This is a genomic window from Streptomyces sp. NBC_00490 (assembly GCF_036013645.1).
Taxonomy (GTDB): domain Bacteria; phylum Actinomycetota; class Actinomycetes; order Streptomycetales; family Streptomycetaceae; genus Streptomyces; species Streptomyces canus_F.
Map to the genome: position 1 here is coordinate 1 of NZ_CP107869.1, position 115,343 is coordinate 115,343.

The 115,343-nt window shown below is 68.9% G+C and carries 101 protein-coding genes and 11 pseudogenes; 73 read left to right on the forward strand and 39 right to left on the reverse strand.

All coding sequences use genetic code 11. The features are described from left to right. Positions 1-503 precede the first annotated feature (503 nt). From OG381_RS00005 to OG381_RS00035, 7 genes are all read left to right on the forward strand, one after another. A complete protein-coding gene (locus OG381_RS00005) occupies positions 504-1,010 on the forward strand; it encodes a hypothetical protein (protein ID WP_327713977.1) in 507 nt (168 codons plus the stop codon). 991 nt (positions 1,011-2,001) lie between these two features. Next, on the forward strand, positions 2,002-2,373 hold the full coding sequence (locus OG381_RS00010) for a hypothetical protein (RefSeq protein WP_327713978.1): 372 nt from the start codon (positions 2,002-2,004) through the stop codon (positions 2,371-2,373). A 67-nt stretch (positions 2,374-2,440) separates the two neighbouring features. Next, positions 2,441-3,007 carry a hypothetical protein gene (locus OG381_RS00015; protein ID WP_327713979.1) on the forward strand — a complete coding sequence of 189 codons (567 nt, stop codon included), beginning with the start codon at positions 2,441-2,443 and terminating at the stop codon, positions 3,005-3,007. Between the two features lie 117 nt (positions 3,008-3,124). Next, positions 3,125-4,300: a DUF932 domain-containing protein gene (locus OG381_RS00020; RefSeq protein WP_327713980.1), complete on the forward strand. Its 1,176-nt coding sequence runs from the start codon at positions 3,125-3,127 to the stop codon at positions 4,298-4,300. 260 nt (positions 4,301-4,560) lie between these two features. Further along, on the forward strand, positions 4,561-5,052 hold the full coding sequence (locus tag OG381_RS00025) for a hypothetical protein (RefSeq protein ID WP_327713981.1): 492 nt from the start codon (positions 4,561-4,563) through the stop codon (positions 5,050-5,052). Beyond that, on the forward strand, positions 5,045-5,500 hold the full coding sequence (locus OG381_RS00030; RefSeq protein WP_327713982.1) for a hypothetical protein: 456 nt from the start codon (positions 5,045-5,047) through the stop codon (positions 5,498-5,500). The genes OG381_RS00025 and OG381_RS00030 overlap by 8 nt, the downstream gene beginning before the upstream one ends. Before the next feature lie 155 nt (positions 5,501-5,655). After that, on the forward strand, positions 5,656-5,832 hold the full coding sequence (locus tag OG381_RS00035) for a hypothetical protein (protein ID WP_327713983.1): 177 nt from the start codon (positions 5,656-5,658) through the stop codon (positions 5,830-5,832). A 163-nt stretch (positions 5,833-5,995) separates the two neighbouring features. Here the strand turns inward: OG381_RS00035 and OG381_RS00040 are convergent, their stop codons facing one another. Then, positions 5,996-6,403, reverse strand: coding sequence for a hypothetical protein (locus OG381_RS00040; protein ID WP_327713984.1), 408 nt, complete (start codon positions 6,401-6,403; stop codon positions 5,996-5,998). 153 nt (positions 6,404-6,556) lie between these two features. Here OG381_RS00040 and OG381_RS00045 point away from each other — a divergent pair, with 153 nt between their 5' ends. Together OG381_RS00045 and OG381_RS00050 are read left to right on the forward strand one after the other, a co-directional pair. Continuing rightward, positions 6,557-9,109 carry a sigma-70 family RNA polymerase sigma factor gene (locus OG381_RS00045; protein WP_327713985.1) on the forward strand — a complete coding sequence of 851 codons (2,553 nt, stop codon included), beginning with the start codon at positions 6,557-6,559 and terminating at the stop codon, positions 9,107-9,109. A gap of 122 nt (positions 9,110-9,231) precedes the next feature. Next, positions 9,232-9,598: pseudogene (locus OG381_RS00050) on the forward strand (transposase family protein); the annotation flags it as partial. Between the two features lie 187 nt (positions 9,599-9,785). On the opposite strand, the gene OG381_RS00055 reads toward OG381_RS00050, so the two are convergent. Further along, positions 9,786-12,482 (reverse strand): NB-ARC domain-containing protein, encoded by a 2,697-nt coding sequence (locus tag OG381_RS00055; protein ID WP_327713986.1) that lies wholly within the window; start codon positions 12,480-12,482, stop codon positions 9,786-9,788. 655 nt (positions 12,483-13,137) lie between these two features. On the opposite strand from OG381_RS00055, the gene OG381_RS00060 reads away from it, so the two are divergent. Further along, positions 13,138-13,605, forward strand: coding sequence for a single-stranded DNA-binding protein (locus OG381_RS00060; RefSeq protein ID WP_327713987.1), 468 nt, complete (start codon positions 13,138-13,140; stop codon positions 13,603-13,605). Positions 13,606-13,819: 214 nt separating this feature from the next. Here OG381_RS00060 and OG381_RS00065 read toward each other — a convergent pair whose 3' ends face one another. Both OG381_RS00065 and OG381_RS00070 read right to left on the reverse strand, forming a co-directional pair. Further along, entirely contained in the window at positions 13,820-14,182 is a 363-nt protein-coding gene (locus OG381_RS00065; protein WP_327713988.1) for a hypothetical protein, read from the reverse strand. Positions 14,183-14,537: 355 nt separating this feature from the next. Continuing rightward, complete coding sequence (locus OG381_RS00070) at positions 14,538-14,771, reverse strand: hypothetical protein (RefSeq protein ID WP_327713989.1); 234 nt, start codon at positions 14,769-14,771, stop codon at positions 14,538-14,540. Between the two features lies 1 nt (position 14,772). On the opposite strand from OG381_RS00070, the pseudogene OG381_RS00075 reads away from it, so the two are divergent. Continuing rightward, positions 14,773-14,991, forward strand: a pseudogene (locus OG381_RS00075) (transposase); the annotation flags it as partial. Between the two features lie 105 nt (positions 14,992-15,096). On the opposite strand, the gene OG381_RS00080 reads toward OG381_RS00075, so the two are convergent. Continuing rightward, positions 15,097-15,309 (reverse strand): hypothetical protein, encoded by a 213-nt coding sequence (locus OG381_RS00080; protein WP_327713990.1) that lies wholly within the window; start codon positions 15,307-15,309, stop codon positions 15,097-15,099. Between the two features lie 331 nt (positions 15,310-15,640). Here OG381_RS00080 and OG381_RS00085 point away from each other — a divergent pair, with 331 nt between their 5' ends. Continuing rightward, complete coding sequence (locus OG381_RS00085) at positions 15,641-16,636, forward strand: hypothetical protein (protein ID WP_327713991.1); 996 nt, start codon at positions 15,641-15,643, stop codon at positions 16,634-16,636. A gap of 177 nt (positions 16,637-16,813) precedes the next feature. On the opposite strand, the pseudogene OG381_RS00090 reads toward OG381_RS00085, so the two are convergent. Further along, positions 16,814-17,074, reverse strand: a pseudogene (locus OG381_RS00090) (helix-turn-helix domain-containing protein); the annotation flags it as partial. Between the two features lie 196 nt (positions 17,075-17,270). On the opposite strand from OG381_RS00090, the gene OG381_RS00095 reads away from it, so the two are divergent. The 4 genes and pseudogenes from OG381_RS00095 to OG381_RS49410 all read left to right on the forward strand — a co-directional run. Further along, complete coding sequence (locus OG381_RS00095) at positions 17,271-17,405, forward strand: hypothetical protein (protein WP_327713993.1); 135 nt, start codon at positions 17,271-17,273, stop codon at positions 17,403-17,405. Positions 17,406-17,541: 136 nt separating this feature from the next. Beyond that, on the forward strand, positions 17,542-18,255 hold the full coding sequence (locus tag OG381_RS00100; RefSeq protein WP_327722351.1) for a hypothetical protein: 714 nt from the start codon (positions 17,542-17,544) through the stop codon (positions 18,253-18,255). A 320-nt stretch (positions 18,256-18,575) separates the two neighbouring features. Next, a complete protein-coding gene (locus OG381_RS00105; protein WP_327713994.1) occupies positions 18,576-19,490 on the forward strand; it encodes a replication-relaxation family protein in 915 nt (304 codons plus the stop codon). Positions 19,491-19,522: 32 nt separating this feature from the next. Then, positions 19,523-19,639, forward strand: a pseudogene (locus OG381_RS49410) (YxiG-like protein); the annotation flags it as partial. A gap of 153 nt (positions 19,640-19,792) precedes the next feature. Here the strand turns inward: OG381_RS49410 and OG381_RS00110 are convergent. Then, positions 19,793-20,245, reverse strand: coding sequence for a hypothetical protein (locus OG381_RS00110; protein ID WP_327713995.1), 453 nt, complete (start codon positions 20,243-20,245; stop codon positions 19,793-19,795). 321 nt (positions 20,246-20,566) lie between these two features. Here OG381_RS00110 and OG381_RS00115 point away from each other — a divergent pair, with 321 nt between their 5' ends. Together OG381_RS00115 and OG381_RS00120 are read left to right on the forward strand one after the other, a co-directional pair. Further along, positions 20,567-20,956, forward strand: coding sequence for a hypothetical protein (locus tag OG381_RS00115; protein ID WP_327713996.1), 390 nt, complete (start codon positions 20,567-20,569; stop codon positions 20,954-20,956). Positions 20,957-21,026: 70 nt separating this feature from the next. Further along, positions 21,027-21,152, forward strand: coding sequence for a helicase associated domain-containing protein (locus OG381_RS00120; protein ID WP_327722765.1), 126 nt, complete (start codon positions 21,027-21,029; stop codon positions 21,150-21,152). A 27-nt stretch (positions 21,153-21,179) separates the two neighbouring features. Here the strand turns inward: OG381_RS00120 and fxsT (OG381_RS00125) are convergent, their stop codons facing one another. Together fxsT (OG381_RS00125) and OG381_RS49415 are read right to left on the reverse strand one after the other, a co-directional pair. Beyond that, complete coding sequence (gene fxsT / locus OG381_RS00125; protein WP_327713997.1) at positions 21,180-23,633, reverse strand: FxSxx-COOH system tetratricopeptide repeat protein; 2,454 nt, start codon at positions 23,631-23,633, stop codon at positions 21,180-21,182. A 175-nt stretch (positions 23,634-23,808) separates the two neighbouring features. Further along, positions 23,809-24,375, reverse strand: coding sequence for a tetratricopeptide repeat protein (locus OG381_RS49415; RefSeq protein WP_443062013.1), 567 nt, complete (start codon positions 24,373-24,375; stop codon positions 23,809-23,811). Positions 24,376-24,543: 168 nt separating this feature from the next. On the opposite strand from OG381_RS49415, the gene OG381_RS00130 reads away from it, so the two are divergent. Next, positions 24,544-25,008 (forward strand): hypothetical protein, encoded by a 465-nt coding sequence (locus tag OG381_RS00130; RefSeq protein ID WP_327713998.1) that lies wholly within the window; start codon positions 24,544-24,546, stop codon positions 25,006-25,008. Positions 25,009-25,132: 124 nt separating this feature from the next. Here the strand turns inward: OG381_RS00130 and OG381_RS00135 are convergent. From OG381_RS00135 to OG381_RS00155, 5 genes and pseudogenes are all read right to left on the reverse strand, one after another. Continuing rightward, a protein-coding gene (locus tag OG381_RS00135) for an IS5 family transposase (protein WP_443062014.1) occupies positions 25,133-25,962 on the reverse strand; the annotation gives its coding sequence in 2 pieces (ribosomal slippage) (positions 25,133-25,621 and positions 25,624-25,962; 828 coding nt in all). A 14-nt stretch (positions 25,963-25,976) separates the two neighbouring features. Beyond that, positions 25,977-27,992 carry an FxSxx-COOH system tetratricopeptide repeat protein gene (gene fxsT / locus OG381_RS00140; RefSeq protein WP_327714000.1) on the reverse strand — a complete coding sequence of 672 codons (2,016 nt, stop codon included), beginning with the start codon at positions 27,990-27,992 and terminating at the stop codon, positions 25,977-25,979. 134 nt (positions 27,993-28,126) lie between these two features. Beyond that, entirely contained in the window at positions 28,127-28,816 is a 690-nt protein-coding gene (locus OG381_RS00145; protein WP_327714001.1) for a YdcF family protein, read from the reverse strand. After that, positions 28,813-29,046: pseudogene (locus OG381_RS00150) on the reverse strand (hypothetical protein); the annotation flags it as partial. The gene OG381_RS00145 and the pseudogene OG381_RS00150, both read right to left, overlap by 4 nt. 154 nt (positions 29,047-29,200) lie before the next feature. Then, positions 29,201-30,559: a helix-turn-helix domain-containing protein gene (locus tag OG381_RS00155; protein WP_327714002.1), complete on the reverse strand. Its 1,359-nt coding sequence runs from the start codon at positions 30,557-30,559 to the stop codon at positions 29,201-29,203. A 244-nt stretch (positions 30,560-30,803) separates the two neighbouring features. Between OG381_RS00155 and OG381_RS00160 the strand changes: the two genes are divergently transcribed. Genes OG381_RS00160 through OG381_RS00170 form a run of 3 tightly spaced genes read left to right on the forward strand, consistent with a single transcriptional unit; the run spans position 30,804 to position 33,885 of the window. Next, complete coding sequence (locus tag OG381_RS00160) at positions 30,804-31,529, forward strand: hypothetical protein (RefSeq protein WP_327714003.1); 726 nt, start codon at positions 30,804-30,806, stop codon at positions 31,527-31,529. Between the two features lie 5 nt (positions 31,530-31,534). Then, complete coding sequence (locus tag OG381_RS00165; RefSeq protein WP_327714004.1) at positions 31,535-32,848, forward strand: UDP-N-acetylglucosamine 1-carboxyvinyltransferase; 1,314 nt, start codon at positions 31,535-31,537, stop codon at positions 32,846-32,848. Next, complete coding sequence (locus OG381_RS00170; RefSeq protein WP_327714005.1) at positions 32,848-33,885, forward strand: serine hydrolase domain-containing protein; 1,038 nt, start codon at positions 32,848-32,850, stop codon at positions 33,883-33,885. The genes OG381_RS00165 and OG381_RS00170 overlap by 1 nt, the downstream gene beginning before the upstream one ends. A 305-nt stretch (positions 33,886-34,190) precedes the next feature. Here the strand turns inward: OG381_RS00170 and OG381_RS00175 are convergent, their stop codons facing one another. After that, on the reverse strand, positions 34,191-34,490 hold the full coding sequence (locus tag OG381_RS00175) for a hypothetical protein (RefSeq protein ID WP_327714006.1): 300 nt from the start codon (positions 34,488-34,490) through the stop codon (positions 34,191-34,193). A 299-nt stretch (positions 34,491-34,789) separates the two neighbouring features. Here OG381_RS00175 and OG381_RS00180 point away from each other — a divergent pair, with 299 nt between their 5' ends. Both OG381_RS00180 and OG381_RS00185 read left to right on the forward strand, forming a co-directional pair. Beyond that, positions 34,790-34,975, forward strand: a complete 186-nt coding sequence (locus OG381_RS00180; RefSeq protein WP_327714007.1) for a hypothetical protein — start codon at positions 34,790-34,792, stop codon at positions 34,973-34,975. 58 nt (positions 34,976-35,033) lie between these two features. Beyond that, a complete protein-coding gene (locus OG381_RS00185; RefSeq protein ID WP_327714008.1) occupies positions 35,034-35,378 on the forward strand; it encodes a hypothetical protein in 345 nt (114 codons plus the stop codon). 142 nt (positions 35,379-35,520) lie between these two features. Here OG381_RS00185 and OG381_RS00190 read toward each other — a convergent pair whose 3' ends face one another. Beyond that, positions 35,521-35,901, reverse strand: coding sequence for a hypothetical protein (locus OG381_RS00190; protein WP_327714009.1), 381 nt, complete (start codon positions 35,899-35,901; stop codon positions 35,521-35,523). A 238-nt stretch (positions 35,902-36,139) separates the two neighbouring features. On the opposite strand from OG381_RS00190, the gene OG381_RS00195 reads away from it, so the two are divergent. Then, positions 36,140-36,697: a GNAT family N-acetyltransferase gene (locus tag OG381_RS00195; protein WP_327714010.1), complete on the forward strand. Its 558-nt coding sequence runs from the start codon at positions 36,140-36,142 to the stop codon at positions 36,695-36,697. 316 nt (positions 36,698-37,013) lie between these two features. Here OG381_RS00195 and OG381_RS00200 read toward each other — a convergent pair whose 3' ends face one another. Both OG381_RS00200 and OG381_RS00205 read right to left on the reverse strand, forming a co-directional pair. Next, entirely contained in the window at positions 37,014-38,465 is a 1,452-nt protein-coding gene (locus OG381_RS00200) for a hypothetical protein (RefSeq protein ID WP_327714011.1), read from the reverse strand. Further along, positions 38,462-39,907, reverse strand: a complete 1,446-nt coding sequence (locus OG381_RS00205) for a hypothetical protein (protein WP_327714012.1) — start codon at positions 39,905-39,907, stop codon at positions 38,462-38,464. The genes OG381_RS00200 and OG381_RS00205 overlap by 4 nt, the downstream gene beginning before the upstream one ends. A 726-nt stretch (positions 39,908-40,633) precedes the next feature. Here OG381_RS00205 and OG381_RS00210 point away from each other — a divergent pair. From OG381_RS00210 to OG381_RS00330, 25 genes are all read left to right on the forward strand, one after another. Next, positions 40,634-41,563, forward strand: coding sequence for a conjugal transfer protein (locus OG381_RS00210; RefSeq protein WP_327714013.1), 930 nt, complete (start codon positions 40,634-40,636; stop codon positions 41,561-41,563). Next, positions 41,560-41,904, forward strand: a complete 345-nt coding sequence (locus tag OG381_RS00215; RefSeq protein ID WP_327714014.1) for a hypothetical protein — start codon at positions 41,560-41,562, stop codon at positions 41,902-41,904. The genes OG381_RS00210 and OG381_RS00215 overlap by 4 nt, the downstream gene beginning before the upstream one ends. A 52-nt stretch (positions 41,905-41,956) precedes the next feature. Beyond that, complete coding sequence (locus tag OG381_RS00220) at positions 41,957-42,448, forward strand: hypothetical protein (RefSeq protein WP_327714015.1); 492 nt, start codon at positions 41,957-41,959, stop codon at positions 42,446-42,448. After that, positions 42,445-45,132, forward strand: coding sequence for an ATP-binding protein (locus OG381_RS00225; RefSeq protein WP_327714016.1), 2,688 nt, complete (start codon positions 42,445-42,447; stop codon positions 45,130-45,132). The genes OG381_RS00220 and OG381_RS00225 overlap by 4 nt, the downstream gene beginning before the upstream one ends. Next, entirely contained in the window at positions 45,129-45,503 is a 375-nt protein-coding gene (locus OG381_RS00230) for a hypothetical protein (RefSeq protein WP_327714017.1), read from the forward strand. The genes OG381_RS00225 and OG381_RS00230 overlap by 4 nt, the downstream gene beginning before the upstream one ends. Then, entirely contained in the window at positions 45,504-48,296 is a 2,793-nt protein-coding gene (locus tag OG381_RS00235; RefSeq protein WP_327714018.1) for a hypothetical protein, read from the forward strand. 35 nt (positions 48,297-48,331) lie between these two features. Then, entirely contained in the window at positions 48,332-49,444 is a 1,113-nt protein-coding gene (locus OG381_RS00240; RefSeq protein WP_327714019.1) for a C40 family peptidase, read from the forward strand. Then, a complete protein-coding gene (locus OG381_RS00245) occupies positions 49,441-50,079 on the forward strand; it encodes a hypothetical protein (protein WP_327714020.1) in 639 nt (212 codons plus the stop codon). Before OG381_RS00240 ends, OG381_RS00245 begins: the two co-directional genes overlap by 4 nt. Then, positions 50,055-52,700, forward strand: a complete 2,646-nt coding sequence (locus OG381_RS00250) for an ATP/GTP-binding protein (RefSeq protein ID WP_327714021.1) — start codon at positions 50,055-50,057, stop codon at positions 52,698-52,700. Before OG381_RS00245 ends, OG381_RS00250 begins: the two co-directional genes overlap by 25 nt. Before the next feature lie 254 nt (positions 52,701-52,954). Further along, positions 52,955-53,182 (forward strand): hypothetical protein, encoded by a 228-nt coding sequence (locus OG381_RS00255; RefSeq protein ID WP_327714022.1) that lies wholly within the window; start codon positions 52,955-52,957, stop codon positions 53,180-53,182. A gap of 104 nt (positions 53,183-53,286) precedes the next feature. Beyond that, the gene (locus OG381_RS00260) at positions 53,287-53,871 is read left to right on the forward strand and encodes a hypothetical protein (protein ID WP_327714023.1); all 585 of its coding nucleotides are present in this window, start codon (positions 53,287-53,289) and stop codon (positions 53,869-53,871) included. Positions 53,872-53,884: 13 nt separating this feature from the next. Next, positions 53,885-54,193, forward strand: coding sequence for a hypothetical protein (locus tag OG381_RS00265; protein ID WP_327714024.1), 309 nt, complete (start codon positions 53,885-53,887; stop codon positions 54,191-54,193). A 280-nt stretch (positions 54,194-54,473) separates the two neighbouring features. After that, the gene (locus OG381_RS00270; RefSeq protein ID WP_327714025.1) at positions 54,474-55,082 is read left to right on the forward strand and encodes a hypothetical protein; all 609 of its coding nucleotides are present in this window, start codon (positions 54,474-54,476) and stop codon (positions 55,080-55,082) included. Further along, positions 55,076-55,834: a hypothetical protein gene (locus OG381_RS00275; RefSeq protein WP_327714026.1), complete on the forward strand. Its 759-nt coding sequence runs from the start codon at positions 55,076-55,078 to the stop codon at positions 55,832-55,834. The genes OG381_RS00270 and OG381_RS00275 overlap by 7 nt, the downstream gene beginning before the upstream one ends. Further along, complete coding sequence (locus OG381_RS00280; RefSeq protein WP_327714027.1) at positions 55,828-56,673, forward strand: ATP/GTP-binding protein; 846 nt, start codon at positions 55,828-55,830, stop codon at positions 56,671-56,673. Before OG381_RS00275 ends, OG381_RS00280 begins: the two co-directional genes overlap by 7 nt. A gap of 21 nt (positions 56,674-56,694) precedes the next feature. After that, complete coding sequence (locus OG381_RS00285; protein WP_327714028.1) at positions 56,695-57,507, forward strand: hypothetical protein; 813 nt, start codon at positions 56,695-56,697, stop codon at positions 57,505-57,507. After that, complete coding sequence (locus OG381_RS00290; RefSeq protein WP_327714029.1) at positions 57,501-58,373, forward strand: ATP/GTP-binding protein; 873 nt, start codon at positions 57,501-57,503, stop codon at positions 58,371-58,373. The genes OG381_RS00285 and OG381_RS00290 overlap by 7 nt, the downstream gene beginning before the upstream one ends. Positions 58,374-58,394: 21 nt before the next feature. Beyond that, positions 58,395-59,096, forward strand: a complete 702-nt coding sequence (locus OG381_RS00295) for an SAF domain-containing protein (protein WP_327714030.1) — start codon at positions 58,395-58,397, stop codon at positions 59,094-59,096. Further along, positions 59,096-59,932: a hypothetical protein gene (locus OG381_RS00300; RefSeq protein WP_327714031.1), complete on the forward strand. Its 837-nt coding sequence runs from the start codon at positions 59,096-59,098 to the stop codon at positions 59,930-59,932. The genes OG381_RS00295 and OG381_RS00300 overlap by 1 nt, the downstream gene beginning before the upstream one ends. Then, positions 59,922-61,430, forward strand: a complete 1,509-nt coding sequence (locus OG381_RS00305) for a CpaF family protein (RefSeq protein ID WP_327714032.1) — start codon at positions 59,922-59,924, stop codon at positions 61,428-61,430. The genes OG381_RS00300 and OG381_RS00305 overlap by 11 nt, the downstream gene beginning before the upstream one ends. Continuing rightward, on the forward strand, positions 61,427-62,377 hold the full coding sequence (locus tag OG381_RS00310) for a type II secretion system F family protein (RefSeq protein ID WP_327714033.1): 951 nt from the start codon (positions 61,427-61,429) through the stop codon (positions 62,375-62,377). The genes OG381_RS00305 and OG381_RS00310 overlap by 4 nt, the downstream gene beginning before the upstream one ends. Next, on the forward strand, positions 62,374-63,261 hold the full coding sequence (locus tag OG381_RS00315) for a type II secretion system F family protein (protein WP_327714034.1): 888 nt from the start codon (positions 62,374-62,376) through the stop codon (positions 63,259-63,261). Before OG381_RS00310 ends, OG381_RS00315 begins: the two co-directional genes overlap by 4 nt. A 53-nt stretch (positions 63,262-63,314) precedes the next feature. Then, a complete protein-coding gene (locus tag OG381_RS00320) occupies positions 63,315-63,530 on the forward strand; it encodes a hypothetical protein (protein WP_327714035.1) in 216 nt (71 codons plus the stop codon). Next, the gene (locus OG381_RS00325; protein WP_327714036.1) at positions 63,530-63,958 is read left to right on the forward strand and encodes a TadE/TadG family type IV pilus assembly protein; all 429 of its coding nucleotides are present in this window, start codon (positions 63,530-63,532) and stop codon (positions 63,956-63,958) included. The genes OG381_RS00320 and OG381_RS00325 overlap by 1 nt, the downstream gene beginning before the upstream one ends. Next, positions 63,955-64,470 carry a TadE/TadG family type IV pilus assembly protein gene (locus OG381_RS00330; protein ID WP_327714037.1) on the forward strand — a complete coding sequence of 172 codons (516 nt, stop codon included), beginning with the start codon at positions 63,955-63,957 and terminating at the stop codon, positions 64,468-64,470. Before OG381_RS00325 ends, OG381_RS00330 begins: the two co-directional genes overlap by 4 nt. Positions 64,471-64,490: 20 nt before the next feature. Here OG381_RS00330 and OG381_RS00335 read toward each other — a convergent pair whose 3' ends face one another. From OG381_RS00335 to OG381_RS00345, 3 genes are all read right to left on the reverse strand, one after another. Then, positions 64,491-65,906, reverse strand: a complete 1,416-nt coding sequence (locus OG381_RS00335; protein ID WP_327714038.1) for a hypothetical protein — start codon at positions 65,904-65,906, stop codon at positions 64,491-64,493. A gap of 368 nt (positions 65,907-66,274) precedes the next feature. Next, positions 66,275-66,607 (reverse strand): helix-turn-helix domain-containing protein, encoded by a 333-nt coding sequence (locus OG381_RS00340; protein ID WP_327714039.1) that lies wholly within the window; start codon positions 66,605-66,607, stop codon positions 66,275-66,277. Positions 66,608-66,623: 16 nt separating this feature from the next. After that, entirely contained in the window at positions 66,624-67,700 is a 1,077-nt protein-coding gene (locus OG381_RS00345) for a tyrosine-type recombinase/integrase (RefSeq protein ID WP_327714040.1), read from the reverse strand. Between the two features lie 182 nt (positions 67,701-67,882). On the opposite strand from OG381_RS00345, the gene OG381_RS00350 reads away from it, so the two are divergent. Both OG381_RS00350 and OG381_RS00355 read left to right on the forward strand, forming a co-directional pair. After that, positions 67,883-68,335 (forward strand): pilus assembly protein TadG-related protein, encoded by a 453-nt coding sequence (locus OG381_RS00350; RefSeq protein WP_327714041.1) that lies wholly within the window; start codon positions 67,883-67,885, stop codon positions 68,333-68,335. Further along, positions 68,335-71,781: a hypothetical protein gene (locus OG381_RS00355; RefSeq protein WP_327714042.1), complete on the forward strand. Its 3,447-nt coding sequence runs from the start codon at positions 68,335-68,337 to the stop codon at positions 71,779-71,781. Before OG381_RS00350 ends, OG381_RS00355 begins: the two co-directional genes overlap by 1 nt. A gap of 150 nt (positions 71,782-71,931) precedes the next feature. On the opposite strand, the gene OG381_RS00360 is transcribed toward OG381_RS00355, so the two are convergent. After that, positions 71,932-72,627, reverse strand: coding sequence for a hypothetical protein (locus tag OG381_RS00360; protein ID WP_327714043.1), 696 nt, complete (start codon positions 72,625-72,627; stop codon positions 71,932-71,934). A 130-nt stretch (positions 72,628-72,757) separates the two neighbouring features. On the opposite strand from OG381_RS00360, the gene OG381_RS00365 reads away from it, so the two are divergent. Next, positions 72,758-72,922, forward strand: coding sequence for a hypothetical protein (locus OG381_RS00365; RefSeq protein ID WP_327714044.1), 165 nt, complete (start codon positions 72,758-72,760; stop codon positions 72,920-72,922). Between the two features lie 26 nt (positions 72,923-72,948). Here OG381_RS00365 and OG381_RS00370 read toward each other — a convergent pair whose 3' ends face one another. Continuing rightward, positions 72,949-75,225, reverse strand: coding sequence for a GmrSD restriction endonuclease domain-containing protein (locus OG381_RS00370; protein ID WP_327714045.1), 2,277 nt, complete (start codon positions 75,223-75,225; stop codon positions 72,949-72,951). Positions 75,226-75,391: 166 nt separating this feature from the next. Next, positions 75,392-76,091, reverse strand: a pseudogene (locus OG381_RS00375) (IS5 family transposase); the annotation flags it as partial. A gap of 256 nt (positions 76,092-76,347) precedes the next feature. On the opposite strand from OG381_RS00375, the gene OG381_RS00385 reads away from it, so the two are divergent. Beyond that, positions 76,348-76,842 (forward strand): hypothetical protein, encoded by a 495-nt coding sequence (locus OG381_RS00385; RefSeq protein ID WP_327714046.1) that lies wholly within the window; start codon positions 76,348-76,350, stop codon positions 76,840-76,842. A 176-nt stretch (positions 76,843-77,018) separates the two neighbouring features. On the opposite strand, the gene OG381_RS00390 is transcribed toward OG381_RS00385, so the two are convergent. Continuing rightward, positions 77,019-77,276 (reverse strand): hypothetical protein, encoded by a 258-nt coding sequence (locus OG381_RS00390; RefSeq protein ID WP_327714047.1) that lies wholly within the window; start codon positions 77,274-77,276, stop codon positions 77,019-77,021. 594 nt (positions 77,277-77,870) lie between these two features. Here OG381_RS00390 and OG381_RS00395 point away from each other — a divergent pair. The 3 genes from OG381_RS00395 to OG381_RS00405 all read left to right on the forward strand — a co-directional run bounded on the left by OG381_RS00395 (position 77,871) and on the right by OG381_RS00405 (position 81,388). Next, a complete protein-coding gene (locus OG381_RS00395; protein WP_327714048.1) occupies positions 77,871-78,491 on the forward strand; it encodes a hypothetical protein in 621 nt (206 codons plus the stop codon). 417 nt (positions 78,492-78,908) lie between these two features. Then, the gene (locus OG381_RS00400; RefSeq protein WP_327714049.1) at positions 78,909-79,934 is read left to right on the forward strand and encodes a hypothetical protein; all 1,026 of its coding nucleotides are present in this window, start codon (positions 78,909-78,911) and stop codon (positions 79,932-79,934) included. Positions 79,935-80,932: 998 nt separating this feature from the next. Next, entirely contained in the window at positions 80,933-81,388 is a 456-nt protein-coding gene (locus OG381_RS00405) for a hypothetical protein (RefSeq protein ID WP_327714050.1), read from the forward strand. 10 nt (positions 81,389-81,398) lie between these two features. Here the strand turns inward: OG381_RS00405 and OG381_RS00410 are convergent. Both OG381_RS00410 and OG381_RS00415 read right to left on the reverse strand, forming a co-directional pair. Beyond that, a pseudogene (locus OG381_RS00410) lies at positions 81,399-81,682 on the reverse strand (hypothetical protein); the annotation flags it as partial. A gap of 7 nt (positions 81,683-81,689) precedes the next feature. Further along, positions 81,690-82,310: a hypothetical protein gene (locus OG381_RS00415; protein ID WP_327714051.1), complete on the reverse strand. Its 621-nt coding sequence runs from the start codon at positions 82,308-82,310 to the stop codon at positions 81,690-81,692. A 167-nt stretch (positions 82,311-82,477) separates the two neighbouring features. On the opposite strand from OG381_RS00415, the pseudogene OG381_RS00420 reads away from it, so the two are divergent. Then, positions 82,478-82,895, forward strand: a pseudogene (locus OG381_RS00420) (transposase); the annotation flags it as partial. Positions 82,896-82,916: 21 nt separating this feature from the next. On the opposite strand, the gene OG381_RS00425 reads toward OG381_RS00420, so the two are convergent. Continuing rightward, complete coding sequence (locus OG381_RS00425) at positions 82,917-84,167, reverse strand: IS110 family transposase (protein ID WP_327714052.1); 1,251 nt, start codon at positions 84,165-84,167, stop codon at positions 82,917-82,919. A gap of 415 nt (positions 84,168-84,582) precedes the next feature. Here OG381_RS00425 and OG381_RS00430 point away from each other — a divergent pair. Next, a pseudogene (locus OG381_RS00430) lies at positions 84,583-84,983 on the forward strand (transposase). A 351-nt stretch (positions 84,984-85,334) separates the two neighbouring features. Here OG381_RS00430 and OG381_RS00435 read toward each other — a convergent pair. Next, on the reverse strand, positions 85,335-89,138 hold the full coding sequence (locus OG381_RS00435; protein ID WP_327714053.1) for an nSTAND1 domain-containing NTPase: 3,804 nt from the start codon (positions 89,136-89,138) through the stop codon (positions 85,335-85,337). A gap of 351 nt (positions 89,139-89,489) precedes the next feature. Further along, entirely contained in the window at positions 89,490-91,034 is a 1,545-nt protein-coding gene (locus OG381_RS00440; protein ID WP_327714054.1) for a hypothetical protein, read from the reverse strand. Positions 91,035-91,354: 320 nt separating this feature from the next. On the opposite strand from OG381_RS00440, the gene OG381_RS00445 reads away from it, so the two are divergent. The 6 genes from OG381_RS00445 to OG381_RS00470 all read left to right on the forward strand — a co-directional run bounded on the left by OG381_RS00445 (position 91,355) and on the right by OG381_RS00470 (position 98,426). Then, positions 91,355-92,125, forward strand: coding sequence for a hypothetical protein (locus tag OG381_RS00445; RefSeq protein WP_327714055.1), 771 nt, complete (start codon positions 91,355-91,357; stop codon positions 92,123-92,125). Beyond that, positions 92,122-93,999, forward strand: a complete 1,878-nt coding sequence (locus OG381_RS00450) for a hypothetical protein (protein ID WP_327714056.1) — start codon at positions 92,122-92,124, stop codon at positions 93,997-93,999. Before OG381_RS00445 ends, OG381_RS00450 begins: the two co-directional genes overlap by 4 nt. Then, on the forward strand, positions 93,996-94,802 hold the full coding sequence (locus OG381_RS00455; protein WP_327714057.1) for a phytanoyl-CoA dioxygenase family protein: 807 nt from the start codon (positions 93,996-93,998) through the stop codon (positions 94,800-94,802). Before OG381_RS00450 ends, OG381_RS00455 begins: the two co-directional genes overlap by 4 nt. Continuing rightward, entirely contained in the window at positions 94,789-95,523 is a 735-nt protein-coding gene (locus tag OG381_RS00460) for an SDR family NAD(P)-dependent oxidoreductase (protein ID WP_327714058.1), read from the forward strand. Before OG381_RS00455 ends, OG381_RS00460 begins: the two co-directional genes overlap by 14 nt. 205 nt (positions 95,524-95,728) lie before the next feature. Next, the gene (locus OG381_RS00465; RefSeq protein ID WP_327714059.1) at positions 95,729-97,324 is read left to right on the forward strand and encodes an NHL repeat-containing protein; all 1,596 of its coding nucleotides are present in this window, start codon (positions 95,729-95,731) and stop codon (positions 97,322-97,324) included. Further along, entirely contained in the window at positions 97,317-98,426 is a 1,110-nt protein-coding gene (locus tag OG381_RS00470; RefSeq protein ID WP_327714060.1) for a hypothetical protein, read from the forward strand. The genes OG381_RS00465 and OG381_RS00470 overlap by 8 nt, the downstream gene beginning before the upstream one ends. Positions 98,427-98,549: 123 nt before the next feature. Here OG381_RS00470 and OG381_RS00475 read toward each other — a convergent pair whose 3' ends face one another. After that, on the reverse strand, positions 98,550-99,500 hold the full coding sequence (locus OG381_RS00475) for a TauD/TfdA dioxygenase family protein (RefSeq protein WP_327714061.1): 951 nt from the start codon (positions 99,498-99,500) through the stop codon (positions 98,550-98,552). Positions 99,501-99,531: 31 nt separating this feature from the next. Between OG381_RS00475 and OG381_RS00480 the strand changes: the two genes are divergently transcribed. Then, a complete protein-coding gene (locus tag OG381_RS00480) occupies positions 99,532-101,001 on the forward strand; it encodes a Gfo/Idh/MocA family oxidoreductase (protein WP_327714062.1) in 1,470 nt (489 codons plus the stop codon). A gap of 45 nt (positions 101,002-101,046) precedes the next feature. On the opposite strand, the gene OG381_RS00485 is transcribed toward OG381_RS00480, so the two are convergent. From OG381_RS00485 to OG381_RS00500, 5 genes and pseudogenes are all read right to left on the reverse strand, one after another. After that, entirely contained in the window at positions 101,047-101,541 is a 495-nt protein-coding gene (locus OG381_RS00485; RefSeq protein WP_327714063.1) for a hypothetical protein, read from the reverse strand. 149 nt (positions 101,542-101,690) lie between these two features. Next, entirely contained in the window at positions 101,691-102,053 is a 363-nt protein-coding gene (locus tag OG381_RS00490) for a hypothetical protein (protein ID WP_327714064.1), read from the reverse strand. Positions 102,054-102,186: 133 nt separating this feature from the next. Next, complete coding sequence (locus tag OG381_RS00495; protein WP_327714065.1) at positions 102,187-102,873, reverse strand: 2-phosphosulfolactate phosphatase; 687 nt, start codon at positions 102,871-102,873, stop codon at positions 102,187-102,189. An 881-nt stretch (positions 102,874-103,754) separates the two neighbouring features. Further along, a complete protein-coding gene (locus tag OG381_RS49420; RefSeq protein ID WP_443062015.1) occupies positions 103,755-103,865 on the reverse strand; it encodes a toll/interleukin-1 receptor domain-containing protein in 111 nt (36 codons plus the stop codon). 42 nt (positions 103,866-103,907) lie between these two features. Then, positions 103,908-105,402: pseudogene (locus OG381_RS00500) on the reverse strand (ISL3 family transposase). 340 nt (positions 105,403-105,742) lie between these two features. Here OG381_RS00500 and OG381_RS00505 point away from each other — a divergent pair. Beyond that, complete coding sequence (locus OG381_RS00505) at positions 105,743-106,297, forward strand: hypothetical protein (RefSeq protein ID WP_327714067.1); 555 nt, start codon at positions 105,743-105,745, stop codon at positions 106,295-106,297. A 201-nt stretch (positions 106,298-106,498) separates the two neighbouring features. Here the strand turns inward: OG381_RS00505 and OG381_RS00510 are convergent, their stop codons facing one another. After that, positions 106,499-106,831 carry a nucleoside triphosphate pyrophosphohydrolase gene (locus OG381_RS00510; RefSeq protein WP_327714068.1) on the reverse strand — a complete coding sequence of 111 codons (333 nt, stop codon included), beginning with the start codon at positions 106,829-106,831 and terminating at the stop codon, positions 106,499-106,501. 446 nt (positions 106,832-107,277) lie between these two features. Here OG381_RS00510 and OG381_RS00515 point away from each other — a divergent pair, with 446 nt between their 5' ends. From OG381_RS00515 to OG381_RS00530, 4 genes are all read left to right on the forward strand, one after another. Then, positions 107,278-107,901 carry a hypothetical protein gene (locus OG381_RS00515; RefSeq protein ID WP_327714069.1) on the forward strand — a complete coding sequence of 208 codons (624 nt, stop codon included), beginning with the start codon at positions 107,278-107,280 and terminating at the stop codon, positions 107,899-107,901. Positions 107,902-108,260: 359 nt separating this feature from the next. Next, positions 108,261-109,289, forward strand: a complete 1,029-nt coding sequence (locus tag OG381_RS00520; protein WP_327714070.1) for an ArsR/SmtB family transcription factor — start codon at positions 108,261-108,263, stop codon at positions 109,287-109,289. A 147-nt stretch (positions 109,290-109,436) separates the two neighbouring features. Further along, positions 109,437-109,841 (forward strand): hypothetical protein, encoded by a 405-nt coding sequence (locus OG381_RS00525; RefSeq protein ID WP_327714071.1) that lies wholly within the window; start codon positions 109,437-109,439, stop codon positions 109,839-109,841. Positions 109,842-110,443: 602 nt separating this feature from the next. Beyond that, positions 110,444-110,896 (forward strand): cytidine deaminase, encoded by a 453-nt coding sequence (locus OG381_RS00530; RefSeq protein WP_327714072.1) that lies wholly within the window; start codon positions 110,444-110,446, stop codon positions 110,894-110,896. 1,443 nt (positions 110,897-112,339) lie between these two features. Here OG381_RS00530 and OG381_RS00535 read toward each other — a convergent pair. Then, a pseudogene (locus OG381_RS00535) lies at positions 112,340-113,030 on the reverse strand (DUF2637 domain-containing protein); the annotation flags it as partial. A 163-nt stretch (positions 113,031-113,193) separates the two neighbouring features. On the opposite strand from OG381_RS00535, the gene OG381_RS00540 reads away from it, so the two are divergent. Then, on the forward strand, positions 113,194-113,604 hold the full coding sequence (locus OG381_RS00540) for a hypothetical protein (RefSeq protein ID WP_327714073.1): 411 nt from the start codon (positions 113,194-113,196) through the stop codon (positions 113,602-113,604). 92 nt (positions 113,605-113,696) lie between these two features. Here OG381_RS00540 and OG381_RS00545 read toward each other — a convergent pair whose 3' ends face one another. Then, entirely contained in the window at positions 113,697-114,137 is a 441-nt protein-coding gene (locus OG381_RS00545) for an Lrp/AsnC family transcriptional regulator (protein WP_327714074.1), read from the reverse strand. A 124-nt stretch (positions 114,138-114,261) separates the two neighbouring features. Between OG381_RS00545 and OG381_RS00550 the strand changes: the two genes are divergently transcribed. Continuing rightward, on the forward strand, positions 114,262-115,185 hold the full coding sequence (locus tag OG381_RS00550) for an SMP-30/gluconolactonase/LRE family protein (RefSeq protein ID WP_327714075.1): 924 nt from the start codon (positions 114,262-114,264) through the stop codon (positions 115,183-115,185). Positions 115,186-115,343 lie beyond the last annotated feature (158 nt).

A 115,343-nucleotide genomic window follows, 5' to 3' on the forward strand; every position in this document is an offset into this window, starting at 1 on the left:
CCGCAGACACGACGCGCCGCCGCTACGCGGCGGGTCCCGCGCTCCGCGCGGGAGGGGCGGAACTCCGTTCCGCCTGCCGGATCACTCCGTGATCCGGAAATCTGACCTTCGGTCAGATTCGTTCTGTGCGGGCCTGCTCCGCAGTCCCGCACAGAACCTGACGCACCCTTCGGGCGCGTCAGAGGCAGCAGCGAGAGAGGGTCTGGGACGGGATGCGGGCTTTCGGCCAATTTGGGGATGCGTCAGTTCGGACAGATCGATGGATTCTGGGCTGATTGGCTACCCCCTCCCCTGCCCTGTAGCAGAGAGTGGCGAACTTCCTCCGGCTTTCTGAGCGCTGAGCACTTTCTGTTCCTTGAGCGGCCGCGAGGATATGGCTTGTTTTCCAAGAATGCTTCAACTCCCTATTCTCGCAGGCCCGTCCAGAAAATAGAATTGGACTACCTGGTAAGGCGGCAACCTCACCGGGTGGAAACTCTCGAAGCAAATGAAGGGGTAGTGCAATGGCGAAGCTGAAGCCGATTTCTCCGACTCGGATCGCGGAGGCCCGTGAGGAGGCCTACGCGGTGCTGGCCCGTCTGATGGGTCAGCTGGCGCCGGGTGAGCATGTGGTGCGGCTGGGCGTGACCATGGATGGCCAGGAGAAGCCGCTGTGTGCGGTGCTCCCGCTGACCGTGGAGGGTGACGGCGGCGTGGATGACCTGGTGGGCGCCGAGGAGAAGTACCTGGACAACATGGCGTTTCTGCTGATGGTCGGGCTGGCGCAGCCGCTGTCGTACGGCACGTTGTTCCTGCGTTCGCCCGCGCAGGGTGCGGAGGGCGAGACGGTCATCCGGGCCTGGCATCTGGCCTACTGCACGCTCAACGAGTGCACCGCGTCCGAGGCGGCCGAGCTGATCGGCGACCGTGAACCGGCCGTGTTCCTGGACGCGTTCGGGCTGCATGGCAGCGACGAGGACGACGACGAGGGTGAGGCGGTCTACCCGCCGGTCGCCTACACCGTCCTGTAGCTGCCCTGGGGCGGGCTGGGATGGCGACCTGGCCCGCACCCTGCTCCGTGGACCCGCCGGGCGGGGCAGGGCGGGTGGGGGTGCCGGTCAAGCGACCCCGGCACCCCCACTCACAACGACGCGGAGCGTCGTAGAGATTGAGGAGGGGCGGCCCGCATCAGCGGGCCGCCCCTCCGTCGTGCATCGCGTAGCGATGCCAGCGCCGATCTTGCCGGGGTGCGGAGCGCCCCGGGTGTGTCCGCCGCGTAGCGGCGGCGCGTCGCGTCTGCGGAGCAGACCGCGCGCAAAAGAACTCTCGAAGTAGAGCGGGAAATGTGCAGCGCCTTTATTGGTGCCGTATTTCGCTGCGCCCATTATGTTGCTGGAAATAGGTCTGCTGGCGGGGAACGGCGATCCGGTGGGTCGGCAAACCCGGGCCGGAACTCCCCGCCAGCAGCGCCTCTCTCGAAGCACCTTCTATCGTAGGTGATGTCTTCCCTGCACAGGGATGGTGCGCGCCTTGATCGCGCTGGGTGATCTGCCGGGGCTGTGCTGCGGGGGCGAGGTGCCGGCCGCGCGCTGTGCCCCGCTGCTCCCACACTCGGTCTGCTGCGTCGGCTGTGTCCGGCGCCCGGAGCGCGGAGGCCCCGCCGACGCGCAAGCAGAGGAGGACGGCGCGCCGATCCTCCGATGTGCTCCCGTACCCGTCCCCGCCCTTCCCTTTCCCTTCTTCTTCTTGTCTGGGGTGCGTGGGGGTGTGCAGAGGGGGATGTCAGCAGGCGTACCAGGCTTGGGTGTTGGGGTGAGCTGGGGTGATGTGGAGAGGCTCGATGGGGGTGCGCAACCTCCAGCGCAACACCTTGGCGCAACTTCCAGCGCAACACCCTGGCGCAACCTCCAGCGCAACCCGCAGCGCAACAGGGGTTCCACCCGAACAACATAGACACTATTATTTGGAGTGCAGGGAGAGACGGCCCCCGGGAACCGCAATGGATCAACGAAGGGGAAAGACGTGGAACTGACGATCAGTGACGGGATCGTGCGCGGGGTGCGCGGCGCGGATGCTCCTATGACCGAGCTCGCGGTTCGTGCCCGCACGATCGCGAACCTGTTGCCGCTGCTGTGCGCGCGGGCAGGGGTGAAGGTCGTGCACAACTCCGACCGGAATTACACCGGAATTCGGTTCGAGACCACGGCCGTTGGTCCGGTCGTCCTGGAAATGCCGAGGGGTGAGGAACCGTACCGCCTGGTTCAGGAGTTCATCGCCCCGGACAAGGCAGGGCGCATGGAAGTGGAGTTACGGCGATTCCCGCAGATCTACAAGCCCCATGGAGTCGCGTACATCGCGGCCGATTTCCTCCGGTCGAACGGGTTCCTGAAGTAGTCCGCACGGGGGCACCCCGACTGGAGTGCCCCCTCCCCCGGCATCACCGAAAAGGAGAAGGGACGCCATGGAGAGCACGCGGATTCCAGAGCAGGCCCGGGAAATCGGAGCGCCGCTCACGGACGCCGAAAAGGAGCAGGCTCGTTATGCGCTGCGGGAGTTGGCGCGCAGTGAGCGGGACCCGGATGCTATGCGGGTGTCGCACGAGCAGTTGGAGGTGGTCCGGTCGTTCTTCGAGTTGGGTTGGGCGTTGGGTGTGCGCACCGGTCACACGGGCCCGGCCATGGCTGATGTGCCGGTCGACCGCGGGACGGTAGACCGCGCGTTCGTCGACCTGCTGTTGTCCGAGCGGGTGGCGAATCAGCTTGCGCTCGCGGTGGCGCGCAGCCTCAACCCGCAGGACTGCGGGCCGGTGCTGTGGCAGAAGGTCAGGTATCACGGCAGCGTGACGCGCCGTCACGGCGTCTACTGGGTGCAGGCGATCACGGCGCAGGCCGGACCTGTCGTCGGGGCGGTTCCCCGCGTCCGCTACGACCTGTGCGAGGTGATCGGCGGTATGCCGGTGCCCGCTGTCACGCGCGTACGGCGGCAGAGCCTGACGCCGCTTCCGGACTTCCGCGCGCCCCTGGTGTAAACGTGCAGGTCAGGGGTGGGTTCACCCACCCCTGAAACACACTATTATTGGAGTTGTTCGGGGGGGCGGTGGCCCCGCCCCCCGAACCGCAGAGACCAACAGGGAAGGGGAAACCGCATGACTCAGCAGTTCGCCGAGCGCGCTACGAATGTCGCCCCCACCGGTGCCCGCAACGCCGACGCGTCCGACCTGGTCCGCATCCTGGAGGACGGGCAGCGCCGGAAGCTGGACGTCATCGCCACCGCGTCCGCGCTGCGGATGCGTGAGGGAAACGTGCACGTCGAAGGCGTCGAGGCCCAGCTCAGCGCGCGCGGCGTGACGGCCGTTGACGGCATCTACCGCCCCACCGCCGTTGCCGACGAGGGGATCTCTGACAAGCTCCGCATCCCGCTGGCCTACCTGCGCCGCATGCGCGCGGAGAACGTCCCGCTGTTGGACGACAACGTCAACGCGTGGATGCGGCAGGAGCCGGAGCGCCGTTTCATGCTCCGCGCGTTCCGGGGCGAGAACGGCCCCGGGATGCCCGGCGAGGGCGTGGCCCGCGCGCTGCTGTCCGACAGCTACAAGCTGATGGACAACCTGGACATGCTGTTGGCCGCCCTGGACGGGGTGGAGCAGTCCGGGCACCCCACCCGGATCACGGGGTGCGACCTCACCGACCGGCGCATGTACGTGCGCGTCGAGTCCGAAGCCGTCGCCGTCCAGGCCCGCAACCTGCTGCGCGGCTACCGCTCCCCGTTCGACGGCCGCAGCGGTGACGAACTCCCGATGATCTCGGCCGGGTTCGTCATCACCAACAGCGAGGTAGGCGCGGGGGCGTACACCATCACCCCGCGCGCGGTCATCCAGGTCTGCCGCAACGGCCTGACCGAGACCAAGGACGTCATGCGCGCCGTGCACCTGGGAGGCAAGCAGGACGAGGGCGTTGTGTCCTGGTCCGGCCAGACCCAGCGCAAGACGCTGGAACTCATCACCTCCAAGACCACCGACGCCGTTCGCACCTTCCTGTCCCGTGAGTACGTCGAGGCGAAGGTGCACGCGATGGAGGCTGCCGCCGGGAAGACGCTGGACGAGCCGACGAAGACCATCGAGCACGTCACCAAGTCCCTCAGCATCGGCACCGAGACGAAGGACCGGATCCTGTCCCACTTCATCCGGGGTGGTCAGATGACGGCCGGGGGCGTGATGCAGGCCATCACGTCGACCGCGCAGACCCTCACCGACGCCGACCAGGCCGCCGCCCTGGAAGCGCTCGCGGTGCCCGCCCTCACGGCCGCCGCCGCGCACGGCTGATACAGGCCCCCGTGCGGGCCGGGCCACTCCCCCAGCCCGGCCCGCACGGGCCCGACCCACCCGAGAGCTCGGAGCGCACGACCCGGCCCCGCGGAGAGCGCGGAGCGCACCCGCCCCGCCCCGCCCCTTGGCGCGTGGCGGCAGCGCGTCACGTCGGCGGAGCCGCCCGCGCGCCACAACATCCGTCGTGCCCAGGGGCGCAGGGCGGCCGCCGGCCTGTGACGCCCACCGCCCACCGCCCCGTCTCGCAAGGAGTCCTCATGTCTGCACGCCCGGAGCTCGCCCACCCCTCAGACCACGCCATCGCGGCCGCCATGAGCCGCACCCTCACCGCCCTGTCCGCCGTGGTCCAGGCACTCGGAGACGGTGAGCACACCCTGAACCTCGTGGCCCAGCGGACCGACCACGCGTTCGTCACAGGCCGAGCCGACCTCTCCATCGGCATGGAGCCGCTGCGCCTGGCCGTCCTGGACGAAGACGAGTTCTGCGCCCTGCGCATGCTGCTCGTCTTCGCGCTCGAGGGCAGCACGATGCGCAGCGCCGTCCTGATCGCCACCACGGCCGCCGCCGAGCCCCACCCCCGCGCGTGCGGGTGGTCCCTGCGTGACGGATGGCTGCACCCGCTGGACACGGACGCCCTCCAGGCCGCCGTCATCCCGTGCTCCGACGTGGCCGCCGTACTCCGGCAGGTCTACCCCGCCCCCGTTCTCCTCCAGCTCCCCGACTTTGACGAGGAGGCCCCGCATGCCTGAGCCCGAGCTCCCCCGCCCCGACAACGCCGCCATCGGCCGCGCCCTGCACGCGCTCACCGCGTTGCTCCCAGCCCTCGGCGAGGGCAGCCACGCGCTGAACATCAACGCCGAGCGCACCGACGGCACGGAGATGAGCGCCGACCTGTACGTGTCCCTCGAGCCCGATTCGTGGCGCGTGGATCACTCCGCCGAGGAGTACGGGCAGTTCTTCATGCTGCTGACGTTCGCCCTGGAAAACAGCACCGTGCGCGACGCCGTCCTGATCGCCACGACCACCGACGCGGAGCCACGCGTGTGCGGGTGGGAGATACGGGCCGGATGGCTGCACCCCATAGACACGGCCGAACTCCACCAGACCGTCACGTCCCTGCCCGCAGACGACGCCGCGCCCCTCGTGGTCTGCCACGCCCCCGCACTGCACCGCCCCCACAGGACCGCGAAGGAGTAGCCCCTCAGTCGCCATCCACTCCGGCCAGCCCGCCACTGGCCGAGTGCCGCTCCGCGCCCGCACCTCCCCCTTCGGCGAGCGCGGGGCGGCACGCCCCCCCAACCCACCGGGTCACGCCCCAGCCCGCCCGGTCGAGTTCTGAGGAGTCCCAGCCCATGTCCAGCCCGATCCTGACCATCGACACGCCCGCCGGCCCCGTGCGCGCCACCGCCGGCCCCCGCCAGGACGACGCCGTCGTGTTCGAGCTAGGCGGGGCGATGCGCGGCAGCGTGTCGCATCCGCTGGAATCAACCCACGATGAATTCCTCATGATCCTGTTGCGAGCCGTATGACTCCCTTGTCCGTTCAGATCATCTCATTTCTGTCTCATGGCTTGAAGATTGGTTGTACGGTATCTGTCCGTTTGTTTCACCTAATGCGGTGCGCTGACGGGCCAGAACGGGATCGGGCGGTGCCGTGGGGCCCTCCTGGTGGAGGACCCCACGGTCGCGGCCGTCAGTTGGAGTCGCGACGGTCGTCGTGTGACTGCATGGGGCGGTTCTCCAGCGTGAGCCGGTGAATCTCCGCCGCCAGCTTCAGCAGCTGCTGGGGGGAGATCTTCGCTGACAGGAGGTCCTCACGCGCGAACTGCCGTACCTCGCGCAGGGTCGTACGCAAGGTCATGCGCCGGACGAGGGCACGTACGAGATCGGGGGTGTGCTGGGCGATCGCACCGACGACCGTGAGGCCGACCGTTGCCACCACGGGCCACAGGGGGCTGCGGCTCATCAGGCTGCAGGAGAGACCGGCACCCAAGAGGCCGGACCCTCCCAGTGCCCAAACCCGGGCGGTCTGCTGCCGGATGGAGACCTGCGCTTCCCCCTCGGCGGGGGCGGTGTGGTTGCGCTGCTTGCGACGGGACATGGCGTCCTCCGTTGTGATGCCGCGAGGTATCTGACGGAGGCCCAGGGCGAGCAGCGCGGGCGTTTCCCGGAGTTCGCCGAAGATTTTTCGCGCTAGTTCCGTGAGTTGCCGTCGACGCAGCTCACACGGGGGTGAGTGACAGTGGGAGACCGTATGTGGGGGCCGGACAGCGAGCCGGTCACGGACCGGGAGCTGGTGGCTCAGGCGTTAGACGCGTCGCGGCCCAAACGACGCAAGAGGGCGCTGGAGATGATCGCGGAGCGCTATGTACGCGAGGTGCTGGTCGCGACGGCGCGCAGGATGGGGGACGCGGAGGCGGCGGCAGAGGTCACCCAGGAGACCTTCGCCGACGCCTGCGACAAGCTCCTGAAAGGAGAGGGGCCGGCGAACCCCGACCGGCTGGGCGGCTGGCTCATCAACTTCAGCCGCCGCCGCGAACTCAACCACTACCGGCGCCGAGACGTGGCCCGGGAGCGTCTGAGCAAGGCCGACGTGCAGGGTGACGCTTTCGGGTCGGGTGTGTCCCGGGTGGGCGTGGCACGGGACGACGAGAAGCGGCTGGCCGAGGCGCGCGTCATCGCGAGCAGACTCGGGGGCACCCTGGCCGAGGACGAACAGGAGATCTATCAGCTCTACTACCAACAGGGCCTGTCGGTGGCCGAGATCACGGGGCGCCTGGCAGCGAGCGGACGGGCGCTGTCGCACAAGACCGTTCAGAACAAGGTCACCAGGGTGGCCGCCGTCGTCGCGGTCGGCTTCGAGGCGTTCCTGCTCGTGCAGCAGGACCGCACACTGTGCCGCCGGTTGACCGACATCGTCGGCAGGTACCCGGGTGAGTTCGGCGGCGAGCTGCGGGATCACGTGCTCAAGCACGCCCGCAAATGCGCCGACTGCGGTTCCTGCGCGGTGTGTCCCACCTGCAGGGTGCGCGACATCCTCGCCCTCGACACCTGCGTGAAGTCCACAAAGTGCCACCGGTGCACGGTGTGTGACGGCGAACGGACCGCCCTCAAAGCCGAATGGGCACCCGCGCTCGTCATCCTGCTGTTCGTCCGCCCGGTGCGCACACTCGTTCTCCAGGCCATCAACCAGGCATGGTCCACAGCCATCTCGGTGCTGTCCTCCGCACCACCGACGCATCCCCCGATCACCTTGTCCGGCCCATTGAGCGCACCACCGTCTACGGTGCGGCCGTTGCGGCACCCCGTGGTCAAGGCCGCCACGGCCGCAGTCGCCACAGCGGCCGTGATCGTGGGCACCCTGGTGCTCACCCGCCCCGAGGCCGCCTCCCCGGCGCGGACCGTGCCGGTCGTCGCGACCATGCCGACCATCGCGTACGCCACCGATACACACATCCGCGTCCAGACCAAGGACGAGGCCACAACCGTCGCCACGGTCGAGGACGGCAGCACCGTCACAGACCTCGTCTGGTCCGCCGACCGACGCCACCTGGGCTGGCTCACCACCACCGGCCGGCAAACGGCGACCACACTGCACTCCACCGATCTGACGACCGGCCAGAGCCGCACCTGGAACTGCGACGGCTGCGCCGGCCTCGCCTTCCAGGGAGCGAACCTCGTCAGCGTGCGCCAGGGAGGCGAGATCCTGTCCCACCCGCCCACCGGCGCGGCACCCCGCACCCTGGACTTCCAGGGCGTCGACCTCACCGCTGCCGCGCTCCAATACTTCCTCGTCGGCAGCACAGCCCAGGGCAGCGAGCTCCTCATCTTCACGATCGACAACAACGTCGGCGGCGCCGATGGCAACAAGCTGTACCGGATGACCGCCGACGGCATGGTGACCACCGTCGTCGACGACACCTTCACCCAGATTCCCGGCGGCGCCCGCCAGCCCGGCCAGTACACAGCCATCAGCCCGGACGGCACACGGCTGGCCTTCGGCGGCAACGTCTCGGGAGGAGATCCCTGCGAGCCGCCGGACGGCGTCACCGTCGTAGACCTCGACGCCGACAAACGCACCACCACCGCGCTGCCCACCACCGGTACGCGATCGCCGCTGCGGATCACAGCCGTCTGGTTCGACGCCCGCGGAGACGTTCTGGCCAGCGCCTTCCGCCAGCCGGAGAAGGTCTGCCAGACATACGAACTGGGAGATGCCGGCGGCCGGCAGCCGACCGCCGTCTACCGGCTCGCCGCGGGCACCTGGACCAAGACAGACCAGAACGCCACGACGGCCCAGACCACCCCCGGCGGATGGAATGCGCGACGCGCCGGAACCGTCGGCCTCAACGACTACCGGCCCCCCAAGTCACCACTGCTGGTGACCAACGCCAAAAACCAGGAAGCCAAGCTCGACGAGTCCGTCGTGGCCTTCAGCTGGGCTCCTCCCGAGCAGACGGCCACCCCCCTGCTGGGCACGCTGTGGGCGCCGAACCAGAAGGGATACGGGCTGCCCGAACCCTCCATGTTCTACAACGGCGGCAGCCCCTCCGGAATGGTCCGCGACCTGCACTGGACCTCCTGGGGCAAACCCCGCGCCACAGCAACCGGCGAAGCCATCTACGCCGTCGGCCAATCAGTAGCCGAAAGCCCCTGGGAAACCAGCACCGTCGTCGCCTTCGACCTGGGAAACTGCAACGGCGCCCGGACCTACCGGAAAATCAACATCTACTGGCCGCAACACGAAGCCTTCGACCCCGACCGGTACATCGATGTATGCACGGGACAGTACTCGAACAACCCCTGAGCCCGCCCCGCTACTCCGCAACCGACCCACGCCAGACACCTGCAAGCCCGATAGGCCCGAGGACTGCGAGCAAGCGAGCCACCGCTGCACGGCCGAAATGAAAGAGCCCTCGCCCACCGGCCGATACCGACTTCGTCCTGCGGGACGGCACACACGCCGAGTGCAGCCGGGTCGGCGACGGACGGGCCGACTACTCCCACAAGCACCGCAGGCACGGGGTGAACGTGCCCGTGGTCACCGATCCGGACGGGCAGCCGGCTGCTGTGGCTGTCACCCGCGCTGCCGGGCCGGACCCACGACCTGACCGCGGCGCACACACCGGATCATCCGCATCTTCGAGCGCCAGGGCGTTCCCGTCCGGCACGGGCACCGGTCGAACGCGGCGTCGCGCATCTGAAGTCCTGGCGCATCTTCCGTAGATCCCGCTGCAGCCCCAACCGCATGGCGTCAATCGCCAGAGCCGTCCTCACTCTGGAGCGGCAACGCTGAAGAAGCTCAGTGATGAAGTTTGACCGCCTGGGGTGCCGCAACTCAGGGCGTGTCATGGCGAGCTGCATCGAGTTCTGAGCCAGTTGTCGAACTCCAGACGGGAGGCGATCACTGCGCGGTCGGCCGGGACCGCCGTCACCGAGTACCACAGGCACCCTCCACGGATCGGTCTGTCAAGCCGCAGGCATCACTGATGGCGGCGGAAGAGACGGGCGCGGGGCACGGGGCGGTTGAGTGTCCTGCAGAGTTCGGTGTCGACAAGGTCGGGGAAGGGCATGCCGGCGGCGTGATAGTGGGTTCGGGACTGCTGGAGGGTGTGGAGGACGTCGTCATGCCGGCCGGCGGCGCCGTAGAGACGGGCAAGGCGGAAGCTGGCCTGAGCGGCGCCGACGTGGTCGCTGGGGCCGGCGAGGGCTTGCTCTGCCAGCGTGATGGCGTCGCTGAGGCGGTTTGCCTCGGCGTGCAGCAGGGCTTGCACGGTCAGTGCCCTGCTGCGGCCTCGATGGTCGCCGCAGGCGTCGGTCTCCTGAAGCGCACGGCTGATCAGTTCGGCGGCGGTGTGGTCGCCCTCGTAGAGCGCCATGTCGGCCAGCCCCAGGGTTGCCCAGGTGTGCCCGCGGTGGTCCCGAACAGCGTGCAGGGTTTGGGCAGCGTGCTCGTAGTGGGTGCGGGCCGCGGCCCACCGTGGATCCAGTGCGGGACGGCTTGTGATGTGGCACCCGGGCCAGGGGCCTGCGTACCAGCGGCGAGGGAGCGGGCAGCCGCCCACCGTGCTCTCCTTCTCGGTGTCGGCGCGGGTGCGCAGAATCCACCCGATACCGCGGGGTTCCGCGTTGGCGGCGAACAGGGCCTGTGCTTGGTCGAGTTGAGCGAGTGCTTGGTCGTAGTGAGCGTGGTGTCGGCTGATCACCGCCTTTTCCCGCAGGGTCCATGCCAGTCCGCGTTCAAGCGGCAGGGCCCTGAAGAGACTCTCGGCCGCGGTGAGCGTTCGCGCTGCTTCCCACAGCTCGCCCTGCTGGCGTTGCAGGATTCCTAGGTTGCCCAGGGCATCGCTCTCGCCGTATGCGTCGCCCGAGCTGTGGAAGAGAGCGATCGCTTCGCTGAAGCACTCTGCGGCCCTGCCCACGTCACTGCCGCCGTCACGCAAGGCTTCGCCGAGGTTGCGCAGCAGCGCGGCGCGGGCCCCGCCATCCCCCAGACGGTCGGCCGCGTCCAGAGCAAGCTCATGGACCTGGCTGCTGATGTCCCAGCGCCACTGATGCTCAAGAGCGATACTCATGGCGTCGGTGATCTCCCAGCACAGCTCCCACCACCCGCGAACGTGAGCATGGGCGACAGCTTCCACCAGCACCACACGCTCGGCTTCGAACCACTCGACGGCCTCTTTCACATCACCCGCCACAGCGTCGTCTGGCGGCAGACGGCGGACCGCACCGTCACGGCCGCTGTGCCGGGCACCGGCCGGCCGTAGCTGCGTGTCGGCTGCGTCGGCCGCGCTGAGGAGGGCACCCAGCAGACGCAGCACGGCGCTGTCGGACTCGTCCGCCGACTGCTCGGCCGCTCGCTCCTTGGAGAACCCGCGCGCGAGATCGTGGAGCAGGATGCGCTGGCCGCCTGCCTCGGCGCGGCGAGCCTGCACGAGATGTGCCAGTAGTAGTCCCTCCAGGCACGCGTCGGCCGTATTGGCGTCCACATCTAGCAAAGGCGACAGCGCCCAGGCCGGCAGGTCGGGAGTGTCCAGGGCGGACATCAGCCTGAACGCACGCTGCTGCAACGACGGGAGTGCCTGATAACCAGCGCGGAAGACCGCGCGCACGCTGCGCTCGCCCAGGCTCAGCACATCCAGCCGCCGGTGGTCGTCGGCGAGATCGCGGGCGAAGGAGCCCACAGTACGGGCGGGAAACGTGGCCAGCCGCGCTCCCGCGATGCGCAGGGCCAGCGGGAGCCCGCCGCACAAACGGACCACGTCGCGACCTGCTTCGGGGTCCTCGTCCACCCGGTCCCCGCCGCTGATCCGTCTCAACAGATCCCAGGCGGTGTCCTCGTCCAGCCCGGCCAATGCGACGCGCTCATCCACGGCCAGTGTGGCAAGGCCCTGGCGACTGGTGATCAGTACAGCGCACGAAGACCCACCCGGTATCAGCGCACCTATCTGCTGTTCACTGGCCGCGTTGTCCAGAATGATCAGAACACGCCGGTCGGCCAGCTCCGTTCGGAACTGCCGTGTCCGTCCAGCCTCATCGTCGGGGATTCGGCCGCGCGCTACTCCCAGAGCCACCAGGAAGTCGCCCAGAACCTCACCCACGGCAGCAGGACGTTCCTCCGCCCCGTTCAGGTCGACGAAAAGCTGGCCGTCGGGGAAAGACGGCATCAGCCGATGAGCAGCCTGCACCACGACGGCCGTCTTGCCGACCCCGCCCGGACCGTACACCAGGCACACCCTGCCACCGCCCGCACGCCCAGCAGCCTCCACCAGCAGCGCCAACTCCTGGCCGCGACCGGTGAAATCCGCCACCGCCAGCGGCAACTGACGCGGGATTCCGAACGATTCCGGAAGAAGGAAATCGCCATGGGCGAGAACGGGCCCGTACGGCGACAGCAGCACCCGCAGCTCCTCTACGCCTGCGGGATCCTCACCCAGAGCCAGTACCAGCCGCCGTCGCAGCAGAGCCTGTGCAGCCGGAGAACGGCCCGCCTCATCGACCAGAGCCGCACTCTCCTCACCGGGCAGCCGTCCGGCGACCCACCGGTACAGCCGCCCCAGCCGGTCGGCCACCGACTGCTCCACACCCTCCATCGCGCGATCCGCCAGATCGGCACCCAACCTCTTCGCAGACACGATCGCCAAGGCGACCACTGCTGCCACGAGCTCCTCGACCGTCATCGACCGCCCCCGGTCCTCCGCCGTAGCAGCCGCGCCGTCCCCAAACGCGCTACCGCCGCTCCGACGTCAGTCATGCCCAAAACGCCGCCAAGCGGCACCTGGCCCCTCTTCCCATGGCCATCAATGATGCTCCTCGCGCCTCCCTGCCAGAAGTTCGCGGCACAGCGGTCGTTGGCTGAGACACTGCCAAGATCACCGGTCGGGCGTATGGCCAACCGCACGCTCTCCGCAACGCGAACTCCGGTGGAACGGGGCAGGCGCGGCCCGTCTGAGGTCCTGGCGCATCGTCCGAAGAGCGTGTGCAACACGAATCAAGTGTCGTCAACTACCGCAGACGTCCTCACCCTGAAGCAGCCCCGCTGAAAGGACTTACCGCCTCGACGTCGAGGGCGCGGACGCGGATTGGGCGCGAGGCGTGCTGGACACCACCAGCGACGCGACACATGGATCGAGATCTCGGCGAGCGGCGACGCGCTGCACGTCTGGGGGTTCCGCGCGCTGCCGCATGGCAGACGCATCACAGTCAGCCCCGGCGCAGCCGACCGGATGGAAGACCCACTTCCGGCGCCTGGCCGGCCGTACCGCACGGGGACGTGCCGACAGGGGGTTGACCCCCACATGGAACACACTATTATTTGATGTAAGAGGTGTTCGTATGGCCCCGTCCGTCACGCACGTGAGCGGCACCGTCGCCGGTGGCGTGGAAGTCCGCTTCACCCAAGACGGCGTCGCTGTCTGCCGGTTCCGCCTCACCGAGACCCCCACGCAGTGGGATGCCACCGCGCAGCAGTGGCGTGACCTGGATCCGATTTCCTACATCTGCACCGCCTGGCGGGACCTGGCCACGAACGCCGCCGAATCGCTCGTCGACGGGGTCAGCGTCCTGGTCAAGGGGCGCATCACCGGGGTCAGGGACAACGCCCTCTACCTGAGCGTCGACGACCTCGGCATCAGCCTGCGCAGGCGCATCGCCTACACCGAGACCAGCCTGCCCAGCCCGATCGCCGCCCGCCCCTACACCGCTCCCCCAGCGCCCCAGCCCGCCGCCACCTCCCACCAGGCCGCCGGGCCGGGCCGTCCGCCCGCCTGGTGGGAGCAGAAGCAGACCGCCCACCGGCCCTAGCCCGGCCCCTCCACCCCGGCCGCCGACGGCACTCCCCTTCCCGTCGCCGCTGACCACACCCCTCTTCGCCCGCCCCGGCGCGGCACCGGTTCGCCTGCCGGTGCCGCGCCCCGCCCGAAAGGCTGCCGGCCCTCCATGCCCGCACACGCCCTGTCCGAACGAGCCGCACGCGCCGCGCTCGCCGGGCGGTGATCCTGCAACAACGCCGTGTCGGCTACCGCGTACTGCCGTCGTCGAGCCCAGCGATGACTCTCAGGTCCGCTTCGGACATGACCAGGCCCCTGGCGATCTCCTGGGTGAGCAGCGGCTCCGGATTGTGCCTGCCGCTGCGGAGCATGTGGATGGTGGACATCGATCGTGCGGTCTCCCTTGCCATCGCCCTGACCGGAATCCCGCGCAGGTCCATCAACCTGGTGAGCGCCCTTGCGAACGGATGCGGCTCCAGCCGCCCAGCAGGGGCAACGGCAGGACCGAGGACCACGTCGCCGATCTTGGCCTGGAATCTGATCAGTTGGTCGCCCGCAAACCCGATCTTCGCGACGAAAGGCAGGCTCTCACCACCGCTGGAACCGACCATGCCCGGCACTGACACCTCGGTCGGTCAACCTTGAAGGGTGACCGTGGTGATCACTCTCGATCTCCAGGGGAAGAGCCGGCTCAACTTCGCGGACCTTCCAGTCGCGGTTCCACCAGGGAAACTCCTGCAACACCCCGTTGAAGAAGGGAGGCAGAACGGTGAGATCCACCGGGTTCCGGAGGGTTCTTCTGACCTCCCCAGATGACACCAGGCCAGTACCTCAGTGCCGCGACCACCTCCACCGTCAACATGCGGTTCGCAATCTCCATGGCCACACTCTCCCACCCCTCGACAGAGCCAACTCCCCCTGACCAGCCGAACGTTCTCTACCGCGGCACCGTCTCATCAAGACCCCCTACATCGCCCACCCCGAGCCCTTCAGCCAGTCGTGCGGCTGCGGCAGCGCGGCCTCGCCACCGCGCCTGGCGAGGCGGTGCTGCTCTCCCAGGGCGCCCCCTGGGAGACCTGCGATCTGCGGCCCGCCGACGACCTCCTGCTCGTCGTCTCCGCCCAGCGGCCGACGGAACAGCCCGTCCGCCGGCCAGCTGGCCGTCAACCGCTCCCACGCAAAGGCCGGGGCGCTGGTCAAGGCGCATGACTGGCTCACCATCGTTCAACTGCCCTCCTATGCGCCGGACTTGAATCCAGTGGAGGGCATCTGGTCACTGTTACGCCGCGGCCCGCTGGCCAACACGGCCTTCACCGACGACGAGCATCTCGAACGCACCCTCCGCCGCGGCCTGCGCTACATCCAGCTTCGGCCCGACCTCATCGACGGCTGCCTCGCCGGCACCGGACTCACCCTCACCCGACAACAACCCGAGGAGATCAGTAACGCGTCGTCCATCGCGGCTTGCACGTTGAAGCCCGGCGACGCCACCGCGTTGCCGGGCATCAACGTGCCAAGGGCCGGGCTACATACGCAGATAGCGCAGGGCGCCTTGGAGAACGGCGGAGATGTCCTCGGGACCAGTCAGCCGCAGAGCGACATAGGTCAGAACGAGGGCAACGACGGCGCGGGTCAGCGCTGTCACGACGGCCGGTACCTGGTCGCCCGGTGCCTTCAACAGGGCGAGCCAGGCGATCACCACCACGACGAGAAGAGCGAGAAGCATCAGGCCGGTCATGGCATTTTCCTTCACACAGGGGACAGGGCATGTCGCAGCCCTGGCGCCCCGGACCGCGACGGCCACCGCTCCTGGCGTGCGGCGGCCTGCCACCCACCTGACCAGCAAGGCAGCCGATCGGCTCAACCGATCGGCGCCGATCGCGAATACGGCATGAAGTCGGCGCGGTTTCCGAGGTATCGGGCCGGTACGGGGCGTCCGGTCGGCACCGGCACAACTAGAATCGGCTGATCCATTAAATAAGCGGCATATGACAACTTGGGGAAAGATTCACGGATGTTGGGGGACCGCCATCAAGCTGATTCCCATAACAGCGCAGCAAAGGAACCGCGTGGCAGACAGCAAGAACGAGCGTGAAGCGCCCATGTGGGAAGGCTCGGCCCTGCAACAGGCCGTTCACACCCTCTGGCGGGACTCCGGGGAGCCGCCTGGCCACGCGCTGCAGCACCGGAACAAAGACGGCCGCGTCACGACCATCGGCGCCGACACCGCCCGGAAGATCATCAAAGGTGAGGCCCCCGTGCGTGAGACAAGCTTGCTCGGCTTCGTCCACGGCTGCTACCTGCACGCGGACCGGGACTGGTCCGAAGAGACGCTCAGGGAGTGGAGGGGGCGCTGGAGGGCCTGGCAATCGGGCACAGAGTCTGCGGTCGAGGAAGAGTCGGCGGTCGTTGACGCAGCGGGCGTGGCAGCCTCGCCAGGACGCAGTCGGTCGTTTCGCAGAGCCACTTTGATCACGGCCGGAATCACCGGTGCGACGCTCGCCATCGCAGGAACGGCCTACTACGGCCTCACGCCTACCGCGTACGCGCCACCCGCGGGATGGGAGACACGGCGGGCATCCAGCACAGCGGAGCACGTGAACGTCTCCCTCGCCGTCCCGTCCAGCTATCAGTCCCGTCGCGTCCTCGATCTCGACGGCCGCCCGGAAGCCCACTACGTCTCCCCCGACAAACGCTTCAAAATCAAAGTGCGTGCAGGCACGGCGGACATCGGCGAAACGACGACCGAGCTCGCACAAGAGTCGATCAACTGGTACGAACTGGGCGGACGCGATAAGAACGGGAAGAGCCCGACCGTTTCTAGCGCCTCCCCGGCCGGTGAGATCCAGCGCCTCACCATCGACGGCAAGGACGCCGCTGCCGTCACGGTCCGCTACTCCCCCACAACGTCCGGAGCGCATGAGCAGGTCACCAACCTGTATGTGACCGACGACAAGGGCAACTACTACCGGGTCCAGGTATGGGCCAAGGACACCAAAGACAACGCCGAAGCCCAACACCTCTACGTCGAAGTGCAGTCCAGCCTCGACATCCACAACTTCTGACCCCCGGGCCGACATACAGCACCGGTGTGCCTCACGCCGAATGATCAGTTCCCCTGGATCAATTCCGGGCAACGGGGTGCAGGTGGCTCGTATGAACACGAGCGGGCCGGGGCTCGTAGCGCAGTGGTCGTCCCGCCTTCATCGCACGGGGGAGGACACCGGTTCGAATCCGGTCAGCCCATACTGCTTCTCCAGCTCAGCGAACTGATCGTCAGACAGCTTCGGCAGTTTCGAGGGGCCCGTGGAGGCGAGAGCGTCCAACCGCCATCGCACCAAGCACGCCGCCAGCGTTCCACCGACCGATCGCTCAACCCGCAGATCCTTCGCGATCACCGCGGTCTTCTCACCCCGGGCGAACCGTTCACCGGCCTCGTACCGGATCTGCTCACGAAACCGCCGCCGCTCCGCGGTCAGACCACCACCCTGCGCGTATCGCATACCACCGGCCTACCGCAGGGATCACTACACGTCACCACCCCACGACAACACTCCGAAGAGATCAATAGGTGTCCATGACCACCGACTCTCGGTCAACTGGCCACCGCGGACCTGATGGCCGCTACACAGGTGGGATGACCGGCGAGGCGGCACCAGGCGCCCACGAGACGCGATGCCATCGCCGGCATGCCCTGGGATGCCTCATGACCGCGCCGAGATGCTCCTGCTGCTGGCCCTGACCGAGGGGAAGAGGACGCCGGCCGCCTGGGCGTTCATGGAAAAGGCCGAGGCCGCCGCGCGCCGCAGACTCTGCCTGACCCCCGAGGAATAGCCGGCAGCCGTCAGCGCGGCCGCCGTCGAAAAGGCGATGTGCTGTGGGCTGGACCCCCCGCCGGAACTTCTGCCATTATTTGCTTTATGTGCCCGGGCTGGCCGGCGCACTGCTGACAGAAGGGGACGGTTCTGCCATGACCTCGCACCGTGAACCTCGTCTGGCCGACGCTGCCGAGATCGCGGCTGAACACGGTCTGACGTCCGCACGGATCAGCCAGTTCTACACCGAGCGCACCAAAAACACCGTAGGCACGGCGTTTCCCGAGCCTGTCGACAAGCGTGGCCGCGCCCGCCTGTGGGACCACACGGAAATCACCGAGTGGTTTTCCCATCGCTCCTCGGCGCGGCTCACCCAGCACCGGCCGCCCTCCCTCGATCCGGAGACGTTGCTGAACGCCTCGGACGCCTCGAGGTATCTCGGCTACAAGAACGCCAACCAGGTCAACACGTTCGTGCGGGACCACCCCGGTTACTTTCCCGAGCCGGACGTCGTGGAAGAGATGGGCACGGCCGAGAACCCCTACCGCCGCCAGCTGTGGAAGGTGTCGACCCTGAAGGAGTGGATGGCCAGCCGGCCCGGCCGCGGACGGCGCGCCGGCACCAAGCAGGCGCCGCCGCTGCCCGAGGTCTCCGCCGACGGTGCGCTTGAGGAGCTGCTGGGGGCGAGCCAGGCAGCCGCGCTGCTGGGATACAAGAGTGTCGGATCCTTCTCCAGCGCTCTGTCCCAGGGCAACCTGCCGCTGCTGAAGACCGTGGACGGGGTCGCCGAAGCAGGCCGTCAGAAGGGGCGCCGGCGGTGGACACGCCGGCGCATCCTGGACCAGGCCGCCCAGCGGTCCAAGAAGTAGCAGCCGGCGGTGAGCGGACCTGCGCGCACCGCCCCTATGAACGCGGCTCCCGGTATGGGGAGTTGGTCCCTTGCGGGCCGGGGGTCGCAGCGATGGCCGGCATGGCGTGGTTCGTCACCACGCCCCGCAGCAGCACCTGCTGCTGCCAACCGGCCATCGCTCATGGTCCGACGGCGCGCGGATGGCTCTACAGCGTCATCCGCGAGTGGCGTGGTCTGCCCGTACCATGGCGCAGACCATGAGGTTGTTCTGGGATCGTGACCGTGGTCGGGGTCTCGTGGTCCGGGCCATGGTCTGGGCCGGCCGGTTGTCTGTCGTCCATGACTCGTTCTTCTTCAGGTGTTTCCGCCGCTGAACTGGCCCCCAGCCCTTCTGAACCGTTGCGCTTGCAGGTTCTGACCGCGCTCGCCCTGCACCGGATGGCCACGACCGGCCAACTGCTCCAGATGCTGCGGCCGACCGGCTCCCGCCAACTGGTCTCCCGGGCGCTGAACAAGCTGCGCTCCGCGGGCTTGGTCGACCTCACCCCGCTGCCGGACCTGGACCGGCCGCGTACGCACGCCTGGTACCTCACCCCGGACGGGGTGCTTCTGACCCGCGATCATCCCCTCCTGCGGGGACGCCCGCCGTACCCCATCACCTCGGCAACAGCAGCGTCACTGAAGACGCCACACACGCTGACCGTCGTACGCTCCCACCTGCCGTTCGCGGCAGACGCGCGCCGGCTCGGGCACGAACACGGCCCGTGGGACTGGACTCCTGAGGTGGCTCATTCCATCGGTGAGGGTGAGCGGCTGGTGGCCGACGCCGTCCTGCACTACACCGTCGTCGACGGCGAACGCCGGCGGAAGCTGCGCGCGTTCGTGGAAGTCGATCGCACCACCATGAGCAGCGAGCGGCTGGCCGTGAAGCTGATCGAGTACGCCAGACTGTTCCACTACGAAGCCCAGCCCGTCGGACGCCGCCGATCTGTCTCCACCGGCCCGGCGTGGCTGCGCTGGTATCCGGTCTTCCCCCGCATCCTCTTTGTCCTCACCGGCGCCGCCCGGGCCCGGCTGGACGACCGCATCAGCGATCTGCAGGCGATGGTCGCCCACCACCCGCTCGTCGCAGCCCTCGCCCGCGAGGCTCCGTTGGGAGCCGCCGTCCTCGAGGACATCGAGGAACACGCGCCCTCCGGACCGGTCTGGGTGCCGCTGACCGGGGGCGAGCCGCGCCCGTGGACTGATCTGTGATCACGTCGAGCGTGCGCGTGTACCGGGGCCCTGGGATCGACTTTCACGAGGTGCGCATCGAAGCCAACGCACACCACGTGACCTTGCTCTTCTCGGACCTTCAGATGAGCGAGGTCCCGATTGGATACGCACCCTTCGTCACGGAGTAGGGATCAGACTTCTGTGATCTTGTGACTGCCGGCTGTCCAGGTCGTTCTTCCAGGTGATCGACGAAATCCTGCCGGGCACGCCGGGGCTGCGGCAGCCCCCGGGCAGCAGGTACACGCCCGGAGCACCGCCCAGCCCGCGAAATAGCCTCCTCGCTAGGGTAGGGCCAGCCACGTGTACAGGGCGCCCGCGAGCGCCACGGCGATGCTGACGAACGCCACCCATCGGCCGGAATCCAAGCCCAGCAAGGTCGGCGTCGGAGGCCGTCCAGCCTGTTCACGCTGGTTGAGCCGCATCGCCTCCAGGCTCAGCGCATCGGCCAGACGGCCCTGGAGCTCGGTAACCGCTTCGGCGGCAAGCTGCGCGGAAGCGCGCAGCCTGGAGGTCTCCAGATCGGTCACGGCCACGCTGACCGCCGCGATCACCCCCATAGAGCCGGCAAGTGCGTACTGCTCGGCCTGCACAGCAACACCGTAAGCGGTGCCGAGAATGGCCAGCCACAGCACGAGAATCTGAAGGAACAACACCGCACGGCCACGCCGGTTCTCGTACCAGCGCCACGCATGGTCCAGTGCAACGGCCAGCGTCTCCCGCTCCCCCTCAGACATCGCCACACCATCGCAGAGGAGACGAAAACCGTCCACGCCTTGGCCAGCTCTCCGCCGGTTGACGACCACCGTGCGCACAGCGGTGGCGACCTACACGACACGGACCTGCTCGACGTCGTCGGTGTACTCGCGCAGCTGCGGGCCGGCGGACGTGCCGGGCAATGATTCGCCGATGTCGGCATCGCCGCATGGGGCGACCCAGGACACGGTCCAGGGCGTGGAGCGACGTCTCCAACGTGACGCCTTCCCGCTGCGTTAAGGCCGCGGCACGGGGGCACCGTCCCGCCCAGGGTCCGCCACGCCCGCCGTCATAATGGAGGCATGGCAGCCCGTGCGCACTCCCCCACCCCGAGACCTGATCCGGCTGGAGCGGTCGCGGAGGACCTGGCGCTGTACCGGCGCAAGTTCCAGCAGCGTCTGCCCGCGTCCCTGGACGAACTGCAGGGCCCCGCGCGCGGTGTGGTGGACCTTCCGCTGCACGTGGCGTGGTCCGGGATGACGTCCTACGACCTGGACAACCCGCGCCGGCGGATGGGCCTGTACCGCACTGTGTTGCACGAAGGCCTGCGCGAGGACCTCACGTCTTTGCTGAACCAGGACGTCCTGCTGGAACTGTGGCCGACACTGCGCCGTCTCGTCGGCCGCACCGTGCGCACCGTCTGGGAAGACGCCTTTCCTCAGCTTGCCGCCCGCGGCCGGGCGGCCGCGTGAACATGGACATGCCCCAACTGCACGCGCGGCTCCTGGCAGCGTCATCGCCCTCGGCTCCCCCTACCCTCTCGTGCTGACCGGCGGCTACGCCGTCCGCGCACATCTGGGGTCGTTCATCGCCAACGCACGCCGCAGGGCCGCCAAGCTGAGCCCCGAACGCCGTGAAGCCCTCAACACGTTGGGGATGCGCTGGTAGACGGTGCGGGAGCGGCCAGTGGCGGGGTCACTCCCCTGCCCCGGGACTCTCCGGTTCTTCGCCCAACGACGCCAACCAATCGGCTGTCCTCTGGGTATCGGGGTGGCCTTCTCCCAACACCTGACGTCGCACCTCCAGCGTCTCCTCACCCAGCACGCGCGCCTCCCCCACCCGACCCACAGCCATCAGGTCAACGGCCAGGTTGTACGCCGTACTCAGCGTGTGCGGATGCTCCAATCCCAACACCCGACGCCGCGCCGCCAGCGTCTCCTCACCCAACACCACCGCCGCCTCCACCCGCCCCACCTCCGCCAACCGGATCGCCAGGTTGTACGCCGTGCGCAGCGTGTCCGGATGCTCCGGCCCCAACACCCGACGCTGCACCGCAAGCGTCTCCTCCCCCAACACCCGCGCCTCCTCCACCCGCCCCACCTCCGCCAACCGGACGGCCAGTCCGGTCGCCGTGAGCAGTGTGTGCGGATGCTCCGGCCCCGACACCTGACGGCGCGTCTGCAGCGTCTTCTCGTCCAGGGCGAGGGCTTCCTCGTACCGCCCCAACGCCCACAGCCGGATGGCAAGGTTGTTGGCACTGGCCAGAGTGTCGGGGTGGTCGTCACCGTGGAGGCGTCGACTGCGGGCGAGGCTGCCTTCGTCCAGGGCGCGGGCGCGTTCATGGTCCTGGGTGTCGTCGTAGGCGCGGGCCAGGCGGTGGGCGGCCCGCAGGGTGCCGTCGTGGTCAGGGCCCAGCTGCTGCAGGCAGGCGTCGTACAACCGTTGCAGGCATTCCCTGGCCGGGCGGGCCTGAGCGCGGTCCATCAGATACCAGCACGCATCCCCCACCACGTCCCGGCCCCGGCTGGTGGTGAGCCGGGCAGGGTCGAAGGCCAGGGCGTGCGGGAGCAGAACCTGCCAGGCCGGCCAAGACCACGGCTCACCGGGGGCTCCGGGGTTGGCCGCGGCAAGGAGTGCTTCGGCGTCGGCCACCGCCTGGTCGTGTTCGGGGCTGGTCATCTGGCCCGCAAGTATCTCCTGGGTGAGGCGGTGCAGTTGGAGGGTGCCGTTGTGGACCCGGGCCAGGCTGTGCCGGCCGATGGCTCGTAGGGCTTTGCCGGCGGCCAGACGGCTGGCGCAGGCCTCCTGCAGGGGCGGGGAGGTCTCAGCGGGTAGGTTTCCCGTGCAGGTGGTGGCGGGGAAGGGCTCGGGAGCCAGCAAAGCCAGGGCAGCCAGCAAGGCAGCCGCGCCGGGATGGTTGGCTGCCAGACGGGCGGTGGTCAGGCGTACCTGTGCGGCCAGCGAGACCGGGTATCCGTCCGGCGGGTCCGCATCCAGCACTTCGGCCGTGCTGCGTGCCAGCTCGGCCTTCAGGTCCGCGGCCGACAGGCCGTGGATCGTCAGCAGAGCGGCCGCCTGCGCCAACGCCAACGGCAGATCGTCCAGGGTGGCGGCGATGTCGTCGGCGTCCGCGTCGGCCAGGAGCGCGCCCTGGGCACGCAGCAACGCCACCGACTCAGTGCGGGAGAGGGTGTCGACGTCGAGGGGGACAGCGTAGTTGTGCCAGTGGGGGTTGCGGGAGGTGATCAGCACGTGCCCGGGGCCGCCGGGCAGGAACGGGGCGAGCGCGTCGGGGTCTTCGGCGTTGTCGAACACCAACAGCCAGCGTGAACGTGTCCGCAGCTCTGCGAGCAGCGCGGAAACCGCGTCGGCGGACGGTGTACCCGCGGGCGCGGCACCCGTGTGGAGGGCGAGCGCGGCGAGCTGGTCGGGGATGAGCGTGGGGTCTTCCGAGGCCACCCACCACACCAGCTCGTACTCACCCGCGAACCGGTGCGCGTACTCAATCGCCAGCTGCGTCTTGCCGACCCCGCCCCGGCCGTGCAGGGCCTGGACCGCCACCCGCTGCCCGGACGCCAGCGCCTCGCGCACCCTGACCAGCATGCCGTCGCGGCCGGTGAAGGCCGCGTTGCGGGCCGGCACATTCCACGCCCGCGGCAGACTCCCGGGCAGCCGCGGGCCGCTGCCGCTCACCCGGGCCAGCATCCCCGGCGGCCGCGACGGCGCCCGGGTAGGCCGGGACGGACCCTCGATCGCCCGCAACAACGCCTCACGCGCGGCGTGTTCGTCCAGCCCGAACACGTCCGGGGCCAGGAGGAAGCTCAAGATCGCCGGCACGGTGGCCTGGGCGATCCGGACCGGGGTGATCTTCTCCTTCCGGGCGACCATGGCGGTCCACTCCGGGGTGGTGAACCGCTCCGGCTCGAAATACGCCGGAGAGAACAACGCCAAAAACCGGCCCCGCTCCAGGGCCGCGTTCATCTTCAGAATGAAGTTGTCGCCCGCACCCCAGTCCCAGTAGTCCAGCTCGATCTCATGCCCGGCATCCAGAAGCTGCCAGCCCACCCATTCCGCCCACGCACGATCCGCCCCCGCATGACTGATGAACCACCGCCGATCCGACATCCCGTCAGACGCCCCCGCACCCATTACGCCCCCGCACCCCGAGCCGTGCTGAATAGTCCAGCGTAGAGGTCCGGACCCTGGCGGGGCCTGGCCGTCTCCGAGCTCCGAGCTCCGAGCTCCGCCCAGTGTCAGGTCTCAAGGGCATTGACATGCTCAACCCTTCATTTCACCAGTTCGTATCGCCAGCCACTCCAACAACTCATTGGAATCCAAGGTCTCGGGGTGCCCTTTCACCCAACGCCCGGCGCCGTCGGAGCAACGTCTCCTCACCCAGCACTCGCGCCTCCTCCACCCGACCCAACCGGGCCAAGCAAACGGCCAGGTTGGACGCTGTGGCCAGCGTGTCGGGGTGGCCTTCACCCAGCACTCGGCGGCGTCGGAGCAACGTCTCCTCAGCCAGCACTCGCGCCTCCTCCACCCGACCCAGCCCGGCCAAGCAGACGACCACGATGGCCGCAGTAGCCAAGGTGTCAGGGTGCTCCTCTCCCCGCACCCGACGCTGCCGCAGTAGCGTCTCCTCACCCAGCACTCGCGCCTCCTCCACCCGACCTAGCCGGTTCAGCCGAATGGCCAGGTTGGACGCGGTCACCAGGGTGTCAGGGTGGTCCTCACCCAACACCCGGCGCTGCCGCAATAGTGTCTCCTCGTCTAGGGTCTGTCTCCTTGATGAGTCGAGTGGGGTAGGCGGGCAGCTCCGGCGTACGGCACGTCCGCCTGTGGCCCGCGCGGAAAGACGTCCTGCTGAGGCTGATCCCGTGGTCCCCAGGGTTTTCCCGCGTACGGGTGGTTTGCCGCCTTGTGGCGCATCTTCAGGGCTTGTGCAGCGTTGCCCGGTAGTCCGGCCGCTCTGCGGTCCGGATCACTTGTCGCCGCGGGAAGCTGTCGACCGGAGCCGGTCGCGGGCCGCGGCAATCACCAGATGAAGGAGTCACCCATGGGAGCCTTGCGCTCTGGCGTATATCGCATCGTCAGCTGGCCCGGCGAGGGCCCCGATTCGCGGGTCCTCACAGCCGGGGAACAAGGTGTCACCGTTGCACCTCCGGGGGCTGCGCCGGAAAGGGAGCAAGAGTGGAGCGTGGAGGTCCGCGAGGACGGCCTCGCCGCCATCCAGATCCCTGCCCGCCTCTTCCCCTCTCGTTCCCTGAGTTGCAAGGAGGCGGAGAAAGGCGAGAGGCTGATCCTGGGGCCGGTGAGTGATTTCCCCACCCGTGAGTGGAAGATCACCCTGGCTCCGCAGAAGGTATCCCCGCCAGCCTTCAGCATCGGTGTTGCAGATGACGAGGAGTCTCTGGTGGCGGTAATTTCGCCGAAGCTGATCTTCCCGCCAGAGCTCGAGCTGGTGCCTTCCAGCGGAGACCTCGAGAATTGCTGGGCGTTCCTGCCCGTCGAGCGGGACTAGCCGCGTGACATCCGGGTGAGGGCACCGTCCGCCCCCGTGCGCATGGCGTTCAGCGTCGTGGAGCACGTCGGTACTGGCTCTTCACCTGCGGACGCTCGTTGGGGTTTCCACTGCTGACGGCTGTTTATCGCCGGGCCCAGATGAGGATTGCGGCGAGGTGGAGTGCGGCCTGGTAGGCGATGGCGAGCTTGTCCGTTCGCATGGCCAGGCCGCGCCACTGCTTGAGCCGGGCGATGCATCGCTCGACCGAGTTGCGCTGCTTGTACTCCTCCGCGTCGAAGGACGGCGGTCGGCCGCCGGCACTGCCTCGCCGCAGACGGTGGCCGATCTGGTCGGACGGCTGGGGGATGACGGCGTGGATGCCGCGTTGGCGGAGGTGACTGCGGATCGCGCGGGACGAGTACGCGCGGTCCGCGAGGACGGCATCAGGCCGGGTCCTCGGTCTCCCGGGTCCGCTTCGCGGAACACGGATGGCGGCCATGACGGTCTCGAAAGCTGGGGCGTCGCCTGCCTGGCCTGCGGTGACGCGGAGGGCCAGGGGCCGTGCACGGCTGTCGCTGGCGAGGTGGACCTTTGTGCTCAGGCCGCCGCGGGAGCGTCCGAGCGCGTGGTCGTCGGGTTCGGCCGGGCCTGGAGCCCCCTTTTCCTGGCTCCGGCGGAATGCTGGTGAGCCCTGCACACGGTGGAGTCCACCGACACAGTCCAGCCGATGTCGTCTGCCCTCTCGGCTGCTGCCAGCATCGCGCCAAGGATGCGTTCCCAGGTTCCGTCGACGGCCCACCTGATCAGCCGTTTATGGGCGGTCCTGAACGAGCCGAGCTCGTCGGGCAGGTCCCGCCAGGGTGAGCCCGTTCGGTACTTCCACGCGATGGCTTCCAAGGTGCGGCGGTGATCGGCCCAACGCCGACCGCGGACCGGATCGGCCGGCATCAGCGGCTCGATCCGGTCCCACATCACATCAGTGATCACTAATCGGACGGACACATCAGATCAACTGACCAACCATTCAAAGAGACACGCTCTAGCGCATGCGCCTCCTCAAATCGCCCCAAAGCCGCCAGCCGGATAGCCAAGTGGCCCGCCGTTCCCAGGGTTTCTGGGTGGTCTTTCCCCAAGAGGCGACGGCGCCGCTCAAGGGTGTCCTCATCCAAGGCGCGGGCACGCTCGTGATCCTGGGTGTCGTCGTAGGCACGGGCGAGGAAGTGGGCGGTTTTCAAGGTGCATTCATGGTCCGGGCCCAGGAGGCTGGACCAGACGTCGTACAACTGCTTCAAGCGGTCCCGAGCCGTGTGGGCCTGGCCGCGATCCATCAAGTGCCAGCAGGCGTTGCGGACCATGCGCTGTCCCGCCACGGTGGTGATCAGAGTTGGGTCGACGGTGAGGAGGTGGGGCAGCAGCACCCGCCAGTCGGACCATGTCGAGGGATGCTCGACGCCGCCTGGTTCGGCGGCGGTCAGGAGTGCTTCAGCATCCCGGCCGGCCTGGCACAGCTGGTTTGGCGTGAGTTCGTCAGTTAGCACGGTCTGGATCAGACGGTGCAGTTGCACGGTGCCATCCTGAACCCGGGCCAGACCATGTCGACTGATCGCCTGCAGGACCGCGCCAGCTGTCAGGCGCGATATCAAAGCCTCGGCCAGCGGCGCGCAGGCCTCATCCGGAAGGTGGCCTGCGCAGGCGGTGACGGGAAAGGGTTCGGGGGCCAGCAGCGCCAGCGCCGACAGCAGCACAAATGCACCTGGCCGTTCGCCTTGCAGGCGGACGGTAGTCAGGCGGACTTGCGCGGCCAGCGACACCGGGTATCCCGCCGGGCGGCCCGCCGCCAGCACTGCCGCCGTGTTTGCGGCCAGTTCGCTCTTCAGATCCGTGACTGACAGGCCGCTGGTGAGCAGGGAGCTGGCCTGTGCGAGCGCGAGGGGTAGATCGTCCAGGGCCCGGGCGAGTCGGTCGGCGTCCGCTTCGTCCAGGGCGGTGTGGTGAGTGCGCAGCAGGTGGCGGAATTCGGTACGGGTGAAGATGTCAACGCCTAAAGCTGTGGCGCACATCTGCCAGTCGGGGTTGCGGGAGGTGATCAGCACATGCCCGCTACCGCCAGGTAAGTAGGAGGCCAGGGCTTCAGGGTCTTCGGCGTTGTCGAAGACCAGCAGCCACCGGGAGCGCGTCCGCAGCTCCCCCAGCAACAGTTCAACCGCCTCGCCCGGCAGCGTGCCAGCGGGTGCCGCACCGATCCGGGCGGCGAGAACGGCGAGCTGATCAGGGATCAAAGCCGGGTCCTCGGCCGGGATCCACCAAGCCAACTCATACTCTCCCGCGAACCGATACGCGTACTCAATGGCCAGCTGGGTTTTCCCTACCCCGCCGCGGCCGTGCAGAGCCTGCACGGCCACCCGACTGTCCGCAGACAGCACCTGGCGCAGCCGTACGAGGAAACTATCCCGGCCGACGAAAGAGGCATTTCGGGCAGGCAGGTTCCATACCCGCGGCAGACTCCCGGGCAGACGCGGGCCGCTGGTACCGACCTGCCACAACGCTCCATCCGAGCCCGGGAAGGGCGGCTCCGTATCCGGCCGGGACGGGCCGTTGACTGCCTCCAGCAGCACCCTGCGCGCCTCAGCCGTGCTCAAGCCGAACAGGTCCCGGCTCAGCAGCGGGCGCAGGATCGCCGGCGGCTCCACCGCGGACAGCCGCACGGGGGTGATCTTCTCCCGCATCGCCACCACCGCAGTCCACTCCGGCGTCGTGAACCGCTCAGGCTCGAAATAAGCCGGAGAGAACAACGCCAACAGCCGACCCCGCTCGAGGGCGGCGTTCATCTTCAGAATGAAGTTGTCGCCCGCACCCCAGTCCCAGTAGTCCAGCTCGATCTCATGCCCGGCATCCAGAAGCTGCCAGCCCACCCATTCCGCCCACGCACGATCCGCCCCCGCATGACTGATGAACCACCGCCGATCCGACATCCCGTCAGACGCCCCCGCACCCGCACCCATTACGCCCCCGCACGCCGAACCGTGCTGCGCTGAATAGTTCAGCGTAGAGGTCGGGCCCCTGACGAGACGTCATCTTCACCGCGCTCCCTTCCAGCAGAGGCAAGCTGCCACCAGCCCGCCTGAAGGCAGGCGCGTCAGGTGCCGATGAGGCGGCTGTCGAACCCGGTCTGCAGGAGGCGCTCGTAAGCGTCATGTACATCCCCCGGTACGTCCTGCTCGACGGCGAAGCCGAGCTTCGGGTACTCGATCACCCGTTGCAGGTCGCCGACGAGCATGTCGACGACGAGCTTCTCGTCCCCGATGGACGTGATGTAGTCGTCCAACTCCAGCGGCCCGGAGGCGCACACAACCTCGGCCTCGGGCCACAGCTTGCGGCAGGTCGCATACGAGCGGCGCTCCATGTACGGCTTGGAGACCAGCAGCAGCGAGTCCGCCTGAACGCCGGCCTCGGCCAGCAACTCGCGGGAGAACGTGATGTTCTGGCCGGTGTTCGCGGCCTTCGGCTCCACCAGGATCGCCTCGTCCGGAACTCCCAGGCCGAGGGCGTGCTCCCGGTAGTGCACGGCCTCTCCGCGCGGGAAACGGGACCGGGTGGTGGGGCTGTTGCCGCCGCTGAACACCACGACCGGAAAGAGGCCGGCACGGTAGAGGTCGGCGGCCGCACTCGCGACGCCGAGGTCGTGGCTGCCCAGGCCGATCGCCGCCGAGCAGGGGCGCAGTTCGTGTCCCATCTGGTGGTAGTTCCAGATCAGCGTCGCGTCGTGGAACTGTTCGTCGGTGATCTGGCGCTGCTGGTGCTGCGGCACTGGCACTCCCTGGCTCATCCTTGCCGACCGTTTCGGATGCCCTCGATGCTGCGCAGCTGGTGGCACAGCCCGAACTGCCGGGGTGCCTCCTGTGCCGGCTGGTCGAGGACGGACAGCCCATCATTGCGGGCCGGCGCATCGACAGAAGGATGTACCCGTAGGCGGTGTCCAACCGCACCCGCTGCATCGGGGAGTCGACCGTGCCGGTGGGTGCGGGCGATGCCGATGTAGTGCAGGGCCTGGTCCAGGTGGAAGCGAAGGTAACCGCCGAGCAGCACACCAGGCTGACGCTCTGACAGTGCCCGGTCGTGCCTGGGGAACTCCCTGAAGGCTGCGGGCCTGGGGTTCTCACCGCGAGCGCGTGGTCGCATGCGTCCTGGGCGGCATCTCGGGGCTTCCTGATCAGACTAGAACGCCGCTGCGCTCGGCGAGGCCGCGCAGCTCCATCGATGTCGGCCCTGAGACCAGCAGGCTGGAGATCAGCGCCTTCGTCGCGGGACGGGCATGGGTTTCCTCGGGAGCGCAGCGCTCTGCCGCCAAGAGGGTTCGCACGCAGTCGCTGCGGCGGCCGAGGCGGTCGTAGGTGACGGCGATGTCTCCGAGGGCACGGGAGCGGCGCTCGACGCTGGGCAGTGCCTTCAGCGGGATGGTGCGGGCAGCGGCCAGTGCGGCCTGGGGGTCACCTGCGTGGTTCTCGGCGCTGATTCGGTGGAGTTGCACGGTCAGGGGGCTGAAGCCGCCGCCGTGGTCGCGGAGCAGGGTGGCGCCGCCGAGCTGTGTGGCGATGGCGGCGGCCTCGTCGGTCAGCTCTCGCATGCCTTCTCGGTCGCCGCGCCTGGCCAGGGTGTAGGAGGCACTCTGGACCAGGAGCCCTCGTGCCGCTGCTCCCGCGCGCCCGGCGCTGCGCAGGTCCGGGTGGTCGGCGGCGCTCAGAGCGATCGACAGGGCTTGCTGGTGCCATCCGGCCTTTCGCGCCAGGACGGCCAGTTGCCGGGCGGACTCGGCGACGGTGAGGACCTCGCCGCCGGCTTCGGCGAGTTGGCGGGCGCGGTCGGCGGCCATCCAGCCGAGCTGCTGCTCATCCATCTTGACGAGCATGCGGGTCGCCAGGAGGTAGCACTTGGCCAGCAGTACGTAGTCATCCGCGCCCCCGGCACTGTCGGTGAGCGCGTGCCCGGCACGGATGAGGCGAGGCAGACGGACAGCGAGGCCGGCGTAGCGGCAGGCGTCGAAATCGGCGAGCGCGCGAGTGAAGTCTGTTGAGAGTGTCTCGGACGGTGGCAGTGTGTGGGCTGGTCCGAGGCCGAGCATGGCATCACGCAGACGGGCGACGATCAAATCTCCGAGGAGTGCCTCGTCTGCCTGGGCGGCCCCGTTACCGAGGAATGGGGAGCCGGCCGCTGCGGCGGCCGTGGCCGCCAGCCCCGTGATCAACTTCCGTCGCCGCAAAGGATCTTCACCGTCCCCCCGTCCTGAACTACCCAGCCTATGGGCGGGTATCCGGGGGAAGGCTGCAGTTGCCCCGATCGGCTGACCGTGTCGCATCTCCGGCCGGGGTGCGGGAGGCGCGAGGCCGAGCGCCTGGTGGGGCAGTTCGAGGGCGTCGGCGAACCGTCGCAGAACGGCGACGTCGGTCATGGGTGAGATTCCCCGCTCGTAGCGGGAGACCTGGGCCCCGGAGTAGCCGGTCAACGTGCCCAGTTTGGCGAGGGTGAGGCCCTTCGCCTGCCGGGTCTGACGTACCAGCTCCCCCGGCGTCACATCGGCCTCAGAAGGCGCTCGTGCTCTGTTGACCGCATCCGTACCTCGTTTCCGCCGATAGCCGAGGCCGCGCCGCTCTCACCGTAGTCCTGGGACTGCACCCCGGACAGGTGCTTTGCATCGGACGCAAACGTCTTTGCGGACCAGGGCAACGCCCCTGCCGCCCGCGGGCCGTTTGCGGCGACCTTCAACGGCAGACGGCCCGCATCTCCCAGGGCCGCCCCGTCCGTCTTTGGAGGTCCTGATGCAGTCCGCGATCCCCGCCCCGTTGTCCGCGCGAGCGGCCGATGCCCGGCTCTCCCCCGCCTACTACGTACGGGCCGACGGCCTCGGCCCGTACATCACGGACCTGCTGGAGAACTGCCACAGCGTCTTCGACATCAAGCCCGCCATGGCCGCAGACCTCGACGACGCCGCAGGTCTGCGCAACGAGCACTCCGGCGTCGTCGAGGAGGGCGCCCTGGTCCAGGGCGACGTCGTCGTCCAGGCCGGTGCCCGCATCGAGGCGGGCGCCCAAGTGGTTGGGCCGGTACTGATCTGCAACGGCGCGGTCGTGGCGGCCGGCGCGCTGGTCCGCGACCACACCGTGATCGGGCCCGGCTGCCGGATCGGCTTCGGCGCGGAGATCACCCGCAGCCTGCTGGCCGGAGACGTCCTCATGAAGCACCCGTGCTTCATCGGCGACTCGGTGATCGGGCGCCGGGTCAACATCGGATCGTTCTGCTCCACCACTGCACTGCGGTGCGACCGTGGACCGGTCACCGAACCGGCCCTCGAGGAGATCACCGTCAACCTCGACGGCCGGCGCATCACCACCGGGCAGACGAAGTTCGGCGCGATCGTCGGAGACGAGGTCGCGCTGCCCGCCGGAACGGTCCTGTCGCCCGGCACGCTGATCGGGCCCGGCACGGTGGTCTACCCCCGCGGCCACATCGGCGGCTTCCTGCCCGCCGGCTCCCGGGTGCGGTGAGGACCGTGACCAGCGCCTCCCACCACACCAGCGCCAGCGGCAGCACCCTCTTACACATCACTGGCGGTCGTACGCTGTCCGGCCGGATCCCGGTACAGGGCAGCAAGAACATCGCGCTGCACCTGTACGCGGCCGCCCTCCTGGCCGACGCCCCGGTCACCCTGGCCGGAGCGCCGGACATCATCGACACCGGGGTATGCGCGCGGATCCTGCGCCACACCGGGGCTCAAGTCACCTACCGCGAAGGTCGCTTCACGGTGTCCCCGGCGAGCGGCATCTGCCCGGTCATCGAGCCCGAACTCGGCCGCCGGGTCCGCACGACCGCCGTCCTGGCCGCCGCACTCCTGGCCCGCACCGGCCAAGTCGCCTTCCCCTTTCCCGGCGGAGACGCGTTCTGCCCACGGCTGATCGACCGGCACCTCGCGGCAATGCAGGCGGCCGGCGCCGAGGTCACCGCCCACGACACCGGCATCCGCGCTCGGTGCAGACCCCGCGGAATCCGGGCCTTCACCGTCGACGTGAACACCCCGTACGGGCCGAGCCTGGGGGCGACGGTGACGGCGCTGCTGCTGGCCGCCCGCACCTGCGGCCCCAGCTTGATCACCCACCCCTCGGTCGAGCCGGAGGTCACCGAGACCGCCCGCTTCCTCGCAGAGCGCGGTGTCCTGGTGTGCTTCGACCAAGAGGGTCTGCACGTCCAGGGCAGCGACTGGATCGCCGGCGGCGACTTCGCGGTCGCCGGTGACCGGATCGAGGCAGCCACCCTGGTCATGGCCGCCGCCGTGACCGGCGGCACGGCTCGCCTCGACAACATCACTGCCGCTGACTTCCCCCACGGCCTCGCCCGCGCCCTCACCGCAGTCGGCATCGCGCTGACCGATGTCCCGGGCGGCGGCGTGCGTAGCCAACTGCACGGTCCGCTGCGGGCGGTTGAGGCGGCGACCGGCCCGCATCCGGGCCTGCCGACCGACACGGCGCCGCAGCTGACCGCGATGCTCACGCGGGCCAGGGGCGCGTCGCTGATCAGTGAGCGGGTCTATCCCCGCCGCGACACCCACGTACAGGGGCTGCGCGCGTTCGGCGCCGACATCACCGCCACCGGCTCGCATATCCATGTCCACGGGCCTGCACGGCTCCATGGCGCCGACGTGACAGCCGGCGACATCCGTGCCGTGAGTGCGCTGGTGATCGCCGCTCTGGCCGCCGACGGCACCTCTACGATCCAAGGGATGTTCCACCTCCGGCGCGGCTACGGCCATCTGCTGCCCCATCTCGCCACGCTGGGAGCCGAGATCACCACCATCCCCGGAGGCCCTTGATGCCCGTCCCGTTCACCGCTGAAGACACCGCCCGCCTGTGGGACACCTTCGACCAGGTCGTCACCGACGGCGCCACCCCCGGCGGTGTTCTCGCCTACGGCACCACGCAGGCCGCCCCGCAGTTCCTGTGCGTGGGCCAGGTCGCCCCCGAGTGCGGCGCCGCCGAGCCCGATAGGGACACGCTGTACGACATCGCCTCTCTGACGAAGGTCGTCGCCACCTGGCCCCTCATCGGCCAGGCACTCGACGCCGGGCTGCTCGACCTCGACGCCCCGATCCGCGACATCTTGCCGCCGATGAACAGCCAGACCCCCAGCGGCGAAGCGAGCGTCCGCGAGCTGATCGCCCACACTTCGGGGCTGAGGGCCTCCACCCGCCTGGACCACTACCGCGGCACGCAGCTGCCGCTGCACGAACTCCTGTGCCGCGAACCACTCGAAGACGCCCCCGGCCAGCACCGGTACATCAACCGCGGCTACATCCTGCTCGGCCTCGCCCTCGCCCACATCAACGACCGCCCCCTGGACCAGCTGGGCACAGACCTGTGGCGGACGCTCGGGATGGACGCCACCGTGTACGGGCCCGTCACCCGCACGCACCAGGTCGCCCCCACCGAGCAGCGCATCGCCGGTGCCCCGCGCATCTGGGGCGCCGCGCACGACGACAACGCCGCGCTGCTCGGCGGCATCGCCGGGCACGCCGGGGTCTTCTCCACCGCCGCCGACCTCGCCATGTACGCCCAGCAGCTCCTGGCAGCACCCGGCGACGGCGACCAACACGGACTGGGCGAGTGGCTGCAGGCCAGCCTCGTCCCCCAGGCCCCGATCGAACCAGGCTTGGACCGCGGCCTGTCCTGGATCCTCGCCGCCGGCGGACGCGTGGCCTACCACCACGGCTTCACCGGCACCAGCCTCTACCTCGCCCCGGACACCGGCCGCTACCTCGTGATCTGCACCAACGCCGTCTACTACGGCACCGCACGCACCAAAATCGCCCCGCTGCGGGCCCTCGCACTCAAAACGATCTCCGCCACCTGACAAACGCAGACACCCCATGGGCGAGCTACCGGCCGACCAGACCACACTGCAACTCGGCAGCCCCGCCGACCGATTCCTCACCCATACCGACCCCACCACCTGACCCGACCTCGACCGCCGCGTGCCCAGCGAGCGAGTGACGCCGTTAGTACTCGGCGGTGGCAGCAACCCCCTGGCCGACGACGCCGCATACCCCGGCACGGCGATCCGTATGGCCAGTTCCTCGTCAGAGGTAAGGGCAAGGCCGACGGCCAGGACCGCATGTACCGGACCGACAGACCGCTTCTGAAGTTGGTGAAAGGCCATCAGGGGCGGAAGAGCGGAGGAAGCAGACCGTTGCCCGGCCACAACTGCCGCTCGGCGACGAGGCCGGTGAGGAACCTGTCGACCTCGGCCAGGACGGCGGCGAGCTCCTGCGGCCCGTAGGTGACGACCTGGTCGGTGGCGGCATCGAAGGCCCGCACGTGGCTGGTGGGGCCGACGCAGACGAGGGCGCGCCCGATCTCGGGCAGTCCGAGGCCGAGGGCGTCGCACTCTCCTGTGCGGACGAGCTGCACGAGGTCGGTGGCGACCGTCTCCCAGTCGCCGACCGTAGACCAGACCACGGCCCCAACAGCCCGTACCACCACCCGACCATGCCGGTCACAGTCCTGCGCAGTCATCACGGCCGAAAGACGCCGCAATCGGCTGGTCACTGCGCAACGCGCGAAGTCGGCCACCACCGCGCAGCTGCGCAGACTGCGCACCGTCTCCTCACCTGTACACCCCGGGCCCGGCTGACCGGGGCAGTCTGCGGCAGTCGTCGCAGTCGCCCGTAGCCGATTGCGTAGCCGCCGCGGTGTCGATTGCGCAGGTCCGGCCCGTCGTGCGCAGCCGGTTGTGAGACGACTGCCGAAGCCGGACAATGCCTCACCACTCTGCCTGGCCTGTCGTCGAGCGGTTCTTCGCCCACCTGATGCGCACCCGCCGCCTGGCGCGGCACTTCGAGCGCCGCACCAGCAGCGCCGAGGCGATGATCTACTGGTCGATGACCCTGCTCATGACCCTCCGCCTGCCACGCCACGCCACGCCACGCCACTCGCGAGGGTGAACCGGTTTGCCGCTGGGCTTTTGGCCCAAGCCAGGTTGGCACCTGAGATCATTCGCCCATGAGCTATGACCTGGCCGTGTGGGACGGAGAGCTGCCGCGCGGCGACGAGGCCGGCGCTGTCTTCGACGAGCTTTACGAGCGCTACCTCGATTCTGACGACGAGATCGCCGAGTTGTCGCCGCGCATCTCGGCCTACGTCGAGGCACTCGTCGAGCGGTATCCAGACGATGTCGCCGGCAGCCCCTGGGCGTCACCGCCCGTCATGGGCGAGGCCTCGGGCCCGATCGTCTATCTGCTCATGTCCTACAGCAGGGCGGAGGAAGTCGCCGAATATGCGGCTGCCCTGGCACGCAAGCACGGGCTCGTCTGCTACGACCCCCAGGGAGAAACCCTCCGGGTCTGACGGTCGACGTTCACAACCCCTCGCTCTGTCCGGCCACGCCCTGCGAGAGCGAGAACCTACCCGGCACCGGCTCGACCAGCCACCCCCGGGCCACCATCCGCAACTACCGGCCGCCCGGGGCGGGAACTGCGGGGTCCGGTAGTCAGCAGAAGTCGAGCGGGACGCCCTTGTCCACGCAGTACCTCAAGACATCGATCAGCTGGCGGGCGTCATCGATGCGGCGTTCGAGGACGGGATCGTCGGCGACTTGTGGCCGCTGGCCGACGATCGCTTCTAGCCGTGGCAGCATGGCCGCGCACTGAGCGGGTGCCAGGTCGCCGTCGTCGTCTGGATGATTGAGCAGCGGCGCCAGCGTGGTGGTGATGCTGCTCCACGCGCGCTTCCCTCCGAAGCCGACCATCTCGGGAAGAGCGAATCCCTCGATTTGGGCCAGCCACTGCCTGAACAGGTTGAACCCGTAGTGTGACCACGAGATGTCCGGGCTGGCCACGTCGTCGTCTGCAGGGCAGAGCATGAGCCCCATCCAATGGCCTCCTTGCCTCGTTGGCACCCATGCTCAACTGGACGGAGGAAGATCAGCAACTGAAATGATCTGTCGCATGGCTACTCTGCATCAACCGAACTCGGCGCCCCAAGCCTTGGAACCCGTCCTTAAACCGTCGGGACACAGAGCCCGGACGGATGTTCGACGGCTGGCGCTGTTGTCTATGGCTCTCTTCGCCCCATGGATCCATGTTGTGTACCGCTGCGAGAATCCCTGAATGCGCCACACCGCTGACACTATGCCGGTCACTCTCTGGCCAGCGGGCATTGAACTGCGGCCTGTTGTCGAACAGTTGGCGCAGTTCTACCGGCATGACATGTCGGAGTTCCTCGGTCACCTGCCGGCGGAGGATGGCAGGTTCGGGTTCCGCAGTTTGCCCTTGTTCTTTGAAGAGCCAGGGCGGGAGGCCTTGCTGATCCGCTATGGGGAGGCTCCGGGCGGGTTCGTGCTGACCTGGCGGATGCCCGAGGGTGCGACCTCGATCTCTGCGTTCTTTGTCGTGCGAGCGCTGCGCAGGCGTGGCGTCGGTCGTCGGGCTGCTCTCCAGGTATTGCGCTCCAGGCCTGGTCCTTGGGCGATCGCCTTCCAGCAGGCTAATGAGGGGGCTGCGCGATTCTGGCGTGGTATCGCTACGGCGGCTGTAGGTTCGGATTGGCACGAAGAAACCCGCCCAGTGCCCCCACCGGCCCCTGCCAGCCTGCCGGACGACCATTGGCTGTTTCTGAATACAGCCACCACGGTGCAGCCGTCGCGTGACCCGAGCGTTGATTCATGATCGTGTGGGCACCGTGCCCACCCCCTGCCAGGCCGGAGCAGGACCCCGTGGCCGTGAAGGGGACCCTGGCCCGCTTGATACCGGCAGAGTCCGCCGCCCGGCCCGCACGCGAAGGCGCGCCGCCCCATCACGCGCAGCACCCGAAAGCTCTACGCGAAGCCCCCTGCAACACGATTGAGGCCGAACTGGCCCGTGAGCACCGAGCTCTCCACAGAGGCGTCTGTACGAGATCACCCGAGGGTCAGAGATGGGCTCTTGGCCCCGGGCGCCGTGCTGCGCGGCCCCTTCGCTACACCTTGGGCTTGGCGAAACTCCATCAGGGGTGGAAGAGCGGAGGAAGCAGACCGTCGCCCGGCCAGAACGGCTGCTCGGCAACGAGGCCGGGGAGAAACCTGTCGACCTCGGCCAGGATGGCGGCGCGCTCCAGGGGCCCGTAGGTGATGACCTGGCCGACGGCGGCGTCGAAGGCACGCACGTGGCTGTCGGGGCCGACGCAGACGAGGGCGCGTCCGATCTCGGGCAGTCCGAGGCTGAGGGCGTCGCACTCTCCCGTACGGACGAGTTGCACGAGGTCGGCGGTGACGGTCTCCCAGTCGCCGACCGACGGCCAGCTGGCACCGCCGTCCAGTTCGTGAGTGAGCGTGGAGAGCGGAATGATCTCGCCCGGCTGGCGTCCCCGGGTGAGGCGGTCGTGGATCCGGGCGCCGTCGGGCTGGCGTACCTGGGGGTGGAGCAGGGAGTCGGCGGCGACCACGGTGGTGTTGATCTCCTGGGTGCCGGAGTCGGGGTAGTAGGCCTCGTGCGCGAAGAGCAGGTAGGTGTCCGTGGCGCGGGCTGAGTCGTCGGTCTGGCTATGCATGGGCTGGGTTCCCTTCAGCAGTGGTGATGTGCCGGGCGCAGGTGCTGGGGCTGGCCGGGCCGCGCGTTCGAAGCCGGGCGGGAGCGGGCCCGATGGGCCTTCACGGCCAGGGGGCTGGTGCGCTGGTCCGGACGTTGATGCGGTGCGGGTGCGCTCGAGGGTCTGGGTGGCGTGGTCGGCGAGCTGGACCATCAGCCGCTCCCGGTTGATGAGGTGCGCCGAGGCCGCCAGGGTGTCCTGGCCCTGGAGCAGGCCGGCGGTATCCCACAGCAGGTGGTGGCCGAGTGCGGCCGAGCGGCGCAGTTCGAGGCGGTCGCTGGCAGCGGCGGCCTGGACGAGGACGGTGTGCAGGGTGGCGAGGCGCTGCAGGTAGCGGCATGAAGGGTCGCCCTCGACGAGGTGGACGTGTGCGCGGGCCCGCGCGTCCAGCCGGCCGGGCAGGTGCTGGGCGAGCAGCGGGGCGAGCAGCATCGCCGGCACCGTGGCATTCGTGGGGGCACCGCGGCTGAGGGCGAACAGGCCGACCAGCACGCCGATGAGGGCGACGGCAGCGGCGGAGAAGCGTAGGGATCCGGGGAGGGTGTCCGGGACGAGGTGCCTGGCGGGGCGTCGGGTCAGCCAGCGCAGGGCGATGCGCTGCCTGCGGCTGGCCCGCGGGGTGAGCACCCCGATCTGATGGGGGATCTCGGGGCGGCTGCCGTCGCCGGGGACGGTCCAGGCCAGCCACCCCCAGACGGTGCGTTCGTGGACGAGGACGAGTTCGCACGCGGGCGAGCAGGTGTGGTCGCGGATGTGGCCGGTGCGCAGGGCGCGGGCACGTTCCCTGTCCCACCGCTGCGGGTCGCGGGCGAAGGGCCGCTGGTGATGCGCGGCCGCGGTCTGCGGCGGGGTGTGGAGGGTGCCTGTCACAGGATGCTGCCTTCCATCGGGTCGGCCGCGACGGAGCCGCACGTCGTGCAGCGGCCGTCGCTGTCGGGGTGGGCGCGCCGGGGTGTGGGGCCGGGGCAGGTGCGGCACGGTGGCCAGCCGAGGCAGGTGGGGCAGAGGTCCTCGCCGGGGGCGGTGGCGGGGACGCCGCAGCCGGTGCATTCGACCAGGGCGCGGTAGGTGAGGGCCTCGCCCACCGTGCGCGCGGCCGTGGAGTTGGCCGCAGGCGGCTGCGGGTCGTCCCAGACGGGCTCGTCGTGGTGGTCGGGCTCGTCGTGGTGGTCGGCCGCGAGGGCGGGTGGGGGGTAGGCCTGGGCGGCTCGCAGGCGGGCGGCGATGATCGCGCCGACGGAGGTGCGCACCGGCTGCGGCAGGGGCCGGGCGGCGATGATGTGGAGCAGCTGCTCGCGGCTCCAGCCGGACTCCAGCATCACCGTGACGACGCGGCCTTGATCGGTCAGTGCCTGCCCGGTCAGCAGCAGTTCGGGCCGGGCTGCCGCGAGTTCGAGCAGCAGGTGGATGCCGGGATGGAGTTCGTCCGCCGGCGGTGCGGGTGCGGTCGCGTCCGCGGCTGGTGTCTCGCTGGAGGTGTGCGCGGTGTCGCCGTGCTCGCATGGACGGAGGGGGCTGGTGTTCTGCTGAGTGGTGTTCTTTCTGTTGGTGTTCTTAAGGGGGCGATTACCCGGCGCCGGGTAATCCGCTGGCGGAAAACCCGTCACCGGTTGCGACCTGCGGTTTTCCAGGGCCGGCAGGTCCGTGATGAAGTACGCGACGGTACCGAGGGTGCCGTCGTGGTTGCGGGTCTGTTCCCGGCGCAGGAAGCCGTGCTTCTCCAGCTCCTGGAGGCCGCTCTTCACCGCCGCTACTCCGTCGCGGCCGCGGCGCGTCAGGTCCGCGACCGTCACCTGCCAGCCGTCCCGGTGCGTGCTGATCAGACCGAACAGCCCCTTCGCCTTGAACGACAGCCGCTCATCGCGCAAGAGACCGTTGGCGATCTGTGTGAACTGATCCGCCGCCATCACCCCCCGACGGATCCCCGCCCCGCCGTCGACACGGTGTGCCGAAGCAGAAGGGAGCGCCGCGACGGGCTGTGGAAGGCGGGTGTCGCCGGTCGCGGGCCGGTCGGTGATGGAGAAGACGAAGTCGCCGAGGGTGCCGTCGTCCCGCCGTAGTTGTTCGCGCACGAGGTAGCCGTGGGTCTGCAGCTCGCTCAGGCCGACCCGTATCGCGTCCCGCCCGTCGCGCCCGGCCCGCATGAGATCGGCGACGGTCACCTGCCACCCGGTCCGGTGGGTACTGATGGAGCCGAAGATGCCCTTCGCTTTGAAGGACAGCCGCTCATCGCGGAAGAGACCGTTGGCGATCTGAGTGAACTGATCCGCCGCCATCACCCCGCGGCGGATCCCCGCCCCGAGGCGGCTCATCGCGATCCCTCGCGCGCCATGCACCCGCGGCCGTCGATGCTCTGCGGCCTGCCTGAGCGGGCGGAGCGAACAGGGGCGTCGATTGAATAGACGTGGGCGATGTCCATGCCGTCAGCTCATCCGGCACCCCAGACCAGAAGGCCGACCATGAGCCCAGACCAACGGTCACGATCCGACAACTTGCGCTGTGGACGGGCCTGGTACGCCCATGGTCTGGCCGTACCACGCATCCCAGCGCTGCTGCGCAATCGGGGCGCACGACCGACTGCGCAGCCGTGGCCGGCGTCCTGCGCAATCGGTGCGGGGATCCTGCGCAATCGACTTGTGCGAGTGACTGCGCAGCCGGGCCCCGCGTCCTGCGCAGCCGACTGCGCAGCCTTTGTCGGGCCTGCGCACCGGTGCGCCGATCCTGCGCAATCGACTTGTGCGGGTGACTGCCGGCCCGGCCGGTATAGGGACGCGCCGCTGCTTCCCGACCGCTTCAGACGGCTGCGCAGTACGCATCTGCCGTCCCGGCAACCGCTGGGAGCTTCTCCCTGGAGACAGGCCGTCGCGGGGTGTCGAAATGTCGTGGTGCGGCTCGTGGTCTGGCCGTACCACAGGCCGTACCACGGGTTTGTGTCCCTTTCGTAATCGTGGTCTGGCCTTCGTGGTCTGCGGTGTGGTCTGGGGCAGCGGGTTGTCTCGGGTCAGAAGCAACGACTGGTTCTGACCTGGGAGTTCGTAATGTCTCGTGCCAAGCAGGCAGCGCAGGAGCAGGCTGTTCCTGCGACCGCTGCGGGGGCTCGGCTGCAGCAGATGCGGCGCCGGGTGCGCCTGTCCCGGCTGAGCGTGTGGGCGGTGATGGCGGCCGGGCCCGTCGCGCTGGCCGTCGCCGTGGCCAGCCCCGCGGCCGTGGTCCGTGCGGCCCCCGCAACCAAGCCGGCCACCGTGAAAACGGCCGCGGCGGGCACCCCGGCCGGCTACGCGACGGTGTTCCTCACCGCGTGGCTGCGCAGCCACGCAGGAGACGAGCGCAGTGCGCAGGCCCGGCTTGCGCAGTCGATGGCCCCCAATGTCGATCTCCCCGAGACGTCGGCTGCGCAGCCCGGGCCCGAGGCGGTCGTGGCGGTGCGCAGTGCGCAGCAGACCGGCCACGCGTGGTCGGTGACGCTGGCTGCGCAGTACGCCGACGGACGGTTGCGCTACTTCGCGGTGCCGGTCCTCACCGATCGCGCAGGAGCCTCGTTCACGGTGTCCGGGGCCCCTGCGGTGGTGGCGTCCCCGGCCCGCATCGAGGGGCCGCCATCGCCGTACACGGTGACGGTGCCGACGGGCGGTGATCTGCCCTCCGCGGTCGGGGAGTTCCTGGCCGCCTATCTCACCGGCGCCGGGGAGGTCGACCGCTACCTCGCCCCCGGGGTGCGCCTGGCACCGGTCTCCCCTGCCCCGTACCAGTCCGTCACGGTCGAACAGCTGCTGGCCGCCGACGAGGCAGCGGCCGCCGTATCCGTCCCCACAGACGGGACACGGGTTGGGGTGATGGTCCAGGCGGAGGCCCGGGACAACGGTGGGCGGTGGCCGCTGGCGTACGAGTTCACGCTCACTGCCCGCTCCGGCCGGTGGGAGGTGTCCGCGCTGGAGTCGGGCACCGCTCAGGGCGGGGGCGCCCGATGACCACCACCGTGCACGGCCAGATGCTCGCAGGGAAGCTGGACGATCTCGGCGACGCGTGGATCACCATGTTCCAGGACTGGGCGACCAAGGGCCTGCAGGCCGGTCTGCTCGTCCTGGTCGTCATCATCATGATCCAGAAGTTCTCGCTGAAGGCGGGAATCGGCGCCCTGCTCCTGATGATCGTCGCGCTGGGGCTCTACAACTCCCGCGACTCGCTCGCGGACATGTTCGAGGACGAGGTCAACAACCCCTCCCAGGGCGCACCCGCCGTCCCCGGCACGGTCCGCTCCGAGCTCCCCGTCTCCCGCGTGCACGCGCCCGGCGCAGGGGGCTGGCTGTGACCGCCGCCACCGGGCGGGTAGGCCGCTTCTACACCGCCGCGCGCCGCCACCCGTGGGTGGGAAGGTCGCCGACTGGAAGATCCCGCTGGGCCCGTACACGCCCGCGCAGATCGCGGTCGCCGTTGTCGGCGGCTTCCTGCTCATCAAAACCATCGGCTGGTGGTCATGGATGGGGCCCGTCCCTCTGGTGGCCTGGCTGCTGGCGATCTGGGTGGTCCGCCGCCCCAGGATCCGGGGGCGTGCCCCGATGCCGGCGACGCTGGGCTGGGTGCTGCTGGGGTGGCAGCCGCAGGGAGGCCGCATCGGCGGGCGGGCCGCCCGCGATCGTGCTGCCCGCCCCCTGCTCGGGGGTTTCACGATCGAGGACGTCCCCCGCCCCGCTCCGCCCGCCCCGTCGGTTCGTCCAGTTCCGCGGCCGGCCGGTGCCCGCTCGTCGATGCCCCGCCGCACAAAGCCGGCTGCTCCCGTGGCGGCGGGGATCGGGCCGGTGTCGGGGGTTCAGCAACTGCTCAGCCGTGCCGGGCAGAGCGGGGGTGTGCGGTGAGGGTGCCGTTCCGTCATATCGCTGGGCACCTGGTGTGGTCGACGCAGGGCAGTGTGTGGGCGATCTACCGCCTGCACCCGGGCCCGGATGAGCGCGGCCAGGTCGAGGAGAGCGTCCAGGGCACCTATGTGCCCGCCGCGGTCCGCGACGAACAGCTCGCCAAGATCACCCACATGGTGCGCTCCCTGTCCGGGGCACCACGCCTGTTCGGCCTTGCCGCGCAGGTCGATCCCGGCGAGATCGCCCTGAAGATGATCGACGGCATCGAGCCCGCCGACACCGCGCCGGGCACGGATCACCCGTGGGTGGAGAACGTCGAGGCCACTTTGGATCTCCTGGACGACCAGGAGATGCACCGCCGCACCCTGTGGCTGGCCGTGCCGCTGCAGTCCGAGAACGCCGGGCTCCAGGTTGCGGCGTCGCTCGGCTCGGCCTGGGCAGAGCTGGCTCCCCTTCTCGGCATGCGCCCCGGCCCCATCGCCCGCCGCGAGGTGCAGGCGTATCGCGAGCAGGCCGCCCGGGTCGAGGCCACGCTCGCCGGCGGGATCGCGTTCCGCCCCGCCCGCCCGGCGGAGGTGGTGTGGATGATCCAGCACGCCCTGCACCGCGGCGTTGCCGAGCCGCTGCTGGCGGAGGCAGAGGACAGCGACCTGTACGGCGGGCAGCTGCGGGACGGGGTGCTGCGCTCCCCCAGCTACGCCGACCTCGGACAGGTGCGTCTGCAGGAGGGCGGCATCGACCCCGGCCTGGACGACGCCGGCGACCTCAAGAGCGCAGGCCGGCTCACGCGCTCGGGCCGCACGGCCTGGTGGCGGATCAACGGTGGCTCGCCGCTCGGGCGGCGGTGGTTGCAGGTCGAATCCGACGCAGGGACCGGCTACCAGGCCCATTTGGCGCTGGCCGAGTGCCCGCCCGCGGTCAGCCAGGACGCCGCGGATCTCTTCGCCCAGCTGGAGTCCTTGGACTTTCCCGTCGACTACGCCATCGACCTCACCTTGGTGCCTGCGGAGAAGGCGCGGGCGCAGGTGCAGCGCAAGAAGAACGAACTCATCGACCAGGCCGACCAGTACGACGCCCGCCCCACCGGCATGCCCGCCTCGCTCAGCGAGGCGGCCCGCGACCTGGGCGAGTTGGACGCACGGCTGTCGCGTACCTCGGTGGAGGTCGAGGTGCAGTCGGTGACCGTGCTGACGGTGTGGGGGCCGACCGCCGCCGTCTGCGACTCCCGGGCCCGCGCCCTGGCCGCCCTCCTCAGCGGGGCGGACTACCGGGCGGTGCGCCCGGCCGGGCTGCAGGAAGCCCTCTTCACGCTCGGCCTGCCCGGCACCGTGCGGCCCGGTGTAGTGCGGGAGTTCACCCAGCACCAGGTCAGCGAGGACTGGGCACTGTCCGGGGCCTTCACCCTCGGGGACGTCGGCGACCCGAACGGGATGTTCCTCGGGATCGACCTGGACTGCGGCACCACCCGCCCCGTCATGATCAACGTGGCGGATGCGCCGAAGCAGGACGCCTCCGCCTCGATGGGGATCGTCGGCGACCTGGGGGCGGGCAAGAGTGTCCTGCAGAAGCTGATCGCGGAGGCGGTGTGGGCGCGCGGCGGCTGCGCGATCTGCATCGATCGCACCCCCGTACGCGAGTGGGCCACCTTCGCCCGCACCGCCGCGCAGGGCCGGGTGCAGATCATCGACGCCGCACAGGCCGAAGTCTCCATCGACCCGCTGCGCATGTTTCCCGGGCCCGAAGGCCGCCACTACGCCCTGTCCTATCTCACGCTGCAGCTCGGCATCGGCCCGATGAGTACCAACGGGGAGGTCCTGCACCACGCCGTCGAACAGACCGCTGCGAGTGCGAGCCCGTCCATGCACCGGGTGCTTCAGGTCCTGGAGGAGATGGCCACGGGTGAGGCGGGCAGGCGCCAGGACGCGGCCGCCACCCTGGCCGGTCTCATCCGTGTGGTTGCCACCAACCCGTTGGCGGCGATGGTGTTCGACCCGGCGCTGCCGCCGGTTCGGCTGGACGCCTCCACCGCCCACGACATGATCGTCATCACCACGACCGGCCTGAAGCTGCCGCCGAAGGCTGCGTTCGCCATCCCGGAGATCCTGCACCAGCAGCCTTTGGAAGCGCTGATCGGCCGGGCGGTGCTCTACCTGATCGCCGCCCTCGCCCGGCAGACCGCGTTCGAAGACCCGGCACGGTTCACCTCCGTGGTCCTGGACGAGCTGTACTGGCTCACCTCCTCCGCGGAGGGGACCGCGCTGGTCCACGAGATCCTCCACGACGGCCGCAAGCACGGTGCCGGACTGCTGGCCGGCTCGCACGACGCCGCCGAACTCGGTCCGGACCGCGGCCTGATGGCCTACCGGGCCCTGGCCCGCACCGCGGACCGGGAACGCGCCCGCCGCGGCCTGGACTTCATCGGCCTCGACCCCGACGACCCGGAGCTGCTCCGGCTGGTGACCACCGGTCTGTCTCCGGTCGGGCAGAAGGGCCGCGAGGGCGAGTTCCTGCTGACCTGCCCCCGGCAGAACACCGGCCGGATCAAGGCCGTCATCCCCCGCATCGCGCGTATCGCCACGTCCATCACCACCACCCCGGGAGGCCGCACAAGCGCGGTCCCGCACACCGCCACGGGGCCGAATTCCGGTGAGGCCGGGGCACGTCCGAAGGAACTCATCCGATGACCGCCTCCTCGTCCTTCCCCTCCGCCCGCTCCCGGCGGCTGGCCGCCGTGGCGAGCGTGCTGATCGTGATCAACGTTGCGGCCGCCGTCGTCGCCCTGGTGGTGGGGGCGAGCCTGCGGGAGTCGTGGTGGCCGCGCACCGGAGCCGCGTTCGTCGCCGAGACCTCTTCACCTCGCCAGGATCCCTGTGAGGTGATCGTGGGACCGGCCAAGGCGTACTGCGAGCGCGGGGCGTCCGCCTCGGTCTCGTCTCCTGCCGCTGCCCGCCAGGATCTTGGCGATGCGGCATGGCGGCTGGTGCCCGCCGGAGCAGGCCTGGCAGCCCTGGTGATGTGGCGGCGCCGCAGCACCACGACGCGAGGGCGGGCCTGAATGATCCGCCCAGACCGCGCCACGCTCCGCTCGGCCGGCCTTCTGCTGCTCCTCACCGGTGTGTTCGTGATGGTCAACAGCCAGGTCGTGTATGCGGCGAGCAGCACTAGCGAGACCGGAGACCTGCTGTCCCCGCTGAACATCACGTCTTCCGAGGGTGTGCCGATTAACGGCTACGAGCTCAATGCCCAGGGCGGTTCCATCTTCAGTTTCCAGGCGCAGTCGCTCTCGTTCGCCCTGTCCGGGCTGTTCACCGTGATCCGGCTGCTGGTCGGGTTGGCCGGGTGGGCGATCGAGCTCGCGTTCCGGTTCCCGCTGCTGAAGATCCTCATCAAGCCGGCGCAGCGGGTCGCCGACGCCTACGAGACGGTCGTCGTCGACACCCTGGGGCTGAAAGGGCTGTTGCTGGCGTGGGCGTTTGTCTTCGCCGGGTTCATGATCGTGCGGGGTCGGGTCGGCCGCGGTCTGGGCGAGATCTTCCTGACGCTGACGATCGCGGCGTTCGCCGCGTCCGCGTTCGTGCGCCCCGACTACCTGCTCGCCCCCGGCGGCCCGCTCGGGCAGACCCAGCAGGTGGCCGCAGAGGTGGCGCAGGAGAGCGTCGCCTCCTATGACTGGGGCGGCAAGCTCGCCAGTCTGGGCCCGTGCGATCGGATGGCAGGCGCGCAGGAGGCCAAGTGCCTTGAGCAGGAGGCTGCAGCGCCCGTTGGCGCCACTGACGTGGCCCGTCCGCTGCAGGACTCGATCACCAATGCGCTGATCGTCAAGCCATACATGCTGCTGCAGTACGGCAGGGTCCTCGACCCGGCCAAACAGTCCGATCGCAAGGCCTATGCCGTCCATCTGAAATGGATCACCGGCGGCTACAAGGCAGGAGCGCAGGACCAGCAGGGCGAAAAGGGAGGGGACGAGGACACCTGTGACCTGATCAAGGGGCCCGCCAAGAAGTACTGCGAACGAGCCATCAATCCCGGCGCTGCTGTTGATGATCCGACAGAGGATCTGCCCGCTGTTGGGGTGGTTCCGGGGCAGTCGCTGGGGGACATCGACAGTGCCGCCTTCAGTGAGGAAGGCCAGCAGTTCGCCGCGTTCCTCGAGGACCTCGAAGACGCCGGGGCCGTCGGCAAGGCCTGTGCCTCTTATGCGCAGAAGCCCACCTGGTGGCGGGTCGGCGGCGCCGCCCTGCTGCTCGTCGCGGCGTTCTTCATCTGCGGCATGCTGCTGTCCAGCGCGATCGTGCTGCTGGGCACCCAGGGCATCGGCGCGGCCGCGGCGGCCGCCGGAGGGCTGGCTTTCATCGCCGGGATGCTGCCCGGTCCGGCGCGGCAGTCGGTGTGGAAGTGGATGTCGATCTGGGGCATCGCGATCCTCGCCATGGTCGGCATCTGCGCGTTCGTGCCGTTCTTCGGGATCGCCGTGGACGCCACCATCACCAACGGCCCCGACCTGATGGTCGAACGCATTCTGCTGATCGACGTCCTGGCGATCGCCAGCGCGGCCGGGCACCGCCGCCTGCTCACCGGAATCACGTCCTTCGGGCGGCGCATGGCGATGCGGATGCGCTACGCCAAGGTCGGCGGCACCCACCTGCCCGGCGACACCTCCGAACTCGGCGCCGCCCTCGCCATGAACTCCCCCGCCGCGCTCGGCGGGTACGGCGGCGGTGGTCTGCGCGCCTTCACCGGCGGCGGGGGCGGCCGGTTCGCCGTCCTCGGCACCCGGCAGCGCCTGATGGGCGCGCTCACGTCGGTGTTCGACGGGGCGGGCATGCCGGTCGACACCGGCCGGGTGCTCGCCGACGCGAGGGCCGAAGCCGGGCGGGGGCTGGCCCCCCTCACTGCGGCGGCGGCCGCAGGCGGGCTGGGCGCCCGGGTCGGCCTGACCGGCGCCCGCCTGGGGGCCAAGGGGGCGCACTGGCTGCTGATCGGCCGCCGCCCCGACCACGAGAAGTTGGCCAAGTGGCGCAAGCCCACCGCAGACGGGGATCCGCACGCGGGCGGGCCGCCGGGCGGCGGCGCAGGTCCGGGTCCGGGTGGTCGGGGGCCGCGGCGGCCTGGCGGGCCGCCGGACCGCTACCGCAATGAGGACGGTGAGGTGGTCGATGCCCGCACGGGCGAGGTGCTGCACGACCAGCACTCTGATCGCACCTTGCTGTCGACGCGGGCTCACAACCGGATGGTCCGCTACCGCGGGTACCGCATCCTGCACCGCGGCGGCCGGCTCGTCTACGGGGCAACGCACGGTCTGCCCGAGAACGTCCGCCGCGTCCGGGCAGGCGGCTCGCGTTACTCGCAGGATGCCCGTCAGCAGGCGCGGGTGTGGGGCAACACGGTCCGCGAGGACGCCCGCGCCTGGGGAGACACGCGGCGGCACGTCGAGCGCGTCCTGAGCGAGCACACCGACGACCGCGGCGGGACCGGTCCGTTCACCGGCCGCCGCCTGCCCACCACGACTGCATCAGGCGCCTCCTCTGCTGGAGGTGCGCCCGCCAGCCGCCCTGCAACCGGCACCTCGCCCGCCCCCGCGCGGCCTTCCCGGCCGGCCGCCGGTCCTGAGCCGGGGCTGCCTCCCGTGCCGCTCCCCCGCCGGGACGGCCCTACGCCGCGGCCGAGCTCCGGCAGCCGACTTGGCGGACCGGTCCTCCCCGGGGGCGGCAGTGCAGACAGCCGCTCCCGCCAGGAGGCGGCAGCCCGGATGCGGGAGCTGATGCGGCGTACCGCGCCGGAGGCCGAACGGCTGCGCCAGGAGCGGGAGCGGGCCCCGCGACGCGACGAGGGCGGTGAGGGCGAGTGAAGCGGCCCGGCCGGCGGGTGAGGCGGTGGGCATGCATGGTCGCGCTGCTGATGTTCGCCGCCGTGTGCTGTGCCGCCCCGGTCGGCAACGCGATCAGCGCGTACGTTGCGCTGCAGACGGGTGCGCAGGACGACAGCGGAATCGCCGAGGGCGGCAGCGCCGCGGACATCCCGGCCCGGATGCTGATGGCGTACAAGAAGGCCGTCCAGCAGGTCGGCACGCATGTAACGAAGTGCCAGGGGATGCGCTGGCCGGTCCTCGCCGGGATCGCCAAGGTCGAGTCCAACCACGCCACCGGACATGGCATCGCCGGCAACGGGGACATCCGCCCCCGGATTTACGGGGTGCTCCTCAACGGTTCCGGGGCGGGCGGCAACACCACGGCTTTCCCGGACACCGACGGCGGCCGCTGGGACGGCACCGCCAGCGGGGAGCGTGCTGTTGGCCCGTTCCAGTTCCTGCCCTCCACCTGGCAAGGCGTCGGCAAGGACGGCAACGGTGACCAGGTCGCTGATCCGCACAACGCCGACGATGCCGCGCTCGGTGCCGCGATCTACCTGTGCGGAAACGGCCGCGACCTGTCCGAGCGGGCCCAGCTCAAGGCGGCAATCTTCCAGTACAACCACTCCGGCGAGTACGTGGCGAACGTGCTCGGGTGGATCGACCAGTACACGGCGGCCGCCAAGGATCCGGGTCTGGGCCACGCCTCGGGGAAGGTCCGCACCGTCCTCGAGACGGCACTCGCCCAACGGGGTGTCCCCTACTCCTGGGGCGGCGGGAATGCGAAGGGCCCGTCGTACGGGATCTGCTGCTCGCCCAGCGGGAAGAGCGGCGCAAGCATCAAGGGCTTCGACTGCTCAGGGCTGACGACCTACGCCTACGCGCGGGTGGGTATTCGACTGCCGCGTACCGCGGCCGCGCAGGCGGGCATCGGCCGGCGCATCCCCGCGAGCCTCGGCACCAGCGCGCTCAAGCCCGGTGATCTCGTCTTCTACGCGTACGCCCCCGGCCGCGATTCCACGATCTACCACGTCGGGATCTATCTGGGCGGCGGGCAGATGGTCAACGCCGCCCGCCCCGGCACGGTGGTCCGCCTGGACGCGGTCGAGGCCATGTCCGGCTATGCGGGGGGAGCTCGACTGCTGTGACCACTCCCCCGCGCTCGCCGCGTCTGCTGGTGCTGAGCACCGTCGTCCTCGCCGTCTGCGGCGTCGCCCTGCTGGCCGTGCCGCACGGCCAGGAGCAGCAGGCCCCGGGCTCGTCGCCGGTCTCCGTGACCGGGGTGCCGTCGTCGGCGGCCGCCGCGCCTGCGGGCATCGCGCCGACCATCGAGGCGGCGCCGTCCAAGCCGCGCGCTGCCTCGCCATCGCCGGTCGTTCCGTCGGCGCTACCGCCGCATGGCGAGGGGACTGCTGGCGACCGGACCGTCCAGGAGGCGCTGGAAGGGGCCTGGCCCGCGGACCTTCCCGCCACTGACGAACGGGAGTTGCTCGCCACTGGTCGTGCGCTGCTGCGTGCGGACGTGACGGGAGTTGGCCGTGAGAAGTGGCCAGAGATCTTCCGCCACTCCGCTGCCGGGTCCCCGGCGTTCGCCGCTGCTCGCTTCCGTATCCAGGCCGCGATCGCCCGCCAAGACGGCCGCCCGAACCGGGCGGTGGTGCATCTGGTGTGGGCCGGTATGGACCGCGGCGGCACCTTCACCGACCTGCGCGTCACCGACTGGCACTTCACCCGCACCACAACGAAGGGAGCACCCGCGTGGACTCCGCAGCCCCGTACCTGACCCACCGAGCCGATCAGACGGCCTCAGGTGAGGTACTCGGCCTGGTCTCGAGCCTGGTCGACACCGCCTCCTGGCTGTACGCCCACTGGTATGTGCTCGCCGTGGCCATCGGCGTGTGCTGGGGGGCGGGTGAGTGGGCGGTCCGTGCGATGGCGGCGCACGCTTCGGCCGAGCGGATGGCTTTGGAGTTGGTTCCCAACCGGCACTTCGACCCGGGCTTTGAGGTGATTTTCAGACGTGGTGTCCAGCTTGCTCGCGCGTCCACCGCGATGCCCTGGTGGGCGCCGCGCCGGGCGAAGAGTGTGCAGATCCGGCTGCGTGCGGACGGGAGTGTGCCGTTGCGCTACCGGATCGAAGGACCGGCGGGCGGTGAGCGGCTGCTGTCCATCACCCCGTTCGGGCCGGACATCACCGTCAACCGGGCCCGGCCGATCGTGGATGAGCCCCGCGAGCACACGGTGCGCGCCGAGTTCATCCTGCGCGGCAAGCTCACGGCCCCGCTGCGCGAGGTGCCGCTGGATCCTGATCCGCTGCAGCCGCTCGTGGATGCCGTGTCCGACCTGCGGGCCGAGCTCGGCGACCTCGCCGAGATACGCCTGGACATCCAGCGCGCCCCGAAGTGGGCCCTGCGGGCGCGCCGCCTGCAGCTGATGAGTGCCGCGCGCCAAGCCGAACGCCGGGAGGCACAGCGGTCCGCGCGCTGGCTGCGCCAGGATGCCAGCGGTATCGAGGATTCCTGGAGCGGGCAGCTGCAACACCTCCTCAGCGACCGCTCCGGCTCCAGTGCCGGACGGCGGCTGGTGATGCCGCCGGTGCCCCGCCGGGTCGAGCCGGCCGAGGCGCTGGGCAAGCTCGCCGAGGACGACCACCTGGTGCGCGTGCAGCTGCTGGTGATGTGCGCCTCCAACACCGAAGGCCGCGCCCAGGCCAGGCTCGCCCAACTCCAGGCCGCGTTCGATGTATTCGGCGGCCGCTCACGGTGGGCGATGCGCGGCTGGCGGCTCGGACCGTGGCGGATCGGCGCCGACCAGTGGCCCACCCGACACGCTTTCGAGCGCCGCTGGGACCTGGGGCACTGCCAGCCACCGCGCGCGAACTGGGTACGGCTGGAGGAGCTCACCGGCCTGCTCAAGCCGCCCACCGTCAACTGCCGCCTGCCAGTCCTCGCCGGCGACCTGCCGACCTTCACCTTCGGCGATCCCGGATTGCTGCTGCAGGGCACCTACCGCGGCCCGGACGGCGAGCCACGGCTGGTCGCCACGTACGCCGAAGAGACCTTGTTCGAGGTCGGAACGGGCAAGGCGGGCGGCGGCAAGACCGAACGCGCCCTGGCCCAGGCGATCGGCTGGGCCCACGCAGGCGGCGGGCTCGTCTTCGTCGACCCGCACCGCGACTCCTGGCCACGGGCCACCCCGTTCCTCGCACACGACCACCTGATGCCGCGGATCGCGCTGGTCGACCTCAACGCTCTGGGCCCCAACCCGAAGGTGAGTTCGTGGAACCCGCTCGGCATGCACCACGGTCCGGCAGCGCACGAGGTCGTCGAAGCGATCGCCGACGCCTATGGGGCCGCACTGGCCTGGGACGACGCGAGTGCTCCGCGCGCGCTCACCATCCTGGTCGCCGCGCTCACCGTCCTGGTCGCGGTCAACGAGAAGGCCTGCCAGGCCGGCCGGCCCGAGGACCAGGCCACGATCTTCCACGTCCGGGCCCTGCTCACCGACGCCGGGTTCCGCACGGCCGCACTCGCCGCTGTCGCCGACCGGCTGGACGAGGAGAGCCGCTCGTGGTGGACGGGCGTCTTCCCGACGCTGGCGCCGGACGCGTTCTCGGTGGTCCTCAACCCGATCGCCCGCCTGGCCGCCAACCCGATCACCCGCGCCTTTCTCGGCCAGCCCGTCGGCGTCTACAACATCCGCACGGCGATGGACTCCCGGATGATCGTGTGGGTGTGCCCGGGCGGCAACGGGCCCACCGACCGCCTGCTGACCGCGCTCCTGGCCCGCGACCTGCTGCGCGCCGCACGCTCCCGGCGCGACACGCCCCCGGAGCAGCGGGTGCCGTTCCGCCCGTACTTCGACGAACTGATCACCCTGACCGGCGCGGCCCCGGAGACCATCGCCGCGATGTTCGAGGACCTGCGCAAGTACCGGTGCCACGTCCACGGCATGACCCAGCTGCTGTCCCGGCTGCCCGCCCCGGTACGGCTGTCCCTGCTGCAGAACGCCTCCACCCTGGCCACCACCGCCGGATCGAAGACCGCGATCGCCGCGGTCACCGCCGAGTGGGGCGACAACCCCACCCCGGAGAGGGTCGCCACCATGGAGCGCTTCGAGCACTACGTCTCCCTGACCGTGCGCGGCCGCCGTGTCGGACCCGTCCAGCTGCGCGGCCCGCACCTCGACACCGTCTTCGCCGCCCAGGCCCGCCCCGGACGAGTCCCCCAACTGGAGCGGGCCGCCCAGGACAAGGCCGGGGCGCTTCCGCTGGACCAGCTCACCGCACGCGCCGCGCAGCAACTCGACAACGTCGCCGCCTTCCTCGCCGCGCACGCTCCTGCCGGCGCCACCGCTGCCCGCGCCGCCGCCCATCAGTCGAAAGACGCACACGGATGGACCTGACCCTGGGAACCGCTGTCGTGCACGACCTCGAAGAGCGCGGCCCTACCGCCGACGTGTGGGCAGCGCTGGTCGGCGGCGGTCCCGCCCGTGGACGCAGCCGTGACGCGACGCGTGACTCCCGGGGTGAATGTCGCAGCCTTGCAACTACCCCGAAAACCTCTTGTAGTTTGCGCACGCGAACCATAAATTGTCTGCCACACGGCGAGGCCCGCGAGAGTGAAGGCCTTACCTGTAGCCGAACTTGGGAGTGCCTGATGGCTCAAGCAACGGAACAGATTCGCAACGACGAAGCATACGAAGTAGACGAGTGGCCGCCCCTGACGCGGGCCGTCTCCTACATCGGGAGCGCCTGCGTCATCCAGGGCAGCGGCGACTTCGACCCGAACGACCTCGCGGCGGTCCGCCGCCGCTTCCCCGGCCGATACGTGTCCCTGGACGGCGACGTAATCACCGTATGGCCGCCCTGCGGGCCCGCCCAGTGACCGGCCGCCCGGAGCCGCCGCTCCCCCGCAGCCCTGGCCAGCACCCGCAACTCGTCGCACAAGCGCCTGCAGATCGTTCATCCGACCCGAGAGGACGCAAATCCATGAGGAGACGGGACACCACAGAGCGCAGAACACGCCTGCCGGCTGTGGGGATCACGGTGGGGCTGGCGCTGGCACTGGCCGGCTGCTCGGACTCGGGCAGCAGCACGCTGCCCGACCGTGCTGCAGCGGCCACCCTGCACGGGGGTAACTCCTCACCGCGCAGCCACCAGGAACGAACGGCGGATCCGCAGGCGGAGCTCGCCGGCCGCAACGGGCTGGTCCTGACGATCACGGTGGCCGAGCGGGACCGGGCGGCCGGCTACCTCACCGTCCACGGTGACCTGACGAACAACGGTCCCAAGACGACCGTGGTCCCGGCCGAGTTACGCGGCAACGAGACGGACGTCCTCAGGACCGGCTCATCGCTGACTGGGGCGACGGTCGTCGATTTCTCAGCCCGCAAGCGCTACTACGTCCTGCGCGACACCGACGACCGCCCGCTCACCACGACGGGACTGTCCACTCTCGAGCCCGGTGAGAGCGCGCGTGTCTTCATGCAGTTCCCCGCGCCACCGCCGAGCACCGGCACAGTCGGCTTCCACCTGCCTCAGTTCGACACCGCGAACATCGCGATCTCCGGGTGAGGTGACGGTCTTCATGCGATCGATCCGTTCCCTCCTTGCCGGCTTGCTCGCCGCCGGGGCAGCCGGAGCAGTCGCCCTGAGCGCGATGGCCGGCGCCACCCCCTCCGCGGACACGACACCCGCTCCCGGCACCCTGCTGTCCGCCGAGCCCACAAGGGCCGACGGCGGCACGGGCAGATCCGGCCTCGCGCTGCGCACAGGAGCCACGCTCGCTCCGCCCAAGATCCTCGAGATCGGCTCGGATCCGGTCGACATCACTCAGCGGATCTCGGACCAGGACGGCGCCGAGCGCCGACAGGCCCCGGAGAAGGAGGAGCAGTGACGTTCACGCAACTGGTGCGTCCCTGTCCTGCGGGTCCCGGGAATCGTGCGCGACCGGAACTGACGAATCCGCACCCCCATCGGTCGGCTTCTGGCCCTACATGTGACCAGAGAGGGCCCGAGTGGTTTGAGTCAACTCGCCGCCTGCAAAGCGTAGTTGGCTGGCATATGCGTTACCTTGCGGTCACTCACGAGCATCACAGCAGCTGGAAGCGGCCGTGCGCCCAGAACGCCGATGAGCGGCGGGCGGAGACAGCGGTCATGTCGTACGGGGAGACAACATGACACGGGCAACACGACGCAAGACCGGGCGCTCCGGTGTTCGCGCCCGCACCTACGCAACCGTCCTGCTCGTCACGGGCAGCCTGGCGCTGGCCGGTTGCAGCGAGAGCCCCGCAAAGGATGACGCCGCGAAGGAGCCAGCGTCCCCTTCCTCTGCGGCGGCGTCGACGTCGACGAGCCCGGATGCTCAGACCAAGGCCGAGGACGAGGTCCGCACCGCCTACAGCGCCCTGTGGGGCGAACAGGTCAAGGCCTACGCGCAAGCGGACATCAAAGGCACCGACCTCAAGAAGTACGCGACGAAGGATGCCCTCGCGCAGGCCATGGGCGACGTACTGGTCATGCAGAAGGCCGGCACCGCCACCAAGGGTGCCCCGGTGAACGACGTCACCGATGTCACCGTGACACTCACCGGCAAGACACCCACCGCGACACTGCGGGACTGCCTGGACATCTCGAACTGGCGCACCGTCAAGAAGAAGACCGGAGCGGTGAAGCCATTCCCGACGAACCAGCCTCTGCGCTACGTGACGACGGCGACTGCGGAGAAGTGGGGCACGCAGTGGATGATCACAGAGCTCACGCCGGACGGGAGCAGCACATGCTGAGGCGCTCCGCTCTGGCCGCGTTCCTCACCGCCTCTCGCGATCACGCAAAAGCATCACCGCAGATGGGCCGGGCCTCGATGCCGGGCCGATGCCTGCTGGAAACCACAGCAGCGTTTCTGTCGCACCGCTTCGTACAGGGAGACAACGTGACACGAGCAGCACGACGCGCGGCCGGGCGCCCGGGTGTTCGCGCCCGCACCTACGCAGCCACCCTGCTCGTCACGGGCAGCCTGGCGCTGGCCGGTTGCAGCGAGAGCACGACGAAGGACGACGCTTCAGAGTCGAAGGCCCCATCTGCTGCGCCGTCCACGCCGACCGCCGCCTCTGGGTCTCCGAGTGCTGATCCCGGAGCAGCCGTCGAGGCGCTTTACCGCAAGTACTGGGACGAGAAGGTCAAAGCCTATGGAAAGGCCAGCGTTCAGGGCACGGATCTGAAGAAGTACGCCGTCGCTGAGGCCTACCTCCAAGACGAGACCGAAGTGAAGGCCTTGAAGGCCAAGGGACTCGTGGCGACGGGCAAACCGGTCCTGGCTCCCGAGGTCGATTCGGTCGACATGAAGAGGAAGACGCCGCACGCGTCTTTGACCGACTGCACCGATGTCTCGCAGTGGACGCTCGTCAAGAAGTCCAGCGGCCAGGCGGTCACCCTCCCACAGGGCCGGCTGACGAAGTACATCACCAAGGTCGAAGCAGAGAAGTGGTACGGCAACTGGGTGATCGTCAAAATCACGCCGCAGGACCAGACATGCTGATTCGCCATAGCACGGTGGCGGCGCTGGCCTCCGCGTTGGTCGTCGCCTCAGCCGCCACGGCCCATGCCGGGGACGACCCGGACATCGACAAGGGCAACTGCGACCTGCTGTCGTTCTGCGTGGGGGTAGGCACGCAAGACAAGAGCGACGGGCAGAACGGTCAGGGATCCAACGCCGGCCAGGACACCACCGGGGGCGCAGCTCCCGACTGCACGTCCCAGGCCATGGACCCGCAACCACCCCCCGGCAGCACGTACTACCAGGACGGAAAGACCGTCTACGAGTACGTCTGCGACGTGGACGGTGACGGGCTCGTCGAGATAGGCGCCGGAGCCGACCAAGACGCCGCACCGCCGGTCGATCCCGCCGTTGTCGCGCAGCAGGCCGTCGACAAAATGAAACTGGCAGGGCCCGATGTCGCCAGCCCACGGGCGGCGGGCAAGTACACCGTCGGCGTGCCCGTGTGGATGTGGGTCAACCAGAGCGCCACGACCTACGGCCCCAACTCAGCGTCCGCGACGGCCGGCGGAGTCACCGTCACCGCCACCGCGAGGGTCTCGAAGATCGTGTGGCAGATGGGCGACGGCGCCACGGTCACGTGCACGGGCCCCGGCACGGCCTATCAGGCATCGGACGGCATGGCGAAGTCCCCGACATGCGGCCACGTCTACAGCACAACGTCAGCCCATGAGCCGGGCGGCAAGTTCGCGCTGAGCGCCACGTCGACATGGACGATCAACTGGCAGATCACCGGAGGCGGCGGAGGAACAGGGCAGCTCATCGAGAAGCGGCAGTCCCAGATCCCCGTCGCGATCGGCGAACTCCAAGTCGTCAGGTAGCACCGCCGGAAGGAGAAAGCGTTGAGCACGACACAAGAACGCCCCGCGCCCCCGGTCGGCATACCTCCGCAGGGGCAGGTCGCCAACCCAGTGAGGCCGCCGCGGGTGTCGGCGCGCCGACACCGCCCGGGCATATCGCAGTCACGCAAAAGCATCACCGCAGATGCGCCGGGCCTTGATGCCGCGCCGATGCCTGCTGGTAACCACAACAGCGGTTCTGCCGCACCGCTCGAACGGGGAGACAACGTGACACGAGCCCACCGACTCCGAAAGCACGCCGCCCTGATGGCCGTGACCGGCCTGGCCCTGCTGGCCGCGTGCAGCTCCGGCGACGGCGACTCCGCTGCTGAGGCGTCAGCCTCCGTTGCCTCACCGAGTCCTTCGCCATCGAAGGACTCGACGCCCGCAGACCCCGACGCTGCGGTGAAGGCTGCCGTGCTCGCCGCCTTCGACGGCATGACCACCGAGCAGGCGAAGGCATACCGGCAGGCTTCCGCGATGGGAACACGACTCTCGAGCTACGCCACCCTCGATGCCCTGTCGAAGATCGAGCTGGACCTGTATCGGATGAAGAAGACAGGGACCGTCGTGCGCGGCCAGATCGGCCACGACGCCCAGGTGACCGACCTCGACATGAGCGCCAAGACGCCCAAGGCGACGCTGTCGGACTGCGTCGACCTGTCGAAGTACGAGACCTACGACACGAAAGCGAAGAAGGTAATCCCGCTCCCGACCAACCAGCCGCTGCGGTACCAAGCGACAGCCAAGGCAGAGCGATGGGACGGCCGTTGGATGGTGACCGACGTCAACACCCAGGGGGGCGGCGAATGCTGAGACGCGGAGTGGCGACAACGGCCGCGGTGGTCCTGACGGGCGTTCTCACCCCTGCCGCGTATGCCGAGGGCGATGGCTCCGGCCTCTGCGCGGGGGCCTCGATGTACGTCAAGGTGTGCGCCCAGGACGGCAGGCGTGCGTCCGGCGCGTCTGGCTCGGGCGAGGAAGAGGGCACAGCCGGCAGAAGCACGTCCAGCGCGGACAGTTCGGACGCGCCGAAGTGCACTTACGAGAAGCTCAACCCGCAGCCCCCGGCGGAGAACTTAGCCATGCAGGAAGGCAAGCGCCAGGGCGGCACCGGCGCCGTCTACCGCGTCGTGTGCCCAGAGACCGGCCGCATCGGCGTGGTCTGGATCTCAGAGGGCACCGACCCGGCTGTGCCCGCGATCGATCCAGAGGTCCTTGCACGGCAGGCCGTCGACAAAATGAAGCTGGCGGGCCCCGATGTCGCCAGCCCCCGGGCGGCGGGCAAGTACACCGTCGGTGTGCCCGTGTGGATGTGGGTCAACCAGAGCGCCACGACCTACGGCCCCAACACCGCCTCCGCGACGGCCGGAGGAGTCACCGTCACCGCCACCGCGAGCGTCTCGAAGATCGTGTGGCGGATGGGCGACGGCGCCACGGTCACCTGCACGGGCCCCGGTACCGCCTATCAGGCATCGGACGGCATGGCGAAGTCCCCAACTTGCGGCCACACCTACATGCGCAGCTCCGTCTCCAAGGCCGACGGCAAGTACACCCTCACGGCCACGTCCACCTGGACCGTGGACTGGCAGGTCAACGGAGGCGGCGAAGCTGGTCAGTTCACCGAGATCAGACAGTCCCAGGCCCAGGTAGCGATCGGCGAACTGCAGGTCGTCAGGTAGCACCGCCGGAAGGAGAAAGCGTTGAGCACGATACAAGAACGCCCCGCGCCCCCGGCCGGCGTGCCCCCGCAGGGGCAGGTCGCCAGCCCAGTGAGGCCGCCGCGGGTGTCCGCGCGCAGACGCCGCCCGGGCATGATCGCCCTGTCGCTGGCGCTGATTGCCGCCGGCGGGGCCGGCGTTGCGGTCCTGCTGCTCCAGGTGGCCCAGCGCACCGAGGTGGTCACCGTGGTCCGCGACGTCCAGGTCGGCCAGGTCCTCACCGAGCAGGATCTGGGCCAGGCCTCCGTCGCGCTGGACCCGGCGGTCAAGGCGGTCGAGGCCGACGAGCTGGAGTCGGTGGTGGGCAAGCGGGCCGCCGTCGAGCTCAAGCCCGGCTCGCTGCTTACTCCGTCGCAGGTGACGAAGGATTCCCTGGTCAAGGCGGGCGAGCAGCTGGTGCCGATCGGCCTGAAGCCGGAGCAGGTCCCGGCCACCGCCCTGGTGCCGGGCCAGAAGGTGCGCCTGGTCCATGTCCCCGCCCAGGGCGCAACGGCCTCGGAGTCGGAGAGCGACACGACGCCCAAGACGCTCGCTGGCCGGGTAGTCAAGGCCTCCGCAGCCGCCCCCGGCAGCGGTGTCGTGGTGGTCGACGTCGCTACCGCCGCTGCGGACGGTCCGACCGTCGCGGCGTGGGTGGCGGCCGGCACCCTGCGCCTGGTGCTCGATGCTCCGGACGGCAGCTGATGAGTGTGATCGCCCTGGCCGGCTGCAGCGGCGCACCCGGCGTGACCACCAGTGCGCTGGCCCTGCTGCTGAACTGGCCACTCGAGCGGGGCCGGAAGATGATCCTCGCTGAGTGCGACCCGGACGGCGGGGCGGTGCTGCACGGTCTGCTGCAGGGCACGCTCGGCGACCGCTACGGCCTGCGGAACTTGTCCGTTGCCGTGCGCAAGGGCGAGTTCGGTGAGGCGTTCTGGCGCCAGCTGATCGACCTGAGCAGCGAGGACGCCACCAAGGAGTCACCGCGGGACCGGATGCTGCTGCCCGGGATCACCGACCCGGCACAGGCAGCAAGCCTGGCACCGGTGTGGAAAGCCCTCGCGGTGATGTTCCGCGGCATCGACGCCGAACACGGACACGACGTACTGATCGACCTCGGACGCAGTGGGGCGTTCGGCCCCTCCGGTGTACTGGCCGAACAGGCCGACACGACGCTGGTGGTGGTGCGGAACACGCTGCGCTGCCTGCAGGCCGCCCAAGCGCGGGTGAGCGCGCTGGAGGAGCGTGTCGGCGGCGTCGGCCTGATCCTGATCGATGACGGCCCCTACCCGGCCGGTGAGGTGCAGCGGGTGCTGCAGGCGCCGGTGGTGGCGACCCTGCCGTATGCGCCGCAGGACGCGAAGGTGCTGTCCGACGGCGCCGAACAGCCACGCCGCTTCGCCAAGTCGCAGCTGATGAAGGCGGCCCGCACCGGCGCCACCCTGCTGGTCCAGCGAGCCGCCTGGCAACAGGCCCACCTCGCCCCCGGCACAGGCGCGGGTGCGGGCGCGACCAGTGGGGAGGTGTCCCGTGCGCGGTAGGCCGCTGCACGACAACCCCACCGTGACCCCTCCGCCCGGACGTGCCCCAGTGTGGCCGCGCCAGGCGAACGGCGTCCCGCTCGGCTCTGCGGCGAGCGGGGAACAGCTGGGGGCTGCGGTTCCTCAGATCACGGTCGACTACCGGGTGGCCCGGCATATCGCCGGCCAGGTGGCCCGCCAGCGTGAGGAGTTGCTGAAGAAGAACCCGGAGGCGGACCGGGCCACCGAGGAACAGCAGTGCCTGAACTGGATCAATGAGGCCGTCGCGCTGTGGGCCGATGCCCAGGGCCTCGAGCGCGGCCTCAGCACGACCGCGCAGGAGGATGACGCGCTGCGGCGTGCCGTCTACGACCTGCTCTACCGGGCCGGGCGGCTGCAGCCGTATCTGGATGACGAGCGGGTCGAGGACATCATCATCCAGGGCCCCCATGAGGTGTGGCTGGACTACGGCGACGGCGAGCGCCGCAGAGTCGGCTCGATCGCGGACTCCGAGGAAGAACTCCTGGACCTTTTGCGGGAGTTGTCGCGGGAGTCCGGGCACAGTGAGCGCACCATCTCCACCGCGAATCCGACGCTCGCGTTGTCGCTGCAGGACGGCTCCCGGCTGCAGGCCATCACGGGGCTGGGGCCGATGACGTATGCGGTCATCCGCCGCCACCGTGTCTCGCATGCCGACCTGGACGAGCTGGTCCGCCTGGGGACCATCGATCCGATCCTGCGCGAGTTTTTGGGCGCGTGCGTGCGGGCGGAGAAGAACATCATGATCGCGGGGAAGCAGAAGGCGGGGAAGACCACCTTGTTGCGGGCGATGCTGCGCGAGTTCGATCCCGAGACCCGTTTCGCCACCATCCAGACCGAGGACGAGCTCTTCGCCCACACCAACGGCTACCACCGCCAGGTCGTCTCCCTGATCGGGCGCGAGTCCAACGGGGAGAAGGACGCCACCGGGCGCGGCGCCGGCGAGGTCACGCTGCTGGACCTGATGCATCCGGCGTTGCGGATGTCGCTGGAGCGGATCGTGGTCGGTGAGGTCCGCGGCCCGGAGATCGTCGCGATGATGCAGGCCCTGACCAATGGTGCGGGCGGCAACCTGTGCACGATCCACGCGCGTCGCCCCGACGTCATCGTCGACCGGATCGCCGAACTGTATGCCCTCGCGCAGGGCAATCTGTCCGAGCAGCTCGCTTACCGGCAGACCGCGAACGGGCTGGACTTCATCGTGTTCGTCGACATGACGGACGAGACCCGGATCGGCGGCCGCCGCCACCGCTACGTCTCCCACGTCCTGGAGCTGACCGGGATCGGCGAGTCCGGCCGCCCGGCCATGAACGAAGTCTTCTCCCCCGGGGTCGAGTTCGGTGAGCTGCGGGCGGTGCCGCGGATGGACCCCGGCTGCGTCGATGATCTGCGCCGGGTCGGCTTCGACTCCACCCTCCTGCAGCACCCCTACGGAGCGTGGGCGGCGCCGCTTCCGCTGAAGGTGGGGGCCGGCCGATGACCCTGTTGCTCGCATTGTTGTCCGGGATGGCTGTGGTCGGCGGGCTCATCGGCACCGTCGCCGGGATCGTCGGCACCACCACGCCCCGCCGGGCCCCGCTGCGCCGGCGCTGGCAAGCGCTGCGCGCGGGCCGGGACCAGGGCGAGGAGGTGCGGCTGCGCCGGCGGACCCTTGCCGTCTGCGCGCTCGTGGTCTTCGGCGCGGTATGGCTCCTGTCCGGGAACTTTGTGGCCGGCCTGCTGTTGGGCGCGGCGGTGGTGGGGGTGCCGTGGCTGATCACGCCGTCCAAGATCGCGGCCGAGCGCATCGGTCAGCTGGAAGCCCTCAGTGAGTGGACCCAGCGCCTGGCCGGGCTGCTCAGGCTGGGAATGGGCCTGGAACAGGCAATGATCACCAGCCGGAAAGGGGCACCGGACACCCTCGCCCCGCAGATCGCGAGCCTGTCGGAGCGGCTGCGCCGCGGCTGGCGCCCCGAAGACGCGTTGCGGGCCTTCGCCGGCGAACTCGACGACGTCACCGCCGACAAGGTCACCGCAGCACTCATCCTGTCCGTCAACGACCGCGGCCCGGGCCTGGCCCAGGCATTGGAGGACCTGGCGGGCACCGTCCGCGAGGAGGTCGGCCGCAAACGCTCCATCGAGGCGGACCGCGCCAAACCCCGCACCACCGTGCGGTGGATGACCCTCATCACCCTGGGCGTGATCATCGCGGGGTTCTTTGTGCCCTCGTACACCAGGCCCTACTCCACCCTGCTGGGCCAGCTGGTACTCGGCTTCCTGACCGCCGGGTTCGTGGCGGTGCTGGCGATGATGCGCCAGCTGGGCAGCTTCCGCCGTATCCCCCGCTTCCTGATCACCGACCCGCGCAGCACCGTCCGCCTGCCCGCCCCCAGCGCGGAGACGTCGGCGGCGGCGGTCGGGCGTGAGCCGGAAGGAGCCCGCTCGTGAACCTGTTTCCCGTCGTCATCACCGGCGGCCTCATCGGCGGCGGCGTCGCCCTGTTCGTGCGGGAACTGCTGCAGCCGCAGCCCGCATTGGCCACCGCCCTGGCCCGCAGCGCACCCGGGACGCTGAGCATGCCCCAGGAGGAGGTGCTGGACCGGGACGAGGTGTGGGGGCGCTGGCTGCTGGCCCGCCTGGAGCGGCTGCCCGGCGTGACGGTGCCGGCCACCAACCTCGCCCTGCTTGGACAGGGGCCAGGCACCTTCATGCTGAAGAAGACCGCGCTCGCCGCCCTCGGGCTGCTGTGCCCGGTGCTGGTCACCATCCCCTGGATCATCGCGGGCATCTCGCTGCCCTTCTACGTGCCCGCCGCGGTCGGACTCGCCATTGCGGGGCTGCTGTTCATCACGCCCGACCTCGCGGTGCGCGACCAGGCCAAACGGGCCCGCGAAGAGTTCGCGCACGCCCTGTCCGCCTACCTCGACCTGGTCGCACTCAAGCGGGCCGCGGACGCCGGCCCCACCGAAGCCCTGGAGAAGGCGGCCGCAGTGGGTGACGGCTGGCCGTATCTGTATCTGCAGGGCGCGTTGCGCCGGGCCCGCCTGGAGAAGATCCCGCCGTACCAGGCGTTGACCGAACTGGCCGACACCTACGACCTGCCGGGCCTGGGTGATGTCGCCGACATCATGCGCGGCTCGGCGACCGACGGCGCCGCCGTCTACAAAGCCCTGCGCGCACGAACGGCCGCGCTCAACACCGAGCTGCTCACCGCACAGGCCGCCGAAGCCAACGCCGCCAGCGAGAAGATGACCGCCCCCGGCGCCTTACTCGCCGTGCTGGTCATGCTCCTGATGGCGTTCCCCGCAGTGATCCGCATGCTCACCGTCTAACCAAACCCGATGCACCGCACGCAACTCACTCAACTTGGTTAAGGAGTTCTCCGATGAAGCACCTGGCAGACCGTAGCTACCGTGCCGTCCGCTTACTGACCGAGCGTCTGGAAGAGGGCCTGGCCGAGGCGAAGCGGCGCCCCGACAGGGGGGACATCAGCATCACCACCGTCATCATCTGGGTGGCCGCTGTCACCGGCGCCCTGCTCATCGCGGGAACCATCGCCATCGTGATCAACAAGTACAACACCAGCCTGAACGGCATCTGATGCCTGGCGGCGACCGGCTCCGAGCTTGGTGGCGCGGGCGAAGATGGCATGAGGACCGCGGGGATGCCTCCATCCAGATGGCGATCGTCTACCCGTTCATCCTGCTCGCCACGATCGCCGTCATCCAGGCCTCTATGTGGTACTACGCCCGCTCCATCGCGCTGACCGCCGCCCGCGAGGGCCTGACTGCGGCCCGCGCGTATGAGGCCTCGCCCGCCGACGGCACCGCCAAGGCGCAGGAGGTTCTGGGCAGGGCGGCGGGTGACAGCCTGCTCGGGTACAGCGTCTCCACGGCCGGCAGCACTGGAGTACGCGTGCGTATAGAGGTGTCAGGCACAGCGCAGTCGATGATCCCTGGCATAGCAGGACTGCAGGTCAAGCAGGCAGCGTCCGGGGCCGTGGAACGGTGGACGGTGCCGGGTCAATGAACGCGCTGCGACGCAGGGCCTGTTGGGTACGCCGGGCCAGGGGGGACGAGGGCAGCGTGGCGATCGAGGCCGCCATCATCGTCCCGCTATTGATCATGTTCCTGTGCCTGGCGCTCGCGGGCGGCCGGATCGTCACCTCCGGGGCGAAGATCGACGCAGCAGCCGAGGACGCCGCACGGGAGGCATCCATCCACCGCACGGTGGCCGCCGCCCAGGACGCCGCGCACACTGCGGCCGCCGAAACCCTCAGCGACCAGGACATCGCGTGCGCCTCCACCAGTGTGGCCGTGGACGCCGGAGGACTGGCCGTACCGGTCGGTCAGGTCGCCACCGTCACTGTGACGGTGACCTGCACGGTCACCCTCTCCGACCTGCTGCTGCCGGTCCCGGGAAGCCGCACCCTCACCTCGACCGCCACCTCGGTTGTGGATCAGTACCGACAGAGAGCTCTTGGGTTCGCGAATTCTGAAGTGCCGTGGAGTACGAACCGAAGTGCCGGTGCCGCGCAATGAGCGCGCGAGGGTACTTGGGTTCACGCTTGGTCGAGGAAGCCGGGATGGTCGACGACGCCGGTGTAGCGGAGGCTGGCGTTGATGGACAGGCCGAACATGTCGTGCAGCCGCTTGGCATCTCCGCGGCTGGCCATGGCTTCGGCGAGGATGCGGTCTTCGCGGATCGAGCGGCAGCTGACACCGGGCCCGAGCAGCAGCTTGATCCAGCGGATGCCGACGTTGCGGGTTTCCATGGCGCTGCGGCGATTGATGAACAGATGCGGGTTGGCGGTGTTGGGCCAGGTAGTGGTGCGGTGGTCCAGGTAGGCGGCGATGCGTTCACGGACCGGCGGGGCCAGGGGAATCTTGCGGTCGTCGAGTTGGAGCCAGCCGGCGCTGACGTCGACGAGTTGGAGGTTGCGCACCTGGCTGGTGCTCAGTCCGTGGAAGGCGACGAGCGAGGCGACCGCGGCGCGCGCGGGGTTGGACTGGTCGAGCAGGGCCTTGATGGCGGCGGTGTCGACGGGCAGGGGCTCACGGGGTGGGTGGTAGCCCAGGCGCATCCGGTAGGTGGGGTCGGCGAACAGTACGTGGTCCTGCTTGAGCAGGTGGAACAGCGAGCGCAGGCCCTGACCGGTGCGTGCGGGGTGGTCGCTGGCGGCCAGTGCCGCGGCGACGTCTTCGCGGGCGATCTCCCGCAGGGAGGTGTGGCCGCCGGCGGCCCATTCGATGAGCACGGGGCGGGCCCAGGAGAAGTGCAGGCGGATCGTGGTGGCACTACGGGGGCGTCGTCGGGGCGGCCGGCTGCGGCCGCCTGCCATGACGTCGTACCAGATGCGCACCTCGCCGGCCATCGGCTCGGGCAGCCCGGTCAGCCGCCGCTCGAGCCATTGGCGAAGGACGTTGTCGCGGTCGTCGAGGAGCAGGCCTGCCTCGTCCAGGACGGCCGCCACGTGCTTGGCGGTCAGGTGGATCTCGTTGAGGAACTCCAGACCGCTGCGCGGGATCGGGGCGCCGGGGTCGTCCTGGATGGCCAGGATGATCCGGAGGCCGGCCCGGCAGCGCATCCTGACCGGCGCGCTCCAGCCGAGTCGGGCGGCCCGCTGATCAGTCAGGTTCCACAGCCGGCGCAGCAACGCGAGGTCGGTGGGCCAGGGGTAGTCCCGCTGCCGCAACCGGGAGTGATCGCGCTGGGCCGGGAAGAAGGCCAGCTGCTCGTAACGGACGGCGGGGCGGTCGCGGTGAGCGGGTGCCGGAAATCGCGGCGGTGGCTCCAGGAGCAGCTTGAGCTCCTTCCTCATGCGCGGGGAGACGTCCGAGAGGGCCGTGCGAGCGCGCTGTTCGGCCTGCCGCATTCGGCGCGAAGAGCCCTTTTGCCGGCTGAGCCCCGCGAGGAAGAGCTGCTGGCCGTCTCGGTTGGCCTCGGCCGGATCGAACCGGCCCAGGACGGGGATCATGTTTCGGGCGTGGGCGAAGCACAGCCGGCAGATGCCCAGCTCTCGGTGGAGGCGGGCAAGATTGTTGCAGGTCGGGCAGATTCCCCGATGGGGATGGTTCACCCGCCAGCCGTGGCAGGCCTCGCACAACCACCCGCCCTTCCTGGTGGCGCCCCAGGCCAGACAGTCCGGACAGGAATCCGCGGCGGGCCGCCCGTAGAGGTGACAGCGGCGGCACTTGCCGGTGTTGTAGTAGTCGAGCGACCCACAGATCAGGCACGGGGGCGGGGTGACCGGGCCGCCCGGCCAACAGCCGAAGCAGTACCCGGTGCTGTCGATGGCTTCGGGCAGACGGCCGCAGACAGTGCACAGGTTGAGGGCCGGCCGGGTCACAACGGGGGTGCCGTTCGCGGACGGCCGGGTTTGGGCACGATGTCGCGCGCGCCGCGCGGTGCCGGATCACGGTCGGCGGTGCGGGCCGGCGGCTGCTCGGGCCGCGCGGCCGGCAGTCCGCTCGGCACGAGCAAGTCACAGGGAGTGCAGTCCAATACGGCGCACAACACTTCCAGGTCGTCCAGCCGGATCGTGGTCGGGGTTCGGGACCACAGCATCGACATCTTGCCGGCGCTGATCTCCAGGCCGGCCTCAGCCAGCCGGCGGCGCATCTGGGTCGCCTGCCAGATGCCGGCCTCGGCCGCCTTCATCCGCAAGTTCCACCGCATCACGGGCTCCTTCGGCTCAGCCCAGCAACCGCAGCGTGGTCCGGTTGTTGGCCTGGATCCATTCGTTCTCGATGTGCTGAGTCGGCACATGGATGTAGTGCGTGGTCGTCGACAGCCAGTTGTGGCCGAGCAGGTCCTGGATCGCCTTGAGGTCCACCCCTCGCTCGTAAAGGGCGGAGGCGCAGTAGTGCCGCAGGCCGTGCGGGGTCAGCCGGCCCTTCCAGTCCGGAAGCCAGGTGGCCACCGCGGTGGCCAGGCCGGAGCGCAGTGGATCGGTGCCGATCCGGGCGCAGGCGCCGGTGAGTTGATCCCGCCGTTCGCTGGGCAGCAGTGGGGCGTCCGGGTTTTGCCAGTCGTCGTCGAACTGGTGGCGTACGTCCGTCAGCCACCACTGCATCAGCGCGTCGATCCCGTCGATTGCGGGGATCAGGCGTGTCTTGGGCCCGCGTCCGCGGCTGCCCTTGCCGTAGCGGATGTGCAGCTTGCCCCACTGACCCAGATCCGGCCGCCAGTCACGCACATCGAGCATCGTCGTCTCGCGGATCCGCAACCCGCCCCGTCGCCACAGCGACGCCGCCAGGTAGTCACGGGCGGCTGGCAAGTACTTGCGCGCACAGGGCAGTTGTGCGGCCCAGTGTCCGAACAGCTCCTCCACCTCCACGCGGCCGGGCGGCACCCGCACATTCGGGTAGTTGGCCTTGGCCGGCCGGTTGAACTCATCGATCGGCTGCATCACCACGCAGCCCGTCAACGCGTGGATGTCCCGTTGATAGCGGCTGATCACGAAGTCGTAGAAGCGGGCAATGGCGCCCGCGTAGCCCTGGACCGTCGACGGCTTGCAGCACCGCTCCTGACGCAGCCTCACCAGGTATCGGTCGGCATCTTCCACTCCGACCGCCCACAGCCGTCGCTCGCTGGAGCGCACAAAGTCCACGGCCGCACGGCAGTTGAACTCCACCGTGCCGTCCCCCGCCCCCGTCGCGGCCAGGGCCAACGCGTATTGGTCAACGATTTCTTGCTCGAAGTCCTCTTCCTCAACCGCCGATCTCACGACCCGCGGCGAGGCCAGATTCCGCACGATCGCCAGCGTCATGACCGCTCCAGTTCACCAGGAGAGCCGGTGCTTCAGGAATATCGGATGATCCGCATGATTCGTGGAGATGCTTCAGAAACTTCACTCCATCGAGTTAAGCCCCTGGACAGCGGAAGAGCGCGGCCTGCAACGGCGACGGCTGCCGAACCGACGGCTTTTCCGACACGGGAGGGCTGATGAGGATGAGCTTCCAACGACGGGCCCGCCCGATGCCGTTCGATGACCGGGGTGGGGTGACGGTGTTCGTTGCGGTGTGCGTCATCGCGCTGATCGGCATCATCGGTGTCGCGGTCGACGGGGGCAGCAGGATGCGCGCCCTCGAGCGCGCCGACTTCGTCGCGGGTGAGGCCGCCCGGGCCGGCGGGCAGGCCATCGACCCCGCCCAGGCCATCCCCGGTGAGGCGGTCGTGGTGGATCCGCAGGATGCGGTGGCCGCAGCCCGCGCCTACCTCGCCTCCGCCGGCGCCACCGGCACCGTCGCCGTGTCGGGGGACGGCACCACTCTCATGGTCGATGTCACCGACTCCTACGACACGACGTTCCTCTCCGCCGTCGGGATCGGTTCGCTGCCGGTTGCCGGACATGGCGAGGCCACTCTCTTGTACGGCGTCAACGCACCCGAAGGAAACACCTGATGGGCACCACCCCCTCCCCCGCCACCACGGCAGGCCGCCGCGTGGTTCGTGGGGTCACGGCCGGCTTGAGTCTGCTGGTCCTGGCCGGCGCGGTCGTGGGGCTGCCCCTGCTGCTGGCCTGGGCCACCCCGGTGCTGTGGGAGGCCGGACGCGACGACCTCGCGCACCTCCTCGACCGCCAGGACACCGGCGCGGCAGCCCTGCTGCTCATCGCCAGCGTCGGCTGGATCGGGTGGGCGCAATTCACGTACTGCACGGTGCGCGAGCTGTTCGCGCAGCTGCGTGGCCGGACCTGGCATCCCCCACGCGGGCTCGGCTCCTCCCAGCGGGCCGCGGCACTGCTGATCGGCAGCATCCTGGTGCTCCTACCCACCAGCTCGGCGCTGGCCTCCGACGCCCAGGCCGCCCCCGCCGCAACAGCGGCCCGCCTGCCCGCCCAAGCCCAGGCCGGGCACGACACCGGAGCCGACAGGACGTCCACGGCGACCGGGCGTACGGCGTCCCCGACCTACACGGTGCGCCAGACGCGGCCCGCGGAAAGCCTGTGGAGCATCGCCGAGCAGGAACTAGGCGACGGCGAACAGTGGCGGCAGATCGCCGCCCTGAATGAGGGCCACACCATGGGCGACGGCCAGGTGTTCCGCTCCAACGGGTTTCTGCAGCCCGGCTGGCAGCTGACAATGCCCGCCTCCTACACCCCGGCGGGAGGCGTCCACACGCAGCTCGACCAGGCTGCTCCGGCGGCGGCCGACGAGCCTGCGCAGGTGGAAGTCGTCGAGCCGGGCGACTCCCTGTCCACCATCGCCGCCCACGAGCTCGAGGACGGCAACCGGTGGCCGGAGCTCTTCGCAGCGACCAAGGACCAGCCGCAGCCCGACGGCCTGCCGGCCATCACCGACCCCGACATGATCTACCCGGGCCAACACGTCACCGTGCCCGGCACCGGCACGTCGGACACCCCGCCACCCGCACGCGATCACACCGGAGAGGACGAGCAGGACTCCGAGCAGCCCGCGCCCGCCCCCGACGATGAGCACCAGCCAGGGCACGACGACGACCAGGAGGCGCAGCCACCGGCGCCCAGCCCCTCCGCCAGCCCAACACCAGGGCCGTCTGCCTCCAGCAGCCAGTCGACCGCGCGCCCCGGGCCAGACCACGAGCAGGGCGCTCCTCCCCCAGCCGACTCGACAGTTCCTGGGCCAAGCAGCAGCGGGACGCCCTCAACAGCCCCTCCCCCAGCGTCACCCGAGGTGTCCGCCTCCGATGCGTCCTCCCCGACCGCGGCACCCACGGCCGAGCCGGCTCCGGCCGGCAGTTCGCTGAACCTGCGCGTCGTACTGGGCGCCGGCGCACTGCTGGCGGCCGCCGTCACCGGGGCACTGGCCCTGCGTAGGACGCTGCAGCGGCGCCGCCGTAGGCCCGGCGAGAAGATCGCCATCGCGCCGGAAACGTCCACGGCCGAGGCCCAGTTGGCGGCCGCTGCCGAGGCGGGCGGCGCCGTACGTCTGGACCTTGCCCTGCGCACCCTGGCCCACCACCTGCCCACCGACGCTCCCGCGCGCGAGCTGCCGGCGTTGCGGGCCGCGCGGATCGGCACGCACACCGTCGAAGTACTGCCCGAGGACCTCGCCCGAGAGCCGAGGGTGCCGTTCGTGTCCGGGACAGCGGGGTGGTGGGCCCTGCCCGGCGACGCCGCTCTCCTGGACGAGGAGGCCGCCCGCGACGTGCTGGCCCCTTACCCGGGCCTGGTCACGATCGGCAGCACGGACACGGGTGACCTGCTGCTGCTCAACCTCGCTGCCCTGCCCGCCCTGCTCCTGGACGGCAGCGCGGTGCACATCACCGAGGTCTGCACTTCCCTCGCCCTGGAGCTGGGGATGAGCCCGTGGGCCAGCGACGTCGAAATCGTCGTCGTGGGATTCGGCGAGGACCTGCCGCAGCTGCTGCCGACCGCGCGGATCGCCCACATGCGCCAAGCCGTACACGCGCTGCGCGACCTGAGCGAGCGGCTTCTGGAAGCCCGCCAGCTGCCCGACACCCAGGACCAGCCCTATCTCCTGCTGTGCTCGTCCGCGCTGGACGCGGACACGGCGTGGCGGTTCGCCGATCTCATCGACAAGGCCGGCCCGGTCCCCGTCACCCTGATTGCCCCAGCGAGTTCGGCCGCCGCGCACTTCCCGGACGCCGAGATCCTCAACGCCTCCCTCAACACTCCGCAGCAACTCGGCAGCGTCGGCACCGACATCATCGTGCAGCGCCTGGAACACGACGCCTACCAGCAGATCACCACCGCCCTCGCAGTGTCCGGACAGCCCGCCCAGCCGGCCGAGGGCCCCTGGCGGGATGTCCCGGACGAACCCGGCCAGCTGCCCCAGCCCGCGCCAGCTGACGAGCCCCGTACAGCTGCGACTGCCGCTGCCGAGGTCCCCGTTTTTTCGCAGACCCCGTCGGATACCAGCCCTACCAGTGGGGTCTTTGCGGCCCTGGTCGCTGCCAGCGCCGATCCGTCCGGGCTGCGCCTGCTTCCTGGAGCGTCACCTTCAGCCGGCGACGAATCTGCGCCGAACACCGAAGGAACCCCGCCGACAGCTACCGAGCCGACTGCTGACGCAGAAGCTGCGGGGAACGACGACCACCAGGACAGCCCCGAGAACGGTATGGAGCCAGCCGCAGCGGAGGGCACGGCGCAGGACCTGCGCGCGCCGGAGATCCGTGTTCTGGGGCCGGTCGAGGTGGACGGCGTCGCCGCCTCCGGACACGGACCGCGCAGCAGCCAGCTCGCCGCGTTGTTGTATTTCCGGCCGGGCCGCTCCGCCGACGTGCTGTGCACCGACATGAACCCCCTCAACCCCTGGAGCGTGAACACCCTCAACTCGCGGCTACGCGGCCTACGCGGCGCCCTGGGCAGGGACCCCTCTGGCGATCCCTACGTTCTGGGGCGTATCACCGGCGAGGACCCCTACCGCCTGGCCCCCGCCGTACGCTGCGACTGGACCAGGTTCCTCCAACTCGCCGAACACGCACTGCCCCAGGGACCAGCCGGTGTGCCGGACTTGGAGAAGGCCCTCAGCCTGGTACGGGGCAGGCCGTTCGGCGGCAGACCGCTGCCCTGGGCCGAGGCTTTCCAGCAGGAGATGATCACGAGGATCATCGACGTCGCACACGCGGTGGCCACCCACCGCACCCGTCCTGGCCCGCTGCACGACCTCAGCGCGGCCAGGCGAGCCGTCATGATCGGCCTCGGTGCCGACGACACGGCAGAGCTGCTGTACCGGGACCTGATGCGCATCGAACACACGGCCGGGAACCGCTCCGGCCTGCACACCGCCATCACCCGGATCCAACAGATCAACAGAACACTCGACTGCGATCTTGAGACGGCCACGGAGCAGTTGATCAACGACCTTCTGCACGGCAACGGAAGGGACCAACGCAAAGCCCTCTAGGCAGCGTGTGTGGTTGCGATCACCAGGTGGTCCGGGTGAGTTCTCTGAGCCAGATCATCGAGACGCGCAGGTGGAGGCTGGCGAGGTGGGCTGCGACGGCGCCGTCCCCAAGTCCCTGTCCTGCACGGGGCCCTCGTCGCCGGTGCCTTCCTAGATCGTGCCGCTCCACGCCCGGCGGTTCTCCCGTCGGCGCACATGGCCGCGCCAGCCCGCGAGCAGCGTCATGCCCGTCCATGCGGCGACTCCCGTGACGAGGCCGCCGAGCCTGCCTTCGGGGTCGACGTCCACGGCGTCCTCCAGGGGGACAGCGCCTTCCGGGTCGCGGAGGATCTCGATGCGGTCGCCCACCCGGTAACCGGGATTGCTCCCCCGGTACTCCAGGGTCTCCTCGAGTTCACCGCCCGGCCCGACCAGTGTGAACCGGTGGTTCTTACTCGCCGTTCCCGCCGCGCTGTCCGCGGTGATCGTCACGGTCTCGCGGACGCCACGCCTGTCGAGCGCCGCCTCGGGGGCGTACTGGACGGACCCGACGAGAATGAAGAGCGCGGGGACCACGGACAGGACGGCGAGCCACCACGCCCTGTGGAGCAGCCGCAACACGATCACGAAGACCAGGCAGCCGAGCACGCCCGCCGCGATCGGGATGAAGTCCATGCCCAGCGTGACGTAGGCGAGTCCGGTGTTGCCCGCGGCGATCCCCCAGGCGACCAGCAGCACCCAGAGCGTGGCGAGTACCGACGCCCCAGCGCTCCTTCCCGTGCGCTGCCCACCTTGAGCGGGCACCCCTCCCCCGGCCGCGTCCCCGACGCCGCCCGCCACAGGCGCGTTCATCCTCTGATCACTCATCCGCGCAGCATACGAGGCGGCCGGAACGCCATACCCACGCGGCCCGCTGCACGACCTCAGCACGGCCAGGCGAGCCGTCATGATCAGCATCGGCGCCGACGACAGCGCCTAGTTGCCCTACCAGGGCCTGATGCGTATCGAGCACGCGGCCGGGAACCGCTCCGGCCTGCACACCACCATCACCCGGATCCAGCAGATCAACCAGACACTGGACTGCGATCTTGAGACGGAGACCCAGCACTTGATCAATGACCTACTGCACGACAACGGAAGGGATCAACGCAAAGTCCTCTAGGCAGATTTAAGGTAGGGCCTCTTCGATCACCCCCAGTGCTCCTCCCGGTACCGCAAGAGGCCCTCCCCATGCAGCTGCTTGGTGGCGTTACCGACCCGGACCCAGAAGTCGGTGGCCGCGCTGCCGCCTTTGGCGGGCCTGGCGAACACGGCCTTGCCGGCCGCGGCCACGCTGACCCGGCAGACGACACGGTCGGCCACCTCGGGAAAGCTGATCCGCACGGTGGTCGCGGTCGGGGCCGACAGGTTGTCATCGAGGACTTGGCGTACGAACAGTTCGTAGCCATCGAGGTCAGCCTGCTTCGGCAGGGTGGACAGATCGTTCTCGATCCCTAGTACGGCCCCGTCGTCACCGACGCCGACGAACAGGTTGCCGCCCTCCCCGTTGAGGAAGCCACAGACCGTCTTGACGAGATTGTTCTGAAGGGACTTGTCGTACTCCTCAGTGTGCACGTTCCAGCGGGCACTCGCCTTGAACTCGGTGCTCTGGGACTCACCGGCGGCGATCAGATCGGCCGCCGCGGTGGGCACGTACGCGGGTCGGTCCACGCTGAGCGTCTCGAACGCCTCCCGTACCACTTGGGCAATCAACTGGCGGCGTCGTTCCAGAAAGGCCGAGTAGTCGAGCTGCTCCCAGCCGACCGGCAGCGCGTGCCACAGGGCCTGCCGCCTGACCACCTCCGGGTCCATCGCCTCGGTGATCCTCGGCCAGTAGACATGAGGTGCGTCAGTGTTGCCCTTCTCGCTTGCCGGCCACGTCACATATGCCATGTTGGCGATGGCGTTGACCTGGCGTTTGTCGGTGATACCAAGACCCGCGAGGGTCTCGGAGTAGAACAGACGGTCCCGAGGAACCTTCCGGGCGGGCCTGGCAGCCGGATCCATCAGGTCGCGGATGTGCTGATCGCCGCACAGCAACTCGGCGTCCAGGATGTTCAACGCAGCCTGGTAGGCGAACACCACCGGGGAGTACGACGATGAGCTGTCGAGCCTGTTCGGCAGGGAGATGTCCCAGTAGTCACCGGTGAAGTGCGCGGAAATGATCCGGGCGAGTTCTGCGGCGAACGCCTGGCCGTCACCCTGTGGCAGGCCACCGATCCGACCCAGATCAAACTCCATCTGCGACTCGGGGGAGTTGGAGTAACGGCCGGTCGTGTGCGCCATGAAGAACCAGCGCGCGATGACCGGACGGAGTTCTTCCGCCGACAGCCCGAAGTCGTGCAGTCCGATCAGCCACAGCGCGTAGCTGTACAGCAGGGCGGTGTCAGAGGTGATCATCTTGCGGCTACGGAAGCCGGCCGCGGCGATGCACCGGAAGAACTCGTGCCAGCTGCTCAGATCGAGGACCTGCGTGTGCGCCTGCGCCAGCCGTTCGAACTGTTCCTGACGCCGCTCGGCGGAGACCTTTCCGGTCTCAAAGTCCTTGCCTCGCAGCACATTGTAGACGTGCTGGAGCCGGGCACGCCGGAAGGCCACGGCGACAGCGACCCGCAGGAGCTGGTCCGGGCTGGGGTCCAGGAACGGGTTGCGCGGGTTCGGTCCGGGAAGTCCCGCGACCACCGCGGCCCGGCAGAAGTCCTCCAGTTGACGTCGGCCCTTCTCCCAGTGCACCGACATCAAGGTGAGGATGAAGTCGGACTGGTTGAGCTTCACTCCCTGGAAGTTGATACGGACGAAGATCTCCGCGACCTGCTCCTCGTCGGCCGCGGCGTCCAACTCCACCACCTGGAAACGGAAGTCGTGCAGGCCCCGGACACGGTCAATCCGCTCTTCCAGCTCGTCCCTCGTCGCGGTCGGCAAGGGCTCGCCTGCGGCCTGTTCGAGGCGGTGGAAGAACTCCCGGACGGCGCCACGGTGGCCGCCCGGGGCCCAGAGCTTGGTGATGTCCGGGATGTAGGCGGTGTCTCGCTCGATTGCCGCGTCCGTGACCTCGAACGTCTGGTCCTGCGGGTGGAAGGCGATCCGCAGTGTGACCTCGTCGAAGGACTTGTTGACGACCGTGCGCCCGGTGAGTACGGCGAACAATGCGGTGAGCCGCTGCTGCCCGTCCACGACCAGCCGTTGGGGCGCCCGGTCGCCCGTGCCCGTCCCGATCTGCCGGGTCCCCACCTCGGCTCCGGTCTCCCAGAACATCAGGGTGCCGATCGGGTAACCGCGGTACATCGAGTCGAAGAGATCGCGGGTCTTCGTCGCGGACCAGACGAACGGCCGCTGAATGTCGGGAAGCCCGATCCTTCCACCCTCGATGTCCTCTATCAGGTGCCGAAGGGTATAACCCGTGTCGCGGTAGAGGGTGGGTGGCACGGTGCGGGCTCCTCACGTCAGCGGGTCAGTCAGGGCGGATGTTTCGGTTGCTTCAGCGACTGAGACAAACAGAGAAAGCGAACAACATCAGAGACTTACCACGTGAGTTGCTCTTGTTACAGCAAAGTTGAGGTGCCGATGGCCGACCACAGTTCGTAGCGGCGGTACAGCCGGCCAGCCAGGACACCGTCCGTTCGACGACCCAGCGGTGTCGGCCGAGCCAGGTGGAGAACTCGATGCCCTTGCGTGGGATGCGGTGACGGATGCGACGCTCGCGAAGCCATTTTTGCAGGTGGTCGTAGTCGTAACCCTTGTCGGCATGGAGCTTGACGGGGCGCCAACGGCACGGCCCGCGGCGGGAGCGGACAGGTGGGATTCCTCGCACGAGTGGCTGCAGGCCGAGATTGTCATGCATGTTCGCGCCGGAGGTGCCCAGCGACAGCGGCACGCCGTTCCGGTCGGTGGTGAGGGGGATTTTCGATCCGCTCTTGCCGCGGTCGGTCGGACTCGGTCGGGTCAAGGGCCCCCTTTTGCCGCCCGGACGCTGACCGAATCGATCGCGCACCGCGACCAGTCCAGCTCGCCCTGCGCACCGAGTGCGTCGAGGACGACCCGGTGGAGCCTGGCCCACACCCGGGCCTGGCTCCACCGGGCGAAGCGCCGGTAGACGGTGGGGCAGGCTGGCCCGAACACAGGCGGCAGCTGCCGCCAGGTGCAGCCACGAATATGATCGCCGCCAGGCATTCGCGGTCACCAGCCCGACGTCGCCCGCCACCCTACGGACGTATGACCTCCGTCGGTGGGGCCACCCGCCGGAACAACACCCACAACTCGCCCGGAACCAATCGCTCAACCAGATCCGCCATGCACTGCTCAACGAACGATCACGCCATCAGAAACGGCGTCCTAAACGACGTGAGTGGCAGCGCGAAGCCGAAGGTGGCTCCGCGCTGCTGGTGCGGGTCGAGCGCGACCCGGCCGAAGCCGACCGGATCTTCGGTCGAGCGCTCAACTACGATGAGGGCGTACTCGGTTCGCGGTTCTGCTGCGGCGGCGGCGACGGACGGGCGACGATCTCGCCGACCTGTGCGCGGGTACGGGGCTCGAAGGACAGGTGCTCCATTGCCTCTTGACTGCCGTAGATCCGCTGCTGCCCGACAGGCCGCCGACCACCTGCGTGCCGCCTATCAGGCCGCCGCGCCGCTGCACCTCGGCGCGATGCACCAGCGCGGTCGCCGCCTGTCCCAGCCCCTTCAGCGCAAGCAGGCCGCCTATCTCCGACAGGCGGTGCCAGAGCTGGCCGAGCAGGTCCTCGCCGAGCCCGGGTGGTACGCCCTGGCCGCCACCCTCGTCGACGTGGAGAACGCCGGCCACGACCCCGCCGCGCTCCTGGCGGAAGCCGTCAAGCGGCGCGAGCTGGAGACCACAGAATCGATCAGTGACGTGCTGGTATGGCGGCTGCGGCGGATGGCGAATCTGCCGGCGGACGCCTCGACTGTGCCGGAGAGCAGTACGGCAAGGACCGTGGCGAAGGGACAGACGCGGAGGAAGTCGACGCCGCCGTCGAGGAACGCCCCGGCCAAGCGAGGAGGCGGCACGAGAGAGCCCAGACGCTGAGCACCGCGCTTAGGGCTCGGCTTCTGCCACGGCTTCAGGGTCGACGAGAGGCGCCGGCGGTCTATATCGAGTCGAGGCATCTCTGTAGTTCAGCGGCGGTGCAAGCGATCGGCAGGTACTCCGTCGGCACTGGATGAGAGTGAAGCCGCGATGGGACGGTGGGGCGTCCTCAAAGCTCAGGCTGCCACTTCGTCGGGGTCCTCGCCCTCGTCTTCCGAGAAGCCGCCGCGCTTGTAAGGCGGAATTGGGATGACGCGCCCGTCAGCGAGCGTCCTCGTGTGCTCGGCCACTGAGTGTCTGACAGGGGGGCGGCGCTTGTCCTTGGCGTCCTGGTCGTCGTCGGCGTATTCGGTGGCCTGGTCATCGTCGGCGTACTCGGTCACGTTCTGCGTCATGACGTGCTTGACGACCACGATCGCGATGGCTGCGCCCACAGTTGTGCCCACCGCTTTGACGACGCGGACAGCTGTCTGGCCACACCTGCGGCTGCCGCAGACACCTGTACGCGCTCTGGGGCCTCAGGCGAGGGCCGTTTGAAAGGTCCAGCGAACCCGCTCCCGCGGACGGCGAGCCCACTTCCTTCCGCCAGAAGGCGAAGAGCTGGGCCGAGAAGCACGAACCGGAAGCCCTGGTCCCGGCACTACTTCGAGCACCTCGTTCTCTCCGCGTGCCTCACCAGACTGCCGGGTTAGCCGCAGCAAAAAGTCGCTTCTGCGGATGTCGCCGAGGCGGGGCTTGTGCCGGTCGGGCTTGATGGCGCGGACGATGGCGGAGTGCATCCGTGCTTGGCTTTACCGCCGGAGCCCTGCACCCGCTGTGCAACTCGGACACGGCCAGGCACGACGAGGACGACGGCGGCGGGTAGCAGCAGCGCCATCCCCTGGCCTGTTCGGTTTTGAATGACTTTGAATGGCCTCAAGATAAATCCGACAGTTCAGTAGAGAACTCCCTATTCCGCTACCGAACTTGCCGGAGTTCCGGGATGCTGAGCCGTGTTACTGCACATGTCGTGGCCCGGGGGGACGCCAATGACGGCTGGGGACAGGGCGCTGTCGGTCGGCGGCGACGCCATCGGCCAGTTCCCCACCGGAGACCACAACGTACTCGTGACCGCCAATGCTTCGCTGGTACAGGTCCACCAGGCTGCCCCGCGTGTGAAGCCGCAACGACGGGCGCACATCGAGCGACTCCCCAACGGCGCCGCCACCCCTTTGGGACGCGACGACGAAGCAGCGCTGGTGCTGCGATCCATCGCGGACAACGAACCCGTGCAGGTGTACGGCCCGGATGGACTTGGCAAGACCACATTGATCCGGCACGCCGCCCTCGAACTCGACGGCCGCGATGGGGTGGTGTTCCTGGACGGGTACAGGAAGGACCTCGACGACCTGCTTCAGAGCGTCTTTGAGGCGTGCTACGACAGTCCTGGCTACCGTCCGAGCGACGGGGAGTTAGAGGACATCTCATTTGGCGAGCCTGCGGTAGCAGATGAGGGTGCAGGCGATGCTGGTGAAGGCGAGGAAGTGGTCGGCTCAACTCCCATAATTCGTCCGGCACCAGCCGCTCAACGATCCCCACCATGGCCCACAGAATACCGGTGTAGCCAAATGAGACGATCCTTAAAGCCCAGCTCACAGCTGTGGTTGTAGGCAGGCATGAGACTTGCCACGACCGGCCGGCGAGAACGCTGGCACCTGCCTTCCGCATTCGGCGCGTGCCCTGGTTTGCCGGACTCTATGCTGGGGCTTCGGCGTTGACTAGAATGCGACCCTGGATCGCGTGAATCATTGATGCATTCGGAGCACCCATTGCCGAATATCCCCGTTCCGCCTCCGCCAGGGTCTGATCCAGATCACGGACCCCGGACCGCTTCGCCCGCTCCGAACCCCCGGCCTCGGGCACACGGCTATCCGTCGCAGCCGCCGTATTCGCCGATGGTGCCACCTGTCCCCACCGCGCCTCCGATGGTGCCGCCTCCCTTACCACCACTGCCATCGCCCAACCCGCCGCCCCCTGCCTCGCCTCCGGCCCCCACCCCCGCCCCCGGCCCGTCCCCGCTCGTCGGAATGCTGGACAGCCGGATTCCCGGCTTCGCCAGTGCCGACAGACGAAGCCGCTGGAAGATCATCGTTTCGGCTCTGATGCTGACTGTCATCACGGCCGTCGTGACCAGCTACTTCCAGTTCGGATTCAATCTGCTGACCCTGCGCGCCACCGCCAAGGCGGAAGACTCAGTCGGAGACGAGATCGAGGCGGGGAAGGAACCGTTTGTGATGGCAGTGACCCCGTCGAACGATGTCGCTTCGGCTTTCCGGGACAACACTCTGGGTATGCAGTGGATCGCTTTTGAGGATCCGCTCAGCCTGGCGGAACAGGAGCAGGTATTAGCCCGGCCAATAGGGAACAATTTTCCCGTGGATGAATTCTTGAAGATGCTGGAAGGGTTCACCAACAAACCTCTCCTGATCTACTCGGCCCAGAACCACATGCGGAAGGAGACCCACCGCCTGGCCACCCCGTACAAGATGACATTGCAGAGCGATCGCACTAAGGCAGTGTCGATCAGAGCGATGGACGCAGTAGAGCTCCAGTGCTCGGAGTCGCGCATATCGACGGTCATCTACCTTCATCCCGAAGGAAACGAAGTGGTCGACAACGTGGCGGTGGACCTAGTAGGTGACACCCTCATCCACCCACTGCTCCGGCAGGAGCCGGAGGCCTATCCCAACCCGCCGAAGACCTATCCTTACTTCTCCCGCAGTTACATCGAACTGGGTAACGGCCAGACCTCCTGGGCCAACAACCTGGACGTCCTGACCGGGAAAGATCAGTGCAGCTGGTCCTTCAAGGTCTCGTACGTCAGCAAGGGCACGCAACACACCACAACCTTGCGGGACTCCCGTTTCCGCACGCCCGGGCTGCCGGACATGCCCCGCCAACTGTTGGAGTTCCGTCCGGATGGGAAGGGATGGAAATGCTGGGGCGATCAAATTGCGACTGAGGCCTCATGTTCGATTAGAGCCTCAGTGTCCGACCCCGGCCTCAGCGCTCCTACCATGATCTATTGGGGCAGTCTTCCAAGCCAGCCTTGACGCCGGAGAGCCGACTTTATAAGACGGCATCCGCTTATCGATCACGTGGATGGTCTGGTCGAACAGGGTTCCTGATCGGGTGATCGCGTGCGGGCCGGCGCATGGAAGCAGGCCTCTTGGTAGTCATCCCGGGCCCTGTCGGTCCCGCCCCGTGGCCGGGAAAATCGGGGCTGGTGCCCGTCCGGGGGACGTCGATCGAGCTTGGTGCCGAATGTTGAGCCCGTTTGGTAGTCGGACGCTGGGGCCGAGCGCAGGAGTCCAGTGGTGTTGCCGCGAGCACGCAAGAGAGCTTCTTTGAATCCTGTGGTCCCTGAAGGGCGGGCACCGTTCCTGGTGCACGCGAGGAAGGGCGGGGCGGGACATGGATGTGATCGAGGAACGGTGCGGGGGCGCCGACTTGGGCAAGACGGATGTCAAGGTATGCATCCGGGTCCCGGGCACTGGCAAGCGCGCCCGCTTCGATTCTCGTATCCTCCGACAGCTCAGAGGGCCAGACGGCATCAACGGTCCGGCCCTCTGGCTTAGTTCCTCCGGCGACGCCCCTGCCCGTATGGGCCGTGGCGATCATGTTCCTGCCATTCCTCGTCATGGGGGTCGCGTTCTTCGCCACCCGCGTTGTCTCCAGGAGTCGATATGTGTTCCCCGTTGTTGACCTTGGCCAGCAACGAGGCGAGGGGATCAGGGGGATCGTCGCTGAAGCGATCAGAGCTGCGCTCGGGCGGCGGCCCCGGCTCCGTCCTGCCGTGACGCGACTGTGGTGTTCCGCTCATGAGTAGCCCCCTCCGACTCACTGCGATGCGCTCAAGATTTTTCCCTGGCAGGACGCGGGTGACCCGACTTCGACTTTGTCAGTGCAGTGCAATCCTGCCGCAAGCCGACCGCCTTCGAAACAGTCATGGCCTCAACGCCCTTCCTCACCTTGCGCGTTGGCTTCGCCGACAGGGCTGGAGCAACGTGGCTGGCACCGCGGTTCGGACGCGCCGAGTAGGGTTCGCAGAGTGCGCTACCTGGCAGATGCATTCGTTGTTGGGGCCCTAAAGCGGGGGCGACCGGTCGAACAGTTCCTTGGTCCGATCGGTGCTCCAGATCGGCCCGGGGTCCGCTACGTGGAGGTCCGCCCCGCGAAGGCGCCATATGAGGTCTACGTCCATACCGTGGAGGACGTCGGCCGTGAGAGGTTCTTCGATCTGGTCGAGTTTCCGCCCTTCGACACCGACGATGACGGGGAAGAGTTCGGCCGACTCGTTGCCACGGCTGAGGACCCTTCTACCGCGCTGGCCACTGCCGAGAAGATCACAGGCGCAGTGCCTGGGAGGTGGGTCAACGAGAGCATGGTCCAGGCCGAGTATGCCGACTTCGTTCAAGCGGGCCGGCCTACGGACCGATCTCCCGATGGACACCCATGGCCGAAGCACGCGAAGTTTGCCGTTCCTCCTTCGGCCTCGGCTCGATGACCTGCAGCCGCTACAGGAGGTAGAGGAACGCGTCGGGCATCGGGGCGTCGCCGCAGGCGCGGCGCACCGCATCCCAGTCGACCTTCTCCCGCAACATTCGAGCGATCGGGAGGACCGCCCCGAAATCGCAGTGGTGCTCGGAGAAGGCAGCCACCAGGCTGTGCACCAGGTCGGTCGGTGACAGCACGGGCATGAACACCGAGTCGACCGACAACTCCCGCGCCCGCTGCAGCACGTCGGCGGTGACCGGCTGGTGCGCAGCTCGAAGACCAGGTCGACCTGCTGTCCTAGGCAGCCGAACTCAGCACGTCCTCAGTCGGTACTCGTTCAGGCGTTCCAGAAGGTCCGGCGGAATCAGACTGGGGAGTACGTGCTCGTGCAGCCACAACACCCGGACCAGAGCATGATTGACGAACGGTTGGGGCGTCGGCACTCTTTCGTGCTCACCGAGCAGTAGGGGAACCAAGTCGTTTCTCAGGAACTCACCGAAACCGTCCGACGCATCTCCCGGCAGCCGCTCCCTGTCCCAGGAAAACGCCTTGAACAGTGCGTCGACGGTCCGTACCAGGTACTTCGACGCCGTCGGGAGCATCAGCTGTGTCCCCCGGAGAGCGCGTCTGTGAAGATCGCCGAGCTGGTCGTCGGTCACCGCTCCACGATTGGCGAGCAGCAATTCGAGCAAGTCGTGGTAGTGCGCGTCCGGGTCATACGGGGAGTCGAACCGCAGCGAGGCCGGCGGAAGAGCCGTGCCCTCCCGCCAGCGCAACTGCCCCTCACGATCCCAGTAGTACTGATGGACCCAGACCCGCCGCAGGATCTCCACCTGGCGCAGCATCCGCAGACGGCCCGGGGCATCGGCCGCCCAGACCGCGGTGAGGAGTTTCTGCCCGTCCCGGCCGAACTCCTCGGCACGCTCGCGCACCGCTACCCTGCCGCCGGCAACTTTCCCGATCTCGACTTTGCGGCCGTACCGCTTGGCCCACTCCGGTTCCGGACGGTATGAGAAGTCGCCCGAAAATGGACGGTGGTCAGTGCCCCTGGGCTGACAGCCCGGGCGCTCTCACCCGCCAGCTCCAGCCGGGTGGTCACATGACCTCTTCGCAGCAGCGTGAGCCCTACCTGAGCGATCTCTCCGATGCCCGCTGGGCGTTGATGGAACTGACCTTGACGGCCTGGCGGGCCGAGCGGCAGAAGACCTCGCTCAACCTCGGCGGAAACGTCACTGACCTGCGAGAAGTCATGAACGCGATCCTCTTCCTCAACCGGACCGGCGTCCCCTGGCGCTACCTGCCCCACGACTTCCCCGCCGCACACCACCGTGTTCGGCTACTTCAGTGCCTGGACCGCGGACGGCACCATCGAGAAACTCGGCCTCCACCTGCACCGGATGGTCCGTGAGAAGGTAGGACGCACCCCCGAACCCACCGCCTGCGTCATCGACGCCCAGAGCGTCAAGACCGCCACCAGCGTGCCCACCGACACCCAGGGCACCGACGCCGGCAAGAAGACATCCGATGCGGAGAAGGAGTCAAGCGGCCAGGGCGAGGTGGGGTTCTCGCGTGGTTGGGAAGGCCACTGCCCCGCTGAACGGGACTCGGTGGGAAAGACAGTGGTGAAGGCAGCCGATCATCCGGTTGAACAGGTTCCTCTGGGCGGCTGTGTGTCGATCTCCGGCCTCGCGTCGACGGTCGTAGTGGGCCCGGGCTCCCTCCGAGTGGGCCATCGCTGAGAAGGCCCACATGTAGCCGACGCCGGCCAGCCTCTGGTTCTTCACCCTGCGGGCCGCGACGGACACGCTCTTGCCGGAGGCCCTGGTGACGGGAGCGGATCCGGCGTACGCCTTCAGACCTCTGGCGTCGGCGAACCGGGCCCGGTCGTCGCCGATCTCGGCCAGAACTCGGGCCCCGCTGAGCGGACCCAGCCCCGGAAAACTGGTGATGATCTCGGCGTCAGCGTGGGCTTCGAACGCCTGCACTGCGGCTTCGGCGAGACCATCGGCACTCGCGCACGCGGCGTCCAGCTGCCGAAGCAGCGCAACTGCCTGGCGCCCCATGGCCTCCTCGACCAGGGGAAGATGGCGCATCTGAGAAGCGCGTAGCGCGCCGTGCAAACGCTCGACCTCCCTGTCGATGGTGTTCTTGCGGCCGGCCTTCTTCAGCACGGCCCGCAGCTGCGTCCGGGTCAGCTTGGCCGCCTGGCGCGGGGTGAGTGCCACGGCCAGGAGAGCCCGGGCTATGGGGTGATAGATACCCTCGCGGCGGTGGCCGACAGCGGCCAGATAGCTGGGGAAGTACTCGCGCAGGTGTGAGGTCAGCTTGTTGCCGGCCTGGGTTCGGTCCCAGACGGCGTCCTGCTGAGCACGGGCAAGGACCACGACGGCCTGGGCCACTTCGGAGTCGACAGGAAGGCTGCGGTGAGCGGCGGCATCGGTGCGGAGGATGTTCGCCAGCACCATGGCGTCCAAGTGGTCGGACTTCTTGCGGGAGACCGTGTGCCGGTCCCGGTACCGGGCGGCGGCCATCGGGTTGATGGCGTAGACGGGGCGGCCCGTCGCCCGCAGGCAGGCGACCAGGAGTCCGCGGGAGGTCTCGATGGCCACCGGAACGGGATCCTGCGGACTGTCGCCGTGCTTGGCGAGCATCCGAAGCAGCTGGTCGAGCCCTTCCGCGGTGTCATCGATGCGAGCCCGGGCGAGCAGCGAACCCGTTTCGTCGACGACGGCTATGTCGTGGTGGTCGCTGGCCCAGTCAATGCCGCAGAACGCTCTCACTCGCCTCATGCTTTCTCATCGGACCTGTGTTTTGGCTGGTCACAGCCGTGCAGGGCATGCGTCTCTCTAATGGAAGGGCTCGGTGGCCACATCCGATTAGCCGTTCATGACCCCAGCGACCGGCGGGGCCCTCGGTCTTGATCGGAGCTGGATGGCTCCCGAGCACGTAAGAGGTAGTCCCCGCAGAGGGCTTGAACCACGATCATCATCGGTGATCAAGTGATCGCTCTCGACGCCGACTGCGAGCGCCAGCACACGTCAGTCTTCTTTGAGGGCTCCAAGGCCCGGATCGTCGGCGGACGTTGTGCTGACGCCAGCGGCCGGCGTCGAGGAGGCGCCATCAGCGACCTCAGCTACCGCCCATTAGATCGTCGGCCGCAAACGCAGCATCGTCGTCGACACTCTCGGCCTGTTACTGCTGGTCATGGTGACCGCCGCCAACGTCTCGGACAACGAGGCCGGCATCCAGCTCCTCACCCGCGTCGCCGCCGACCACCCCACCATCAGCAAGGCATGGGTCGACACCGGCTACAAGAAGAAGGCGATCGAGCACGGTGCCGCCCTCGGCATCGACGTCACGTCGTCCCGCGAAACGAGCAGGTCAAAGGCTTCTCTGTGATCCCGCGGCGGTGGGTCGTGGAACGGAGTTTTGGATGGATCATGATGCATCGCCGCCTCGCCCGCGACTACGAGACCAAACCGGCACACTCCGAGAGCATGATCCGCCTCGCGATGATCTCCAATCTCGCAAAACGAGCAACGGGCGAAACGCCCATAACTTGGACAGTCCATGAACTATCGGTCTTCAACCGGAACGTCCTCTAAGGCGTCAACGGCTCCCGCACCGCCGACTGTTCGTCCGTGAGATCTCCTCGACCCATGAACCGTGGAAAGCCTGGCTTGCCCCGTGCAGGCAAGGGCGCCCATCCCACCCTCCCCTACCCGGCACCGCTCTGCCGTGGCGGGCGTTGGACCGCTTCACCGGTGGTGGCACTGGCCCGCCGTTCCGCGCCGGACAGCTGGACCTGGTCCGTCCGCCACCCCGACCGCAGCTCAGCCAGCGGCCGAAGCGGTCCCAACGGGAGCCCTGGCCGCGGGTACACGACGGCACTCCACGCGTCGCAGCGGCCGCTCCCGGACGTCGCCTGCAAGAAGCCGGCGTCCATGGCTGGCGTCTCAGCGACAGGTCGGGACGGACGTGACGGTCGGCAGGAATCGGCGCCACTCGGAGGCGGTCAGAGGGTCGCCCCGTGACTGACACAGTCGGCGCGCGATGGCGTCCGCATCGGTGTTCCACAGCCGGACCGTGTGGTCTTCGCCGCCAGCGGCAAGGGTCCTGCCGTCGGGGCTGAAGGAGACGGCATAGACATGGCCGGAGGACGCCGTCAGGACCGCCGCCATATCCGGGGCGCGGGGATCCGTGATGTCGAACAGCCAGACCGTGGTGTCCGTGCTCCCGGCGGCGAGCGTACGGCCGTTGGGGCTGAAGGCGACCGAGTAGACGTAGCTGGTGAACCCCGTCAGGTCGCGCCCCACCCGGACCGGACGACGGATGTCGCGCGTGTCCCACAGGCGTACGGCGCGATCGGCGCTTCCAGCAGCAAGGAGCCGACCGTCCGGGCTGAAGGCGACCGACCAGACATACCCGGTCGGGCCACGCAGGGTCACCAAGGGCTTGGGGGTCCTTGCGGACACCGCCCACACCCGTACGGCGCGGTCGATGCTGCCCGCAGCGATGTGGCGTCCGTCCGGCGTGAAGGACACGGACAACACCGCGTCCGTGGCACCGGTCAGAGTGCGCAACGGCCTCACCGTGCCGGTTCGACTCATGTCCCAGAGACGGACGGTGGCGTCGTCCGCGCCCGTCGCCAGGACCGTGCCCGCGCGGTTGAAGACCAGCGATTCGACGGTGCCGGTCTTCGCCGCCCGGAACGGTCTGCCGAGCGGAGTCAGATCGCCCCTGAGCGTGTACGAGAAGAGACGTACCATGCCGTCGCTGTAACCGACCGCGAGGATCCGGCCACGGGGTGCGAACGTCACCGACTGGATGAAGCGGTCCGGGCCGGGCTTCCAGGGACGGCCGACCGGTTCGTGCCGAGCGAGATCCCACAACCGCAGTTCCAGCGTGCCGACGGCCAGCAGTCGGCTGTCGGGACTGTACGCCAGCGCATTGACGCCCTGTGCCGACGTCAGCACCGGCGACGGCAGCGACCACAGACGCACCACGCCGTCCGAGCAGCCGGTCACCAGAGTCCGTCGGTCGAACCACATCACGGAGGTGACGGCTCCCGGATGCGGGAGGGTGGCGGTGACGTACCCGGAATCCCGCTGCCACAGCCGGACCGCGTCGTCGCTGCCCCCGATGGCGAGGGTGTCACCGTCCGGTGCGAACTGCACCGCGTTGAGCCAGCTCTCGGCCTTCTCCTCGGGCGCGCCAGCGGGTCGGGGGCGCGCGGGGTCCGTCACGTCCCACAGGCGCGTGGTGCGGTCCTGCCCGCACACGGCGAGCACACGGCTGTCAGCGCTGAACGCGATGCCCAGTGCAGCCCCCTGGAACTTGCCCAGCGTCGCCACCGGAGCTGTTCGGCCGCCGTCCCGCGTGCGCCACACGCGGGCGCGGCCGTCCCGTCCCGCAGCGGCGATCAACTGCCCGTCGGGGCTGAAGGCCACAGCCTGCTGGAAGTCCCCGCCACCGTGAAAGACCTTGGGCGGCTTCGAGGTGCCTGCCACGGTGGCGTCCGTCCACAGCCGCACGGTGCCGTCGGCACCCGCAGCGGCAAGCGCGCGGCCGTCGGGGGCGAAGGCCAGGGCGTACACCGTGGCGTCAGGGCTGCCCGACAGGTCAGGCAGGCGCCGTGGCTTCCCCGGGTCCGCGATGTCCCAGCGATGCAGCAGACCGTCGCCTCCGCCCGCCACGAGCGTGCGGCCGTCAGGGTGCAACGCCACCGCGAAGACGGCCCGTTCGGCCGAGATGCGCAACCAGGCCAGTCGTCGGGGACGGGTGCGGTCCTCCGTGCTCCACAGGCGTACGGTGCCGTCGGACGAGCCGGCGGCCAGCAGGCCGCGGGCGCTGTCAGACGCCACCGCCTGCACGAGCCCGGTGAAGCCGGTCAGCCGCGTCGCCGACGGGGCGGCCGAGGAGTCCATCAGACGGGCCCGCGCTTCCCGCGTCGGCGCGGTCTGGTACGCGGCGAGCGCCAACTGCGCGCTGACGGAGGAATCGTGCAGGCCGATCCGCGCGGCTTCGGCCGCCAACTGGCGCGACTCGGCCTCGGCCCGGTTCCGGTCCGCTCGGTCGCGCTGGTGCAGGGCGTAGTAGGACAGTCCGCACGCGACGAGCAGCAGGGCCACCGCGAAACTGAGCAGCTGATACAGACGCCGTGTGCGATTGCGGGCCACCCGGCGTTCGTGCTCGCGGTGGTGCAACGACTCGTCGAGGAAGGCACGTTCCTCCGCGTTGACGGCGTCACGGTGCGCCGGATCAGCCGCCCAGTCGCCGCTGAGGTCCAGTGCGGTGCCGCGCAGCAGCAGGCCCGGATCGCATCCCGCCTCCTGCCAGTGATGTGCGGCTTCTGTCAGACGTCGGTGGATGCGCAGCCCTTCCCGGTCCGTTCCGATCCACTCCTGTAGCCGCGGCCAAGCCGTGAGCAGCGACTCGTGCGAGATCTCCACCGCGTCGCTGTCGGCCGTGATCAGCCGTTGCTCGACGAACGCGGCCAGAACGGCGGTCGGTTCGCCGCTCTGCGGCCCCTCCGGATCGAGCAATTCCGTGAGGCTGACCCGGCGCCGGGTGGTCAGCGCGTCGTCGGAGAGATGCACCAGCCGCAGAAATGTCAGCCGTGCCAGGTCTCGCTGGGTGTCCGAGAGTTCGGCGAAGACGGACTCGGCGGTGCGGGCCACGGCGTCGTGGATTCCGCCGCCGGAGCGGTACGCCTCCACCGTGAGGCGGCCACGCGAGGCGCGCTGCCAGGTGACGAGCAGGGCGTGCGAGAGCAGCGGCAGCGCTCCGGGATCATGGGCCGCAATGTCCTTGCCCGCCGCCTCCCCCGGCGAAAAGCGTGGGGCGAGGTCACGGAGCAGAAGCTCCACCAGACCGTTCTCGATCTCCAGACCGGCCTTGCGGGCCGGTCCCCTGATGGCCTCGCGCATCTCGTTGTGGCTCATCGGCCCCACGAGGAGCTGCTGATTCTGTAGGGCGTCGGCCAGCAGGGGAAAACGCAGGGCCTGGGCATAGAAGTCGGCTCGCAGCCCTACGACGACAAGACCAGGCTGAAGACTGTTCAACTTGTCGAGGAAACGGACGCGTTCGGCGTGCTGGGTGCCATGGGTGAACAGCCCCTCGAACTGATCGACCACCACCAGCGGGGCCCTCTTGTCCTCCAACGCGTCTAATCGCTCCGCCAGTTCGTCCGCCGGATGACGTCCGGGCGTCAGCAGCACGACACCGGGCAGACCCGGCCACGACCCGTACGCATCCGCCAGCGCCCCGCCCTTGACCGCAGGGACCAACCCCGCCCGTAGCAAGGAGGACTTGCCCGAACCCGACGGGCCGACGAGGGCGAGTACGCCCCCGCCCGACCTGGCCAGCGCGCTGAGGCTGCCGATCAGCGTGGCCGTCAGCTCATCGCGGCCGAAGAACCACTCCGCGTGCTCCTCCTCGAACTCCCGCAGTCCGCGATAGGGAGTGGGAGAACCGGCCGGCACCCGGCCCGGCGCCACCCGCACCCGGACGAGCGCCTCGTGCCACTGCGCAAGTGTGTCCGGGTCATGGATGCCGCACGCTCGCAGGATGTCGGCGAGCAGGCTCACAGCCCGGACCGGCGGCAGATGACGACCGGAGAAGTAGTCGCCGGCCGTACTGGGAGCAATCCGAACCGCCCGGGCGACATCCCGGACGGTAAGCCCCGCCCGTAATCGTGCGCGGGTGAGCCGGTCGGCGAAATCCGACGCGGAGGCGATGCTCCTGGGGTCGGACTCCATCGCACCGCGATCGTCTTCCTGCGAGCCCGTAGGCATACGTCCCCCCGACTGGATACGGGCCGGTGGCACACGCTGTGCGGCCTGTCCGGCTTTGTCCGACCACTGTCGGGGCTCGTCCGGGCTTTGGGCAACAGGCTGTTCCCCGCCACGCCGCACGGATTTTGTCGAAGCGGGGGCCTTGGGCCGCCCGGCATCGAGGGGAGCTTGCGCCGGGCGGCCCAAGGATCCCGCAGCCCGTTGGACGACACCGGAAGGGAGGTAATCACATGCGAATGACACAGTGCGGCGGCGTGGCCGATCCGGAAGAACCCGACGACGTCTGCTGAACCGGTCGGCCGCCGGGCCCCTCAGTCAGCGGGCCATCAACGCGGACACCCCGGAATCGTTGCGGAGCGTGGGCGCCCACTCCGCGAGCAACCCGGGTTGCAGCCTTCCGGAAAACTTCGGTCCGGAGCGATTCACGGTGAGGTCGAGCCAGTTGAGCATCGTCCAGGCCAGCCTGGGCTGTAGATCGACCACAGCGTCCGGCCATCCCCGGCCGCCCACGGGTAACGGCACGTCCGGTTCGGGCACCTGGATCAGCAAGGTTCCCTCCGCGGGCCGTGCGCGCAAGGCCTCCTCGATCCTCTCGTACACACCCAGCACGCTGTGCACCCACGCCTCGACGTCGAAGAGACCGGACGGGTCCGAGGCAGCTCGACGCTCCGCCCACCAGCGCAGCATCGCAACCGCGGGCCGGATGCAGGCGACGTGGGCGGGCAGATCCCGCAGTTCGCGCAGTGCGGGTTCCGCCCCTTGGACCGTCGCGTCGAACACGTAGGGACGGGTCAGGACAACCGCGGGCCACGGGTCCCCCGCCGCGGCGCGGTCCCGTAGATGTCCGACGACCGACAGCCACGCCTCCATCCGCCCCTGAAGTGGACTGCGCAGCACCGGGATGAACACGCCGTCCGTAAGGATCTCCTCACCGGAGCGGGGCAGGACGTACTGGAGCCCCAGTGCCTGCGCCAGCAGAGCGGCAGCGCCGCCGGCCAGCGGACGGTGTCCGATCACCACGAGGGGGGCCACGCCCCGCTCGGCACACCGCGCGGCCGCAGCAGGGACAGCCCCGCTAGGCACTCCCGCAACCCTGTCCTGAACGAGCAGGTGCCGGGGCCGGTGACCGTCAGAGGGGTCCAGCCACATGCGTGCACCGGGCTGGCCCTGCCAGCTGTACTCGCCACGGTGCCGAAGGGCCCGGTGGGTCAGGGCGGTCAGTTCCACCCTGACCGACCAGTACTCCGGATGCTCGACCGCCTCCTTCCGATGGGCCGTGAACAGCGCCTCACGCAGGGATCGGCTGTCGGCGAGAGAGACGGCCCTGTCCAGCTCCAGAGGTTCCGCGCCGGCACGCAGGCTGAACTCGGCGACGTCCATGAGAGCGCATCGATAGCGGTCGCCGCATTCGACGGCGGACAGCGACACGTTGAACCGAGCGGCTCCGTGCTCGCCCTCCAGTACCGCGGCGGCCGCCGCCGGCGCGGCGCGGTCCGCCCACGGCTCCGTTCCGTCGAGGGCGAGCTGCCCGGCCGCTGAAATGCCGCTGCGCAGCTGCCGCAACAGATGCGGCACGCTCGGCTGAGCCACCTCTTCCGGCGACAGCCAGCCCAGCTGTGCGAACACCTGCGTCGCCGGCACCTCAGCCAGCCCCGCCAGGCGGTGCACGAACTCCGGCTTGGGTTCCCGAGTGCCGTTGAGCATGGATTTGATCATGGAGTCGGACCACTCGAAGTCCGGGTGAGCCGCCCGAAAGACGCCCACCACGGCCATGGTCCCGGCGATGCCGCGCCGGTGAAGGGCCGCCAGGCACAGATCGATCCCGGGCGGTGTACCGGAACCGCCGCGCCACGTCGCCATCAGCACTCCTCGGACCCGGCGACCGCCGGAACTCCCAGACCGAAGGCGACCGGGCGGCCGCTGTCGGCAAACCACGACTCGACCGGAGACTAACCACCTCGTGGTCGCACCATCCTCAAAACGGTCACATCCGCTCCGCACGAGCGCCGACAGCCGTCCGCAGACGGCTCGGACCTCACTCCCGCCCGGGCCGATACAACGACGCCCGAGACGGACACAACCATCTGTTGTCCCAGGGCACTGGGGACCGGTTCAGTCAGCAGGGCCAACACCTGGCGCGCACGCGGGACGAGCGTGCGGAAAGCGGAGAGGACACACGAGTGAATACCCTGCGTCGGCAGCTCGGCCACGTCGTCGACGACATTCGCCGCGGTCGGCACATCGAGTCGTACGTGCTCTTCCTGCTGGGGTTCGCCCTGGTCGGACTCGGGCTGTTCGACGTGGTGGACGGCGAACGCCTCCTACAGTTCACCACCGCCGCTCTGGCCTTTCTGATCTTCCGCTCCGCGGCGCCGTCTCGGCACGCGGCTGCCTCACCCGACGAGGTCCTGCATCGCCGCGAGAACCTGGGCCCGCTGCGCCCGCTCCTGGAACGCGCCCGGGACTTGCGGGTGTACGGTCCCACCGCGCTCAACGTCCTGGCCGGCGCCGAGGACGTGAGACGGTTGGTCCTCCAGCGTGGAGGCACCGCCCGGTTCGTCGTGCTGGACTCCGACCCACGGACGCTCGCCCACGCCGCCAGGCAACTGGACGACAACCTCGACCTCGAGTCCAACCTGCGCAGTTCGCTGCGCGCACTGGGGCGGCTGGCGGGAACGGCCGGGTTCGAATATCGCAGGCTGTCGTTCAATCCGGGGTTCAGCCTGCTCATCGTCAACGGTGACAGCACGGACGGAACGCTGGTCGTCGACTTCCACGGTTTCGGCGACGACACCATCGACGACCGGATGCACCTGGTGCTCGACCGCCGTACCTCACCGCACTGGTACGACTATTGGCTGCGCCGGTTCGAAGCCATCTGGGACGCCTCGCTGCCGGCTCCCGCGACGCCGCTGCCCGACGATCTCGGCCCGGCGCCGGTGGCGCCGTGAGTGCCCGGAACGACGTCCTCGCGGAGGCCGCGGCGCTGCTCCACGACATGGCGCCGCACGAGGTGCTGTTATGGTCGGGAGCTGGGCTGTCGGTTGAGGGACCCACCAGTCTGCCCGGTGGGCCGGACCTGACAAGGCGCGTCTTCGACGCCTTCTTCGAGGACGGCGCCCTTGCCCGGGTTCTCACGTACCACCAAGTCGTGGGCCTGCACACGAGTCCGCTGTGCGCGCTCGACACCACGTTGCCCACAGCGCGGCTGCCGCGCCTGGAGACAGCGCTGGACGCGGCCGCACGGGCCCGCTCCGAAGCCTTCCCGGACACCTTCGACATCCTCGACGATGTCAGAAACGCGGTACCGAACCGGCTACACCACTTCGCCGCCCGCCACATCGCGCTCGGCGGCCGGCACACCACCGCCAACTTCGACACCTGCGTCGAGCGGGCGTACGAGCTTCAGCACGACGAAACCGTCCCCCCCGACGCGGTCCACCACTTCCACGGCTCGTTCGCCGACTCCCCCGACGGGAAGGACCTGGGCGCCACACTCAGCCGAATCGAGTCGGGCTTCCCACCGCGCGAAGCCGACACGCTGACCGGGCTGCTGCGCCGCCACCGGGCAGTGATCGTCATCGGTTACAGCGGCAGCGACTACTTCGACGTGGACCGCATGGTGGCCGCGCTCGCGCCGAACGGGCTTCAGGGGCTGCGCGTGCTGTGGGTCATGCACGCCAACCACCGGGCGCACGTGCCGGAGGCTCCCCCCGTACCGCTGCAATCGTTGTTGCGCGCCGCCGGCGCCGATGTCCACGTGGTGTGCGGACCCACCGACGCCCTCTTGACGGAGATCGCCCGGGGGTGGGGACTGCCCCCGCTGGCCGCACCCCGGCCTCGCTCTCCTCAAGAACCACACCTGGTGGTCACCGCGGCCGAACGACATCGCGCCACCTTCCTCCTGTACCGCGCGCTGGGGATGCACCGGGAAGTCGGGCGGCTGCTGCGTTCCGGTGGCACCGGTGCCGACGATCCAGTCGAACTACGCTCCGTCCGCTCGCAGTTGCTCTGGGAGGCCGGCGCGTGGAACTCGCTGCGCCGGATGTGGTGGCGCGCACCGGCGGACGAGCCGGACCAGCACACACGGAACGAGCGCATCGGAGCCTGTCTGTGGGCCCAGGGGCGCCTGTTGCCGGCCTGGTGGTGGCTGAACGGACAACGGGCCGCCGTCGAAGGCAACCCGCAGGCCGCCTACGCCCTGGAAGAAACCATCAGCCGGGTGGTCGAGCACATGCATCGCACTCCCGACCTTCGGGCCATCGGGCGCCGACTGCTCGAGCGCATCCCCTCGGACCCGCCGGTCGTCACCGCGTCCGGCGATGACGACCACGACCGGCACGAGGCGGCCTTCCGTGCCCTGACCGACGTCCGCGACAGCCTGGACGCGCTGCGCCGGGGCGCTCCACGCGCCCACGACGACCACGCCCGGGAATCCACCACGTGGTTCCGGGAGTCCGGCGACCTGCAGGGCATGCTGAGTTACCGGCACCGAGCACTGCGGGACGCCTACGGCAGCGGCGAAACGGAACCGAGCGACGCCGAGTTGAGGGAGCGGTACGACGAGCTGCGCACCGCCAACCTCTTCCTCGGGTCACCCGCGGGGGCGTATCGCACAGTCCTCCTCCCCGGCGCTCACCGGGTCTACCGGCTCCACGAATTCGTGTTCGGACTGATGGCCCTCCAGTACGGCTGGTGGCATCGGTTCCGGCTGCTCGCTTGGTACCTGCCCCGACGACTGCGGCACTGGTCGACCACACGGCGCCGCGGCGTCGCGGGCGTGCCCGGAGAGCCCGACCACGTCACCCGAGGGAGGGCCCGATGATCCTCACCGCCCAGCAGACCCGCCACTTCAGGGACACCGGATATCTGCGACTGCCGGACGTCGTACCGGAGACGCTCGCGTCACGGCTGCGGGACATGATCCGCACACAGACCGAGCTCCACACACCCCGCGTAGCCGCCCCCGGAGAACAGCCCAAGCTGCACCGGCTGTACGAACGCCACCCGGAGCTGCTGCGGGAGTTGATCACTTTGCCTCAACTCGTCGGCCCGCTCCGCTCGCTGCTCGGTCCCCACATCGTTTATGTGCTGAACCGTCACAACCAGGCAGCCCTGAACAGCCCGGACACCGCCGAACCGCGGCTGCACCGGGACATCCTGCAGTGGTCCCGCGGGCTGGTCACGGCAGTCGTCTACCTGGAGGAGTCGACGGTCGACACCGGCTGCACGCGTCTGATCCCCGGTTCGCATTACCTGCCCTTCGTCGGAGTGCCCCAGCCCGACGGCGGCGGCACCTGGATGGACGAGCACGAGGAACTCACGGATCTGCTCGACCAGTCGGTGCCGATTCCCATGCCGGCCCGTGGTGTGCTGCTGTTCGACGCCCTGGCCTTCCACACGGTCAGCGCCAACACGAGTGCGCGAAGCCGGATGAGCATGGTACTGGGCTTCCGCAGTGTCGATGAACTCGACCGGCATCCCGACCACAGCCGTCAGATCGTGGTGAGCGGAAGCCACCTCTACCGTGGCAACGACCGCCCGGCCGTCACCCGCCTTGACGATTCCGGACGCGCCATGGCCATCGTCCCGGCGAGCCGGACGCCCGGCACTCGTGACGGGGCATGAGGTGCGGGCCGAGGAGGATGGGCGCCGGCCGACGGCGGTGGTCACCGGAGCCGCACGGGGGCTCGGCTTCCACACGGTCGCCGCGCTGGCGGCGCGTGACTACCGCGTCCTCTGCGTCGTCCGCGATGCCTCGGCCATCGCCCGCCTGCGGGCGCTGGGCGCTCATGTGTATCCGACTGCGGGAGACGTGACCGACTCGGCCCTGGGAGAGGCGCTCGCCACCCGCGTCGCGAACGGCACCCTCGAACTCCTCATCCACAACGCGGGCATAGCACACCCACCGCACCCGCTGTGCGAGCTGCCGGACGAGGAGGTGCTCAGCTCCTTCCTCACCCACTGCCTGGGGCCGTTGCGACTCACCCGGGCCCTCTTGCCCGCCCTCCACCGTGCGCGCGGCGCCACCGTCGTGCATGTGTCGTCCCGCTGGGGTTCGTTCGCGGTCGCGGAGCATGAGGACGCCCCGGGCCCCCGGCACTACGCCTACCGGATCGGCAAAGCCGCGCAGAACATGATGAGCCTCTGTCTCCGCCAGGAACTGGCTGCACACTCAGTACGGGTCGTGGCGGTCCACCCCGGAGCCTTGAGCACCGCGATGGGCGCTGTCGATGCTCTGGACTCCCCGGCACGGGCGGCCGATGACCTGATGAGGCTGGTGCTGACCGATTCCAGGACGGTGCTTCCACCGTTCTCCCACAGAGAAGGTGATCCCCATCCCTGGTGACACTGACTGCGGGCGTGCAGCGGCTCGCGCTCCGCATGCGGCCCTGTGCGCTCCCACGACCCTGCCGCGGGAGCGGTTGGCGGGCAGTCCCGCCGCCTGGGAACTGGGCCGCCGACTTACCGCACCCGGCCGGGTGCGCCGGGACCCCTTGGAGGGTACGGGCTTCGTTTGCGGACTCTTCCTGCCCGACGGAACGACCGCGGCGGTGCACCGTGACCACGGGCTGGGAGTTCTGACGGACGGCTGGCACTGGGAGCACACCGGGCCACAGGTGATCTGCGCCGCGGCCGACCCCGCCGGCCTCGTGCTGACGACGTCCGCCGGAATCGTGCTGCACAGGACGGACGGCACCGACGTCCTGCTGCTCGACGCGGAAGCAGTGCCGTCCCGGGCATGGCCGCCGGCCGGTGCCGTGCGCCTGCCGTCCGGGGATCTGGCTCTCGCCCTGCCCGCTGTCTCGGAGGTGCTCGTCGTGACGCCGCAGGGCCGCGTGAGCCATCGACTGGGCGCCGCGGAAGGGCTTCAGGAGCCCATGGGTCTGTGTGCCGAACCGGACGGCAACGGTTTCCTCGTCGCGGACGCACGTGCGCACGTCGTTCTGCACGTCGCCGTCCGGCGGGCGACCGCACGGGTGTCCCGGGTACACGGTCGCTTCGGCTGGGCGGGCAAGGAGACCGGGTTGCTCAATGCGCCCCAGCATGCTTCCTTCACCCGCTCGGGCGGCGTCCTGATCTCGGACACCAAGAACAACCGCCTCCTGGAGATCGAGGACGGTGCGGCCGTGCGCGTCTGCGGGCGAACCGAGGCGTACACCACGTCGGCACCGCAGCTGTGGCATCCCCGCACGGCACAGGAGGGAGGGGACGGCACGCTGCTCGTGGCCGAGGGACGCGGGGGACGGCTGCTGCGGATCGGCCTAGACGACAGCCTGGACGTACTGCTCGGGCGGTGCGATGTCGCCACCACGGAACTGGTCCAGCCCCGGGGCGCGCACTTCTCCCCGTCGGGAAGTGTGTGGGTGGCCGACTGCCACAACGACCGGGTGCTGCGCTTGACGACCGGGGGAGAGGTTGAAGCGGTCCTTCCGGACCCGTCAGCGTCGGAGGCGGTGCTGGACTGGCCACGGTTCGCGACATCGACGGCGGGCGGGGTGGTGGTCGCGGACGGACGTCAGAGCCGCCTGCTGTTCCTGGACCGCGACGGCACCCCTCAAGGAACGCTGTCCGGATGGCGCCCGCGCGGAGCCGGCGCGGTTCGGCCGTTCGGCGACCCCCACCACGTCGTGGTGACCAGCGTCTCGCCCCTGGAGATGCTCGTCACGGACAGCGACACCGGAACGGTCGTGCGAATGGACCGGCGAGGAAACGCCACGTGGTGGCACGAGGGCCTCACTGATCCGCACATGGCCCTGCCGCTGCCGGACGGCGCCGTCCTGGTCTGTGACACAGGTGCCGACCGCCTGGTCCGGGTCTCCCAGGACGGGCGCCGCAGCACCTGGCTCGGCCCCGAGGAGGTGCGCGCCGCCACCGGCCGCCCCTTGCGGCAGCCCCGCGCCATGGCACGGCTGAATGACACGGCACTGCTGGTCGTGGACACCGGGCAGCACAGAGTCCTGTACGTCGGCCCCGACGGCGGTATCCGATCGCTCTCCCCGCTCCTTGAGCACATCGCAGGAAGCCTGTTCTTCCCCCGTTACGTGGACGTGGACCGCGACGAACGCACGATGCTCCTGAGCGACTTCGACAACTCCCGCCTCGTCTTCGTCCACCTTCCCTCGCTGCTGGGAGAGCCGGATGAGTGAGCCGTGGACCGTCGACGCTCCCGCATGGGAGCAGGCGCAACCGATCCCCGCGATCGGTGTGTTCGCCGACCGGGGCACGCGCTACGCCGACAAGTTCTGGACCAGGGACGGCTGGGTCTACAAGGCCGTGGGTGACCTGCATCCCGAGAACGGGGTGCTGGCCGTCCCGGACTGGGCCCCTGTCCGGGACGCCCCGCACGTCGATCTCTCGCAGCGTGACGGCCTCGTCAAGGTCCGTGACCACCGCTGGCCGGACAGCACCCCCGTCCGACCACGGCTCCCCCTCGTCGACGTCCCGCTCTATGGCCGGCGCTTCGAGTTGCTCCGTCCCATCGACATCACGACCGAAGTCCTGCCCGAGCAGGAGGCCGGACGGATCGTCGAGGCTCCGGAACCCGGGCGCGAACAGCTGGTCGCGGATCTACTCGTGTCGCTGAGCGGTGCCGCCGGAATTGCTCTGGGCCAGCTCGGCCTGAACGGCTCCTACTCACTGCGTCTGTCGGCCGAGCAGTCCGACGTGGACCTCGACGTCTACGGCGCCGAAGCGGTGTCGGCGGCAACCCGGGCGATCGACCACCTGCTCGCTGACCCGACGTCGGGCTGGGAGCGCCGCTGGCCTCCGGATGAACAGACCAATCTCCACTACGTGTGGCGCGCCGCCTACCCGGGCATCCGCGCGGACACCATGTACGCGGCCTTCGAGACCAGCCGCCGCGATCGGTTCAACCTGCGCTACCGGGGTGTTCGCGTCTCGCTCTCCTACCACTCGCGCGCGAGAACGGAGCGCTTCCCGGACGCTCCCCTCGTCGGCCGGCCGCCGGTCGACGCGAAACGGCTGCATGCCGTGTTCGTCGAGGAGGGGCCGCCGGGCCACCTCGACCTCCCGGCCATCTTCACGGTCAGGGAGGTGGCCTCCGAATCGGGACCACGCTGGGAGACGGCCACGGTGGTGAGTTACTCAAAAGCGTTCGGATTCTGCCGTCACGGGGACCGGGTCGCGTTCACGGCGTGCCCCACGACCTGCGCCAACGGCGGGCTCCTTCTCGTGATCCCTTCCTACGGGCCACGCTGGCCCGTCCGCCCCCTTGCCGTCCTCGAATGACGCCGACACCAACGCTGGCGGCTCCTGCGCCCGGGAGTCGACGACGGCACCTGCGCAGCTCGCCCATCGTCAGCCGGGAGGCCCGTCGTGTACGTCGAAGCTCCGCCGAACTGTCGTCGTACGTCACTCGGTTCCATGCGCCGGTACCTGATACGGCACTCCCGACACAGCCGACGAGATGCGGCCGGTCGGGCCGATCGCTGGGGAGCCGGCCACGAACACCCGGTGCATCCGCCGCTCCTCGCCAAGATGCTCATGATCCTCCGGTGCGATGTGCGCGGTCGCCCGGTTGTCCCAGATCACCACGTCGCCCCGTTGCCACTGATGCCGGACGCAGAACGCCGGTTGTGTCATGTGGGTGTAGACCAGGTCGAGTATCCGGCGGCTCTCCGGCGGCGACAGCTCGATGATGTGACTCGTGAAGGCCGGGTTGACGAAGAGGGCACGCACCCCGTTCTCCGGCAGGACCCGCACCACCGGATGGTGAGCGACGAAACCGGCGGACATCGCCGTCCGCAGCGCGTTGTCGGTGACGCCGTACGGTACATAGCCCACCAGGTACCGGTGCTCGGCCGTCAGTCCGTCCAGGAACCGCCGCAACGGCTCCGACAACTGCTCGTACGCGGTGACGAGATCAGCCCAGGTCGTGTCCCCGCCACGAGAGGTGACGCTCGCGGCCCGCAACACGCTCAAGGACGGCGGGTCCACCGCTGCGGTGACGTCCGCGTGCCAGCCGGACAGATAGTCCGGACTGCGCCAGCGGGTCCGGTGCTGCTGCTCGGGCGTCATGGGCCGGTCGCCCCCGGTCACCAGGGTGTGCACGAACGGTTGTCCAGGCGTGGTCACCTGCCACGGGTGCGCAGGCGCGAGAGGCCCGAACCTACGGGCCAGCGCCGTCTGTTCGTCGTGACCGAGGAACTGCCCCCGGAAGAAGAGGACCCGGTACCGCACAAGGGCCTGCCGCAGGACGGTGAACTCGCTCTGGGTGAGAGGCGTCTTCAGCGAGACAGCCGAGAGGTAGGCCCCGAAGAAACCGCTGACGGGCGTGATGACCGGACCCTTTTCGTAAGGCACGAAACATTTCCTCCATTCGCTACACCGGTACGTGATCGATTTACGGCAGGGCCTCAATGAAGGAGAAATTATTATGCCTGGCCCGGTTGCTCCACGCATCGTCTTGGCGGGACTCGGGCCGTACGCCCGGGCATTCTATTATCCGCTGCTGGAACGATACCATTCGGCAGGACGCCTCACCATAGACACGGTAGTCGAGCTTTCGTCGCAACGAGAATTGATCGACAGATATCTGGCAGGACGTTTCATTCAGCCCCGTCGCGTCGTCCTGGTGGAGGAGGGACTGCATTGCGATGCGCTGACCATCGCACTCGAATCGGACGATGCAACTCACAGTGCACCGCCTTGGGGCTGTATTGTCGCGACCGAGCCTCGGGCGCACCGGACGTATGTGGAATGGGCGGCTCGCCATGGCATGCACGTCCTACTCGAAAAGCCGGTGACAGCCCGCGATCTGCGTTCCGGCGGAGCGGCCGAGGCGCTGCGCCTGGTCGACGACCACCGCTTCCTGACCGACATATCCGAGAAATATGGCGTGACCGTGGTCGTCCAGACTCAGCGACGCGCACATCCGGGGTACCGAATGGTCAAGGAGATCCTCACCGACGTGGTGACGTCCTACGGAGTTCCGATCACCTATCTGGACATGTACCATTCCGACGGAACATGGAACATGCCGTGGGAGTTCGCCGCACGAGAAGGGCACCCCTACAAGTACGGATACGGGAAACTACTGCACTCCGGATACCACTTCCTCGATCTCTTCTGCTGGTTGACCGAGGTCAACCGTGATTCATGCCGTCCTCCGGACCAGCTCCTCATGGACGTGACCGCGATCGACGCCCGAGCCGTGGACACCCAGTTGACCGACCCGTCCTATGAACGACTGTTCGGCGAGGAGCAGTGGCGGAGATACGACGGACTGCCCCGGCCGGCTTCCTTGCCCGAACAGCCGTGGGGGGAGACCGACGTGGTGCTGCTGGCGCGCTCGATGAACGGCGGGAACGTCGTGACGACCGCCGTGCTCTCACTCCTGCAGTCCGCACTCTCGAGTCGCGCCTGGCTGGCGCTGCCCGAAGACACCTACAAGGGGAACGGGCGGGTGCGCCATGAACGGATGACGATTCAGGTGGGCCCGTTGCTGTCGGTGCAAGTCCACTCCTATCAGGACGGCCGCTCAGCCGGAAGGGGACCTTTTGACGTAGTGGTGTACCGGAATCACCGACTCCTCGGTGGCGAGGCGGTCAGCCGAATCACCTTGCGGTCGGGGGACGGGCCGAGCACCGCGGAATCGGACAGCCTCAACAACCAGGCCCGGGAAGAGATCTTCCAGGACTTCCTGGCCGCGGACGGTCGCCGCAGTGGGCTCGCCCTCCACGACAACACCGTGCGCGTGCTGGCCGCGGCGATGGCGGGCGTGATCCGCTCGTCCCAAGGCGGCTCAGGCCGGTCCGCTGTACTGCTCGATGCCGGAGGTGGCGACTGGTACCGCCCGGCCTGACCGGTGGCAGGCACCACGAATCAGCGAGGGGCGCAGCAGTTACGCTCACTGCGGCCAGGGCGCGGGCTCCATCCGGATCGAGGAACAAAAACGGTGGGCGGTGTCCTCGTACTCGCTCGTCAACTCGGCCAGCAGTTGAGGCGTGAGTTCTTGCCCGGTCATCTCGAGAAACAGTCCGCCGAACTGGTCGTCCGTCGTGGTCCTGCTGATCTCGAACCGCCTGGTGGTGGGCGAGCGGCGGATGGCCAGGCACTCGGCCTCCTGCATCCGGTAGATCAGCGAGGCGTGCGGAAACCGCATGGCTCGCGGGAAACGGGTTCCTTGATCCATATCACTGAAGAGCGCCACCCACACACTGTTCTGGAATATCTCGAAACGGTCCAGTGAGGGAGTGGGTACGAACAGCACTTCGATCGATCCGCACTTGTTCCGTACGAGAAAGAGACCGACCAGGCCAGCCCACATCGAGCGCAGTGTCTTCTCACGGTGCTCCCTCAGGGTGAGGTGGGCGCCCGCCGCCTGCGCCGCTCGGAACTCCAACCGCGCGTCCAGTGAGTGCGGATCGGTGGGATCCGGCAGGAGTAGGTGCGCCTGGAGATGAGAAGTACGCAGCATAGAGAAGCGGGCCGCGCAGAATTTGGTGTGAATTCCGCGATACCAGTACGTGCTGGAACTCTGCAAGTCATCGGTCAGGATGGCATTGAAACCGAGACCGGGCTGGTCACTGGGCGGAAATTCGTGCGTGGGGATGTATGGCTGTGCAGATCAGCCAGCGCATCCCTTACTTCCTGGGTGATCGACTGGCGCAGCATCTCTTTGGAGATGGGATCGGTGAGCACCGCCTGCGCGACTCCGAACACCGCCGACACCAGAAGTCCCAGACCTACCGCATTGAACCCGTCGCGCCATCCACCCGACAACTGAGACCCACCCCAGATGGCGACAAGTGACACCAGTAGGGAACACACGAGCAGGAGAAATTGCATTCCTCGAGACAGTTGGCCGAGCCAGGGATTCTGGCCGCGCGTGGGAGGCGACGTCCGCGATGACATGACCGCAAGGATAGCTACCTGAAGCCCTTTCCGGCACTCTTACGGACGAGTAGTTCCAGGCAATCAAGGAACGATCTCATCCGGCGTTCCGGCCAGACCAATGCCGCCTGCACCCGAGATTCCGTGACGAATTTCAGCCGACTTCCACGGGCCTCATGACGAGAAGAGAACCTTCCATGCTCGCTGCCATTGCGAAACCAAAACGATCGGCTTCCAGACAGTGGTCCACGTCATGACGGTGGATGCCGCGGTACCCCCGCCGGACACCCTCCGTCAGTTCGGCGGCGGCCTTTGATGCCCTGGCACGGTGGAGGTAGGGTGTCACATCGGTGTCCCCGACGGCGAGGCACTGTCGGATGTACTCGGCGCACGCACGATCCTCGTCTGCACAGCCGTCGTCACCCGTCGCCACGTACGTCACGTCCGTGATCCCTCGGGACCGCAGAAGCCGGATCGTCGCCCCGGCCACCACGAAGCTCGCGCACAGCAGAAGAGGAGTGCCGACCGCCTTCCGCGCACCGACCGTACCGGACGTCGTCGTCTGGATGAGGGTGCGCCCGGCGAGGTCCTGACCCGCCATCAGGGCAGGCGAGTTGACCAGGTCGAAGCCCGGGGACGGGGGTCCGTCCTTGAGGGTTGGCCAGTCCGGGTGGCCCCGTCTCACCTCCAGAGCCTCGCTCTCGGAGTCCGCCAGGACGATCCGCACCGCTCCCCGAGCGAAAGCCCAGGCAGCCGTGGTGAATGCGCGCATCACATCGATCGCCACCACGGCGGGGTGCTCACCCCGCAGTTCTTCGATACCGACGATACGAGAGCCCACACACCGATCCTGCCGCACCGTGTCCGTGTGCGACAGGTACGGGCAGGCACCTACCACAGATTTCGGCCTGCCGTCCCCAGGCGTGACCGAGGAGGTCGGCGCAGGTAGCGAAGACGTGGTGGTTCTGGGGGCTGATGGCATGGAAAGTCGACGGTAGGCGAGCTCTACGCACGGCCGCCATGACGCGCAGCATGTCGTCGTCGCCCAAGTACGGGGAGGGGGCCTTCGGCGTTGTCGAACACCAGCAGCCAACGGGAGCGGTGCGTAGCTCGCGCAGCAGGGCTGTGACCCCCTCGGCCGGAGGCACGGCCGCGAGAACCAGTTCCTTCTCCACGGCCAGCCTCGCCAGCTGGCCGGGGATGAGGGTGGGGCCTTCGGCCGGGACCCACCACGCGAGTTCATAGGCGCCGGCAAAGCGGTACGCGTACTCAACCGCCAGCTGCGTCTTGCCCACCCCCGCCACGGCCGTGGAGCCTGGACGGCGACACGCTGGTCGGCGGACAGCGTCTTGCGCAGATCGAGCAGCATACCGTCGCGGCCGGTGAAGGCAGCGTTGCAGGCCGGCACATTCCACACCCGCGGCAGACTCCCGGGCAGACGCGGACCACTCCCGCCCACCCGGGCCCGCATCCCCCCGGGGCGCGCCGGCGGTGTACCGGGCCGCGTGGGGCCGTTCACCGCGGCCAGCAGCACCTGACGGGCAGCATGATCATCGAGACTGAACGATCCGGACCGGGACCATCCTTTCCTTCCGCGCCAGGACCGCGGTCCACTCCGGAGTGGTGAACCCCTCGAGCTCGAAGTAGGCCGGGAGAACAGGGCCAGCACACGGCCCCGCTCCAGCGCGGCATTCACCTTCAGCACGACGTTGTCGCCCGCAGCTAGTCCCAATAGTCCAGCTCGACCTGGTGCCCGGCCCCCTCAAGTTGCCAGGCAATCCACTCCGCCCGCGCACGATCCGCACCCGCGTGATCGATGAAGGGAGTGTAAATCTAACGGCCCTGTCTCACATTCGGTGGTGACGGAGCGTGCCGCTATCCGAGGACGATGCGGTGGCGAAGCAGGGGGAAGCCTGCCCGTCCGTGCATCTGGCGCGCGATCCGCTTGGTCTTGGTGTTGACGCCCTCGGTGGGGCCGTTGCTGTACGGAAGTGTGAGGGCGGCGTTTACGGCGTCGCGGTCTCGATCCAGACCTCGGGCGAAGGCATGCAGGTGGGGCAGGTCGGCGCCGCGGACCTGGACGATCCAACGTGAGAGCGCGTCGGCATTGGCGGCGTGAGGGGTAAGGAGCGGGGCGAAATCCCTGACAGCTGCCGCCAGTTGGATCATCTCGGGGCAGGCGGCGGTGAGCTTGGCCAGGAGCTGGTGTTGCTCAGCCTTGAGATTGTTGGGCCTGGTCAGCAGCATTCGGGCGAGCCGGCGCGGAGAGATATGGCTGCGGTCGGCGTCCGCGCGGCCTTGGTTGATGTACTTGTGCAGGAGGTTCAGGCAACCCGTGAAGCCCAGGGCTTTGATCTCTTCGAAGAGGTGCAGGACGGGGACACCAGGGTCCTCGGCCCGGCGTTTTCGCAGGTGCTCGCGGTAGGGGTCGACCAGGCTGGCACGGTACTTGGGGACGCGGAGCATCCGCACGGGCGTAGCGTTTGACGGTATTCAGGGCCAGTTGCAGGCGGCGGGCGCATTCGAGCAGGCCCACACCCTGGTCGAGCAGACCGTGAACCTGGTGCCAGCGTTCCAGGGTGGTCTGGGCGCGGGGCCCGTCGTAAATAGGTGCGTCCAGTACGGTGGCCCAGCAGGTGCTGTGTGCCTTCACCTCGCCGAGGGCGGCTTCACACAGGTTCTTCCACAAATGCCACCGATCACCGACCTGCGTCGCGCGGGGCAGAGCGCGGCGGATGGCCTCGGCGTAGGTCGCCGAGCCGTCACGGCACACGACCTCGACGCCCGGACGTAAGCGCAGCCACGCTTCCAGGGTGTCGGCCGTGCGATCGGCAAGAACGTCGATCCGCTCGTGGGTCTCGGCGTCGATCACCACGGTGGCGTAGCGGTGGCGCCGGCGCAGAGCGAAGTCGTCGACGCCGATCACGCGGGGTGTCCGCGCTGCGGGCAGCGGGATGCGCATCAGGGTCCGCAGAGCCGTATGACGCGAGACGCCCGCCGCGAGTATCGCCAGCAAACGTGCCCCCGCCCGGCCCGCTAACTCCTTGACCACGGCCTTGACTTGCCTGGTCAGACGAGTGGTGCGCCGCTGGTACCGGTCGAGCACTCCGGGCACCTGCTCGCGGAAGGTATGTCGGCAGCCGCGCGTGGGGCAAACCAGACGCCGCACCCGCACACGGACCACCACCCGCCTCCCGTCGACCGGCACGTCAGCCACAGTCCGCCAGTGGTAGCCATGCACCCGCCCCGACGACACCCCGCACACCGGACACGGCGCCATGTCCTGCGGCGTCCGCGCCCGCACCACGATCCGCTCACCCTCATCGACCACGTCGTCTATGACCAGCGGGCACAGACCCGAAAACACCATCTGGACAAGCTCGTTGACATCCCTCACACCAATGTCAACGACGCGTCACGACGCTCTGTCACCACCGAATGTGAGACAGGGCCTTAAAATTGACACACCCCCAACCGACGAGCCGCAGAGCCGACCAAGTGCCCACCCCTGAGTTGAGGCGCTGATTCCGACGAGCAGCTCTCCGGGCCGGGCGCAGGCCCCACAACGGGACGAGCGCGAACGGTGGAACTGAGGGCCCTCACCCCCTTGAGCCTCACGCTCGCCGAGTGAGCTCAGAGCAACTACATGAAATAGGTGCAGCTATGCATAGCTGACGGTAGTGTCGGGGTATCGACATGAGGGGGATCTGATGAAGGTGACCGTGTTCCAGTTCGAGGGAACTCCCGAGGAACTGGATGCCTCGCAGGTACTGAGGGAGCTGGCAGACCGACACCGTGGCCCCGTTTCCGTGGCCCCCCAAGGCCGCCCGGACAACGGGATGCTGCCGGCGATTCCGGGAGTGGCCGACGAGGGACAGGAAACGGTCCGTCAACTGCTGGGCCGCAGCCCGGCCCCCGGCCTGTTCGTCCGGTTCCTCGAGAAGACGACCCGGTGGGACAATGTCGGTGTCTACGGCATCAAGCGCAAGAACGCACTGCCCGACGCCCCCCTGGACTACAGCCGCTACCTGCGCCTGCGCCGGCAGGGATCCCAGTTCGGCGGCTTCGCCTACGTCTACGCCGAATACAGCACCATCAATCTCCGACTCAGCCACAGCCAACAGCAACTCGACGAACTCGGCATCACATCCGCCCGGACCCTCACCACCGGGAACCGGGAGTACCGCGTCAGCGTCGACCTCACCGACGAAACAAGCCTGGCCGACGCCCTCCAGCTGGCCGAACTCGCCTACGACGCCACCTAAACGCAGACACCCCATAGCCCCAGAGCAACAGGCTGCTCCTCGACGGCCGGCCTCTGCCTGGCGAGGCGGGGCAGGTGGTACCGCAGCGTCCCCAGCCGTCGGCATCCTGGTGCACGAAGCCGCGTACCAACCAACGTCCCCAGCCGCGTACGCAGTTGTCCACGAAGTCGTGTACCGACTCGCCGCTGAGGACGGCCCGGATCAGCGATTGCCCGTCCAGACAATCCGGTCGGCGAAGCCACCCCGCTCACCCGCCTTGGCCTCACGGATCTTCTCCAGCTGATCCACGCCGACCCCCAGGTCCGCGGCAAGCGCGCGCACGACCTCCAGCACGTCCGCGAGCTCCTCCAGCGCCGCGTCCCCATCCGCCTCAAGGAACTCGGCGACCTCCTCGCCGAGCTTGTCCCGCAGCCGGCCGCGATACTCCTCCCGGCCCGCGGTGTAGGTGACCGGCTCGGCCCCGTCCGCCCGGATGATCTGCGGAATCCGGTCCCGCACCAACTTGCCGTGCCTGCTGTAGGGCTCCACCCGCACTCTCCCGCACCTGTCTTCGTGAGACGGCCGCCGGACGCCGCCCCTTCATGCCGCCGCAGCCTAGAGAAGTCGCCTCACCACTCGCCACGCGAACCGCCAAACCCACCCGTTCGCAGGGGCCCCGTGCCCGCAGCAGCGGCCCGTCACCGTTCTCCCCGCGGCGGAAGCGGGCGCCGAGCCCGTCCGACAGGAGGGGCAGCCCGCTGCTGCGGCGGGATGGTGGGCAGGACGGTGACGCCCAGAGCGGCGTCCCTCGGGGTAAGGGCCTCACACAAGGAACCCGCCCCGGCTCGCCGCAGCCGGCGTCTGCCATGCGGCGTACCGACATCTCCGACGACACCGATGAGCAGCACGAGGGCTGCCTGGATGCGCATCCTGTTCGGCCAGAAAGCGTGATCGCAAAATGCCGAAGCCGGTGGCCCCGAGCCGTTGTACTGTCATGCGCCGTGAGTACGGACATCCACGGCGGTATCGAGTTTCGCCATCCCAGCGTCGGCATGGACTACTACGAGGGCGAGCCCTGGGTCGGCGCCATGGACCTGTGGCCTTTGTACGACGAGACCGACTACGCGGCCTTCGGATGCCTCTTCGGGGTGCGCAACTACGCGGGCTACCCGCCCCTGGCCGCGGAACGCGGTTTGCCCAGCGACTTGTCGAGCACCCTGCGCGAGCAGCTGCAGCCTTGGGTGGCAGACGGCCACCTGGACGGGGCCACCTGGGTCAGCTGGGCTGAGATCGCGGGACTGGATCCAGCAACTGCTCCGGAGCACTACATTGGCCGGCTCACGTGGTCATCCCTGGCGCAGCCGGCACTTCTGCATCAGCAACTCGTGCCCGCCCAATGGCCCCCGGAGCTTGTGGCAGCGGTGGGTCCACACCCGCCCGAACTGGAAGCAAGCGACCACGTCGTCGAGTGGAAAACCGGAGACCTGCACTACCGGTACGAGTCCTTGACGGCTGGATCCATCCTGGGCCCCAGGTCCCATTGGCCACACGTGTTTGCCGTCATGAAGGCGCTGGCGGACCGTTTCGGTGCGGACGCCGTCCGACTCGTCGTGGCCTTCGACTGACCAAAAACCCATCAGCTGGTCGGCTACGGGACCGCGGCCAAACCCAGATTCACAGAAGCCCTATCAGCCACACATCGCCGCCCCCTTCGAACGCGGCAGCCCGAGCCGAAGGGCTGGAACGACGCCGCCACCGCCGTCCGCTTCCTGTGGGAGGATCTTTCCCCGCAGCCGACCGCCTACCTGCTGCTCCCGGACAAAGAAGACCGAGATGTCGGCGACGATCCGAGTCACGCCCCGGCAGATCCGACCCGCCGCATGAACCGGTTCACGGGCGCGCATGCGCAGTCAGCAAACCGGGCGCGTTCTAGGCCAATGCGTGATCGGGCGCGGTGAGTTGGGGGCATGCTGGTGGTGCGCTCATGCGCTCTGTTTCGGTGGCAGGAGGCCGGCCGGTGTTACGCATTCACTTCACGGCGCAAGACCTCGCCCGGACACGGGTGGCCGCAACGATCGGTGTCGCAGCGGAGGTCTATTACAGCCTGGAGCTGCTGGGAGAGAACCGGGAACTTCCTCACTTCCGCGCGTGGCGGTCAGCGGTCGCGGGCCGGATGGGAGCGGACACGCGCCCCCTGACGTCCCTGGTTCCGGTGCGCGGCCCGGGGCTTGATCTGCTGGCCTTGATGGGCGATGTGCCCTGTGTGGACCACGCCGTGGACAACCTGCTGCATGCCCCGGTGTCCCGGCTGCGACGCGAGTTCGAGGGTCTCCACTTCCACCCCGGACACCTGCCATGGGCAAGGCGGGTGTGCGAGGGCGGCCGAGACGCGCGCCGGGAACTCGCCAATGCCGTGCGCGCCTGCCATCGGCTGACCGTGGAGCCCTACTGGGATCGAGGTCGGTCCGAACTGGTCGCGCTGTCCGCTCGTTGCGCGAACCTGGTGTTGGAGGGAGGCATCGATCTGCTGCTGCGTTCGATCTGCCCACCACTGGTCCGCTGGCGTCCACCGGTGCTCGAAGCTCCCTATCCGCGCCGAGTTGATGTGCGTCTCCAGGGAAGGGGACTGATCATCGCGCCCACGGTCTTCGCGAAGCACCCGGTGAGCTTTCTGTGGGACCCGCTCGATAGTGCCCAGCCACCCCGCCTGAGCGTGCCGGCTCTCCGCGGGCCGCTGTTAGATACCGGGCCGGCGGACGGCTCCGCCATACGGAACCTGGGGTCTCTGCTCGGCCGTACGCGAGCCGCCGCTCTACAGGTGACAGCGGAAGGATGCACGACGAGCGAACTGGCCCGCCGCCTCAGAGTCACGGCGGCAGCGGCCAGCCAGCACGCGACCGTGCTGCGAAACACCGACCTCATCACCACCAGCCGCCGAGGCGGCTCCGTGCTGCACCACATCACCCCTCTCGGGCTGGCCCTGCTGCGGACCGGCACCCTGACCGAACCGTGAAGCCCGAGGCACTGCGGCGCAAGACGGGGCGCGAGACCCGCGCCTGCCGCCCCGGCTCCCTTTAAGCCATGACTTAAGAGGTAGGCCACAGGTGGCCGACCCATCCAGGATGTGAAGCCGCAACCGGCTCACCCCTGTGGAGATCGCATGAAGACTCACCTCGCCGCCGCCGTCGGTTCCGTCGTCCTGACCGCGGGCACCCTGCTGGGCGCTCCCGCCGCCAGCGCGCAAACCGCCGCCTATCCGACCAGCCGTTTCAACGTTGATGACTACGCGGCCAGCGACGCCTACGGCACCCTGACCTGGTACAACCGATCGGTCGGCGTCGATGGAACACTCCAGGCCGTCGGCTGCCGCAGGGTGTGGTTCGGCACGTACGGTGCCGCTGACAAGCTACTCGATGCCAGGAGCACCAGCACTCAGTGCAACACGACGTATCCGCTCAAGACCGGAATCCCTGCGGATGTGCCCGGGGGCGCCACGTATGTCATCGTCTGTATTGACGACTACACCGCGTACCCCATCAAGTGTGAGCGGTACAACCGGCCCTGACCATCCGAGCCGGAAAGTGACGCTGCCGCACCAGCCTCCGGGGCGGAACCACGCTCGACGCCCCGGAAGCTCATCTCGCCGCCGCCGGGCTTCCCTCGTGCTGACCACAGGCACCCTTGCTCGGCGGACCAGCCCCGGTGGTGCCGCGTACGTCAAGGTCTGTATTGACGATGCGAACGCGATTGCACTCGAGTGCGGGCGATACACCCGGCCCTGATTTGCTGCGGACCTCCGCCACCATCCATTGACATCGAAGTAAGTCCGCCCAGGTCGGGAGAGTGCGGTGGCCTGGATTGATCGTCAAAGGACATGGCCGTCTCGTGCGCCGGGGAGGATGCGGGCGAAGCAAGCTGTCTGGAAGGTGTCAGTGGCGTGACTTTGCAGGAGGGCCTGCTGTTGGGCCCGTCTGCACGCGCGCTGATGGCCGCTACAGGACTTCCTGCTCTGTTGGCCAGTGCTGCCGGTGTTACGCCAGGGGGCCAGTAGCCGGGTTCAAAGACAGGCTCTGACCTCGTCCTATAACCTCCCGCTATTGGCCTGCGGGTGCGTCCCTGCTCGGTACTCGTATCTGCCTGTGGTCCAGTGGGGGTACGGTTCCGCGTATGTCCGTTGATCAAGAACTGGTGGATGCCGCGATCGAGTTGACGCGCACCCGCTTTCCCGGGCAGGACTGGTCCGGAGCCGCCGCGTTGCGCCTCGACGACGGCGAGATCCTCACAAGCACCGCCCCGGACGTGCCGAACAGCGCCGTGAACCTGTGCCATGAGACCGGCGCCATCTGCGAAGCCTTCAAGCGAGGGCGACGTGTGGTGGCGTCGGTGTGCGTGACTGCCGCCGATCGCGATCGCGGGTTCTGGATCCTGGCGCCTTGCGGCGTCTGTCAGGAGAGGCTCTTCGCCTACGGCCCTGACGTGGAGGTCGCAGCCCCGGAACCTGCTGACCCGCGCCGCTGGCGCACGCTGCGGCTGCGGGACGTCCAGCCCCACTGGTTCGCACGGGTCTTTCCTGACGATGTCTGGCCTTTCGAGGCCGACAGTTCGCAATCCCCGAAGTGAGCGTCCTTCGCAAACAGCCCACTCTCGAACGGCACTCCGAACTTGATCCCTCGCGTGAGGATACGCCGGACGTGAACACGGCCTTCGTCTGATCATGCGCTCCAACCAAGGACACACGTGCCCACGACGAAGGCCGTAAAGGTGAGTTTGCTTCTTGATCATGTTCCGGGAGAAGCGTTCGCGAAGGCTTCACGCTTCCGGGAGAACCTCTCCGACTGTCTGACCACGCGCGGGGACAACTGGCCGGCCGGTATTGCTAGGTCTGCGTGTGGTGGCGGGTGAGGGCCTGCCAGCGCCGTTCGAAGTCGTCGATCTGGTCGGCGATGTAGGTGGTGGTGATGGGCCGCTTGTGCTGCGCAGTGATCCCCTGCGCGCCACACTCCTGTGCAACGGCGTCCAGAGAGGGTGTCTGGGTGCGCAGGCGCTGCTCGGCCCACAGGTGGTAGATCCGGAACGGCAGCAGGTAGCGGCGCAGGTTGCCGGCGCTGACCGGCTTGCCGCCGCGGCCGCGCAATCCCTTCTCTTCGGCGAGGTAGACGGACAGCGCCTCGGCCTCCGCCGTCGAGGACGCAGGTTCTTCCGTGCGCTGCGCCTGGTGCTCCGCCCACGCCAGGTAATACCGGTCCACGGTGGTGAGGCCGACGGCTTCTTCGGTCGACGGGTCCTCGTTCGTCGGCGGGGCATCGATGGCGGCGCTGACCCGAGGGCCTCGCTGGTCCGTGGCCGCCTGTGCGCCTGCGCCGGCGGGCGCGGACTCCGTCGTCTCCTCGTCACCCGGCGCAAGCGCGTCGGCGTGCGACTCACGGGAGTTGTCGGCTGAGTCTCCGGCGTGCGGGGCCGTGGCGGTGGCCTCGCGCTGCTGGAAGTCCTCGACGAAGGCCTGAAGGTCGGCGCCCGCGAGAGGGCGACCACCGGGACCGGCGATCTGATCCCGCTCGTAGACATACGCGGCCAGGGCGCCGGCATCCGGGTAGGCGCCGTGTTCCTGCGCATACGCAAGCCAGGAGTTGTAGAAGTAGTCGTACCAGGACAGTTCGTCGTCCACCTGCTGCTCCACAGTGGTGGGCTCGGGTGTCGGGCCGTAGCGCTGGTTGAGGATTTGGAGCAGGGGCTGCAGCTGGGTGTCGGTGAGAAGTCCGCCGGCGGCGGTGGTGATGCCGTGGTCCTGGAGCCAGTACGCGAACTGGGTAGCGGTGGGCTCGGTCTGGAAGTTGGCGATCCAGGCCTGATAGGCCGCGGCAAGGCCCTCGGCCTCATACGTCTGCGCTTCCTCGGGCACCTGCCCCGCCGCCACGCGCGGCGCTTGATCCGTCGTGCTTACGGCATGACTGCTCAGCGGGTCCGGGCCTTCCTCGGCGCCTGCTGCGGGCTCAAGGGCCGGATCCTCAGGAGGCGTTAGGGCTACTGCCCGTTCGGCAGCGAAAGTGAATGCGATCGGTGGGTCGGTGATCCCAGCGGCAGCGAGACCGGCCGGAGCCGTCTCGGCGAGCGGGACACCGTAGCGGGCCAACCGCAGCGGCATCAGCGCTTCGACGGGTGCCTTGCGCCGCCAGGCGCGGCCGAACCGGGAACGGAGACTGGCCTGGTAGACCAGGCGCTCCTGCTCCAGCTTGATCACCTGCTCGTAGGAGCGCAGCTCCCACAGCTTCATTCGCCGCCACAGCAGGAACGTGGGGCCCGGGGAGAGGAGCCAGCGCGTGAGGCGGACACCTTCCATGTGCTTGTCGGCCGTGATGTCCGCGATCCGGCCGATTGCATGCCGGGCGGCCTCGACCGAGACGACGAACAGGATCGGGATCACGGCGTGCATGGCCACGCCGAGCGGGTCCGGCCACGCGGCCGCACCGTTGAAGGCGATCGTCGCCGCCGTCAAAAGCCAGGCCGTCTGGCGCAGCAGTGGGAACGGGATGCGGATCCACGTCAGCAGCAGGTCCAGGGCGAGCAGGACGCAGATGCCCGCGTCGATGCCGATCGGGAAGACGTAGGAGAAGTTCCCGAAGCCCTTCTCAAGGGCCAGCTCACGGACTGCCGTGTACGAGCCCGCGAAACCGATACCGGCAATTGCGACAGCACCGAACGCCACTACGCCAATCAGTACCCGGTGCGTCCGTGTCAGCTGTAACGGCGCAGCCACCCCTACTCCCCCTTCGATCGCACTAGCGAACACATGACACTCTGTCATGCGCAGCAGGGTGGCGGGAGAGGTTTACGCGCCGTGCAGGACGACGACCGCGCGATGCGGAAGGCCTCACCACGGGGCAGCAGACGGGTGCGGCCGCTCATGCGAGGATGCGTGCGTGGTGACAGATGCCGAGTGGGCTCGGATTCGCCAGGGGTTGTGCTTCGGGCAGCTCTTCGAGGGCACCGTGGTGAAGGTTCCCCGGCCCGGTGCGATCGGAATCTTTGTGGACATCGGCCTGAGCGTCGCAGGCTTCGTCGACGTCCTGTGGCTTCCGGAACACAGCGATGACTGGCCGGTGGAAGGCACGGTTGCGGATTTCGAGATCTGGTGGGCAGACACCCGCCAGCAGATCCGGCTGCGGCCGTTGGACGCTCGGTATCAGCGCAACGACTTCGCCGACTCCGAGGCACGTTTCCGTCCCTGCTGGCCGTCCGAGGTCGGTCAGCCCGTTCTTGATCCCGGACCCCCGGCCCTCGATGAGGTGCGGTCCGCGCTGCGCTCTGCCGGACCGCCGACCAGCTCATGACCGGTGCTTCAAGAGTTTGCTGGATGAGGGCGCCCTGCGGGATGCGTTCGAGTGGCTGCTGAGGTCCGGCTCTTCCCGCGGGCGGCGGGGCTTCAGTCTACCGTTGGCACCGCTCTCTCGAAGAACGTCTCTAGGGCCACGGTCGCCTGGGTGCCGCTGACGCCCTCGATTTCGTACAACCGGCGCAAGACGTCCTGGAGTTGTTCGGTCGTCCCGGTCCTGACCTTGACCAGGACCGATGCGCTGCCCGCGATGACGTGGGCTTCCTGCAGTTCGGGGATCGCGGCGAAGCGCTCGCCGGAGTCGCCCATCCAGGCTGATGAGTCGACCATCACGAAGGCCAGCACGCCGCTGCCGACCGCGGCGGGGTCCACCTCGATGGTCGTGCGCCTGATCACCCCCGACTCGCGCAGCTTGCGCACCCGCTCGTGGGCGGCGCCCGCGGAGAGCCCGACCGCCTTGCCCAGAGCGGCGTAGGCCTGCGTGGCGTCCTCCTGCAGGAGGTTCAGCAACTTCCGGTCCACATCATCCACGACGCTCTCCTCTGAACCAGTTCCACCTCATATCCTGGTCTGACTATATGACATCCTGCAATACTCCTTTCAGGCAGGATGAACTTCAGAGTATGCATGTCAGGGCGAACGAAGGAGAACGGACATGGCCAGCGGCCGTCCCGCGCTGTACGAAGTACTCGACGACAGGTTCCGCACCGAGAAGTGCGCCGCGGGGGATCTGCAACTGGAGACGCTCCACGTGGGCTCCCGCTGGGCGGAGGGGCCGCTGTACGTACCGGCCTGGCGCCAGCTGATCTGGAGCGACATCCCCAACGACCGGATGCTGCGCTGGGACGAGGCGAGCGGCGCGGTCAGCGTCTTCCGCTCGCCGGCGGGCTACTCCAACGGCAACACCCTGGACCGCGAAGGCCGTCTGATCACCTGTGAGCAGGGCAACCGCCAAGTCACCCGCACCGAGCACGACGGCTCGGTGACCGTGCTCGCCGACCGCTACCGGGGTAAGCGGCTCAACAGCCCCAACGACGCGGCCGTGAAGTCCGACGGCTCCATCTGGTTCTCGGACCCGGACTTCGGGATCACCAGCGACTATGAGGGCCATCGCGCCGAGAGTGAGATCCAAGCCAACAACGTCTACCGGATCGACCCCGATACCGGCGAGGTCCAGCTCGCGGCCGACGGCTTCGGCGCCCCCAACGGCCTGGTCTTCTCCCTCGACGAGAGCGAGCTGTACGTCTCCGACACCCGGGCCGGCCAGATCCGGGCCTTCGAGGTACACGCGGACGGCACCCTCTCCGACGGCAAGGTCTTCGCCGAGACCAACGGCACAAACGGCGGCCGCTTCGACAACATCCGCTTCGACGACCAAGGCCACCTCTGGGCCGCAGCCATGGACGACGGAGTGCACTGCTACGCCCCGGACGGCACTCTCCTGGGCCGCATCCTGGTGCCCAACACGGTCTCCAACATCCGCTTCGGCGGCCCGAAGAACAACCGCCTCTTCATCACCGCCAACGACACCCTCTACTCACTGGTCATGGGCGTCAAGGCGGCTCCGATGACCCTGTGATCCCCACTCCCCCGCGTTCCCGAAAAGATCAACGTACCGAGCAGCGCATTCGGGCAAGACGGGCCGCAACATGTCCGTGGCCAGCTGGCCCCCACCTCAGTCTGATGTGGCCCCATTTCTCGATCCCGCGGACGGGTTCGGACCGGGTATTTTGGCCC

Coding starts and splice junctions, on each gene's coding strand:
- OG381_RS00205 (WP_327714012.1), bottom strand. CDS start 39,907: ATGAGCCGCCTCGGGGCGGGGATCCGCCGCGGGGTGATGGCGGCGGAT.
- OG381_RS00340 (WP_327714039.1), bottom strand. CDS start 66,607: ATGCGGTGGAACTTGCGGATGAAGGCGGCCGAGGCCGGCATCTGGCAG.
- OG381_RS00045 (WP_327713985.1), top strand. CDS start 6,557: ATGTGGGGGCCGGACAGCGAGCCGGTCACGGACCGGGAGCTGGTGGCT.
- OG381_RS00080 (WP_327713990.1), bottom strand. CDS start 15,309: ATGACCGGCCTGATGCTTCTCGCTCTTCTCGTCGTGGTGGTGATCGCC.
- OG381_RS00145 (WP_327714001.1), bottom strand. CDS start 28,816: ATGAGCCAGGGAGTGCCAGTGCCGCAGCACCAGCAGCGCCAGATCACC.
- OG381_RS00095 (WP_327713993.1), top strand. CDS start 17,271: ATGCCTCATGACCGCGCCGAGATGCTCCTGCTGCTGGCCCTGACCGAG.
- OG381_RS00190 (WP_327714009.1), bottom strand. CDS start 35,901: ATGGGGCTCATGCTCTGCCCTGCAGACGACGACGTGGCCAGCCCGGAC.
- OG381_RS00435 (WP_327714053.1), bottom strand. CDS start 89,138: ATGGAGTCCGACCCCAGGAGCATCGCCTCCGCGTCGGATTTCGCCGAC.
- OG381_RS00005 (WP_327713977.1), top strand. CDS start 504: ATGGCGAAGCTGAAGCCGATTTCTCCGACTCGGATCGCGGAGGCCCGT.
- OG381_RS00530 (WP_327714072.1), top strand. CDS start 110,444: ATGTCCGTTGATCAAGAACTGGTGGATGCCGCGATCGAGTTGACGCGC.
- OG381_RS00235 (WP_327714018.1), top strand. CDS start 45,504: ATGATCCGCCCAGACCGCGCCACGCTCCGCTCGGCCGGCCTTCTGCTG.
- OG381_RS00255 (WP_327714022.1), top strand. CDS start 52,955: ATGGCTCAAGCAACGGAACAGATTCGCAACGACGAAGCATACGAAGTA.
- OG381_RS00290 (WP_327714029.1), top strand. CDS start 57,501: ATGCTGAGACGCGGAGTGGCGACAACGGCCGCGGTGGTCCTGACGGGC.
- OG381_RS00020 (WP_327713980.1), top strand. CDS start 3,125: ATGACTCAGCAGTTCGCCGAGCGCGCTACGAATGTCGCCCCCACCGGT.
- OG381_RS00345 (WP_327714040.1), bottom strand. CDS start 67,700: ATGACGCTGGCGATCGTGCGGAATCTGGCCTCGCCGCGGGTCGTGAGA.
- OG381_RS00025 (WP_327713981.1), top strand. CDS start 4,561: ATGTCTGCACGCCCGGAGCTCGCCCACCCCTCAGACCACGCCATCGCG.
- OG381_RS00040 (WP_327713984.1), bottom strand. CDS start 6,403: ATGTCCCGTCGCAAGCAGCGCAACCACACCGCCCCCGCCGAGGGGGAA.
- OG381_RS00330 (WP_327714037.1), top strand. CDS start 63,955: ATGAACGCGCTGCGACGCAGGGCCTGTTGGGTACGCCGGGCCAGGGGG.
- OG381_RS00015 (WP_327713979.1), top strand. CDS start 2,441: ATGGAGAGCACGCGGATTCCAGAGCAGGCCCGGGAAATCGGAGCGCCG.
- OG381_RS00035 (WP_327713983.1), top strand. CDS start 5,656: ATGTCCAGCCCGATCCTGACCATCGACACGCCCGCCGGCCCCGTGCGC.
- OG381_RS00265 (WP_327714024.1), top strand. CDS start 53,885: ATGCGATCGATCCGTTCCCTCCTTGCCGGCTTGCTCGCCGCCGGGGCA.
- OG381_RS00360 (WP_327714043.1), bottom strand. CDS start 72,627: ATGAGTGATCAGAGGATGAACGCGCCTGTGGCGGGCGGCGTCGGGGAC.
- OG381_RS00325 (WP_327714036.1), top strand. CDS start 63,530: ATGCCTGGCGGCGACCGGCTCCGAGCTTGGTGGCGCGGGCGAAGATGG.
- OG381_RS00310 (WP_327714033.1), top strand. CDS start 61,427: ATGACCCTGTTGCTCGCATTGTTGTCCGGGATGGCTGTGGTCGGCGGG.
- OG381_RS00455 (WP_327714057.1), top strand. CDS start 93,996: ATGATCCTCACCGCCCAGCAGACCCGCCACTTCAGGGACACCGGATAT.
- OG381_RS00195 (WP_327714010.1), top strand. CDS start 36,140: ATGCGCCACACCGCTGACACTATGCCGGTCACTCTCTGGCCAGCGGGC.
- OG381_RS00065 (WP_327713988.1), bottom strand. CDS start 14,182: ATGGTCGGTTCCAGCGGTGGTGAGAGCCTGCCTTTCGTCGCGAAGATC.
- OG381_RS00350 (WP_327714041.1), top strand. CDS start 67,883: ATGAGCTTCCAACGACGGGCCCGCCCGATGCCGTTCGATGACCGGGGT.
- OG381_RS00395 (WP_327714048.1), top strand. CDS start 77,871: ATGACGGCTGGGGACAGGGCGCTGTCGGTCGGCGGCGACGCCATCGGC.
- OG381_RS00210 (WP_327714013.1), top strand. CDS start 40,634: ATGTCTCGTGCCAAGCAGGCAGCGCAGGAGCAGGCTGTTCCTGCGACC.
- OG381_RS00215 (WP_327714014.1), top strand. CDS start 41,560: ATGACCACCACCGTGCACGGCCAGATGCTCGCAGGGAAGCTGGACGAT.
- OG381_RS00030 (WP_327713982.1), top strand. CDS start 5,045: ATGCCTGAGCCCGAGCTCCCCCGCCCCGACAACGCCGCCATCGGCCGC.
- fxsT (WP_327714000.1), bottom strand. CDS start 27,992: ATGGGTGCGGGTGCGGGGGCGTCTGACGGGATGTCGGATCGGCGGTGG.
- OG381_RS00355 (WP_327714042.1), top strand. CDS start 68,335: ATGGGCACCACCCCCTCCCCCGCCACCACGGCAGGCCGCCGCGTGGTT.
- OG381_RS00180 (WP_327714007.1), top strand. CDS start 34,790: ATGCCTCACCACTCTGCCTGGCCTGTCGTCGAGCGGTTCTTCGCCCAC.
- OG381_RS00110 (WP_327713995.1), bottom strand. CDS start 20,245: ATGTCTGAGGGGGAGCGGGAGACGCTGGCCGTTGCACTGGACCATGCG.
- OG381_RS00270 (WP_327714025.1), top strand. CDS start 54,474: ATGACACGGGCAACACGACGCAAGACCGGGCGCTCCGGTGTTCGCGCC.
- OG381_RS00470 (WP_327714060.1), top strand. CDS start 97,317: ATGAGTGAGCCGTGGACCGTCGACGCTCCCGCATGGGAGCAGGCGCAA.
- OG381_RS00130 (WP_327713998.1), top strand. CDS start 24,544: ATGGGAGCCTTGCGCTCTGGCGTATATCGCATCGTCAGCTGGCCCGGC.
- OG381_RS00490 (WP_327714064.1), bottom strand. CDS start 102,053: ATGTCATCGCGGACGTCGCCTCCCACGCGCGGCCAGAATCCCTGGCTC.
- OG381_RS00440 (WP_327714054.1), bottom strand. CDS start 91,034: ATGGCGACGTGGCGCGGCGGTTCCGGTACACCGCCCGGGATCGATCTG.
- OG381_RS00170 (WP_327714005.1), top strand. CDS start 32,848: ATGCCCGTCCCGTTCACCGCTGAAGACACCGCCCGCCTGTGGGACACC.
- OG381_RS00115 (WP_327713996.1), top strand. CDS start 20,567: ATGGCAGCCCGTGCGCACTCCCCCACCCCGAGACCTGATCCGGCTGGA.
- OG381_RS00055 (WP_327713986.1), bottom strand. CDS start 12,482: ATGACGGTCGAGGAGCTCGTGGCAGCAGTGGTCGCCTTGGCGATCGTG.
- OG381_RS00260 (WP_327714023.1), top strand. CDS start 53,287: ATGAGGAGACGGGACACCACAGAGCGCAGAACACGCCTGCCGGCTGTG.
- OG381_RS00060 (WP_327713987.1), top strand. CDS start 13,138: ATGGCCCCGTCCGTCACGCACGTGAGCGGCACCGTCGCCGGTGGCGTG.
- OG381_RS00100 (WP_327722351.1), top strand. CDS start 17,542: ATGACCTCGCACCGTGAACCTCGTCTGGCCGACGCTGCCGAGATCGCG.
- OG381_RS00400 (WP_327714049.1), top strand. CDS start 78,909: ATGCTGGACAGCCGGATTCCCGGCTTCGCCAGTGCCGACAGACGAAGC.
- OG381_RS00525 (WP_327714071.1), top strand. CDS start 109,437: ATGAAGACTCACCTCGCCGCCGCCGTCGGTTCCGTCGTCCTGACCGCG.
- OG381_RS00505 (WP_327714067.1), top strand. CDS start 105,743: ATGAAGGTGACCGTGTTCCAGTTCGAGGGAACTCCCGAGGAACTGGAT.
- OG381_RS00185 (WP_327714008.1), top strand. CDS start 35,034: ATGAGCTATGACCTGGCCGTGTGGGACGGAGAGCTGCCGCGCGGCGAC.
- OG381_RS00300 (WP_327714031.1), top strand. CDS start 59,096: ATGAGTGTGATCGCCCTGGCCGGCTGCAGCGGCGCACCCGGCGTGACC.
- OG381_RS00280 (WP_327714027.1), top strand. CDS start 55,828: ATGCTGATTCGCCATAGCACGGTGGCGGCGCTGGCCTCCGCGTTGGTC.
- OG381_RS00160 (WP_327714003.1), top strand. CDS start 30,804: ATGCAGTCCGCGATCCCCGCCCCGTTGTCCGCGCGAGCGGCCGATGCC.
- OG381_RS00105 (WP_327713994.1), top strand. CDS start 18,576: ATGACTCGTTCTTCTTCAGGTGTTTCCGCCGCTGAACTGGCCCCCAGC.
- OG381_RS00425 (WP_327714052.1), bottom strand. CDS start 84,167: ATGAGGCGAGTGAGAGCGTTCTGCGGCATTGACTGGGCCAGCGACCAC.
- OG381_RS00230 (WP_327714017.1), top strand. CDS start 45,129: ATGACCGCCTCCTCGTCCTTCCCCTCCGCCCGCTCCCGGCGGCTGGCC.
- OG381_RS00240 (WP_327714019.1), top strand. CDS start 48,332: ATGGTCGCGCTGCTGATGTTCGCCGCCGTGTGCTGTGCCGCCCCGGTC.
- OG381_RS00275 (WP_327714026.1), top strand. CDS start 55,076: ATGCTGAGGCGCTCCGCTCTGGCCGCGTTCCTCACCGCCTCTCGCGAT.
- OG381_RS00520 (WP_327714070.1), top strand. CDS start 108,261: ATGCGCTCTGTTTCGGTGGCAGGAGGCCGGCCGGTGTTACGCATTCAC.
- OG381_RS00320 (WP_327714035.1), top strand. CDS start 63,315: ATGAAGCACCTGGCAGACCGTAGCTACCGTGCCGTCCGCTTACTGACC.
- OG381_RS00335 (WP_327714038.1), bottom strand. CDS start 65,906: ATGATCCCCGTCCTGGGCCGGTTCGATCCGGCCGAGGCCAACCGAGAC.
- OG381_RS00365 (WP_327714044.1), top strand. CDS start 72,758: ATGCGTATCGAGCACGCGGCCGGGAACCGCTCCGGCCTGCACACCACC.
- OG381_RS00550 (WP_327714075.1), top strand. CDS start 114,262: ATGGCCAGCGGCCGTCCCGCGCTGTACGAAGTACTCGACGACAGGTTC.
- fxsT (WP_327713997.1), bottom strand. CDS start 23,633: ATGGGTGCGGGGGCGTCTGACGGGATGTCGGATCGGCGGTGGTTCATC.